Origin of the sequence: Pseudomonas sp. NPDC088414 (assembly GCF_044753325.1) — a bacterium.
Lineage (GTDB): Bacteria > Pseudomonadota > Gammaproteobacteria > Pseudomonadales > Pseudomonadaceae > Aquipseudomonas.
Map to the genome: position 1 here is coordinate 1 of NZ_JBIVMY010000010.1, position 115,343 is coordinate 115,343.

Genomic DNA, 115,343 nt, shown 5'->3' on the forward strand with positions numbered 1-115,343 from the left:
CTTCGATATGTATGCGGAAGGCTTCAAGCACAGTTATTACCCTCATCAGTTGTCCCAAATGGCTGTCCGGGACGCTCGTCGCGAAATGCTCGTACTCATGCGCTGCGTGGCGTTGTGGGCCACTTAGCCAGAATTACCGGGCATTCCTTACAGAAGCTGCTTTCAAAGTTTTACGCCTGCAGAACGGGGAGCTGATGAGGGTTGGCGTTGGGCTTTTCCCCGCTGGAAAAACCCTTCGCCAACACCGCTCTGAAGGAACGACTGTGCTCGTGACGCTTTGAAAACAGCTTCTAACGGACATTGGCGCCTTAAAAGGCTGGCTGATTCTACGGCAAAAAAAATTTAAAGGTAAGTCAGGCTCTATTGGACTTTGGTGGCGTTGTGCACGGGCAGGGTAAACCGCGAGCCAGCGCTTGCCCCTGACGTTTGAGGGGTGATCAATGCCCGACAAAGGGCTAACATGCCGGCCTGTTCCGCGTTTCAGTGTTTTGCCAATTTATGCCCAATCAGACCATCAAGACCCCCTGCGTCGGCCTCTGCTCCACTGTTTACGGCGATCTGGTGTGCCGTGGCTGCAAGCGTTTCCATCACGAAGTGATCCACTGGAATGGTTACGGCGAGGAGGAAAAGCGTGCGGTGTGGTTGCGGCTGGAACAATTGCTGTCACAAGTGATGGCGAGCAAGGTCGAGATCTTCGATCCGGCGCGCCTGCGCCAGCAGCTGGAACAGCGCAAGATCCGCTTCGTGCCGCATCAGTCGGAATATTGCTGGGCCTATCAGCTGATTGCACGCGGGGCGCGGGTGATCATTAATCTGGAAGCCTACGGGATGGTGTTGCTGCCGGAGTTCCGCGACTGGAACCTGCCGGAGTTGCGCGATGCCATTGATCGGGAATTCTTCCTGCTGTCGGAAGCGCATTATCAGCGCTACATCGCACCGGGCTTCCTGAAAGACGCCTTCGGCGCCTAGAAGCTTCGCGAGCAGGCTCGCTCCCACAATGATCGGAGTGGAATGCAGATCCTGCAGGCGCCAACAGATCTTGTGGGAGCTGGCTTGCCAGCGATGAGGGCAGTGCATCCAATGTCAATGTTGACTGACCCACCGCTATCGCTGGCAAGCCAGCTCCCACAGGGATATGCATTTCAACTGTGGGAGCGAGCCTGCTCGCGAAGGCGCCGGTTCAGGCACCGTAATCCTCAGTGCTTCACCGCCAACTCCACCAGATGATCCTCAACCTCCTGCGGCTTGAGCACCAACACGTCGCTTTCCAGCGCATCCAGCACCACCTCGGCGGTATTGCCGATCAACGCGCCTGACAGCCCGGTGCGCGCCACGGTGCCGATCACGGTCACCGCCGCCTGCAGCTTGTGCGCCATGAACGGAATCAGCACATCCGCCGGGCCTTCCTCTATATGCAGGTGTTCATCATCGACATCGAACTCCGCCTGAAACGCCCGGCATTGCTCGCGATAACGCGCTTCGATGGTTTCGCTCCGCTGTAACGCCGGGTCGGCTGCCGAGAGCATCGGCGAGGGGTGGGCGCTGATCACATGCAGATGCCCTTTGGCCAGGCTGGCGATGTCGTAGCCGTGATCGATGATCGTGGTGTGCAAATGCCGGTGTTCGCCATCGGCGTTACCGACATCGACTGCCGCAAGAATCACCCGGTCTTTCCACGGCGTGCAGGTTTTCACCAGCAGCACCGGGGTCGGGCAGTGACGCAGCAGCTTCCAGTCGGCCGGCGTCAGCAGGGCTTTTTTCAGGGAGCTGTCAGGGAAGTGCTGTTTGACCACCAGACCGCAGCCTTCGGCCTGCTGCACATCGATGATGGTTTCGTGCAGGCTCTCGTTCCACGCCTGTTCGGTGGTCACGCTATAGCCATCTGCTAAAAGTGCGGCTTTGAGCACGCCAAGCATGCCGGCGTGGTCGTGCTTGCGGTCACACACCAGCAGGTGCAGGTGCGCCTGGGTCACGCCGGCGATCAGCTTGGCGCGCTTGAGCGCCAGGCTTTCCGAATGTTCGGGTTCGATGACCACCAGAATGCTGCGAATGGCTTGCATGAGCGGAGTCTCCAGCAAAGAAAAGGCACGGCGTTGCACAACTATAGTTGCTGCTCATGCGCCTGCGACTTGATGCATATCAACGCCTGCGACTGGTGGTCTGCGGGCAGGCCGGTATAATCGGCGGCCTTTGCTCGTACACCTTTTACCGTGAGCCCCATGATCCTTCCCGAAATCCACGAATTCCTTGGCTGCCGCACGCCCGACGCCTGGGTCCAGGCCGCTCTGGCCGATCAGGAAACCCTGCTGATCGACCACAAGAACTGCGAGTTCAAGGCTGCCAGCACCGCGTTGAGCCTGATTGCCAAGTACCATTCCCACGTCGACCTGATCAACATGATGTCGCGTCTGGCCCGGGAAGAACTGGTGCACCACGAACAAGTCATGCGCCTCATGAAACGCCGCAAGATCGAGCTGCGCCAGCTGCACGCCGGGCGTTACGCGTCGAGTCTGCGCAAAGTGGTGCGCAGCCACGAGCCGGTGAAACTGGTGGACACGCTGGTGGTCGGCGCGTTCATCGAAGCGCGCAGTTGCGAGCGTTTCGAGGCGCTGGTGCCGCATCTGGACGAAGAACTCGGCAAGTTCTATTTCGGCCTGCTGAAAAGCGAGGCGCGGCATTTTCAGGGTTATCTGAAACTGGCTTACCAGTACGGCGATGCGAAGGACATCGCTCAGGTGATCGACAGGGTTCGCGCGGCCGAGCAGGAACTGATCGAGTCACCCGATGAAGAGTTCCGTTTTCACAGCGGTGTGCCGGCCGCGGCCTGAAACACAAACTGTTAAAAACTCTTAAGAGTATGAAAGATCACCGAAAACCGGCCCCCGCGGCCGGTTTTTACTGCCTGAAACAACGCCTCGCCATCGATTGCCGCCATAATGTCGCCCACTTCACACATGGGTTGGCACACGGTCGTTATGGATAACCTGGGTTTTGGCAAAGTCCTGCTGGTCGAAGACGATGAGCGTCTGGCCACGCTGATTGCGCACTTTCTCGAGCAGCATGGCTACGAGGTGCGCGCGGTGCATCGCGGTGATCTGGCGGTGGCCGCGTTTCTCGAGTTCCAGCCCAAAGTGGTGGTGCTTGACCTGATGCTGCCGGGGCAGAGCGGCCTGCACGTGTGCCGGGAAATTCGCAGCGTGTCGGACACGCCGATCGTCATCCTCACCGCAAAGGAGGACGATCTCGACCACATCCTCGGTCTGGAGTCCGGCGCCGATGACTACGTGATCAAACCGATCAAACCGCCGGTATTGCTCGCGCGGCTGCGCGCCTTGCAGCGGCGCCAGGTACCGGAGACCGGCGTGGTCAGTGCGCTGGAGTTCGGCCGTTTGCGCATCGATCGCAGCTGTCGCGATGTGCGTCTGGCCGGCGAGATCATCGAGATGACCACCATGGAATTCGAATTGCTGTGGCTGCTGGCCAGCGCCGCCGGCAAGACTTTGTCCCGCGATGACATCCTCAACCGCATGCGCGGTATCGCTTTCGATGGGCTCAATCGCAGCGTCGACGTGTACATCAGCAAGTTGCGCAACAAACTCAAGGACAATCCCCGCGAACCGGTGTGCATCAAGACCGTGTGGGGCAAGGGTTATCTGTTCAATCCGTTCGCGTGGGAGCTGTAGATGCTGCGGTTATTCCTCGGGCTGTTTCTGGTGATGACGGTGGGGCTGGTGCTGGCCCTGCAAACCGTCGAGCACACCTTCAACGCCTTGCTCGACAACCAGATGCAGGCCTACAACCGCGAGGCGGTGCGGGGTCAGGCGTGGTCACTGGTCGAGCACATGCGTGATCAGCAGGGTGCGGCGCGCGAGCGGCAACTGGAGGCGTTGCGCCCGCATTACGGCTTGTCGCTGAAGCTGATCGAGGCCGATCAACTGGATCTCAGCCCCGAGGAAAAGGCCGAACTGGCGCAGAACCTGCTGGTGATTCGCGACAATTACACCCAGTTCATCAGCAACATCGACGGTGGCTCGCAACTGCTCAGCATCAAGCTGCCGCCCGAGCCGAGTCTGATGCCGTTTTACATCGCGGTGGCTTACGCGATGCTCGCGGTGCTGATCGGCATCGTGCTGTTTTTCTGGGTGCGTCCGCACTGGCGCGATCTGGAAAAACTGCGTCTGGCCGCCGAGCGCTTTGGCGACAACGATCTGTCAGTGCGCATTCAACTGTCCAAGCGCTCGAACATCCGCGACCTGGCCGAACACTTCAACCTGATGGCGGCACGGATCGAAAGCCTGATCGCCAATCAGCGCGAGCTGACCAACGCGGTGTCCCACGAATTGCGTACGCCGATTGCGCGGCTGTCGTTCGAACTCGACCAGCTCAAGCAACAACCGAACGCCAGCCAGAACCGCGAACTGATCGCCGACATGTACGCCGACCTTGGCGAGCTGGAGGAAATGGTCTCCGAGCTGCTGACTTACGCCAGCCTCGAACGCGGCGCGACGGTGATCAAACGGGAAAACATTCAGGCCGCCAACTGGCTCGACAGCGTGGTCGGCAGCGTGGCGCTGGAGGCGGAAGCGGCGGGAGTGCAGTTGCTGATCGGTGATTGCCGGATCGACACCGTGCGCATCGAGCCGCGTTTCATGGCGCGGGCGGTGATCAATCTGCTGCGCAATGCCATTCGTTATGCCGAACAGCGGGTGGAAGTGACGCTGGAACGCAGCGGTGATTATTACGAGGTGCGGGTCAACGACGACGGCCCGGGTGTGCCGGTTGAGGGCCGGGAGAAAATCTTCGAACCGTTCTCGCGGCTGGATGCCAGTCGCGACCGTCGCACCGGCGGTTTTGGCCTGGGGCTGGCGCTGGTGCGGCGGGTGTCGCAGTCCCATGGCGGGCAGGTCGAGGTCGGGGAATCGGTGTGGGGTGGGGCGTCGTTTCGGATGACCTGGGCGCATCTGGACTGATTTGTGCTGTCAGTTCCGGCCCTATCGCTGGCAAGCCAGCTCCCACAGGTTACTGGGCGTACACAAAACCTGTGGGAGCTGGCTTGCCAGCGATAGGGCCATCAATCACAGCACAAGACTGGACTTATTTGACCAACCCCAGTCGCTCATGCCACTGCGCAATCGACTCCTCGGGATACACCGCAAACTGCTTGTCTTTGGGCTTGGCCTCCACCTCGACCCAAGGCGCCTTCGATCCCAGCATCAAATGCGTATGCTCCGGCGGCACCGGCAGCGGTGTATCGATGGCCGAAGCGAACGGATGAATCAGCTCTGGCCATTCCGGGCTGAACAGCCACAAGCCGCTGCCGCACTGTGAGCAGAAATGCCGCTCGGCCGTGCTGCGATGGGCACGTTTTTCACCTGCTTCCTTCATCTTCGCGTGGTAGATGCTGATGTGCTTGCGGCCCTGAACCTTGAGGCTGGCCGCATCGCCACCGAGGTTGATCGCGTAACCGCCTCCGCCCTGAGTCTTGCGGCAGATCGAGCAGTAGCAGCGTTGATAAGGGTAGGGATGGGCGCTGGTCAGGCTGAAAGTGACGGCGCCGCAATGGCAGGAGCCTTCGAGGTGCATGAGGGGGCCTCCAGTGGCTGAAGTGGTGCGGTTGAGCCTAGAAGGTTTTGCAGGGTTTGTTCGGACGCCATCGCGAGCAGGCTCACTCCTACATTTGAAATGCATTCCAATTGTAGGAGTGAGCCTGCTCGCGATGAACGATAACTCGGTCGCACTGGACGCCCACCGCCAGCCCGGTCAGCATGTCCCAAAAAAGGCACCCAAACCCATGCGAAGACTCCCCTCACTGGCGGCCCTGCGAACCTTCGAATGCGCCGCCCGCCACGCGCATTTCGGCCGGGCTGCGGCCGAGTTGTGCGTCACCGACAGCGCGGTCAGCCACCAGATTCGCCAGCTCGAAGAGCAACTCGGCGTCTCGCTGTTCATCCGCGAAGGCCGGCAGATCCGTCCGACTATTGCCGCCGGGCGCTTGATGCAAAGCCTGCAACAGGCCTTCGAACTGATCGGTGAAGCCTGTGATGAACTGCGCGATCCATCCTCGCTGGCGGTCTTGCGGCTGGCGGTCACCGCCGAGCTGGCGCAAAAGTGGCTGATGAACCGCCTCACCGATTTCTACGCACGCTATCCGCACATCACCCTGCACCTCTACGAACAGCCGATCGACGCCAGCGCGCCGGGCGAAGACATCGACCTGGCGATCACCTACGGCACCGGACCGGTGGACAGCAGCGCGTATTTCGTGCGGCCGTTGCCGGCGCTGCATTTTTTCCCGGTGTGCAGCCCCGGGCTGTTCAACCAGGGCAGTCTGAAATCCCCGAAAGACCTGGCCCGTCATTGCCTGCTGCACGACGATCAGGACGGCAAAACCTGGACCGCCTGGCTGACCAGCCACGCCGGCGACCTGCGCCCGCAGCGCCAACTGTATTTCGCCCATGCCGGTCTGGCGCTGGAAGCGGCGGCGCAGGGGCAGGGCGTGGCGATGGGTGACAACCTCACCGCGCAGGAGGACTTGCTGAGCGGGCGGCTGGTGCGACCATTCACGTCGAGCATGACCGCGCTCGGCCAATACGCGCTGGTCTGCGAGCGAGTGCGCCTGGAGCGTCCGGCGGTGGCGCAGATGCTCGAATGGTTCAACGATCAACTGGCCGATTGATGAGTTGAATTCAACTGTTCCGCAATAATCATCGTTGGCGGGTCAGTCGTCCGCGATCGTAGCCTGTGGTCATTCCCAACCCCAAGACGAGGTTTGACCATGGCACGTTTGCTCGACTCCACCCCCAAACGCGACGGCTTCCGTCTGCCCGGCGAATTCGAAGCCAAATCCGGCTGCTGGCTCGGCTGGCCGGAGCGTACCGACGTGTGGCGTAACGGCGCGAAACCGGCGCAGAAAGTCTGGGTGCAGATCGTCACCGCCATCTCCCACAGCGAACCAGTCACCGTGTGCGCCTCTGCCGCGCAATTCGCCACCGCCCGCCGCCAGTTGCCGCCGCAAGTGCGCGTGGTCGAGATGACCTGCAACGACACCTGGTTCCGCGACAGCGGCCCGTGCTTTGTGGTCAACGACCAGAGCGGCAAAGTGCGTGGCGTCGACTTCGAGTTCAATGCTTATGGCGGACTCGACGGCGGGCTGTACTACCCGTGGGACAAGGACGACCAGATCGCCAGCAAGATCCTCGAAATCGAACGCTTCGACCGTTACCGCGCACCGCTGATTGCCGAACTTGGCGGCATCCAGAGCGATGGTCAGGGCAGCATCCTCACCACCGAACAGTGCCTGCTCAACCGCAATCGCAACCAGCATCTGGGCAAGGACGAAGTAACCCGGCGCCTGACCGATTACCTCGGTGCCGAACAGGTGATCTGGCTGCCACGCGGCTGCAAGTTCGACGAGACCGATGGCCATGTCGATGACCTCGCCTGCTTCGTGCGCCCCGGCGAAGTGGTGCTGCAATGGACCGACAACCGCGACGACCCGCAATGGGAAATCTATCAGGAGGCCTACGACATCCTGCGCAGCACCCGCGACAGCCGAGGTCGTGAGTTGATCGTGCACAAACTGCCGCAACCGGACGTGCTGGAGTGGACCGCCGAGGAAGCCGAAGGCCTCGATCAGCAGGACAGCACTCACACCCGTCAGGCCGGCACCCGAATCTGCGCGTCGTACATCAACTACTACGCCGGCAACAGCTCGATCGTGGTGCCGCTGTTCGGCGATCGCAACGATCAGGTGGCGCTGGCGACCCTCGCCGAACTGTTCCCGCAGCACAAGATCGTCGGCATCGAAAACTCCCGGGAGATCCTCCTCGGTGGCGGCAACGTCGCATGCATCACCATGCCGCAATACGCCGGCACGTCTAATCGCCAGGGGGTGTGATGATGGGCCTGCACAAACTGACTCAAGCGTTATTTCTGGTGCTTGCACCCCTGTGTGTGCAGGCCGCCGACCCCGCCAGACCGGTGGTCAATCTGTATATCTGGGGCGAGTACCTGGCCCCGGATACGCTGAAGAACTTCGAGGCGCAGACCGGCATTCAGGTGGTCGCCGATCACTTCGATTCGCTGGAAACCGTGGAGACCAAACTGCTCACCGGGCGCAGCGGGTATGACCTGGTGCTGACCGCCGGCCAGCACCTTTCGCGGGCCATCGAGAGCGGTGCGATCCAGCCGCTGGACAAGGCGCGGGTGCCGCACTTTGCCGGGGTTGGTGAGGAGTTTCGCCAGCACATGGCGGTGTTCGATCCGGGCAACCGTTACGCCGGGATTTATGCCTGGGGCACGACTGGTGTGGGTTATCAGGAGCAGGCGATCAAGCAGCGTCTGCCGAATGCGCCGACCGACAGCTGGGCGATGCTGTTCGACCCGGCGGTGGTCTCGAAATTTGCCGACTGTGGCGTGAGTCTGCTCAACGACCCGAACGAAGTGTTCGCTGCGGTCATGAAGTACCTGGGCCTGGACATCAACCGGCAGAACCTCGATGACCTGAAACTCGCCGAACAGCAACTGGCGAAGATCCGTCCGTACATTCGCTACTTCGATAACGATCTGAATATCAGCGACCTTGCCAACGGCAACACCTGCGTGGCGATGTCGTGGAACGGCAACGTGGCGATTGCGGCAGGGCAGGCGCAAACGGCAAACAAGCCGTTCCAGCTCAGTTACCGCATCCCCAAAGAAGGCACGCTGATCTGGTTTGACGCCATGGTCATTCCCAAGGATGCACCGCATCCACAGGCCGGGCTGGCGTTGATGGATTACCTGATGACACCTGAGGTGATCGCGCCGATCACCGACACCATCCACTACGCCAATGCGATCACGGCGGCGGACGGCTTGGTCGATGCGTCGATTCGCAATGATCCGGGGACGTACCCGTCAGCGGCAGTGCGGGCTTCGCTGTACAGCAAGAATGACAATGGCAAGGCGTTCAATCGGGCTTTGATTCGGGCGTTCAGCAAGTTGAAGTCTGGCCTCTGAAAAGCCAACCCTCACCCCAGCCCTCTCCCGGAGGGAGAGGGAGCCGACCGAGGAGTCTTGCGTAATACATCGACCTGAAAATCCGGGGCGACTATTGGATTCACAGCCGCTATTTCAGGTCGGCGGATATCTCCAATCTCTCCCAGTCAGTTCCCTCTCCCTCCGGGAGAGGGCTAGGGTGAGGGCAGCGGTTTTGGCATGCGCCACAGGTACCAAGCCGCCACCGTCCGAAACGGACTCCACGCCAAGCCGATTTCGATCATTTGCCTGCGCGTCGGCTGCACCTCCAGCCCCTTCAACCGCCGATAGCCCTCGCGCACGCCAAAATCATCCGCCGGCAGGATATCCATGCGTTCCAGGCTGTAGATCAACAGCATCTCCACCGTCCAGCGGCCAACTCCGCGCAGGCTGACCAGGCGTTCGATAAGCGCCTCGTCGTCCATCGCCAGCGCCGTGGGATAATCCGGTACCACGCCGTCCAGCGTTGCCCGGGCGATGCCCTGAATGGTCGCAATCTTGCCCGCCGAAAAACCGCAGCCGCGCAGTTGATCGAAGTCGGTCGCGAGAACCTGTTCCGGCCGGGGAAACGTCTGCCCCGGAAACAGCGCCACCAGACGCCCGACAATTGCATCCCCAGCCTTGGCGTGCAGTTGCTGATAGGCAATCGCCCGCACCAGCGATTCGTAAGGATCGCGCGCCGGGTGTGGTTGATGCAGACAAGGGCCGACCGCTGCAACGTGTCGCTGCCAGTCCCCGTCGAGCGCGGCCAGAAACTCACTGGCCGCCTGATAACGATCCAGCATGCTATTTCAGCAGTCCGTTGACTTCGCCGTAGGTCAGCGCCTTCAGGTCATGGGTGTCGAGCTTGCCGCTGGCGAGGAAGCTCTTCACCAGCGAACCCATCGCGCCGTAGAGGAATTCGGCGATGCCAGACCCGGCGCTCAAGCGCCGAACGCCCAGCGCTTGCAGCTCGGTCGGCGACGGCAGGCAAGCGAAGCCGAGCACGTTCACCGGCAGTGACGTGCCTTTGCAGATTGCCTCGATTTCATAAGCGGCGGTCACGCCAGCGGCGAACAAGCCATCGGCCCCGGCGGCCTGATACAACGCCGAACGGCGCAGGGTTTCGGCGACGCGATCCTCGGCCGGAACCAGACCCTTGAGGTAGACGTCAGTGCGCGCGTTGATGAACAGCTTCACACCGCGTTTGCGGGAGACTTCGCGTGCCACTTCGATCTTGCGCGCCAACAGCTCCGGGGCGCCGCTGCCGTCCTCGATATTGATCCCGACCGCACCGGCAGCAAGCACCGCTTCGATGACTTCGGCCACGCGCCCGAGGTCATCGGAATAGCCGGCCTCGATGTCCACGCTCAGCGGCACCTGGATCACCCGCGCGATGGATTCCACGGTTGAAATCAGCCGCTCGAGGGGCAGGGTGTTGCCGTCTGGATAGCCATGCGCCCAAGCGACTGCCGCGCTGCTGGTGGCGACGGCTTTACCGCCCGCATGCTCGACCAGTCGCGCGCCAGTGGCGTCGGCGACGTTGGTCAGGATCAGCAGACCTTCCTGGTGTAACTGGTGGAACCGAGTGTCGAGCGCGTTCATCGAAATCCCTTCTTGTGAGTGGAGCGAAGTGTCAGAAAGCCAGTGGTTGCGTGAGCTGCACCGCAGCGTTTTCCAGCCTCAGCAAAAACGCCTTGCGCGGCTGTCCACCACCATAGCCGGTCAACGAACCGTCCGCACCGATCACCCGATGGCACGGCACCACGATCGACAACCGATTGTGCCCGTTGGCCAATCCCACCGCACGACCCGCGCCGGGTTTGCCCAGACGTGCCGCGAGGCTGCCATAGGTGCTGGTCTGGCCATAAGGTATCTGCAGCAGTTGCTCCCAGACTTGCCGGTCGAACGCGCTGCCGGGCAGGTGCAGTGGCACGCTGAACAGAGTGCGGGTCCCGGCAAAATATTCGTTGAGTTGCTCTTCGATCTGCCGCAAATGCGCGTTGTGCCCCGGTGCGACCACGTAGCCGTGGCGGGTTTGCAGCTCTTCGACTTCGCGGGTCAACGCCGGGCGATCGAGAAACTCCAGCAACACCAGTCCGCGACGTTCGGCCATGGCGATCATCGGCCCCAGCGGCGTGGTCAGGCGGGTGAACAGCAGCGGTTCACTGTTGGCCGCACGGCCCGGGGTGATGTGGAAGGATTTCTGAAACGCATCGCGAAAACCACTGAGCGATTCGTAGCCGGAATCGAATGCCGCATGGTCAATCGAGGTGCCTTGTTTGATCCCGCCCAGCGCCATACCGAGTCGGCGGGTACGCAGCCACGCATGGAAGGTCATGCCGAAATGCTGCTTGAACCAGCGCCGCAGCTTTAGCGGTTCGATGCCCTCGGCCAGCAACTGGGCGTCGCTCCAGCGTACTTCCGGGTCGGCATCGACGGCGGTGAGCAGACGCTGCACCCAGTCGGGGGCGATGGCGGCGGCGTCCAGCGGCTTGCAGCGCAGGCAGGCGCGGTAGCCGGCGCTCAAGCACTCATCGGCGTGGGCGAAAAATTCGACGTTCTCCGGTTTCGGCTTGCGCGCCGTGCAACTGGGGCGGCAGAAGATCCCGGTGGTTTTCACGGCCGTGAAGAACACCCCCTCGTAGGCGGTGTCGCGTTCGAGCATGGCGCGAACCATCTCGGCGTGGGGTGGCAGGAGTGCGGTTTGTATGTTCATGGCCTGAGCTTAAATCCAGGTTTTCGATGGCTCCACCGAAAAATCGACAGTGAATTTTCAAATGCCCTGAACTACCGTGTAGGAGCTGCCGCAGGCTGCGATCTTTTGATCTTGTTTCTTAAAATCAAAGGCAAAAGATCGCAGCCTGCGGCAGCTCCTACAGAGTGGGTGAGGTGTCGAGTTTATGCATCCGTTTTCGATTCAACATATTGATCACATCGTCCTGCGCGTCGCCGATCTGCAACGCAGTATCGACTTTTACCGCCAGGTCTTCGGTGCCGAGGTGGTCAGGCACAACGAGCCATTGGGGCTGGTGCACCTGCGCGCCGGGACCTCAATGATCGACCTCGTCGACTTGCAAGGCGAACTGGGCAAAAAGGGTGGCGGGGCGGCCGGTACCGAGCGGCGCAACGTCGATCACTTCTGCCTGCGCATCGAGCCGTTCGATGAGCCGGCGCTGATCGAACACTTGCAGTCCTGCGGCCTGAGCGTGGAAAAAGCCGCCCGACGCTTTGGCGCCGAGGGCTACGGTCTGTCGTTGTATTGCTTCGACCCGGACGGCAATCAGGTCGAGCTCAAAGGCCCGTCCGAGGCTTAAGCGCGTTTCGCCAGCAACAACACCGAAGCCGCGGCCGACAACAGCCCTGCGCAGCAACGGTTGAAGACCCGTTTGCCGCGCGGCTCGGCGAACCAGCGGCGCATGTGCAGGCCCATCCACGCGTAGGCGCCGATCGCGATCCACTCAAGCAGCAGGAACAACGCGCCGAGCACCGCGAATTGCGCCGGCACCGGGCGGCTTGGGTCAACGAATTGCGGCAGAAACGCGGTGAACAGCAGGATCGCTTTCGGATTACCCGCCGCTACCAGAAACTCCTGACGCGCCAATTGCCAGAACCCCACCGACGCTGCTGCCACTTGCTGCTCGGCCTCGGGGTTGGCGCGCCAGAGTTGCCAGGCCAGATACAGCAGGTACGCCGCGCCGATGATCTTGATCGCATGGAACAGCCATTCCGAGGTCTGCAGCACCACCGACAGTCCCGCGCCGGCGAGGGCGATCATTGCGGCGAACGCGACAATTCGTCCGACACCGGCGGCGCACGCCCGACGATAGCCGTAGCGGGTGGCATTGCTCACCGACAGCAGGTTGTTCGGACCGGGGGCCATGTTCAAAGCAAAACAGGCCGGGAGAAACAGCGACAGCGTGGCGAGATCCATGGGCTTGGGCTCCGGAAACGATGGTGCTTTTTTACCACAGGCGGCAGGCGCGTTGACCCGTACAGTCACGCGGTGCTGTCGCGGTACAGCGTTGGCAGCCTCTTTGATCGAGTCGAACTTTTCTGATTCTCCAGAACTCTCAAAGGTCTGAAGGCGCTGGTTTCGTCAAAAAAATCTGTGCGCCAAGTCAGAAAAAGGCGTTTGCCGTGTAATATCCGTCCAAAGCTGCAAACACCCTGCCGGCCCCGAAGCGGCCCCACCAAGAGCGATCTACATGCAAGCAAAGGCCCGTGAAGTTTATGTGCCACCGGTGTTGCAAGATCTGCGAGCCGGCACTGCCGAACTGCACATCGCACTGGAAAAACGTCTTCCTTTTTTCTCCGATACCCTCGATTCCAACGCTTTCGTACGGTTGATGCAGGCCTACTACGGCTTTTATCAGCCGCTGGAAAGTGCACTGCTCGACAGTGGCGTGATCCCGGTCGATTTCGATCTTGCGCCACGTCTCAAGGCGCCGACCCTGTTCAATGATCTGAGGGCTCAGGGCCTGACGACCGAGACTATCGGCCATCTTCCTCTGTGTCAGTCGTTGCCGGTGATCGACTCCAGCGCTGCCTGCCTGGGTGTGTTGTACGTGCTGGAAGGGGCAACCCTCGGCGGGCAGATCCTGCGTCGCGAAATCGCTTCGCGGTTGAGCCTGGACGCCGACAGCGGCGCGGCATTCCTCGACATTTATGGCGCCGCCACCGGTCGCCGCTGGCGCGATTTCATTGACTACCTGGGCAGTCGCCCGCTGAATGCGGACGAACGTGAAGCCGTGGTCGCGGCAGCCCAAACCACATTCAGTTGTTTCGAGCGCTGGCTCGAAAGCCGGGAGGTACTGGCATGAACCCGCAAGACCAACAAGCCTTTGAAGAACTGCTGGCCAACTGTGCCGACGAACCGATCCGCTTTCCCGGGGCGATCCAGCCACACGGCCTGTTGCTGACCCTGAGCGAGCCGGCGCTGGACATCATTCAGATCAGCGCCAACGTCGAGACCCTGCTGGCACGTCCGGCGCAGGAACTGGTCGGCCAGCCGCTGCACGAGTTGCTGGGTGAGACGCACACGTCGGCCGTGCGCGAGGCGTTGCAACAACCGGTGTTTGCCGATGCCGGCCCGCTGCATTTTCGCCTCAACGGCACCGCGTTCGAAGGGCTGCTGCACCGTCATCAAGGCGTGTTGATTCTGGAACTGGAAATCCACGTCGAAAACTTCCAGCCGCGTAACGTCGCCGGCAACCAGACCCATCTGGGGCGCATGCTTCAGCGCTTGCAAGCGGCCACTTCGCTGCAGGCGCTGTATGACATCAGCGTCAAGGAAATCCAGGCGATGACCGGTTACGACCGGGTGCTGATCTATCGCTTCGAGGAGGAGGGTCACGGTCAGGTGATCGCCGAGGCGTCCGATCCGTCGATGGAAGTGTTCAACGGCCTGTTCTTCCCGGCCTCGGACATCCCCGAGCAGGCGCGTGAGCTGTACCGCACCAACTGGCTGCGGATCATTCCGAATGCCGATTACCAGCCAGTACCGCTGGTGCCCAAGCTGCGCCCCGATACCCAGACTCCGCTGGATCTGAGTTTCGCCACCCTGCGCAGCGTCTCGCCGATTCATTGCCAGTACATGAAGAACATGGGCGTGCTGTCGTCGATGAGCATCTCGCTGCTCAAGGGCGACAAGCTCTGGGGCCTGATCAGCTGCGGCAACCGCCAGCCGCTGCATGTGCCGCATGAGTTGCGCAGCGCCTGCCAGACCATCGGTCAGGTGCTGTCGCTGCAGATCAGTGCAATGGAAGCGCTGGAAATCAGCCGCCAGCGCGAGGAGAAAGTCGAGGCTCTGGCGTTGCTCAATCAGGCCATGATCGACTCGCCGGAAAATGTCTTCGACGGTCTGGCGCAGCAGCCGCAAGTGCTGATGGCACTGGCCGGGGCCGGGGGCATTGCGATCATCGAAGACAAGCAATTGCACCGTTACGGTAACTGCCCGGAGCCGGAAGAGATTCGCGCGCTGCACAAGTGGTTGCAGGAAACCGGTGAGCCGGTGTTCGCCAACCATCATCTGGCGAGCGTCTATCCGCCAGCCGCGCAGTTTCAGCAAGTGGCCAGCGGCGTGCTCGCCATGAGCCTGCCCAAACCGGTGGACAACGGGGTGATGTGGTTCCGTCCCGAGGTCAAGGAAAACATCAACTGGAGCGGCGACCCGCGCAAGCCGCTGGATCTGGAAAACTCCGACGCCGGCCTGCGCCTGCGCCCGCGCACCTCGTTCGAAATCTGGAAAGTCGAGATGGCCGGAATCTCTACCAAGTGGAGCCACGGTGATCTGTTTGCGGCCAATGATCTACGCCGCTCGGCACTGGAAAACGACCTGGCGCGTCAGGTGCGCCGCGAGCAGGAGGCGGTGCGCGCCCGTGATGAACTGGTGGCAGTGGTCTCCCACGACCTACGCAACCCGATGACCGTGATTTCCATGCTCTGCGGCATGATGCAGAAGACCTTCAGCTCCGACGGCCCGCACACCTCGCGGCGCATTTCCACCGCGATCGATACCATGCAGCAGGCCGCCGGACGGATGAACACGCTGCTCGAAGACTTGCTCGACACCTCGAAGATCGACGCCGGGCGCTACACCATCGCCCCGCAGACCCTGGATGTCGGGCAGATGTTCGAGGAAACCCAGTCGTTGCTCGGGCCACTGGCGCTGGACAAGGACATCAGTATCTCGTTCCAGGCCGATCCCGATCTGAAGATCCACGCCGACCCGGAGCGCCTGTTTCAGGTGCTGTCGAACCTGATCGGCAACGCGATCAAGTTCACCCCGCGCAAAGGTTCGGTGGGCGTGTTGGCCAAATCTGACGGCAAGGAAATCGTGTTTACCGTGCGCGATACCGGCGAAGGCATTCCCAAGGAAAACCTGGCGCGGGTGTTTGACCGCTACTGGACGGTGAAGGAGGGCAACCCGACCGGAACCGGACTGGGCTTGTACATCACGCAGGGGATTGTTGAAGCTCATGGCGGGCGCATCGAGGCCAGCAGTGAGCCGGGTGAGGGTACGGAGTTTCGGTTTACGGTGCCGGCGATGCTTGCCGGTGAATGAAAAAAACCGTGCCACGTTAAACGGGGCACGGATTTTGAGTGGTTAGCCCAAATCGCTCAACGACATGAACACGTGTTTCGGCATTGGTACAAATCGATTGTTGCGCAGTTGGCTGATCGCATACACCGCGCTGGCGGTACGACCATTGCCGTCGCCGAAGCCTTGAAAACCGGCGATGGCCGCCAGCAAGTGTTTGTCGAGATGCTCATGGGCGGCATCGAGCGTCTTCAGGTGTTGTTCCAGCGCAGCATAGCCGCTGACGCTGCTACCAAATTTTGATGTCTGTCCTGCCTCGCGCACAGACCCCGCCAGTTGAGGAACCAATCGAGAGTGGATCTCTTTGACCACGGTCACATCGGTGAGCGATTTATTGTTGCTCGTGTACTCCCGCAGGATCGCCACGATGTGCTCCAGTTCGTTGTCAGAGGCCGACCCCTTGACCATCCACGCCCCGGCTCGCTGCGCATTGTCGGTGAAACCCTGCGGGTTGAACGCTGATTCAGGCATTACGTCGGTGTAGGGCGGCTTGCCAAGATCCAGCTTCAAGACGCTTTGCTGATGATTCTTGAGGTAGATGACTTTCTTTGATTCAAGCTCGGCCATGATCTCGAGTGTGTCGGAATAGTCACGAGCGTTTGTCGTGAACTTTGTATCTTTGAACCTGGGGCCTTTGCTTTTGGTGAACGTGATCAGTACGTCCTTCGCTGCGGCATGACCTATTAACGATTCCAGTTTCTCGAACCCCTTTGAGGACTGAGCCACTTCCCTCGTTGCAGTGTTGAACAGATGCTGCAGCTCTGTCGCATTGCTTCCTTTGGGGACGGAAACAACGTCCTGGCTCAGTCGGGCCACGATCTGTTCAACAGTTTCCAGAGCATCATCCTTGAACAGTGCGCGCGCATGCGCCACCGTCGGCAGGGTCATGCGAATCTCGGCCGCCGCCCCGGACTTGCTCAGCGCTTTGACCAGGTCGTAGGAGCCACTGCTGGTGGTCGTAAGTCGACGCAGCTGACGGACTCCGGCCTTGCTGATCGAACTGCCATAGTGGCTGAGTTTCAGCACGCCTTTGCCTGCCAGCTTCCCGGCGCCGATAAGCAATTGGGGAATACCGTCGACGGGGTTGAAGATCGACACCAGAACGCTGCCGGCCACGCGCCCGAGGCTCAGTAGCCTGGTACTGCTGGCCACTGCTTTTGCCAGCGCTCCGGCGGCCCCGATAAAGACAAAAGCCACAGCGAGGGTGTCGATGATACAGGTGAAGGCTGCCCCGCTGCGTTCATTCGGATCATCCGAAGTCAGTTGCTGGATACAGCCTCTGAATGGGATGAAGATATTCAGAATGATATTGGCAATGCGCTCGTACTCTTCTTGCTTTTCCTCGTAATCAGTCTGGTCATAGCCCATCCGGTAGTATTCGTCATAGGTGATGGTCGGGTTCTTTTGCGCAATGAAATCAGCAATATCTTTCAGTCTCGGCGATTGATAACTTTCCATTGGTGATGTGAACCAGGCTGAAGGTTCATCGTGCTGCGCAAATTGACCAAAGCGCTCAAGCAGCATGCCGTACTCGTGCACATCTGCATACTCGGCAAGTTCCCAATGACTGTACGGCAGTAACGTGTTGATGTCCGGTTGTTCGCTCTGGCGAGGTATTGCACCCTCGAAGTAGGCTGCGTACTCGGTAATGACGCTTTCCAGATAGATAAGGCTCGGGAAGCTCCCGGTCTTGTCGCTGGTCGTTTCGTCGTACTTTACGTAGTGTTCGATAGTCGATGCGTCGGCAAACGCCTCGCCCAGGCGATCGCTTTTGCGGCACAGTCCCTGTAACGGGAACAACTCGAAGCATCGGTTTTTCGACTTGTGACGGCACAGGATGACCACACCATGCGGGGAGAAGTGGTCTGCACTGCGTACAGGGATATTGGGGTTGCCGCGCACAAGGTAGAACGTTGATGCGCCCTGTGTCAGTGCTTCTCGATCACTCATGTCGAGCCGGGAGAACGCCAGCCGGATCAGGGTGCTGATGCCCGACTTGAAGGTTTCGTGCTGCGGCTTGAGCTTTTCGGCATACAACTGATTGATTGGCGCAAGGCTGGCCAGAGCAGGGTGCACGTCATGCAATTTGCGCTTGGTCGATTTGCTGATGAGGTTTTTACGGTGTAACTGGTTGGCGAGATAAAGATTGATCACCGTGTCGCTGATCAATCCCCCTTGATTGCGCGGCGAAGCGAATACCTCGTCATGCTGGTCGATGCCGGCGTCGAACAGTGTTTGCTGCGCCAGTGCCCGTCGACTGACCGGCGCAGCGGTTATCGACTTCATTGCCGCCTCCAGCTCACCGGCATAAGTGTTGTAATGATTCATCGCCGCCATTGCGATTTGTTCTTGCGATAACGAGTCTTCACCGAGCATCAGTTCGTTGATGTTTGCCCAATCCAGTACGCATTGCAGATTGAGTATTTGATGCAGGGAGCGCTGCGCGTCGCTTAGCGGCGCCAGTGCGGCAAACTTCATCAACTGCTCATAAGACATTTTCAGTGACAACCCGGGAGCGATCCGTTCAATCAGCATTACCGCCTTGCGCAACATGACCCAGCCCGGTGAACCGATCAGCAGTGTCGCCGGGGTAGCGACCAGGAACTCAGGAGATTGCCCCGCGAGCACCAATTCCACTGCCAGGTAGGCGGCGAACGGACTGACGCGGTTGATCTGTTCAAAATGGACTTTGAGACCAGCACACGCCTGCGCCGGAGTTTCATGCACATGCAGCGATCCGTAACGCAGAGCTCGATGAGTCTCGACGCGCTCCTCCGAGCCCATGTCCAGGTCCAGCACGACAGCGGCGAGCAGCAGCCGGCTGCGGGTGATCTCCGTAACTGTGTGGGCCTTGCCCTCGATCAGCAGTGCATCGAAACAGCTCTGAGCCAGACGTTTTGCCTCGCTCGTTTGCATCAGATGCTCCCACGCCAGGCGCGGATTTTCCTGCAGCAAGGCGCCGCTCCACTCCTTGAGCAGCACATCCGTCAGATAATTGATCAACGGCTCGGCACGCCGACCCGAGTCGGCCATCAACTTTCGCACTTCCTGCATGATCACAGGATATTGGTCTGGCTCGACTATCAGGGCGACATCCTGAGTCTCTTCGGAAATGCCCCAGTAGTTGCCGAATATGGGCGCTGCGGGCGTAGTGAAGTTCAGGTAGTCGATCAGGTTTACAATGTCTGCGTCGTCTTTGGGCGTATCGATTTCATGAAACGCAAGCCAGTTGCGCAGTGGCAGGGTGGCGCTGGAGGAAACAATCCCGCCAGAACGCCATGCGGTTTTAGACAAAAGTTCGATATCGGGCCGTAATGATTCGATTTCATACAGTTCATCGGTGATGATGGTGTAATGGATGTAGAAGCCCGTAGAACCGTGCTTTTCATAGGCTGCGTAAACTTCACCATTGCTGCTGACCATAAAAAAGTGATCGGCAGGAAGGTTGAAGGATTTAATGAATTCAATGAAATCTGGATGTTTGCTTACTGAACGCAGCAATAATTTGCCGGCGAGATGTTCACTGTCGAAACGGCTTCCTGAAACCACTTCCGTGGCGAGTTGCATGAAGTCTTCTTCAACGCGAAAGGTTTGTCGAAGGAAATTTCGGTTCTCCAGCGCTTTGGCGATGTTCAGTCGTTCTGCTTCGTCGGCTGATGCAGGGGCAACGGCAAAAAGATTGCGTTTAATATCCATATTGATTTCTTCTGGTTTTGGGTTGCGTGGAGTAGCTGGCAGCCAGGTTGAAGTGGTTGCTCGTGAAGTTGTCGGGAATATAAAACATGACGCAACGTTGGTTTCTGATTTTAAGTTGCAAGCTGTTATTAGAAGTGTCGAGATGTTTGCTTGATGTATTAAGTGGCAACAGAAACTTCGTCGCCAGCTTCGGGCACTTGAGTTGTGGCACGGGTCGTGGGTGATTTTGTTCAATACGCGGGTGCGCGGGACTGGCTAATGTCGGCTCCTTGTTCCCCGATTTGCAGCAGGTGTGTAATGAGTCTGATTGTGTCGATGGCGGCGTTTGCTCTGGTAGCGTCGATAACCCCGGGCCCGGTGAATATTGTCGCGCTGAGTTCCGGTGCGCAGTTCGGCTTTCGGGCCAGTCAGCGGCATGTGGCGGGAGCGACGCTGGGGTTTGTGTTGTTACTGGTGCTGATGGGGTTGGGCCTGCATGAAGTCCTGAAACTGTGGCCGTTCCTGACCCGGGTAGTGCAACTGGCCGGGGTGGCGTTTCTGTTGTTCATGGCCTGGAAACTGGCTGCCGATGACGGCCAGGTGCATGCCGGCGAGACGGGGCGGGCGCCATCGATGTTGTACGGCGCGGTGATGCAATGGCTCAACCCGAAAGCGTGGCTGGCGTGTGTGGCAGGGATGGGTGCGTTTGTCGCCGATGGCGAGGCGCGGCTGGTCTGGCAGTTTGCGGCGGTGTATCTGGTGATCTGTTATCTGTCGGTCGGTTGCTGGGTGTACGCTGGGACGTTTCTGCGTGGTTATCTGGGCAATCCGGCGGGGATGCGCTTGTTCAATCGGTTGATGGCTTTGTTGCTGGCGGCGAGCGCGGTTTATCTGTTGTTGCCCTGAGCCTGCAACAGCAAAAGATCGCAGCCCGCGGCAGCTCCTGCCGGGGAGTGATCATTCAACCTGCTGCAGCATGGCGACCCATTCTGCGGCGAAGCGATGGCAATCACCCGGCCAGCGTGCCGTGAGCAAGTTGCCGTCGCGCACCACGAACCCGGTTTGCGGCGCCTGCGCGCTGTCACGTCTGGCAATGAGCGGGCCGCGTATAAAGTCGGAGGTGCGCGACAGCGCGGCCGTCACTTCTGCCTCGACGGTCTGCGGGTACGTGCGGTAGTAACGCCCCAGCCACGGTGCGGTCAGCAGCCAGGCCGGCAACTCCATGGTTGCTGCCAGCAGCGCTGTGACCTTGCGCCCGAACAGCAGCGAACGCCCGGTATCGGGGTCGAGGGTGCGCGCCAGCAACAACACGCCATGACACACCGCCGCCACCGGTTTCTGTGCCTTGAAAAACTGCAGGGCGATCTGCCGGGCCTGCCCGGACTCGAGCAGGCTGCGCATGCCTTTGGCGTGACCACCGGGAATCAGCAAACCTTCGAACTGAGACGGATCGACATCGGCATACGCCAGTGGCTGCTGAAATTCCGCGCTTTCGATCATCTGCGCGTAACTGTTCAAGTCCGCTTTACGGGTCATCAGCATGGCGTTCAACGGGCCGAAACCAACACTCACCAAACGTGGGTCGGCGTAAGCCGGCAGGCCTTGCGGCGTGGCAAAACGCGCTTCGATGCCTGCGTTGCGCAACGCCTGCCACGGCACGCTGCTTTCGGTCGGATCGTAATCGGCATTTGGCAGAAGAATCAGAATCATCCTGAGCAGACTCCCGGGCCGGAATTGGCCGCTGATCCTCAGCGTAGCCGCTTTCGCCTGTCAGCCGCGATATTGGCCGGGGGTTGCCGCCAGATGCTGTTTGAATGCGCGCTGAAAATGCGCCTGATCGGCAAACCCTGCTTCCAGTGCGACATCGGCAATCAACTGGCCGCTGCGCAGGCGTTCGCGGGCGAACTGGATGCGCTGGTTGACCACAAAGGCATGCGGGGTCATGCCGTAATGCTGTTTGAACGCACGGATCAGATACGACGGTGACAACTGCGCCGCCGTGCAGATGTCATCGAGGCTGAGCAGATCGGTGCAGTGTTCGCGGATGAAATCCGCAGCGCGTTCGAGCTTGAAATTCGGCTCACGCAGCGCCGGTTCTGCCGGGTTCAGGCGCAACTGCAGATCGCTGAAAAACTCCACCACTGCGCTGTGTTTGCGCAGTATGTCCTGCTGCTCGTCGACCAGTGTGGCGTAAAGCCCTTGCAGGTCACGAAACAGTCGCGGGTCATCCAGATGAGTAGTGGAAAACCGCCGAAACTCAAGCTCCGTACTGAACCCCAGTTGATGCTGCAGATCCGTCAGCCACGGCGTCTCGACATACAGCATCAAGTACGACCACGGCTGATCATCGAGCGGGTTGCAGGCATGCACGTCGCCCGGATTCATCAGCACCACGGTGCCGGCGGCGACTTCGAAGGTTGATTGCTCATGCACATAAATGCTCCGCCCGGCGGTGATCGCGCCAATCGAAAAATGCGCATGGGAATGGCGTGAGTAGCAGACCTCACGGCCATCGGCGATGGCCCGTGCTTCGATGAAGGGCAGAGCATCGTCGCGCCAGAAGCGAGGGGCTTTTTCAGGGTTTTTGGCGGCAGCGTGTTTCATCGTTATGGTTCCCGGCAGGCCAGACACCAGAGTGTATTAGCTCTGGCCGGCAAAGGCCCGCTCCAGTTCGGCGATGTCGAGTTTTTTCATCTTGAACATGGCCTGCATCGCCCGTTGCGACTTGCTGGTGTCGGGGTCTTGCATCATGTGCATGAACGCCACCGGTACGATCTGCCACGACACCCCGAACTGATCCTTGAGCCAGCCGCATTGCTGGGCCTCGACCGGACCGCCGGCTGAGAGGTTGCCCCAGAAGTGGTCGACTTCTTCCTGATTCTGGCAATTGACCTGAAACGAAATGGCTTCGCTGAACTTGAACATGGGTCCGCCGTTGAGGCCGGTGAAGGTCTGGCCGTCGAGTTCGAAACTGACAGTCATCACCGCGCCTTCCGGCTTGCCGTGAAATTCCTGGCCGACCTTGCTGTAGTGGGTCAGGCCGGTGATTTTCGAATGATCGAAGATCGAGCAGTAGAACTTCGCCGCCGCTTCGGCCTGATCATCGAACCACAGGCACGGTGTGAGTTTTTGAAAGCGTTGCATGGCAGTCATCCTCGGCAGGTTAGACACGCAGGATTTATAGCGTAGTCAGTCCTTGGTCGAATGGCGGTGCCGTAGATCGACAAGTGCAATGCAATTCAGCCAACACCCTGAAACCTGTGGGAGCTGGCTTGCCAGCGATGAGGTCGGCACATTCAGAAGTGATGTTGCCTGAGCCACCGCCATCGCTGGCAAGCCAGCTCCCACAATATCTGTGACTCAGTCAGGATGTGCAGGGAGTCAGCGGCGTTCGGCGATCATCAACAGTGACTGCGGCACCGGGCTTTGCGGATGCTGCGGCTCCTGCAAACTGACAATTTGAAACCCGGCCATGTCCAGCGCGTTGCACCAACTCGACAGCGTGCGGAAATACCAGGGCATCGGCTGCCACTGGCCCTTGAACGCGGCGAACGACTCCTCACGCCAGCCATCCTGATAATTGCCGGCCGCCACGGCCCACGGATGCAGGGTCTGAATGATCATGGCGCCGCCGGGAACCAGCAGCGTATGCATCGCGGCGAGTAATGGAATGATGTCCTGATGCAGCAGCGAGAAGTTGGCGCAGATCAAATCGTAATCACCGCCAATATCAATTTCGGCGTCGACCAATGCCGCGTAACTGGCGGCATGCACCTCGGCCGAACCGGCGTCGCGCGCCGCCTCGATCAACGTTGCATCGCCATCGACCCCCGCCGCATCGATACCGCGATCCGCCAGCGCCCGCAGCAACCAGCCTTCACCGCAGCCCAGATCCAGCACGCGTTCCGGTTGCCGGCCCATGATCGCCAACAGGATCGCCTGATCGGTGACCTGCTGACGGCTTTCGATGGCACCGCTGCGGATTACCTCGATCCAGGCATCAGCGTTGGCGTGCCAGCTCTGTAAGAGGGTGGACTCAGGGGAGGGCATGGCGCAGTCTCCGGTAAGGCAGAATGTGGGCGTTCGCTTGTACGGCTGCTATGTTCAAAGGCTGAACAGAGTCTGGCAGAGGATAGACACCATGAAACCATTGACTGGCGGTTGCCTGTGCGGCGATGTGCGTTTCGAAGCAGCGGGTCAACCTTACCGCGTCGGCCTCTGCCACTGCCTTGATTGTCGCAAACACCACGGCGCGCTGTTTCATGCCTCGGCGATATTTCCCGAGAATGCGGTGACCGTCAGTGGCATGACCGGCGAATATCAAGGGCGGGTGTTCTGTCCGCGCTGTGGTTCGCCGGTACTGGCGCGTTCGGGGGATGAAATTGAAGTGAATGTCGGCTCGCTGGACGCGCCGAACCAGTTCACGCCGACTTATGAACTGTGGACTATCCGTCGCGAGGCCTGGTTGCCGGCGCTGCCATTGGCGCACCACTACGAACGTGATCGCGAAGGGACGGGGCGTTCCGAGGCATAACCTTGTAGGAGCGAGCCTGCTCGCGATAGCGTCGGAACAGATTGAACATTTGTTGCCTGATACATCGCCATCGCGAGCAGGCTCGCTCCTACAGGAGAAATGCGTGAGCGCTACTCTCCTCAGCCGCGAATAAATGCCAGCAGATCCGCATTGATCGTCGCCGCCTCAGTCGTCGGCATTCCGTGCGGAAACCCCGGATACGATTTCAGCGTGCCATTTGGCAGCAGTTTCGCCGACAAAGGCCCCGAGTTCGCATACGGAACGATCTGATCATCCTCGCCGTGCATCACCAGCACCGGTACGGTGACCTTTTTCAGGTCTTCGGTGAAATCGGTCTGGGAGAACGCGACGATCCCGTCGTAATGCGCCTTGGCCCCGCCAATCATGCCCTGGCGCCACCAGTTGCCGATGATCCCTTCCGAGGGCTTGGCGCCCGGGCGGTTATAGCCGTAGAACGGGCCACTGGGGATATCGCGGTAGAACTGCGCACGATTGGCCGCCAGTTGTGCCTGAAAATCATCGAACACCGATTTCGGCAAACCACCCGGATTGCTCTCGGTCTTGACCATCAATGGCGGCACGGCGCTGATCAACACACCTTTGGCGACGTTGTCCTGCCCATGCCGGGCGATGTAGTGGATGACCTCGCCACCGCCGGTGGAGTGGCCGACATGCACCACATTCTTCACCCCCAGATGCGTGACCACCGCCAGCGCATCGTCGGCGTAATGGTCCATGTCATGGCCGTCCCAGACCTGGCTCGAGCGTCCATGCCCGCGACGGTCGTGGGCAATCACCCGAAAACCCTGGGCCAGAAAGAACAGCATCTGCGCGTCCCAGTCATCCGAGCTGAGCGGCCAGCCGTGGTGGAAATGGATCACCGGGGCGTCCTTCGGGCCCCAGTCCTTGTAGAAAATTTCGACGCCGTCTTTGGTGGTGACAAATCCCATGTTCGCGACTCCTGAGCAATGTGATGGGGTAGCGCGCTCATTACAGGCCGGTGGTGTTGGCCTGGAGTGAGCGCCGTTGTCAGCCAGAGGATTAAAGTCGACATTTCCCCGATAGGGCATGACCGGTGGTCGCAACGTCTGGCTTCACGCGCAAATTAGGCTTTGCTGAAAGGGATAAGCCGAGGCGCGCACAGGCTTTTGCGGCCGTAGCGACGCCCCTTCAGAACACCGTGAGTCTGAGGAAATCCCCCATGCTGACCTTGAATATCAATGGCAAGGATCAGGAACTCGATGTGCCGGCCGACATGCCGCTGCTTTGGGTCCTGCGTGACGTGGCGCACCTGACCGGCACCAAATTCGGCTGTGGCATGGCCCAGTGCGGCGCCTGCACCGTGCACGTCGATGGCGCGCCGTTGCGCGCCTGTATCACGCCCGCCACCGCCGTGGCCCACGGCCAGAAAATTCTCACCATCGAAGGCCTGTCCACGGACGGCTCGCACCCGGTGCAACAGGCCTGGGCCGAGCTCGATGTGGTGCAGTGCGGTTACTGCCAGTCGGGGCAGATCATGTCCGCCGCCGCGCTGCTGGCGAAAATCCCTAAACCCACCGACAGCGATATCGATCAGGCGCTCTCCGGCAATATTTGCCGCTGCGGCACCTATCCGCGAATCCGCGCAGCGGTGAAACGTGCGGCCGAGATTGGCTGATTGGGAGACAGACGATGAACAGTCCTGTATCGCGTCGCGGCTTTCTCAAGGGCAGCGTCGTGCTGGGTGGTGGTCTGGTGGTGGCGTTTGTCGTGCCCGGTGCCCATCGATTTGCACGGGCGGCGGAGAATGAAGGCAAGGTCTTCGCGCCGAATGCATTCTTGCGCATCGCTGCGGACAACAGCGTGACGGTGCTGCTGGGGCATTCGGAAATGGGCCAGGGCATCTGGACCGGCCTGACCATGTTGATTGCCGAAGAGCTGGATGCCGACTGGTCGAAGATCCGCGTCGAACACTCGCCAGCCTCGGCGGCCAATTACGGCATGCCGGCGTTTGGCGGGATGCAGATTACCGGCGGCTCGACCTCGACCTGGATGGAGTTCGACCGTTACCGGCTCGCCGGGGCCACGGCGCGGCAGATGCTGGTGGAAGCGGCGGCCAAGCGTTTCGACGTGGCGCCTTCGACGATCCGTACCGAGTCGGGTGTGGTGATCGCCGGCGATAAACGCGCCACTTACGGCGAACTGGCGGACGCCGCCGGGCAACTGCCGGTGCCGGATCCGAAGTCGATCACCTTCAAGGAGGCCAAGGACTGGAAGGTCATCGGCAAACCGACCAAACGTCTCGACACTCCGGAGAAAATCACCGGCCGCGCCAGGTTCGGCATGGACGTGCAGTTCGAGGGCTTGATGACCGCGATGGTTGCCCGTGCCCCGGTATTCGGTGCCACGGTCAAATCCTTCGAAGGCGCCGAAGCGCTGGCGGTGCCCGGCGTGCACAAAGTGGTGCAGGTGCCGACCGGTGTAGCGGTGATCGCCGATCATTACTGGGCGGCGAAACTCGGTCGCGATGCGCTGAAGGTCGATTGGGATCTCGGGCCGCACGCTGACCTGAGCAGCCAGGGCCTGCTCGACAGCTTCCGCAAGCTGGCGGCGACACCGGGCACTTCCGCCAGTCAGGCCGGTGATCCGAAGGGCAACTTCGACAAGGCGGCGAAGAAGATCGACGTCGAGTACAGCGTGCCGTATCTGGCGCATGCACCGATGGAACCGCTGAACTGCACGGTGAAGATCAGCGCCGAGAAATGCGAGATCTGGACCGGCACGCAATTCCAGACCCTCGACCAGATGGTCGCCGGCAAGATCACCGGGCTCAAACCGGAGCAGGTGGAAATTCACACTGAATTTCTTGGCGGTGGCTTCGGCCGTCGGGCCAATCCGACCTCGGACTTTGTCGCCGAAGCGGTGCAAGTGGCGAAAGCCGCCGGGCTGCCGGTGAAAACCGTGTGGTCGCGCGAGGATGACATTCGTGGCGGTTATTACCGCTCGATGTTCCTGCATCAGGCACGCATTGGCCTGGACGGGCAGGGTATGCCGCTGAGCTGGCAGCATGTGCTGGTCGGCCAGTCGATCATGGCCGGCACCATGCTGGAGCAGACCATGGTCAAGAACGGCATCGACGCAACCTCGGTCGAAGGCGTGGCCGACAGCCCGTATATCAAAGGTCTGGCTCATCAGCAGGTCGAACTGCATTCACCGCAAACCGGAATCAATGTGCTGTGGCTGCGTTCGGTGGGGCACAGCCACACCGCGTTCGTCATGGAGTCGCTGATCGATGAAATGGCCACGGCGGCGGGCAAGGACCCGGTCGATTATCGACGCACCTTGCTCAAGGATCATGCGCGGCATCTCGGGGTGCTGAATCTGGCGGTGGAGAAGGCCAACTGGACAGCGCCGCTGCCGGACGGGCACGCGTTGGGTGTGGCGGTGCACGAGTCGTTCGGCAGTTATGTGGCGCAGGTGGCCGAGGTCTCGCAGGATAATCTGGCGATCCGCGTGCACCGCGTGGTGTGTGCGGTGGATTGCGGGATCGCGGTCAATCCGCAGAGCATAGCGGCGCAGATGGAATCGTGCATCACCTTTGGCCTGGGCATGGCGCTGCACAGCAAGCTGACGGTCAAGGACGGTGCGGTGGTGCAATCCAATTATCACGACTATCAGGTGCTGCGGCTCAACGAGATGCCAGTGGTCGAAGTGCATATCGTGCCCAGCAGCGACAAACCCGGGGGTATCGGTGAGGCCGGGGTTCCGCCCACCGCGCCGGCGGTGGCCAACGCCGTGTACGCGCTGACCGGGCAACGCTTGCGTGAATTGCCGCTGCAACTGTCGGGGGTGTGAGATGAAACGACATCTGCTGTTGGGCACGGTGATCCTGCTGGGGCTGGGCGGCTATGCCTCGGACCTGTTCGCCGATGATCAGGAAGCGCTGAAGGCGTTCGACACGGTGCAGAAGGTGTTCCAGAGCCCGCGCTGCCAGAACTGCCACATCCCTGGCGACTCGCCGCTGCAGTTCGATGCCGGCAAACCACACGCGATGAATGTGGTGCGCGGCATGGACGGCAAGGGCGCCGCCGGTTTGCCCTGCGCCACCTGCCACGCCGAGAGCAATCCGCCCGACAGTTACGGCCCCCACGCGCCACCGGGAGCGCCACACTGGAGCCTGCCGCCGGCGGCGCACAAGATGGCCTGGATCGGCCTGCCACCGGACAAATTGTGCGCGATGATCAAGGACCGCTCCAGCAACGGCGACCGTGATTTCGCCGCGCTGATCAAACACGTCAGCGACGACAAACTGGTGCTGTGGGGCTGGAATCCCGGGGCAGGGCGTGCGCCGGTGCCGGTGCCCCATGACATTTTTGTGGCCCAGTTCAAGCTTTGGGCCGACGCGGGTGGCCCGTGTCCGGTGGCGGGCGGTTGAAGTGTGTGAGTCGCTGGCGAATCAGGCTACTCTAACGGTCATTGACCCTGATGGAGTGCGTGATGCTGGCCCCGATCAAACCCGCCAATGAAACCACCCGAATTCAAGCGCTGCATGGCTTGAATGTCCTCGATTCGGCGCCGGAGGAGCGTTTCGACCGCCTCACTCGCCTGGCCAAGCGCCTGTTCAACGTGCCGATTGCCCTGGTGACGCTGGTGGACAAGGACCGGCAGTGGTTCAAGTCCTGCGTGGGGCTGGACGTCACGGAAACGCCAAGGGACGTCTCGTTTTGTGGGCATGCGATCCTCAAGGACGAACTGCTGCTGGTGCCGGATGCCCGGCAGGATGAGCGTTTCCACGACAACCCGCTGGTGACCGGTGCGCCCAACATCCGCTTCTACGCCGGTTACCCGCTGACGGTGCCCAATGGCAACAAAATGGGCACCTTGTGCCTGATCGACACCCAGCCCCGCGAACTCGATGACGAAGAACGCGCACTGCTGCGGGATCTGGCGCAGATGGCCGAGCAGGAGCTGACGGCGGTGCAGATGGCGAGCATGGACGAACTGACCCTGCTGTCCAATCGCCGTGGCTTCAAACAGCTGGCGCAACATGCACTGGACGCTTGCGCGCGGCTGGACAAACCGGCGACCTTGCTGTTTTTCGACCTCAATGACTTCAAGCAGATCAACGATCTCTACGGTCATGCCGAGGGCGACAGTGCACTGAAGACCTTTGCCGATGTGCTGCGCATCGCCTTTCGCGAGAGCGACGTGGTCGGGCGCCTGGGCGGTGATGAGTTCGTGGCGCTGCTGACCGGCTCCAGTCACGTCGAAACCACGGCGATCATGGCCCGACTCAGGGAAATCCTCGACGAGCGCAACGCCACGTTGCACCGGGGTTACGCGATTCGCTTCAGCGTCGGCCAGATCGAATACGACCCGCAACGCCATGACACAGTGGATCGGCTACTGGCCGATGCCGATAGCGCAATGTACGAACACAAGCAGCAATTGAAGCGCGGTCATTGAGGGCCTCATCGCTGGCAAGCCAGCGCCCACAGATGTCGCGGGTGCTCACAAAATCCAGGTACCGCGCAGAACCCTGTGGGAGCGAGCTTGCTCGCGAAGGCGTCCGGCTCAACGCCCCCCTCTATTTGGCAAACAACTGCCCGATGTCCTTGAACGCCTTGAACTCCAGCGCGTTGCCACACGGATCGAACAGAAACATCGTCGCCTGTTCGCCCACCAATCCCTGAAAGCGAATCCCCGGCTCAATCACAAATCGCGTGCCCAACGATGTCAGGCGTTCGGCCAGCGCCTGCCATTGCGCCATCCCCAGCACCACACCGAAATGCGGCACCGGCACGTCATGCCCGTCCACAGCATTGGTGTGCGCGGCTTCCTGTGCAGGGTTTTTCGGCGCCAGATGAATCACCAGTTGATGGCCGAAGAAGTTGAAATCGACCCAATGTTCGCTGGAGCGACCTTCTTCCAGCCCGAAGACTTCACGATAAAAGTGGCGTGCGGCGGCCAGGTCATAGACAGGGATGGCCAGATGGAAAGGGCTTAACGACATGGCGCAATGCTCGATCAGAGGAAGTGCACTGAGTCTAGTGCTGTGAAATGTGATTGAAAGACGATAGTTTTTGCGCCGAGCTCAAATTATTTCGATCAGTCGAGGTGTGCATGCTGCGTGAACTCAAGACCTTTCTCGCGGTAGCGCGCCACGGCACGTTTGCTGCCGCCGGTTTGCACATCGGCCTGACGCAGTCTGCAGTCAGCGCGCAGATCCGCAATCTCGAACAGGCCTTGGGCATTCGACTGTTTGATCGCACTGGCCGTCAGGCGACGCTCAATCCCGCCGGGCTGCGCGCGGTGCCGATGGCGCAGGAAATGCTCGCAATCTTCAGCCGCATGGGTGAGAGCGAGGATGTCAGCGAGTTTCGCGGCGAGCTGAAAATCGGCGCGGTGGCGACTGCGCAGACCGGGCTGCTGCCTCAGGCATTGTTGCGCTTGCGTCAGCAGGCTCCGGGGCTGGAGCCGAAATTGGTGCCGGGGGTGTCGTTGAATCTGTTGAGTCAGGTCGATGCCGGCGAGGTGGATCTGGCGATCATGATCAAGCCGCCGTTCGAGCTGCCCAAGGAGTTGTCGGCGACGGTGATTCGTCGCGAGCCGTTCGTGCTGATCGTGCCGCTGCAGGTCGAAGGCGACGATCCGCTGCAGTTGCTCGCCGACCAACCGCAGGTGCGCTATGACCGCAATTCATTTGGCGGGCGTTTGGTGACGCGGTTTCTGCGCGAGCAGCGGATCGAGGTCGAGGTGGCACTGGAACTGGATGAGCTGGAGGCGATCGTGAAGATGGTCGAGTCCGGGCTGGGCGTTTCGCTGCTGCCCAAGGCTGGGCTGTGGCTGGAGCATCCGCTCAAGGTCAGGGTGATTGAGTTGGGTGAGCTGACGTTCTACCGCGAGATGGTCTTGTTGCAGCGCTATAGCCAGCGTAATCAGCCGGTTCAAAAACTGTTTGCCCAGTGCCTCGAATAATCCCCAAGCCCCTGTAGGAGTGAGCCTGCTCGCGATAGCGCCGGGTCAGTAATATTGATGTGTCTGGAGCACCGCTATCGCGAGCAGGCTCACTCCTACAGGGGATTTGGGGTGTTCAAGAAATTGCAGGCACAAAAAACCCGCCGATTGGCGGGTTTTTTATGGCTATCGAAAATTACTCTTCGATGTTGCCCATCGCGGTGGTGTTGAAGCCGCCGTCCACATACATGATTTCACCGCTGATGCCCGACGCCAGGTCGGAGCACAGGAAGGCGCCGGCGTTGCCGACTTCTTCGATGGTGACGTTGCGGCGCAGTGGGGTTTGCGCTTCGTTGGCGGCCAGCATCTTGCGGAAGTTCTTGATGCCCGAGGCTGCCAGGGTACGGATCGGGCCAGCCGATACGCAGTTGACGCGGGTGCCGTCCGGGCCCAGGGAGCCGGCCAGGTAACGCACGCCAGCTTCCAGCGAAGCCTTGGCCATGCCCATCACGTTGTAGTTCGGCATGGTGCGCTCGGCGCCCAGGTACGACAGGGTCAGCAAGCTGCCGTTGCGGCCTTTCATCATTTCGCGGCCAGCCTTGGCCAGAGCCACGAAGCTGTAGGCGCTGATGTCGTGAGCGATGCGGAAACCTTCACGGGTGGTGGCTTCGGTGAAGTCGCCGTCCAGTTGGTCGCCCGGGGCGAAGCCGACGGAGTGCACGATGCAGTCCAGGCCGTCCCACTTCTTGCTCAGTTCTTCAAAGACCTTGGCGATTTCTTCATCGCTGGCCACGTCGCACGGGAAGCACAGCTCAGGGCTCGAACCCCAGCCCTGTGCGAACTCTTCAACGCGACCCTTGAGTTTGTCGTTCTGATAAGTGAAGGCAAGCTCAGCGCCCTCGCGATGCATGGCGGCAGCGATGCCGGATGCGATGGACAGCTTGCTGGCGACACCGACGATCAGTACGCGCTTACCGGCGAGAAAACCCATGTGTTGCTCCTCTTTCAGGTTATTGCGCAGTGGCTGGTGCCAAAAAAGCGGCTTCCAGCAACTGCTGTGTATACGGATGTTTGGGGGCGGCAAAGATATCTTGCGCAGCTCCCTGTTCGACCACTTGGCCATGCTTGACCACCATCAACTGGTGGCTCAGCGCTTTGACGACAGCCAGGTCATGGCTGATGAACAAATACGTCAGGTTGTACTTGGCTTGCAGTGAACGCAACAGCTCCACCACTTGCCGCTGCACCGTGCGGTCGAGCGCCGACGTCGGCTCGTCCAGCAGGATCAGCGCCGGTTTGAGCACCAAAGCCCGGGCAATGGCGATACGTTGCCGTTGCCCACCGGAGAATTCGTGAGGGTAGCGGTGCCGGGTTTCCGGATCCAGACCTACCTCCTTCAATGCCGCAATAATCGCCGCTTCCTGCTCGGCGGCGGTGCCCATCTTGTGAATCCGCAGGCCTTCGCCAACGATGTCGCTCACGCACATCCGCGGGCTCAGGCTGCCGAACGGGTCCTGAAACACCACCTGCATCTCCCGCCGCAACGGGCGAACCTCGTTCTGCGTCAGGCAGTCTAGCTGCTTACCCTCAAAGCGAATGGCGCCTTTGCTGCCGATCAGCCGCAAAATTGCCAGACCGAGGGTGGATTTGCCGGAACCGCTTTCCCCCACGATTCCCAGCGTCTGACCCTGAGGCAGGCTGAAATTGATGCCGTCCACTGCCTTGACGTAATCCACCGTGCGCTTGAGCAAGCCTTTCTTGATCGGGAACCAGACTTTGAGGTTCTCGACTTCGAGCAGCGGCGCCCCGATTTTATTGCTCGCCGGGCCTCCGCTGGGCTCCGCGCCGAGCAATTCCCGAGTGTACGGATGCTGCGGCGAACGGAACAGCTCTGCGCACGATGCCTGTTCGACGATGCAACCGCGCTGCATGACACATACGCGATGCGCAATTCTTCGCACCAGGTTCAAATCGTGACTGATCAGTAGCAGCGACATGCCCAATCGAGCCTGAAGTTCCTTGAGCAAATCGAGGATTTTCAGCTGAACGGTCACGTCCAGCGCAGTGGTCGGCTCGTCGGCGATCAGCAGTTCCGGCTCGTTGGCCAGCGCCATGGCGATCATCACCCGCTGGCGCTGGCCGCCAGACAATTCGTGGGGCAGGGCCTTGAGGCGCTTGTGCGGCTCGGGGATGCCAACCATCTCCAGCAGCTCCAGCGTGCGCTTGGTCGCGACTTTGCCGCTCAGGCCCTTGTGGATGCCCAACACCTCATTGATCTGCTTCTCGATCGAGTGCAGCGGGTTGAGCGAGGTCATCGGCTCCTGAAAGATCATCGCGATGCGGTTGCCACGGATATGGCGAATGGTTTTTTCGCTCAGCCCCAGCAGATTCTGCCCGGCATAGGTGATGCTGCCGGCCGGATGGCGGGCCAGCGGGTAGGGCAGCAGGCGCAGGATCGAGTGTGCCGTCACCGATTTGCCCGAGCCGGACTCGCCGACCAGCGCCAGGGTTTCGCCGCGTTTGATGTCGAAGCTCACGCCCTCGACCACCCGGTGCAGGCGCTCGTTGAAGCCGAACTCGACGGCGAGGTCGCGCACTTCGATCAGATTGTCCTGATTCATTTCACTTCCTCGGGTCGAAGGCATCGCGAGCGGACTCGCCGATAAACACCAGCAAACTCAACATCAGCGCCAGCACCGCGAACGCGCTCATGCCCAGCCACGGCGCCTGCAGATTGGATTTGCCCTGGGCCACCAGTTCACCCAGCGACGGACTGCCGGCCGGCAAACCGAAACCGAGGAAGTCCAAAGCGGTGAGGGTGCCGATGGCGCCGGTGAGGATGAACGGCATGAAGGTCATGGTTGAGACCATCGCGTTGGGCAGGATGTGGCGGAACATGATTGCGCCGTTCTGCATGCCCAGTGCGCGCGCCGCACGCACGTATTCGAGGTTGCGGCCACGCAGGAACTCGGCGCGCACCACATCGACCAGGCTCATCCATGAGAACAGCAGCATGATCCCCAGCAGCCACCAGAAGTTCGGCTGAACGAAACTGGCGAGAATGATCAGCAGGTACAGCACCGGCAGCCCCGACCAGATCTCCAGAAAGCGCTGCCCGGCCAGATCGACCCAGCCGCCATAGAAACCCTGCAGCGCGCCGGCAATCACACCGATGATCGAGCTGAGTACCGTCAGCGTGAGGGCAAACAACACGGAAATGCGGAAGCCGTAGATCACCCGTGCCAGCACGTCGCGGCCCTGATCGTCGGTGCCCAGCAGATTATCCGCCGAGGGCGGGGCCGGAGCCGGGACTTTCAGGTCGTAGTTGATGCTCTGGTAGCTGTAAGGGATCGGCGCCCACAACACCCACGCATCCTTGGCCTTGAGCAGTTCGCGGATATACGGGCTCTTGTAGTTGGCTTCCAGCGGAAATTCGCCGCCGAAGGTGGTTTCCGGGTAGCGTTTGATCGCCGGGAAGTACCAGTGGTTGTCGTAATGCACCACCAGCGGCTTGTCGTTGGCGATCAGCTCGGCACCGAGGCTCAGGCCGAACAGGATCAGGAACAGCCACAGCGACCACCAGCCACGCTTGTTGGCCTTGAACAGTTCGAACCGGCGGCGGTTGAGAGGGGACAGGTTCATCTCAATGCTCCCGGCTGGCAAAGTCGATGCGCGGATCGACCAGGGTGTAGGTGAGGTCGCCGATCAGTTTCACCACCAGACCGAGCAGGGTGAAGATGAACAGAGTGCCGAACACCACCGGGTAATCGCGGTTGATCGCCGCTTCGAAACTCATCAGGCCCAGACCGTCGAGGGAGAAAATCACTTCCACCAGCAACGAGCCGGTGAAGAAGATGCCGATGAACGCCGACGGGAATCCGGCAATTACCAGCAGCATCGCGTTGCGAAACACATGGCCGTAGAGCACGCGGTTGCGCGTCAGACCCTTGGCCTTGGCGGTGACTACGTACTGCTTGTTGATCTCGTCGAGGAAGCTGTTTTTGGTCAGCAGGGTCATGGTCGCGAAGTTGCCGATCACCAGCGCGGTCACCGGCAGCGCCAGGTGCCAGAAATAGTCGAGAATTTTCCCGCCTAGGCTCAGTTCATCGAAGTTGTTCGAAGTCAGGCCGCGCAGCGGGAACCAGTCCAGATAACTGCCGCCGGCGAACACCACGATCAGCAGAATTGCAAAGAGGAACGCCGGGATCGCGTAACCGATGATGATCGCCGAACTGGTCCACACGTCGAAGTGACTGCCGTGCCGCGTGGCTTTGGCGATACCCAGCGGGATCGACACCAGGTACATGATCAGCGTGCTCCACAGCCCGAGGGAGATCGACACCGGCATCTTTTCCTTGATCAGGTCGATGACCTTGGCGTCACGGAAAAAGCTGTCGCCGAAATCCAGCTTCGCGTAGTTCTTGACCATGATCCACAGGCGTTCCGGGGCCGACTTGTCGAACCCGTACATGTGCTCGATTTCCTTGATCAGTGCCGGGTCCAGGCCTTGCGCGCCGCGATAGGCGGAGCCGGCCACCGAGACTTCGGCACCGCCACCGGCGATGCGGCTGGTGGCGCCTTCGAAGCCTTCGAGCTTGGCGATCATCTGCTCCACCGGGCCGCCGGGCGCGGCCTGGATGATCACGAAGTTGATCAGCAGGATGCCGAACAGGGTCGGGATGATCAGCAGCAGTCGCCGAAAAATGTACGCCAGCATCTGATTACTCCGTGCCCACAGGGTCGGCTTGCAGTTTGGTTTCGACTTCTATGGCAGGCTTCGCGTCAGGCTTGACCCACCAGGTGTTAATCCCGATGTCGTATTTGGGCGAGACTTTCGGGTGACCGATGTGGTTCCAGTACGCCACGCGCCAGGTCTTGATGTGCCAGTTGGGGACCACGTAGTAACCCCATTGCAGCACTCGATCCAGCGCCCGGGCATGCGCCACCAGGCTGCTGCGCGAGTCGGCGTTGATCAGGTTTTCCACCAGTTGATCGACGATCGGATCCTTCAGGCCCATGGTGTTGCGGCTGCTCGGTTTGTCCGCGGCGGCGCTCATCCAGAATTCGCGCTGCTCGTTACCCGGCGAGTTGGATTGCGGGAAGCTGCCGACCATCATGTCGAAGTCCCGCGAGCGCACGCGGTTGATGTACTGCGAAACGTCGACGCGGCGGATTACCAGATCAATGCCAAGGTCGGCCAGATTGCGTTTGAACGGCAGCAGCACGCGTTCGAATTCGGTCTGCGCCAGCAGGAATTCGATGACCACCGGTTTGCCGTTGGCGTCGACCATTTTGTCGTCGACGATCTTCCAGCCAGCCTCTTGCAGCAATTGATAGGCCTCGCGCTGTTGGGCGCGGATCATGCCGCTGGCGTCGGTCTTCGGGTTCTCGAAGGCTTCGCTGAACACCTGCGCCGGCAATTTGCTGCGAAACGGTTCGAGGATCGCCCGTTGCTCGGCGTCGGGCAGGCCGGTGGCGGCCATTTCCGAGTTCTCGAAATAGCTGCGAGTGCGGAAGTAGGCACCGTTGAACAGCTGTTTGTTGGTCCACTCGAAATCGAACAGCAGACCGAGCGCCTGCCGCACCCGCACATCCTGAAACACCGGACGCCGCAGGTTGAAAACGAAGCCCTGCATGCCGGTCGGGTTGCTGTTGGCGATCTGTTCCTTGATCAAGCGGCCTTCGGTGACCGCCGGGATGTTGTAAGCGTTGGCCCAGTTCTTCGCGGTCATTTCCAGCCAGTAATCGAACTGGCCGGCCTTCAGCGCTTCGACGGCGACGGTGTTGTCGCGGTAGTAATCGGTGGTCATCACGTCGAAGTTGTAGAAGCCGCGATTGACCGGCAGATCCTTGCCCCAGTAGTCCTTGACCCGCTCATAGCGCACCGAACGACCGGCCTTCACTTCGGTGACCTTGTACGGGCCGCTGCCCAGCGGAATCTCCAGGTTGCCCTTGGAAAAATCACGGCTGGCCCACCAGTGTTTCGGCAGCACCGGGAGCTGACCGAGAATCAGCGGCAGCTCGCGATTGTTGGTGTGCTTGAACTTGAACAGCACCTTGAGCGGATCTTCGGCGATGGCCTCTTCGACATCGCTGTAATAACCGCGAAACAGCGGCGAGCCGTCCTTGGTCAGGGTCTGGAAGCTGAACACCACGTCTTCGGCGCGTACCGGATGACCGTCATGAAAACGCGCTTCCGGGCGCAGGTAGAAACGCACCCAGCTGTTGTCCGGGGCTTTCTCGATCTTCGCGGCGATCAGGCCGTACTCGGTGAACGGCTCGTCGAGGCTGTGCTTGGTCAGGGTGTCGTAGATCTGCCCGACATCATCGGCCGGCACGCCTTTGCTGATGAACGGGTTGAGGCTGTCGAAGCCGCCGAACCCGGCCTGGCGGAAGATCCCGCCCTTGGGCGCGTCGGGGTTCACGTAATCGAACTGCTTGAAGTCCGCCGGGTATTTCGGCGGCTCGTTGTACAGGGTCACAGCGTGTTGCGGGGCGGCAATCGCCAGCCCGGCGAACAGCAGACCGCTGGCCTGCACGAGCAGGGCGCGGATGGGCGTCATTTATTGTTCTCCGAAGATTTCAGCCACCACGCGCTCAGGCCCAGGGTGTAGGGCGGCGTAGTGACGAAGGCCAACCGGTTGCGGTAGGCCAGTCGGTGATAATTGAGGTACCAGTTGGGAATGCTGTAGTGCTGCCAGAGCAGCACGCGGTCCAGCGCCTTGCCGGCGGCGACCTGTTCGTCGCGGGTTTGCGCGGCGAGTAATTGTTCGAGCAGGTGATCGACCACCGGGTTGGCGATGCCAGCGTAATTCTTGCTGCCCTTGACCCCGACCTGACTGGAATGGAAATACTGCCATTGCTCCAGACCCGGGCTGAGGGTCTGGTTGAGGGTCATCAGGATCATGTCGAAATCGAACTGATCCAGGCGCTGTTTGTACTGGGCGCGATCCACCGTGCGCAGACGCGCATCGATGCCGATGCTGTTGAGGTTCTCGATGTACGGCTGGAGGATCCGCTCAAGGTTCGGATTGACCAGCAGCAACTCGAAACTCAACGGCTGGCCCTTGGCGTTTTGCAGACGCTGGCCATTGAGCTTCCAGCCGGCCTCGGCGAGCAGCGCCAGCGCCTTGCGCATGGTTTCTCGCGGGATGCCACGGCCATCGGTCTGCGGCAATGTGAACGGTTCGGTGAACAGCTTCGCCGGTAACTGATCCTTGTACGGCTTGAGCATCAGCCATTCATGCCCGACCGGCAGCCCTGTCGCGGAAAACTCGCTGTTGGGGTAGTAGCTGGTGGTGCGCTGGTAGGCGTCGCTGAACAGCGCGCGGTTGGTCCATTCGAAGTCGAACATCAGGCCCAGCGCTTCGCGCACCTTGACGTCGCTGAAGGTCGTGCGCCGGGTGTTCATGAACAGGCCCTGGCTCTGGGTCGGGATCTGGTGCGGGATCTGCGCCTTGATCACCTCGCCACGGCGCACCGCCGGGAAGTTGTAGCCGTTGGCCCAGTTCTTCGCCTGGTGCTCGATGTAGATATCGAATTCGCCGGCCTTGAACGCTTCGAAGGCCACGTCGCTGTCGCGGTAGAACTCGACTTCCATGCGATCGAAGTTGTACTTGCCGCGATTGACCGGCAGGTCCTTGCCCCAGTAATCCTTGACCCGCTCGAAAATCAGCTGCCGCCCCGGCGTCACCGACGTGATGCGGTACGGCCCGCTGCCCAGCGGTGGCTCGAAGGTGGTGGCCTTGAAGTCGCGATCCTTCCAGTAATGCTGCGGCAGCACCGGCAACTCGCCGAGGCGCAGAATCAGCAACGGATTGCCCGAGCGTTTCATCACGAAACGAATGCGCTGCGGGTTGAGGATGTCGACCCGCGAGACCTCCTGCAGGGCGGTGCGGTACAGCGGATGGCCTTCCTTGAGCAGCAACCGGTAGGAGAAGGCCACGTCGTAGGCGGTGATCTGGGTGCCGTCGTGAAAGCGCGCCTCCGGGCGCAGATTGAACACCACCCAGCTGCGATCTTCGCTGTACTCCACCGATTGCGCGATCAAGCCATAGCTCGATGCCGGCTCGTCGCCGGACGGCGAATACTGGCCGGTGCCGACCATCAACGGCTCGTTCAGCTCATTGATGCCGTACTGCAGGAAATTCGCTGTGGTGACCGGGCTGGTGCCCTTGAAGGTGTACGGGTTGACCGTATCGAAGGTGCCGAACGCCATCACCCGCAACGTACCGCCCTTGGGCGCTTGCGGGTTGACCCAGTCGAAGTGGGTAAATCTGGCCGGGTACTTGAGCGTGCCGAACTGCGCATAACCGTGACTTTCGGTAATCGTCGCGCTTGCGGGTGAGCTCAAGGCCAGGCTGATCAGGAGCAGGAGGAGGGGACGCTTCAAGTCAGATCCGATCCAGGCGGCTTGGGCTTTTGTGGCCGTACAGTAACAGCTTGTCTGGACAGGAAAAAGATAGCGGGTTAATGGGCTGTTAATTGTGCCCGGAATCGCCCTGACTACAGATCAATTGTGGCGAGGGAGCTTGCTCCCGCTCGGCTGCGAAGCAGTCGCAAAGACGGTGGGTCGAATTTGTCGGGAAGATTGTAGGGGTCGCTTCGCGTCCCAGCGGGAGCAAGCTCCCTCGCCACAAGGGAACAACCTGACACTAAAAATTTGGCAATAAAAAAGCCCCTGAAAATTCAGGGGCTCTTCTGTCAGTGCGGCTGGTAGACCGTGAGCATCTGCCCAGGCTTGAGGGCCTTGCCCGCGCCCGGGTTCCAGCGCTTGAGATGCTGCATCTCGACGTTGAAACGCTTGGCCACCACGTACAGGGTGTCGCCACGCTTGACCTTGTACTGGGTCTGCTGCTGGTTGTCGGCCTTGCCTTTGCTCTTGCTGTTGGCGGCAATCACCGTGTTGACCCGGCCACCGCTGCGCGCCGGGGTGCGCTTGGTGTTGTCCTGCATCACCAGGGTCTGGCCGACCTTGAGGTTCTTGCCGGTCAGCTTGTTCCAGCGTTGCAGGTCCTTGACTTCGACCTTGTTGGCCTTGGCGATGGAGCCGAGATTGTCGCCGCGTTTGACCCGGTAAGCGCGCTTGAGCTTCGCCACTTCAGTCGGATCAGCACCGTCGAACACCGGCTTCAGCGAGCGCGGACTGATCAGCTCTTCAGGCCGCATGGTCTGCAGGCTGGCGGTCAGCAGTTGCGCCTTGGACGTCGGCACCAGCAGATGCTGGGGGCCGTCGATGGTGGTGCGCTGCTTGAAGGCCGGGTTGAGCTGGAACAGCTCGTCTTCGTCGATGTTGGCCACCGCCGCAACCTTGGACAGGTCCATGCGCTGGTTGATTTCGACAACCTGGAAATACGGTTCGTTGGCGATCGGGTTGAGGTTCACCCCGTAGGCTTCCGGGGCCAGTACCACTTGCGACAGGGCCAGCAGCTTCGGTACGTAGGCCTGGGTTTCCGCCGGCAACGACGACAGGTTCCAGTAGTCGGTCGGCAGGCCGAGCTTTTCGTTGCGCTCGATGGCACGGCTGACCGTGCCTTCACCGGCGTTGTAGGCCGCCAGGGCCAGCAGCCAGTCACCGTTGAACATGTCGTGCAGACGGGTCAGGTAATCCATCGCGGCGGTGGTCGAGGCGGTGATATCGCGACGGCCATCATAAAAGCGGGTCTGGCGCAGGTTGTAGTAGCGACCGGTGGACGGAATGAATTGCCACAGGCCCGAAGCGTCGGCCCGGGAATAGGCCATCGGGTTGTAGGCGCTCTCGATCACCGGCAGCAGGGCCAGCTCCAGCGGCATGTTGCGCTCTTCGAGACGCTCGACGATGTAATGAATGTAGAGACTGCCGCGTTCGCCGGCGTTCTCCAGAAAGGACGGGTTACTGGCAAACCATAGCCGCTGCTGCTCGATGCGCGGGTTCACGCCCAGGCCGTCCTGCAGCTGGAAACCACCGCGCATGCGCTCCCAGATGTCCTGAGGCACCTGCGGGCTGGGCTTTTCGCTGAGCCAGATCGGTTTCTGCTTGGCTCGCGCAGCAATGTTCGGCGTATGGCTCGCTTCAGGCTGCGGAGCATGGCTGGAACAGCCCGCCAACGTGGCGGACACAGCCACCGCGATGGCTTGCGCCAAGCGGGTCAGCGTGTCTGAATTGACGGACTTACGTATGGATGACGACATTGGCTGGAAGTAAGTTCCGGGCAAAAATGTCGGGCGATTCTAGAAAGCGCACCCCCTGCGGTCAACCATTCAGAATTTCTGTACCAGCTGGGGAGTCACTTAGAACTTATCTTTCCATGCCCGCAGAGCCGCAAAAACCTCACTCGGCGCCCGGTTTTGAGCGCCTGCCCGTTCGTCCACTTTTTGTGTAACTAATGTTTCAGCGGTACGCAAAAACGGATTTGTGAGCTTTTCCAGAGCCAGGGTCGAGGGCAGGGTCATCACGCCTTTTTCCCGTTGCTCGGTAACTTTTTCCAGACGGGCGGCGATGTCCGGGTTGGTCGGTTCGACCGCAGCAGCAAACTTCAGATTGCTCAGGGTGTATTCATGGGTGCAATACACCAGCGTATCCTCAGGTAATGCGGCGAGGCGGCCGAGCGAGTGGTGCATCTGCTCCGGCGTGCCTTCGAACAGGCGTCCGCAACCGGCGGCGAACAGCGTGTCACCGCAAAACAGCAGGCCGTGGTGGTAATAGGCGATATGGCCAAGGGTGTGACCGGGCACCGCATAGACATCGAAGTCCCAGCCGAGCACGCTGACCTTGTCATTGTCCTTGAGCGCCACGTCGCGCCCCGGGATGTTTTCGCTGGCCGGGCCGTAGACTTTGGCGCCGCTTGCCGCTTTCAGGCGTTCGACGCCGCCGACGTGATCGTGATGGTGATGGGTGATCAGAATGTCGCTCAGCACCCAGCCCGGGTGTGCGGCCAGCCAGGCCTGCACCGGCGCGGCATCGCCCGGGTCAACCACCGCGCATTGCTGGGTGCGGTGATCCTGTAACAACCAGATGTAGTTGTCGGTGAACGCGGGCAGGGCACTGATCTGTATCATCGTCGGAATTCGCCAAGCGGAAAACATTGGCGCATCTTAGAGCTTCTAGCGGCGTTGGAGAATGACATGACCGATAAAGCGTTCGCTCAGGCCGATCCCGACTGGCTGGCGTTGATCGGCGCGGCCCGTGAGTGGCTGGCCGGCCCCCTCGGGCAATTTCTGCTGGATGAAGAACGGCGCATGCTCGAAGACGAGTTGGGGCGGTTCTTCGGCGGCTATCTGGTGCATTACGGGCCGTCGGCCCAGACCCCGCCATCAGCGCCGCAGGTGCAGCGCAACGTGCGGCTCGGCGCGCCATTGCCGGGTGTCGAGATCGTCTGCGAGGAACAGGCCTGGCCGTTGAGCGAACACGCCGCCGACGTGGTGGTGTTGCAGCATGGTCTGGATTTCTGCCTGTCGCCCCACGGCCTGCTGCGTGAAGCGGCGAGCAGCGTACGCCCCGGCGGGCATCTGCTGATCATCGGCATCAACCCCTGGAGCACCTGGGGCTTGCGTCACGTCTTCGCCCACGACGCCTTGCGTCAGGCGCGCTGTATCTCGCCGTCGCGGGTCGCCGACTGGCTCAACCTGCTGGGCTTTGCGCTGGAGAAACGCCGCTTCGGGTGCTATCGTCCGCCGCTCGCGTCGCCCAAGTGGCAGGCCCGACTGGCCGGCTGGGAACGCAAGGCCGGCGACTGGCAACTGTCGGGCGGTGGCTTCTATTTATTGGTCGCGCGCAAGATCGTGGTTGGCCTGCGTCCGGTGCGTCAGGAGCGTCGCGAGCCGATGGGCAAGCTGATTCCGCTGCCGATGGCCAAGGTCAACCGCCGCCGTATCGAACCGTAAACCTTCTTTTTATAGTGGCCGGACCTGCTCCGGCCGCGGCCATCGTCGATCCGCGATTGACGGGGCCAGGCATTTTTCTGGATAGAGTGGCATGAGCGAAAGCGTCGATAGCGTAGAACTGTTCACCGACGGCGCCTGCAAGGGCAACCCCGGCCCGGGCGGCTGGGGCGCCTTGCTGGTGTGCAAGGGCGTCGAAAAGGAACTGTGGGGCGGCGAAGCCAACACCACCAACAACCGCATGGAACTGCTCGGCGCCATCCGTGGCCTCGAAGCCTTGAAGCGGCCCTGTGAAGTGCTGCTGGTGACCGACTCGCAATACGTGATGAAAGGCATCAACGAGTGGATGGCCAACTGGAAAAAGCGCGGCTGGAAAACTGCCGCGAAAGAACCGGTGAAAAACGCCGACCTGTGGAAAGAGCTGGACGAGCAGGTCAACCGGCACAAGGTCACCTGGAAGTGGGTGCGCGGGCACATCGGTCATCACGGTAACGAACGGGCCGACCAATTGGCCAACCGTGGGGTGGATGAAGTTCGCGGGTACAAGCAGAGCTGATTGCCAGCAGGCTCACTCCTGCCATCTGGAATGCGTTCCCCTGTAGGAGCTGCCGCAGGCTGCGATCTTTTGATCTTGCTTTTAAAAAACAAAGTCAAAAGATCGCAGCCTGCGGCAGCTCCTACAGGGTCATAGGTGCCAATCAAGCGGTGGTGCGCGCCGCGCGCCGCGAGCGTGTTAACATCGCCGCTTTTGTACGATTGACCCCGTTGAGAATTGAACACTGATGGCCACCAGATCCGTTGTACTCGATACCGAAACCACCGGCATGCCGGTGACCGATGGTCACCGGATCATTGAAATCGGCTGTGTCGAACTGATCGGTCGGCGCCTGACGGGCCGGCACTTTCACGTTTACCTGCAACCGGATCGCGAAAGTGACGAGGGCGCGATCGGCGTTCACGGCATCACCAACGAATTCCTTGTCGGCAAACCGCGTTTCGCCGAAGTCGCCGACGAATTCTTCGAGTTCATCAACGGCGCGCAGTTGATCATCCACAACGCGGCGTTCGACGTTGGTTTCATCAACAACGAATTTGCCTTGATGGGCCAGCACGATCGTGCGGACATCACTCAGCATTGCACCATCCTCGACACCCTGATGATGGCCCGGGAACGTCACCCGGGGCAGCGCAACAGCCTCGACGCCTTGTGCAAACGCTATGGCGTCGACAACTCCGGCCGTGAACTGCACGGCGCCTTGCTCGACTCGGAGATTCTTGCCGACGTCTACCTGACCATGACCGGTGGCCAGACCAGCCTGTCGCTGGCCGGCAACGCTTCCGACGGCAATGGCACGGGCGAGGGCGCGGACAACTCCGCTACCGAAATCCGTCGTCTGCCGGCGAGTCGTCAGCCTGCGCGGATCATCCGGGCGACGGAAGAGGAACTGGCGGCGCATATGGCGCGGCTGGAGATCATTGCCAAGTCGGCGGGTGGGCCGGCGTTGTGGACGCAGATTGCCGAGGCTGATGCTCAGGCCTGAACACATTTTGTGGCGAGGGAGCTTGCTCCCGCTTGGCTGCGAAGCAGTCATAAAACCTGAATGCACATTGATGCTGAACGAATACCGGGGCCGCTTCGCGCCCCAGCGGGAGCAAGCTCCCTCGCCACAAAAGCCGAGTCAGGCTGAATGAAGCCAAGTGGCCACCCTCGCCACTTTCGCTGCAACCCTCTACCCTGAGTGCATTGGCTGACTTGATCCGCCGCCTCAGGACACTGAGCCCCATGTACAAAGATTTGAAGTTTCCGGTGTTGATCGTCCATCGCGACATCAAGGCCGACACGGTCGCCGGTGACCGTATCCGTGGCATCGCCCGGGAGTTGGAGCAGGAAGGTTTCAATATCGTTTCGGCCATCGACTACACCGAAGGGCGGTTGGTGGCCTCCACCCATCATGGTCTGGCGTGCATGCTGATCGCTGCCGAAGACGCCAGCACCCATTCCCATCTTTTGCAAAACATGGCCGAACTGATCGGCCTGGCCCGGGTGCGCGCGCCGGATCTGCCGATCTTCGCCCTGGGCGAACAGGTCACCCTGGAAAACGCCCCGGCTGATGCCATGGCCGAACTCAATCAACTGCGCGGCATTCTTTACCTGTTCGAAGACACCGTGCCGTTTCTCGCCCGGCAAGTGGCGCGGGCGGCGCGCAAGTATCTGGACGGTCTGCTGCCGCCGTTTTTCAAGGCGCTGGTGCAGCACACCGCCGACTCCAACTATTCCTGGCACACCCCTGGGCATGGCGGTGGCGTGGCCTATCACAAGAGTCCGGTGGGGCAGGCGTTTCACCAGTTCTTTGGCGAAAACACCCTGCGTTCGGACTTGTCGGTCTCGGTGCCGGAACTCGGTTCACTGCTCGATCACACTGGGCCGCTGGCCGAAGCCGAAGAACGCGCCGCGCGAAATTTTGGCGCCGATCACACGTTTTTCGTGATCAATGGCACCTCGACCGCCAACAAGATCGTCTGGCACTCGATGGTCGGTCGTGATGATCTGGTGCTGGTGGATCGCAACTGCCACAAGTCGGTGCTGCACGCGATCATCATGACCGGCGCGATCCCGCTCTACCTCTGCCCGGAGCGCAATGAGCTGGGGATCATCGGCCCGATTCCGCTGAGCGAATTCAGTCGCGAATCGATTCAGGCGAAGATCGACGCCAGCCCGCTGACCAAGGGCCGCGCGCCGAAAGTCAAACTGGCGGTGGTCACCAATTCGACCTACGACGGCCTGTGCTACAACGCCGAGCTGATCAAACAGAGCCTGGGCAATAGCGTGGAAGTGCTGCATTTCGATGAGGCGTGGTACGCCTACGCGGCGTTTCACGAGTTCTTCGCCGGGCGTTATGGCATGGCCACCTCGCGCACCGAAGACAGCCCGCTGGTGTTCACCACTCATTCCACGCACAAGCTGCTCGCCGCATTCAGCCAGGCCTCGATGATTCATGTGCAGGACGGCGGCGCGCGGCAACTGGACCGTGACCGTTTCAACGAAGCGTTCATGATGCACATCTCGACCTCGCCGCAGTACAGCATCATCGCTTCGCTGGATGTGGCTTCGGCCATGATGGAGGGCCCGGCCGGGCGTTCGCTGTTGCAGGAAACCTTCGATGAGGCGCTGAGTTTTCGTCGGGCGCTGGCCAATCTGCGCCAGCACATTGCGGCGGATGACTGGTGGTTCTCGATCTGGCAGCCGCCTGGCGTCGAAGGTATCGACCGGGTGCAGACCGAAGACTGGCTGTTGCAACCGGACGCTGACTGGCATGGCTTCGGCGAAGTCAGCGACGACTATGTGCTGCTCGACCCGATCAAAGTGACCCTGGTCATGCCCGGGTTGAATGCCGGTGGCGCGCTGAGCGAGAAGGGCATCCCGGCGGCGGTGGTCAGCAAGTTCCTCTGGGAGCGCGGGCTGGTGGTGGAGAAGACCGGGCTGTATTCGTTCCTGGTGCTGTTCTCGATGGGCATCACCAAGGGCAAGTGGAGCACGCTGCTCACCGAGTTGCTGGAATTCAAGCGCAGTTACGACGCCAACGTCAGTCTCGCGACCTGCCTGCCGTGCGTGGCGCAGCAAGACACCGCGCGCTATCGCGGCATGGGCCTGCGCGATTTGTGCGATCAACTGCACGCTTGTTACCGCAGCAATGCCACCGCCAAACATCTGAAACGCATGTACACGGTGCTGCCGGAAATCGCCATGAAGCCGGCCCATGCCTATGATCATCTGGTGCGCGGCGAAGTCGAGGCGGTGCCGATCGATGAGCTGGAAGGGCGGATCGCGGCGGTGATGCTGGTGCCGTATCCACCGGGGATTCCGTTGATCATGCCGGGGGAGCGCTTCACCGAGGCGACCCGATCGATCATCGATTACCTGAAGTTTGCCCGCACGTTCGATAGCAGCTTCCCCGGTTTTGTTGCTGATGTGCATGGACTGCAACATGAAGACGAGGGCAATGGGCGGCAGTACACCGTCGATTGCGTCAAGGAATGAGGACTTTCCCGAGTATGCAACCGGTCATGAATCCGAAATACCCTGGGCTGTCGGTGCGCGTCGCCGACGACGGTTTCGCAGCATATATCTGGGGCAGCGACTTCAGTTTCGAGGTCGCCGCGTACGGTGCAGCCGTCATTGGCCAACCGGTCGAGCGCTGGGCGGTGACGCCGATCGTGCCGTACCGCAAGTGCTATGGCATCGACCCTGAAGAGTTCAGCAGCTATCGCGATGCCGCCGACAGCGCGATTTTCATGGCGTATCTCGATGATGAGCCGGTCGGTCATCTGGTGATCAGCACCAACTGGAACGGCTTTGCCCACATCGATGAGCTGGCGGTGCACGCACCGGCGCGCCGGCATGGTGTGGCCAAGGCGCTGCTGGATGTGGCGCAGTTCTGGAGCCGCAAGAAGAAACTGCCGGGGATCATGCTTGAAACCCAGAACAACAACCTCGGTGCCTGTCGTTTGTATGAGCGTTGTGGCTACGAAATTGGCGGTATCGACCATTTGCGTTATCGCGGGATAGACCCGAACACTGCGGAAATCGCGCTGTTCTGGTATCGACTGTTCGATAACCCGCTGGAACACCCGCTCAGCTCGCCAGCATCGCCTCGGCTTGTTCCGTGATGATCGTCAGCAGCGTCTGAATCGCTGCCGGCGTGGCGCTGTGCCGGTAGGTCAGGGCATACAGGCTGACGGGCACCGCCGGTGACAACGGGCAGACATCCAGTCCGCCGGCCCGTGCGCCAAGGGCGGTGAACGGGTCGACGATGGCCAGCCCTTCACCGGCCTCGACCATGCTGCGCATCATCTGATGGGTTTGTACGCGGGTCTGGATGCTCGGCGCCGGGCGCAGGGCCTGGAGTTTGTTCTCCAGCGCCGGGCTCAACGGGTCGTGGCCTTCAAGGCCGACCATCGCCTGTCCGGCGAGATCCTGCAGGGAAATGTATTTCTGCTTCGGTTGCAACCAGCCGTGGGGCGCTAGCAGGTGCAGCTTGCCGTGGGCCAGCGGTTGCGCGTGGATGTCGGGGTGCTCCGGATCGTGCAGGCTCAGGCCCAGATCGCTTTCGCGCAGCAGCAGGCTGCGGACGATGTCGCAAGTTGGAGCGCTGAGCAAACGGCAGGGAGCGTCGGGCAAACGTCGGCGCAGCAGGGCGATACTTTGCGGTAACAGCTGTTGCGCCAGCGGCGGGGTACCGATGAGGCGCAGGGGCGGGGCGAGGTATTGCTTGAGACTGCTGGCCAGACGCTGCACCGGTTCCAGCGCTTGATAGACGTGAGCGATTTCCACCTGCAATGCCCGTGCTTCAGGCGTCGATTGCAAACGACCGCGTACGCTGGCGAACAGCATGAACCCCAATTCGCTCTCGGCTTCGCGCAAACGCTCTTCGACCTCGGTCACCGGGAGCTGCAGCCATTCGGCGGCGGTGCCCAGGTGACCGGTCTGCAAGAGCGCCTGAATCACTTCGATATGACGTAAACGCATGCGTGAAGTCCATGTTCAGCAGGTGGGGTCAGTGCCTGAATCCTACCCCAAGTCTGCGCATATGACTTCTGCTCATAACGGCCAGTTATGAAGCGACGGTTGTCTCAGGCTCGCGGGTCAGGGTAATACCTGACTGAACCAGGAGAAACTCGGTGTCACTGACTTTGTTGACGCGATCGCCAATGGCCAGTTTGTAAATCGGCTCCGAGCCAGTGGACCCGTCTGCCGACGGGGTGGATTCCTGGAACTCATGCACGGAATAAACGCGGCCTTCCGCATCTCTTGCATGGAACTGACCGACGAGTACTGCTGCCATCTGCTTAGAACCTCTGGAGATAAAACGCTTGATTTGCGGCTTGGTAGACCGTCATCAAGCCCTGTAAGTTTTCCTACAGGAAAAAAATAATCAGCGCGAAGGAATTTCCCTTGCTCGCTGGTGAAACGGTCATCGAATCATCTATAACTACTGGCTCTTCCCACGGACAGTCGAGAGTCTTCCATGAGCAATGTCTACAACGTCGCTGTAGTCGTCGGCAGCCTGCGCAAAGCATCGATCAACCGCAAAGTCGCGCTGGCGCTGGCCGAGCTGGCACCGGCGAACCTGAAACTGAAGATTGTCGAGATTGGCGACCTGCCACTCTATAACGAAGACATCGACGGCGATTCACCGCCGGCAGCCTACAGCACTTTCCGCCAGGAAGTCGGTTCTTCCGACGCGGTGCTGTTCGTCACCCCGGAATATAACCGCTCGGTGCCGGCGCCTCTGAAGAATGCGATTGACGTGGGTTCACGGCCGTATGGCAAGAGCGTCTGGGGCGGCAAACCGGGCGCGGTGATCAGCGTGTCACCGGGAGCCATTGGCGGTTTTGGCGCCAACCAGCATCTGCGTCAGTCTTTCGTGTTTCTCAACGTGCCGTGCATGCAGCAGCCGGAGGCGTATCTGGGTGGTGCGGGTTCGGCGTTTGACGAGGCGGGCAAGTTGAGCGAGTCGGTGAAACCTTTTCTGCAGAATTTCATCAATGCCTACGGACAATTCGTAGAGCAACACAAAAAATAAGCCACACCCGGAACACTATGTAGGAGTGAGCCTGCTCGCGATAGCGGTGTGTCAGTCGATTGATTGGTAACTGACAGTCCGCTATCGCGAGCAGGCTCACTCCTACAGTTTTTGGTGTTGGCTTCACTTCTCCATCTCAATCCAAGGCTGTCGCGAATGCTCGCTGCGTCACTGATCTTCCTGCTGACCATCACCCTTGTCATCTGGCAACCCAAAGGCCTCGGGGTCGGCTGGAGCGCGACGCTCGGCGCCGTGCTGGCGCTGGTCTTCGGCGTCGTGCACCTGAGCGACATTCCGCTGGTGTGGCAGATCATCTGGAACGCCACCGGCACCTTCGTCGCACTGATTATCATCAGTCTGCTGCTCGACGAAGCCGGGTTCTTCGCTTGGGCCGCGTTGCACGTGGCGCGCTGGGGGCGGGGCAGTGGGCGCAAGCTGTTTGCCTTCATGGTGCTGCTCGGCGCGCTGGTGTCGGCGTTGTTCGCCAATGACGGCGCGGCGCTGATTCTCACGCCGATCGTGATTTCGATGCTGCTGGCGCTGCGCTTTTCCCCGGCGGCGACCCTGGCGTTCGTCATGGGCGCCGGTTTCATCGCCGACACCGCGAGCCTGCCGCTGGTGGTGTCGAACCTGGTCAACATCGTCTCGGCGGACTTCTTTCACATCGGCTTCAACCGCTATGCGGCGGTGATGGTGCCGGTCAACTTCGTCAGTGTGGCCGCGACGCTGGGCGTGCTGCTGTGGTTCTTCCGCCGCGACATTCCCAAGGCTTACGACCCCGAACAGCTCGAACAGCCACACACGGCGATCCACGACAAAGCCACGTTCTATGCCGGCTGGATAGTGTTGGTGATCCTGCTGATCGGCTGCTTTTTCCTCGAACAACTGGGCATCCCGATCAGCGCGATCTCGGCGGTCTGCGCGGCACTGCTACTGGGGATCGCCGCCCGAGGCCACAAGATTTCCACGCGCAAGGTACTGAAAGAAGCACCGTGGCAGATCGTGATTTTCTCCCTCGGCATGTATCTGGTGGTGTATGGCCTGCGCAATGCCGGGCTGACCGGGTATCTCGCTGGCTGGCTGGATGTGTTCGCCGGGTACGGCGTGTGGGGCGCGGCGCTGGGCACCGGGGTGCTGACGGCGCTGTTGTCGTCGATCATGAACAACTTGCCGACAGTGCTGATCGGCTTGTTGTCGATTGATGCGAGTCAGGCCAGTGGTGTGGTCAAGGAAGCGATGATCTACGCCAACGTGATCGGCAGCGATCTGGGGCCGAAAATTACCCCGATCGGCAGTCTGGCGACCTTGCTCTGGCTGCATGTGCTGGCACGCAAGGATATCCGGATTGGCTGGGGGTATTACTTCAAGGTCGGGATTGTGCTGACGGTGCCGGTGTTGTTGGTTACCTTGGCGGCGTTGGCTTTGCGGCTTTCGCTGTAGACCGAGTTGCCCCTATCGCGAGCAGGCTCACTCCTACCTTGGAATGCGTTCCCCTGTAGGAGTGAGCCTGCTCGCGATAGGGCCGGTTAAGGCGCTACAACTCTCACACCTGGCCCGGCACATTCGGCCAAAGATCCGCCACCAGAAACAACCGCTCTGCCTCTTCCCATTCGCCCTGCGCATTCTCGGTCAGGCGCACCAGCAGTTGCGCCGGGGCCATCGGTTCCAGGTCATCCAGCCACATCTGCAGGTGTTCAGCGTTCCAGGCCTGATCTGCCGGGTAATGCGCCGGCGCCAGCCACGCATGCCGGGGCAGGGGTTGCCAGCGTCCGGCCGGGCGCTGGGCGACGAACGCCGGCCAGTCCTTCTGATGCAGCCAACTGCCACGCAGGTGCTGCGGATGCGCGCCTCTGGGCGGTTCGGCCTGACCGGGCCACGGATACAGCAGATAACCGCCCAGCCACAACTGCGCACTGAACACCTCGATATCCAGCTTCGCCAGCACATCACGGCTTTCCGGACGGGCCGAGATCGGCAGTTGATGTTCAGCCAGATGCGCCAGTTTGCGGTCCAACCGATCGTGACAACCCGGCCCCAGCCACTGCGCCGGGTCGTGGCCATCGCCTTCCTGCGGGCCGAGATAGAGCTTGATCGCCAGTTCCAGGTGATGCACGCCATCGCGGTCGCGCAGCAGCATGTCCAGTTCACCGAGGGTATGGCCTTCGCGGCGGATCGGCAGGTTGGCGGCAATCAGCTCGATGCCCGGCGCATGCTCCACGGCAAACTGCCACAGCCGCTCGTAATAAAGGCCCAGCCGCCGCGTGCGCGCCTGCGCCAGCCAGTGCAACAAGCCATAACTGTCACGATCGAGTTGTCGCAGCCAGTGCTCCAGGCGCGCCGGATCGCTGACCCAGTCGCTGCCGGCCAGCGGATGGCGCTGCGGCCACGGCGTCGCGGCCAGCATCGGCGGTGCGAGAATCACCCACGCCAGGTCACGCACTTCGGGATGGCGTAGTTGGTGTGGCAACTGAAGCAAGTCGGGAAACAGGATCATCTTGCGAGCATAGCCTTAAACACGCGCGCACCCTCGTGGCTGAAAGGATTTTGTCTATTCCAGGCTTTCGCCCATAATCGGGTTTTTCGCGTTTTCGATTGTCCGCAGAGGTCCCATGGAGCAATTTCGTAATATCGGCATCATCGGTCGCCTGGGCAGTTCCCAGGTGCTGGATACCGTCCGCCGACTGAAACGCTTTCTGCTCGATCGTCACCTGCACGTGATTCTCGAAGACACCATCGCCGAAGTCCTGCCGGGCCATGGCCTGCAGACCTCGTCACGCAAGATGCTCGGCGAAGTCTGCGACATGGTCATCGTCGTTGGCGGTGACGGCAGCCTGCTCGGTGCCGCGCGGGCGCTGGCCAAGCACAATATTCCGGTACTCGGGATCAACCGTGGCAGCCTCGGCTTTCTCACCGACATTCGCCCCGATGAGCTGGAAGTCGAAGTGGCCAAGGTGCTCGACGGCCACTATCTGGTGGAAAACCGCTTTCTGCTGCAAGCCGAAGTGCGCCGCCATGCCGAAGCCATCGGCCAGGGCGATGCACTGAACGACGTGGTGCTGCACCCGGGCAAATCGACGCGGATGATCGAGTTCGAGCTGTACATCGACGGCCAGTTCGTCTGCAGCCAGAAGGCCGACGGCCTGATCGTCGCCACCCCGACCGGTTCCACCGCGTACGCGCTCTCGGCCGGCGGACCGATCATGCATCCCAAGCTCGATGCCATTGTGATCGTGCCGATGTACCCCCATATGTTGTCGAGCCGGCCAATTGTGGTCGATGGCAACAGTGAGCTGAAAATCGTCGTGTCGAAAAACATGCAGATTTACCCGCAAGTCTCCTGCGACGGGCAGAACCACTTCACCTGCGCGCCGGGCGACACCATCACCGTCAGTAAGAAAGCCCAGAAGCTGCGGCTGATTCACCCGCTCGACCACAACTACTATGAAGTCTGTCGGACCAAGCTCGGCTGGGGCAGCAAGTTGGGTGGTGGAGGCGACTGATGCTCGATCCCGCGCGCAGTTATGACTTGATTGGTGACGTGCACGGATGCGCCCTGACCCTCGAACACTTGCTTGACCGTCTCGGTTATCACAAGCAGGGCGGGGTCTGGCGGCATCCATCGCGCATGGCCGTGTTCGTCGGCGACATCATCGACCGTGGCCCGCGAATCCGCGAGGCGCTGCACATCGTCCATGACATGGTCGAGGCCGGGCAGGCGCTGTGCATCATGGGCAACCACGAATTCAATGCACTGGGCTGGAGCACCCCGGCGCTGCCGGGCAGCGGCAAGCAGTTCGTCCGTGAGCACACGCCGCGCCACGCGCGTCTGCTGCACGAAACCCTGACCCAGTTCGAAGACCATCCGGGCGACTGGCATGATTTCCTCAACTGGTTCTATGAGCTGCCGCTGGTGGTCGACGCCGGGCGGTTCCGTGTGGTGCACGCCTGTTGGGATGCCAGCCTGATCGAACCGTTGCGCGGGTTGTTCCCCGATGCGCGTATCGACGAGCACTTTCTTCAGGCCTCGGCCGTGCCCGGCAGTTTCGCCTGCACCGTGTTCGACCGCTTGCTGCGCGGCACCGACATGCGCCTGCCGGATGGCTTGACCATGACCAGCGGCGACGGTCTGGTGCGTTCGTTCTTCCGCACCAAGTTCTGGGAGGACGACCCGAAAACCTACGGCGACATCGTCTTCCAGCCAGATGCACTGCCCGAACCGGTGGCGCAGAAGCCGCTGACTTCCAGCGAAAAAAACAACCTGCTGCGCTATGGCATCGACGAGCCGTTGCTGTTCGTCGGCCACTACTGGCGCAGCGGCAAACCGGCGCCGATCCGCCCGAACCTCGCGTGTCTCGATTACAGCGCGGTGCTCTACGGCAAACTGGTGGCCTATCGTCTGGATCAGGAAACACGTCTGGATCCGCATAAATTTGTCTGGGTCGATGTCGAGCGGCCGGAGGTGCTGCAATGAGTGCGGTAGCGGTATTGCGTCTGCCGTTGGCGGTGGACCTGAGCGGATTCGTCAAACTGCTGCAACGCATGCAGGTGCCGCATCGGGTCAGTGAAGAGGCGGGCGAGCAGGTGCTGTGGGCGCCTTCGGAAATCAGCGAGGACGTGCGTTCGCTGTACGAGCGCTTCCCGGCCGGCGATCCGGAGCAACAACTGGACATCCCGCAAGCCCCGACCTTCAAGCGTCCGAGCTTCGCCGAGCAACTCAAACACGCCAAGGCCACCGGGTTGATCCTGCTGCTGAGCCTGCTGGTCGGTGGCCTGACCTATCTGGGCGACAACCTCGAAACCATTCGCTGGCTGACCTTCCTCGACTTCCGCGTGGTTGGCGAGTACATCCAGTTCACGCCGCTGGCCGACAGTCTGGCGGCGGGGCAGTGGTGGCGCTGTTCACGCCGATGCTGCTGCACTTCGGCATCCTGCACCTGGCCATGAACGGCATGTGGTACTGGGAGCTGGGGCGGCGCATCGAGTCACGTCAGGGCAGCATCAACCTGCTCGGTCTGACCCTGTTGTTCAGCCTGGTGTCGAACTACGCGCAATTCGCCTGGAGCGGCCCGAGCCTGTTCGGCGGCCTGTCCGGCGTGCTCTACGGTTTGCTCGGCCACTGCTGGATCTTCCAGTTGCTGGCGCCGAACCCGGCGTATCGCCTGCCGCGCGGCGTGCTGGTGATGATGCTGGTGTGGCTGGTGATTTGCATGTCCGGACTGGTCTCGATGATCGGTTTCGGCCAGATCGCCAACGCCGCCCACGTCAGCGGGTTACTCATCGGATGCTTCACCGGTTTGTTGGGCGGTTTGTATAACCGCCGTAAACTGGCCGCCTGAATTTTTAAGTGAATAAAGAGCACGGAGACCCTGATGTCCTCTTTTAACGACATGATCAACAACATCACCCCGGACATCTACGAGAGCCTGAAACTGGCCGTGGAAATCGGCAAGTGGTCCGACGGCGGCAAACTCACCGCCGAACAGCGCGAGCTGTCGCTGCAGGCGATGATCGCCTGGGAAATCCAGAACCTGCCGGAAGACCAGCGCACCGGTTACATGGGTCCGCAGGAATGTGCGTCAAAGTCGATCGAAGTGCCGAACATCCTGTTCAAGTCGGATGCCATCCATTGATCGAGATTGGCCGCGGTGCAATCAGCAAAATGTCGGCGCGCCTGGACGGGCCGAATGTGCAATACGCGTTTCGTCTGGATGATGTCGAGGTGCCGGTCAATCCCATGATCGGCACCACGGTGCGTCTGGAGTACCTGGGGGCGATTCATTGCACCTATTGCGGGCGCAAGACCAAAACCAGTTTCAGCCAGGGTTACTGCTACCCGTGCATGACCAAACTGGCGCAGTGCGACCTCTGCATCATGAGTCCGGAGCGCTGCCACTTCGAGGCCGGCACCTGCCGCGACCCGGTATGGGGCCAGCAGTTCTGCATGACTGATCATGTGGTGTATCTGGCCAATTCGTCGGGGATCAAGGTCGGTATCACTCGCGCCACGCAACTGCCGACCCGTTGGCTCGATCAGGGCGCGAGTCAGGCGCTGCCGATCATGCGCGTATCGACGCGCCAGCAGTCGGGCTTCGTCGAAGACCTGTTCCGCAGTCAGGTGGCCGACAAGACCAATTGGCGCGCGTTGCTCAAGGGCGATGCGGCGGCGGTGGATCTGGCCCAGGTGCGCGATCAACTGTTTGAAAGCTGCGCCGAGGGCTTGCAAGGCTTGCAACAGCGATTCGGCCTACAAGCAATTCAGACGATTGCCGATGTAGAACCTCTCGAAATCCGCTATCCGGTCGAGCAATACCCGGCCAAAATCGTCAGCTTCAACCTGGACAAGAACCCGATTGCCGAAGGCACGCTGCTGGGGATCAAGGGTCAGTACCTGATTTTTGACACCGGCGTGATCAACATTCGTAAATACACGGCCTATCAGCTCGCCGTGCATCAATAAGGATTCCAGCATGCGCACCGAACAACCGAAGATGATTTACCTGAAGGACTATCAGGCGCCCGAGTACCTGATCGACGAGACGCACCTGACCTTCGAGCTGTTCGAGGACCACAGCCTGGTCCACGCGCAACTGGTGATGCGCCGCAACCCCGAGCGTGGCCCGGACCTGCCGCCACTGGTACTCGACGGCCAGCAGCTGGAGCTGCTGTCGGTGACCCTGGCCGACCAGGAATTGAGCGCCGGCGATTATCAGCTGAGCGAAAACACCCTGACCCTGCAACCGTCCAGCGCCAGTTTCACGGTCGACACCAGCGTCCGGATCCACCCGGAAACCAACACCGCGCTGGAAGGCCTGTACAAGTCCGGCACAATGTTCTGCACCCAGTGCGAGGCCGAAGGCTTCCGCAAGATCACCTATTACCTCGACCGCCCGGACGTGATGAGCAAGTTCACCACCACGGTGGTCGCCGAGCAGCACAGCTATCCGGTGCTGTTGTCCAACGGCAACCCGATTGCCTCTGGCCCTGGCGAAGACGGCCGACACTGGGCGACCTGGGAAGACCCGTTCATGAAGCCGGCGTACCTGTTCGCGCTGGTGGCCGGTGATTTGTGGTGCGTCGAAGATACCTTCACCACCATGACCCAGCGCAATGTCGCGCTGCGCATCTACGTCGAGCCGGAAAACATCGACAAGTGCCAGCACGCCATGAACAGCCTGAAGAAGTCGATGCGCTGGGACGAAGAGGTCTACGGTCGCGAGTACGATCTGGACATCTTCATGATCGTCGCCGTCAACGACTTCAACATGGGCGCGATGGAGAACAAGGGTCTCAACATCTTCACCTCCAGCGCCGTGCTGGCCCGCGCCGAAACCGCCACCGACGCCGCGCACCAGCGGGTCGAGGCGATCGTCGCCCACGAATACTTCCACAACTGGTCGGGCAACCGCGTGACCTGCCGTGACTGGTTCCAGCTGTCGCTCAAAGAAGGCTTCACCGTGTTCCGTGACGCCGGTTTCTCCTCGGACATGAACTCGGCCACGGTCAAGCGCATTCAGGACGTGGCGTACCTGCGCACCCACCAGTTCGCCGAAGATGCCGGGCCCATGGCCCATGCGGTGCGCCCGGACAGCTTCATCGAGATCTCCAACTTCTACACCCTGACCGTGTACGAAAAAGGCTCGGAAGTGGTTGGCATGATTCACACCCTGTTGGGCGCCGAAGGCTTCCGCAAGGGCAGTGACCTGTACTTCGAACGCCATGACGGCCAGGCGGTAACCTGTGACGATTTCGTCAAGGCCATGGAAGACGCCAACGGAGTCGACCTGACCCAGTTCAAGCGCTGGTACAGCCAGGCCGGTACACCGCGTCTGGCGGTCAGCGAGTCCTACGACGCGGCGGCGAAAACCTACAGCCTGACCTTCCGCCAGAGCTGCCCGGAAACCCCGGACAAGGTGGAAAAACTGCCGTTCGTGATCCCGGTCGAACTCGGTCTGCTCGACAGCAAAGGCAACGCGATTGCCCTGCGTCTGGCCGGTGAAGCGTCGGCCCAAGGCACCACCCGCGTGATCTCGGTGACCGAGGCTGAGCAGACCTTCACCTTCGTCGACATCGCTGAACAGCCGCTGCCGTCGTTGCTGCGTGGTTTCTCGGCACCGGTGAAACTGAGCTTCCCGTACAACCGCGACCAGTTGATGTTCCTGATGCAGCACGACAGCGACGGTTTCAATCGCTGGGATGCCGGTCAGCAACTGTCGGTGCAGGTGCTGCAGGAACTGATCGCGCAGCAGCAGAAGGGCGAGAGTCTGGTGCTTGATCCGCGTCTGATCTCGGCGCTGAAAACCGTGCTGTCTGACGAGTCGCTGGATCAGGCCATGGTCGCCGAAATGCTCTCGCTGCCGAGCGAGGCCTATCTGACCGAAATCAGTGAAGTGGCGGACGTCGAGGCGATCCACACCGCTCGCGAGTTTGCCCGCAGGCAACTGGCGGACAACCTGTTTGAAGCGTTGTGGCTGCGCTATCAGGCTAACCGCGACCTGTCGAAGCAGACGCCGTATGTGGCTGAGGCCGAGCATTTTGCCCGTCGTGCGCTGCAGAACATTGCGCTGTCGTACCTGATGTTGAGCGGCAAGCCGGAAGTGCTGGCCGCTACGCAGGAACAGTTCGAAAACAGCGACAATATGACCGAGCGCCTGACCGCACTGGCGGTACTGGTCAACTCGCCGTTCGACGAGCAGAAAGCCGTGGCGCTGGCGAGTTTCGCCGAGCACTTCAAGGACAACCCGCTGGTCATGGATCAGTGGTTCAGCGTGCAGGCCGGCAGCACCTTGCCGGGCGGTCTGGCGCGGGTCAAGGCGTTGATGCAGCACCCGGCATTCAACATCAAGAACCCGAACAAGGTGCGTGCGCTGGTCGGCGCGTTTGCCGGGCAGAACCTGATCAACTTCCACGCTGCCGACGGTTCGGGCTACCGCTTCCTCGCGGATCTGGTGATTGAGCTGAACGGCTTCAACCCGCAGATCGCCTCGCGGCAACTGGCGCCACTGACTCGCTGGCGTAAATACGACAGCGCCCGTCAGGCACTGATGAAGGCTGAGCTGGAGCGGATTCTGGCGTCGGGGCAGTTGTCGAGTGATGTGTATGAAGTGGTGAGCAAGAGCCTGGCGTAAGTAGGGATAAGATCAGACCTTGTGGGAGCGGGCTTGCCCGCGATGGCGGCATCAGATTCAACGTTGAAGTTGAATAATCTACCGCTATCGCTGGCAAGCCAGCTCCCACAGGTTTTTGCGTTTTCTGTTACTTCAGGTCGAACCGGTCCAGCTCCATCACCTTGGCCCACGCCGCCACGAAGTCTTTGACGAACTGTTCCTTCGCGTCAGAGCTCGCATACACCTCGGCCAGCGCGCGCAGGATCGCGTTGGAACCAAACACCAGATCGACCCGCGTCGCCGTCCACTTCACGCTGCCGGTCTTGCGGTCGCGTCCTTCGAACTCGTCCGCCGCCGGTGAGGTCGGTTTCCACTCCACGCCCATATCGAGCAGGTTGGTGAAAAAGTCATTGCTCAGCGTTTCAGTGCGAGCGGTGAACACACCATGCCGGCTTTGCCCGACGTTGGCCCCCAATACCCGCAGACCGCCGACCAGCACGGTCATTTCCGGAGCGGAGAGGGTGAGCAGTTGCGCCTTGTCGATCAGCAGCGCCTCGGCCGAAACGGTGTATTTGCCCTTGCTGTAGTTACGGAAACCATCGGCAATCGGTTCGAGGAAACCAAACGACTCGACGTCGGTTTGCTCCTGACTCGCGTCGGTGCGGCCTGGATTGAACGGCACAGAGACCGAGTGCCCGGCGTTTTTCGCCGCTTGCTCAACCCCGGCATTACCCGCCAGCACGATCAAATCCGCCAGCGAGACTTTCTTGCCGGATGAACCGGCGTTGAACTCGTTCTGAATGTCCTCAAGGGTCTTCAGTACCTTGTCCAGTTGCTCCGGCTGGTTGGCCTGCCAGAACTTCTGCGGGGCCAGACGCAGACGCCCGCCATTGGCGCCGCCGCGTTTGTCGGAACCACGGAAGGTGGACGCAGCCGCCCAGGCGGTGGACACCAGTTGCGACACCGACAGGCCGGAAGCCAGCACTTTGCTTTTCAGCGCCGCCGCATCGTTGCTGTCGATCAGTGGTTGGGTGGCCTCAGGAATCGGGTCCTGCCACAGCAGTTCTTCGTTGGGCAGCTCTGGCCCGAGATAGCGTGACAGCGGGCCCATGTCGCGGTGGATCAGCTTGTACCAGGCGCGGGCAAAGGCGTCGGCCAGTTGATCCGGGTTGGCCAGGAAGCGGCGGGCGATCGGCTCGTAGATCGGGTCGAAACGCAGCGCCAGGTCGGAGGTGAGCATGGTCGGCGAGAGTTTTTTGCTTGGATCGTGCGCGTGTGGAACGGTACCAGCCCCCGCGCCGTTTTTCGGTTTCCACTGGTGCGCACCGGCCGGGCTTTTGAACAGTTCCCACTCGAAGCCGAACAGGTTTTCCAGGTAGTTGTTGCTCCATTGGGTCGGGGTGGTGGTCCAGGTCACTTCCAGGCCGCTGGTGATGGTGTCGGCGCCTTTGCCGGTGCCGAATGCGTTGCGCCAGCCGAGGCCTTGTTCTTCCAGGCCGGCCGCTTCCGGCTCAGGCCCGACATTGTCGGCCGGGCCGGCGCCGTGGGTCTTGCCGAAGGCGTGACCGCCAGCGATCAGCGCGACGGTTTCTTCATCGTTCATGGCCATGCGGCCGAAGGTTTCGCGGATATCGCGACCGGAGGCAACCGGGTCGGGATTGCCTTCAGGGCCTTCCGGATTGACGTAGATCAGGCCCATCTGCACCGCTGCGAGCGGATTTTCCAGATTGCGTTCGCCCTGATCGGTGCGACTTTCCTCTTTGCCGTGCAGATCCGGTTCAGCCACCAGCGTGCCGTCACCGGGCTCCTGCATGGCGGACTTGTCTTTGCCGTAGCGGCTGTCGCCACCGAGCCATTCGTGTTCCGAACCCCAGTAGACGTCTTCGTCCGGTTCCCACACATCAGGGCGGCCTCCGGAGAAACCGAAGGTCTTGAAGCCCATCGACTCCAGCGCGACGTTGCCGGTGAGCACGATCAGATCGGCCCAGGAAATATTGCGACCGTATTTCTGCTTGATCGGCCACAGCAGGCGCCGGGCCTTGTCGAGGCTGACGTTGTCCGGCCAGCTGTTGAGCGGGGCAAAACGCTGCTGGCCGGAACCGGCGCCACCGCGGCCATCGGCAGTGCGATAGGTACCGGCACTGTGCCAGGCCATGCGAATAAACAGCGGGCCGTAGTGGCCGAAGTCGGCGGGCCACCAATCCTGGGAATCGGTCATCAGCGCGCGCAGGTCTTGTTTAAGGGCCTGGAAGTCCAGGCTCTTGAAGGCTTTGGCGTAGTCGAAGTCCTTGCCCAGCGGATCGGACTTGGGCGAGTGCTGGCTGAGGATCTTCAGGTTCAGTTGATTCGGCCACCAGTCACGGTTCGTCGTACCACCACCGGCGGCGTGGTTGAACGGGCATTTCGATTCGTTTGCCATGTTCGGGTCCTTATCAGGTCTTGTACGGCCGGCTCGTGCCGACTTCGGACTAGTAAGGCTAGACCCGACTCGGGCAGTCAGCTAATAGGCCGACTATTGGAGCTTGATAGCCGCAGTCTTTCAGCATTTGCCCGTACTCGGGCAGGTCGCTGCAGGCTCAGATTCGAGCCAGAAACTGCGTTCTTGAGGGCTCGCTGCAAAACGAATTGCAAGAATCGTGATGACAGAAAGAAATGTTATTGTATAACATAAAAAAGATTTCATTCTGTTTCTGCCAGCGTTATTTGCCAAGCGCCGGCAGCGATCCTCACTTTTCTGCTCACGGAAGTTCTGAAATGCCTGCCCGTTCCCAACCCCTTCAACGACGCCTGACTCCTCTGGCCGCCGCGCTGCTGATCGCCTCACCGGTGTTCGCCGCCGAACCGCTCGAACTGCAACCACAAATCATCACCGGCAATCCTTTAGGCAGCCAGACCCTCGCATCGCCCTCGACCGTGCTCAGCGGCGACGACCTCACGTTGCAGCAGAAGGGCAGCCTCGGCGAGACCCTGAACAAGCAGCCCGGCGTGTCCTCGTCATATTTCGGCCCGGGTGCGAGTCGGCCGATCATTCGCGGTCAGGACGGTGACCGCATTCGCATCCTGCGTAACGGCGTCGGCGCGCTGGACGCCTCGTCGCTGTCTTACGACCACGCGGTGCCGCTGGATCCGGTCAACGTCGAGCGCATTGAAATCGTCCGTGGCCCGGCGGCGCTGCTCTATGGCGGCAGCGCGATCGGCGGGGTGGTCAACACCTTCGATAACCGCATCCCCACCGAAGCCATCGACGGCATTCACGGTGCGGGTGAGTTGCGCTATGGCGGCGCCGATACTACCCGCAGCAGTGCGGGGAAACTGGAGGCCGGCAACGGGCAGTTCGCCTTGCACCTGGACGCCAGCGCCCGTGAGTTCAACGACTTGAAGATTCCCGGCTACGCCAAGACCGGCGCGGCACGCGCCAGCGACGACGGCGACTCGCGCAAGCATCGGCTGGCCAACAGCGACGGTCGTCAGGATGGCGGCGCCGTCGGCGGTTCCTACACCTGGGATGACGGATACGCCGGTCTGTCCTACAGCAATTACGATTCGAACTACGGCTCGCCCGCCGAAGACGACGTGCGCATTCGCATGGAGCAGGAGCACTACGCGTTCGCCTCGGAAATCCGCAACCTCGACGGCCCCTTCAGTTCGGTCAAACTTGATGCGGGCTACACCGATTACCAGCACCGGGAAATCGAGGGCGGTGAAGTCGGCACCACCTTCAAGAACAAGGGCTACGAAGCGCGGGTCGAGGCCAGACACCAGCCGTTGGGCCCGTTCAACGGGGTGATTGGCGCTCAGGTCAGTCGCAACGAATTCTCGGCGCTGGGCGAAGAAGCCTTTGTGCCGCACACCGATACTGACGCCGGTGCACTGTTCATTCTGGAAGAGTTGCAAGCCACCGAGCGTCTGCTGTTCAGCCTCGGCGGCCGATTGGAGCACACCACAGTCGACCCGGATGCCAAAGGCAACGAACGCTTTGCCAATGCCGACAAGTCGAGCAGTTTCACCGCCGGCAGCCTGTCGTCCGGAGCGGTGTATACGCTGACGCCGATCTGGTCGGTCGCCGCGACACTCGGCTACACCGAGCGCGCACCCACGTTCTACGAGTTGTACGCCAACGGTGCCCACGTCGCGACCGGCACCTATGAAGTCGGCGATGCCGGTCTGTCGAAAGAAAAAGCTGTGTCCAGCGACCTCGCATTGCGTTTCGACAACGGCACGCACAAGGGTAGCGTCGGCGTTTTCTACAGCCACTTCTCCAATTACATCGGCTTGCTCGGTACCGGCCGCACACTGAATGACGAAGGCGAAGAGGATGCCGGCGGAATTCCCGAATACCGCTACTCGGGTGTGCGTGCACGTTTCAGCGGCATCGAGGCGCAGGATCGCTGGACACTTGGCGAAAATGCCTACGGCAAGTTTGCTCTGGAGCTGTCGGGCGATTACACCCGCGCCAAGAATCTCGACAACGGTCAGGATCTGCCGCGCATCGCGCCGTTACGCTTGAACAGCGGCTTGCTGTGGGAACTGGATCGCTGGCAGGCACGGATCGATATCGAACACGCCAGTTCGCAGCATCGTGTGCCCGATAACGAAAGCAGCACCGATGGCTACACCACGCTGGGGGCGAATGTGGGATATCACTTCGATGTCGGCCAGAGCAAATGGCTGGCCTTCGTCAACGCCGAGAACCTGACCAACCAGACCGTGCGCTACGCCAGCTCGATCCTGCGCGATGTTGCACCGGCGCAGGGGCGCAGCATTCAGGTGGGATTACGCACGACGTTCTGATAGCCCATCGCCCCCCGTGTAGGAGTTGCCGCAGGCTGCGATCTTTTGATCTTGATCTTGAAAAAACAAGATCAAAAGATCGCAGCCTGCGGCAGCTCCTACACGGAGGGCATCAGCTCGATTGCGCGGTGTCGTCGTCCGGCAACGCATCCAGCGGATCTACTTGTCCCGGCAGCTCGGTGTTCACGCTGAAGTCCGTGACCTCGACCGCACCAGGTCCCTTACCGGCTCATACTTTTTCGGAAACTGGTTTGATACTGCAGTTAACTTTTGAATTTCCAAATTCTTATTTCGAATTCAGCTAATAACCTGTCAGTTATGACAGTAGCGATCGGGATAGTTGATGCATAGGTTCACAGGCAGAAGCAACGGCTTCTGAGTTTTCGAGAACCACTCATCAATATCAGACTATCCCGGAGTGCATGCAAATGAGCGAATCAATTCATATAAAAGGGCAACTCGAGGCATTGTTAAAGAAGGCCGGACAAGGTTATGACGGCGAGTTCAATGCATCTATTGGTGGAAAAAAATTCGTGTCGGCGACGGGGGATAATACGACGTTCTATGAAGCAACCGACGACTTCTTGATTGTTGGATTTGATGACGAAAAACGAGGTCATGTTGCTTTCACCGTTCCAAAGAGCCTGGTTGGGGATGGACCTCATCCGGTGGAATGGTATAGAGGCCAAATAGGTTGGAGCGCTGATGTCGATGGCGATTTTCAACTTATTAAATCAGGAAGGGCAGAGGTGACGTTTTTGAAAAAGGTGTATGAACGAATCGGCGCTAAAGGTGACATCCATTTTCAATTGCCTGATGGACAGAAAATAGAGGGACACTTTCAAATCGAACGTCGTTAGTAAACGTAAAGGGACGGATCCAACCAATCCGCCCCTTCCCCGATTTCAACTCGATTGCACAGTTTCATCATCCGGCAACGCATCCAGCGGATCTTCCTGCCCCGGCAGCTCAGTAATCACACTGAAATCCGTGACCTCGACCGCACCCAATCCATAACCCAGCAAGTGGAACGAAAAGGCCTTGCGCTGCTGCGGGTTGTCGAAGCTGAAATCCATCTGCAGCGGCTGATCGGCTGTGGCGACCATCTCGGTCGGCAAGCCCAGCTGCACGTCCTGTTCGAACTCCTTGGCCTTGAGCTGGATGTACGCCGCCTGCTGCGGATCCACCGAGCGCACGGTCAGGCGCACGCGGGTGTGCGAACCCTTGGGCATTTCCAGGTATTGCGCACCGATCAGGTTGTCGGCCCAGTCATCGTTGATCTGTGCCTGCAGCGGGATGACGTTGTTGCTGCCGAACTGGTAACGCTGATTGAGTGGCGTGCGCAGCAGCGAAAGGTCCAGCGCCATGGCCCGCGCGGCAATCTGTCGGGCCTGCGGGCTGCTTTCAGTGCCCTTGAAGGTGGCGCGCTCGGCAATGAACCCGGCGCTTTCGTAGTAACGGCAACGGCGCGGCATGTCGCACTCGGAGAAGATCCCCTGACCGTTGTGGTAGCGCAGCTTGCCGTTGGTGTAGGACATGATTTCGCGCCCGCTGTCGTAATCGCGAAACAGCGAACGACCGCTCAGCGCCGACGGCACCGGCAGGTCAAAATAATCGAGGATCGACGCGCTCAGATCGACATGACCGTAGACCCCGGCATTCAGTCGCGGCAGTTGCTCGTGTTCCGGGGCCAGAGTCAGGTTGAAACCCCAGGACGACGCCAGACGCACGCCATCGATGCCGTGGGATTCGTCCGAGGTGATCACCACCAACGTGTCCTTGAGCACGCCCTGGCGTTCGAGCCCACTGAGGAACTGCTCCAGCGCATCGTCCAGATAACCGACGGCGGCCTGCTTCGGCGTGTCGTAGCGCGCCAGATATTCTTCCGGTGCGGAATAGGGCTGATGAGTGCCGACGGTCAACAGAGTGAGCATCCACGGTTGCTTCTGCTTCTTCAGTTGGCCGACGTAATCCAGCGCGCCTTCGAAGAATGCCTTGTCATCCTTGCCCCACGGAAACTCCAGATAGTTGGCGTTGCTGAACCATTCCAGACCATGGGTCGCATCGAAACCGATGTGCGGCATGATCTTGTCTTTGGCCATGAAACGCAGGCCGGCGCCTTGCAGGTAATGAGTGCTGAAGCCGTTCTGCCGCAGTTGCGCCGGCAGGCAGGCCTGATTGCGCTCCTGCTGGGTGAGCATCTCCACACCTTTGGGCGTGCCGTTGTTGAGCTTGTCGTAATCGCCGCAGAGCATGGCGTACAGGCCGCGAATGGTCTGGTGCGTATGCAGCACGTAATCCGGGGTGTTCATGCCGCGCTCGGCCCAGCGGCTGAGGTTGGGCATCAGGTCTTCCTGATAATGGCTGCCGATGGCTTCGCGATTGGCGCGGATGTAGGCGCCGGGAATGCCTTCCAGGGCGATGATCAGCACATTGCGCGCCTGTCCCGGTGCGGCCAGCAGCTTGTGCCCGTTGAGATCCAGGTCGGTCAGTCCGGCCATCTGCGGCGCGGGTTCTTCGACGTCACCCTCCAGCCATTCTTCAGCCTGCAACTGCAGATCGGCCACTTGAGCGGCGAGCAACTGATGCGGCAGGTTGTACAGGCGCCACGGATCTTCCTCGCTTGGCCACTGGTTTTGCACGCCCCAGTGCGCGGCGAACAGCAGCGCCGGCGCCGCCCATACGGCGCGGGGCAGGGCAGCAGCGGGTTGCGTGCGATTGGCGAAGCGCGTCAGTAACCAGAGCAGCAGCGCCAGCAACAGGGCCACGCCCAGCGCCGGATGGGCAAGGCCGCCACCGGTGGAGTTTTCCACGAACTGCGGGTCAATCAGGTAATGCAGGTCAGATGGATTCGGCAGGCGACCGACAGCGCTGACCAGTTCGGCCGTCGCCACCGCCAGCAATCCCCAGAACAGCAGCAACGGCAACGCCAGCCACCACGCGCGGCGATGCAGCAACAGCACCAGCAAACTGCCAATCGCCAGGTCGGACAAATAGCCCAGTGGCGACGACCAGCCCAACGCCGCGCGCAGGCATACCGGCACGATCAGCACCAGCAGAATCAGGGAAAACAGGCGGGCATGTGGCTGCCGCAACCAACGCAAAAGAACACTCACAAAAAAAGACCTTCCAGCCATCAAACCGTCATAAAAGTGTGCGCGATGATACCAAGGGTGGGCTGTCTGATCGCCCTTTTAAACACCCGGCTGATCCGCTCGCGCAGACGTGACGCAAGGCTTGAGGCCGTGACCGGCGTTGGTGTCCGCCCGCTGGCGGCTGACGTACAGCTTGTAACCGGTGGCAGATTTATTGTTTCAGGCTGTTTAAATCAGCGCGCAACGGCAAACATGAGCGTGCTATGGATATTCGATAACGGTATTTAATTTCTATTTTTTATAGCGATAGAGTTCGGCCTTTCTGCCCAATCCACCGTGCTGCGAGGTTGTCATGGCCATACCGTTCAAACGTTCTGCGCTGACTCTGTTGGCCGCATCCCTGGCAGGCAGTCTGTTGTTCAGCGCCGGCGCTCAGGCCGAAGGCAAGATCAGCATCGCCCAGCAATTCGGTATCGGTTATCTGATTCTCGATGTGGTGCGTGATCAGCAATTGATCGAAAAACACGGCAAGGCGCAGGGACTGGAGATCAAGGTCGACTGGAACAGCATTTCCGGCGCCACTGCGATGAATGAAGCGCTGCTGACCGGCGCGCTGGACGTGGTCTCCGCCGGGGTGCCGCCGATGCTCACCGTGTGGGATCGCACCCGCGGCAAACAGAACGTCAAGGCGATTGCCTCGCTTGGCTCGATGCCCAATTACCTGCTGACCAACAACCCCAACATCAAGACCCTCAAGGATTTCAGCGACAAGGATCGCATCGCCGTGCCAGCAGCGGGCGTGGGGTTCCAGTCGCGGACCTTGCAGATCGAAACGGCCAAGGAATTCGGCAATGATCAGTACAAGAAATTTGACGACATCTCGGTCAGCCTGCCGCACCCGGACGCCACGGCAGCGCTGATTGCCGGCGGTTCGGAAATCAACGCGCATTTCTCCAGTCCGCCGTTTCAGTATCAGGCGCTGCAAAACCCCAACGTGCACAAGGTGTTGAGTTCCTACGACGTACTCGGTGGCCAGGCCACGTTCAACGTGCTCTACACCACGGAAAAATTCCACGACGAAAATCCCAGGACCTACAAGGCGTTCTACGACGCGTTGGCCGAAGCGGAAAAAATCATCAAGGCCGACAAACCCGCCGCCGCTCAGGCGTACCTCCGCGTCGAACAGTCGAAGTTGCCGCTGGCGCTGGTCGAGCAGATCGTCAAAGACCCGGAAATCGACTTCACGGTAGTGCCACAGCGTACGTTTATCTATGCCGAGAAATTGCAGGAACTGGGCGTGCTGAAGAACAAGGCTGACAGCTGGAAGGATTACTTTTTTGAAGAGGCGCATGGCGATCCCGGGAGCTGATAACGCTCAGGCATCGCCCACCGTCGGCCAATTCGGCGATCAGTTCGAACCGTCGTCGAAGATGCTTTCAATCGGTAATTCGAACGTCCGGGCAATTTGAAAGGCCAGCGGCAGGCTCGGGTCATAACGTTCGTTTTCGATAGCGTTGATCGTCTGCCGCGACACCTTGAGGCGTTCCGCCAGATCGACCTGCGACCAGTTGCGCTCGGCGCGCAGTGCCTTGAGGCGATTTTTCATTGGTAGCGGCGTCGAGCGATTTGCAGACCGAGAATCCACATCGCGCCCATCACGGGCCACACGCAAGTCCACGGGATGTGTGGGGCGCCGACGTTTTCCAGAAAACCGTAACTGAAGGTCAGCAACGCCGAAGCGGCGAAGGCAAATCCCAGCGCTTCGAACTGGATACGCAGATGCATTTCGTCCAGGCGCCGCATATTGCGCACGACGCTCCAGCACATCAATCCTGCCGGAATAACCGGTGTCAGCGCGACGGCTGAGCGCAGAATCATGTTGGCTTCCGTCAGGTATTGCGTGGCGATCACTGAGGCCGTCAACACCAGCATATAGAGGATCAACGCCGCGCCCATTTCAAGGTAGTACCGGTTCATTCTTCAACTTCCTGTGTAAAAGACCCTTTACATACTGGCTAAAATTTTTTTTGATGTAAAGCGAGCTTTCCATAGCCTTGGCCGGGGTGTTTCTGGACAGCGTAATGGCCAGTCAGTAGCATTCGAGCCCGACGGACTTTCCCTCTGCACGTCGTCCGACGTGGAATTCTCAAGGAATCGATATGCACGACACCCCCAATGGTGAACAACGAACGCTCGTGACCTTGGTCAACGGCGAGATTCATCGCGAAACCCGGATCAGTTTCAGCTCGGTATAGCCATGCAAGCGTTCACAAGTGGAAAGGTCGTCATCGAGTTCGGTGATTTCAGAGGAACAATGGTTCGTCATGAACGGTTTTTGATGCCTGCCGGCGAGTATCAGGATCGGTATTGGGTCAGGACTGCACAGGGTGATCTGCCGCTGGATCTGTTCAACCAGCATCTGCCGGTCAAGCGGGGCGAAGAGATCTCGGTACTCTACGGTTGCCTGCCGGGTGGCGAACACAAGATCGCGGTCCGTGTGTTCAACCACTGCGAGGGTCGGCTCACGCCGCTGTCGGAGGGGAAAATGCTTCACGAAGAATTCATTCGTCGCCTCCCGGTCAGTCTCGCGTATGTTGCCTGCCTGGCGACCTCGGCAGTGGCGGGGGCGTTCTTCAATTGGTGGGGTGCGCCGGCGGGATTGGTCGTCTACTACCTGCTGAAGGCTGAGAGCGCCAAACGCAAAATGCTTCTGATCAGTGGTTTGGACCTGCATCTGGAGAAGTTGAGCAAGGGTTATTTGCGTCAAGCGTTGCGGGGCAGGGTTACGCGGTTGCTGGCGCGAAATCCTTGAATGACCGCGCAGTTGGATTGGCAGAAGCGGGACAGTGATTCTCTCGCGCAATAAAAAAGGGGCGACCTGATCATCGATCAGGCCGCCCCTTTTTATTGCCGCAAAGTCAGATCAATGCATCTTGCTGTGATCGTGACCTTCCATGTGCGTCAGCGCACGGACTTCGGCTTTGACTTCGACGGTCTGCTTCTCGCCCTTGGCGTTTTCCACGGTCAGGGTCAGCGGTACGCTTTCGCCTTCCTTGAGCTGGCCGGTCAGGCCCATCAGCATCACGTGGTAGCCGTTCGGGTCGAAGGTGACGGCTTTGCCGGCCGGCAGGTCGACCGACTTGACCGGGCCCATGCTCATCACGTCGTTCTTCATCGACATTTCGTGGATCTGCACATCTTTGGCCACCGGCGAGGCCACGCTCAGCAGTTTGCTGTCGCTGTCCGCGGTGACGGTCATGAACGCGCCGCTGGCCGATTGGGTCGGCACGGTCGCACGCACCCAGGCGTCGTCGACCTTGGTCTGAGCGCTGGCCTGAAAAGCCAGGCCCAGCAGGGACACAGCGAAAACGGCGCGTTTGATGTTGTTCAAAACGGGGTGCATCAGCAGACCTCCATAACGGTGAGCAAATCTTCCGTGCACTCTTGTGCCGAAAGCGATACAGACAGACCCAGGCGCAGCTGGCCGCGCGAGTCGTAGACGTAACTGGTGGACGTGTGGGAGATGGTATAGGTGTCGCCGGCCGGCACCTTCTCGAAGAACACGTCGAATTCCTTGGCGGTGGCCTGTGTTTCTTCCAGCGTGCCGTACAGCGCGACAAAGCTCGGATCGAAAGCTTTGACGTAGGCGTCGAGGATCTGCGGCGTGTCGCGTTCCGGGTCGAGGGTGATGAAGATCACCTGCAGACGGTCGCCGTCCTTGCCCATCAGCTTCTTGATTTGCGCGGCGCGGGCGAGGGTGGTCGGGCACACCGCCGGGCATTGGGTGAAGCCGAAGAAGATCATCGGCATCATCCCGCGAAAGCTCGACAGCGTCATGGTTTCGCCGTCGGTGTTCTTCAGCTTGAAGGTGCGTCCGAGGATCTTGTCACTCAGGTCCTTGCCGTACTTGTACGACAGTTGGCCACGGGTGTCGCAGCCCGCGAGCAGGCCCAGGCCCAGCACGCCCATTCCCGCAAGCACCTTGCGGCGAGTCAACAAAGCCGTCATCTAATACCGCCTTTTGCAGCCCGTCAGTCGGCAGGACTGGCGGGGGGTTAACCGTAAAAGCGGCGCATGATACCAAACTGACGGCAGACGCCGGCCACGGATCGCCGCGCGGCGCAGGATCGGGCGACAAAAGGTGTAAGAAAAAGTGACGACGGACTACTGAACATTCGCCTCATCCGCCCGCCAGCCGCCGCCCAGCGCGGTGTACAGGTTGACCTCGGCAACCAGCTGCGCCAGCCGATCAGTGATCAGCCCCTGCTGTGAACTGAACAGTGAACGTTGCGCATCGAGAAACGTCAGGCTGCTGTCGACGCCATTCTGATAACGGTGTTGCGCCAGGTTGTAGTAGTCCTGAGTGGCCTGCACCAGATCGCGCTGCGCCTGCAATTGCTGCTGATAAGTGCTGCGCGCCGCCAGCCCGTCGGCGACTTCCTGAAACGCGGTTTGAATCGATTTCTCGTATTCGGCAACCGCGACGTCCTTCTGCAATTTCGAATAATCCAGGCTCGCGCGCAGGCTGCCGGCGTTGAAAATCGGCAAGTTGATTTGCGGCTGGAACGTCCACGCCCCGGAGCCGGCGCTGAACAGCCCGGACAGGTCGCGGCTGGAGGTACCGGCGCTGGCGGTCAGGCTGACACTGGGGAAAAACGCCGCGCGCGCCGCGCCGATATTGGCGTTGGCCGCTTTCAGTTTGTACTCGGCCTGCAGAATGTCCGGGCGGCGTTGCAGCAAATCCGAGGGCAAGCCGGCCGGCAGTTGCCGGACCAGATCGCTGGCCAGTGGTTGCGCTGGCAATTGCTCGGGGACCTGAGCGCCGACCAGCAGCGTCAAACTGTTGAGGTCCTGCGCGACCTGGCGCTTGTATCGCGCCAGATTGGCTCGCGAACTGTCGACGCTGGTCTGCGCCTGCGCCTGTTCCAGCGCCGAAGACTTGCCGGCGTCACGGTTGCGCGTGGTCAGGCGCAGGCTTAGCTGATCGGCGGCCAGGGTCTGGCGGGTCAGTTCAAGCAGCTCCTGATCGGCTCGCCAGGTCAGGTAGGCATTGGCGACGTTGGCCACCAGACTCAGCTCGGCGCTGCGCCGCGCCTGCTCGGTGGCCAGCCAGGTTTGCAGCGCCTGCTCGCTGAGGCTGCGCACCCGGCCGAAAAAATCCAGCTCATAGGCACTGACGCCCAGATTCACCGCATAGGTCGAATTGATCATGGCTTTGCTGCCGGTCACGCTGGGCGGCAGGCGCTGGCGCGACTCGCTGGCATTGGCCGACACCGCCGGCAGCAGATCGGCACGCTGGATCCGGTACTGCGCCTGGAACGCCTCGACGTTCAGTGCCGCCACCCGCAGATCGCGATTGTTCACCAGCGCACTCTCGATCAACTGTTGCAGCGCCGGGTCGTTGAACAGCGTGCGCCAGTCTTCAGCGCGCGCTGCGCCGGGTGTCGGTGCCGGGTAAACCGCGCCTTGCGGGTACTGCGCAGCGCTCGGTGAAGCAGGGCGCTGGTACTCGGGAATCAATGAACAACCGGCCAACAACACGGCGAGGGACAGCAGGGAAATGCGCAGCATCGAACGCTCTCATGCAGAAAAAACACGTGCCGGGGACCGCGTCCCCACACCACCATCGAACACTGTTGAACACGACCGCGCGGTTACGCCCCGGCCATCCAGCGCGCCAGGCCATGCCGTCCGCTGACCCCCAGCTTGGCGGTCGCCCGTTTGAGGTAGGTCTCGACCGAACTGCTCTTGACCCGCAACTTCTCCGCCAGTTGCGGCACGGTACCGCCAGTCAACAGACCCAGGCAGACTTCCTTTTCCCGCGTCGACAGCACGATGCCACCCAGCGCCAGACGTTCGTCGAACACCTGCTGCAACGGCGCCTGCTCCAGATCGGCCAAGGGCAGGCGCGGCTGTTTGGCGACGATCTGTCGACTGAGCTGCGCGTGCCGTTCAATCAGCGGTAACAGGGTGTCGGACAGGCTTTTCAGAAACGACAGCTCCGGCAGGGAAAACACCCGTTGCGTATGCGGTCGGTAGAACGAGATGACACAGCGGCGATTGGAGGTGCGGGACACCAGATTGCACTGGTGCACGCTGTGCTGCGGATGTTGCGGCTGGAGCGACGCTTTGAGTTGAATCAGCAGGGAATCATTCATCTCGATCATCTTCTGCAACAACGGATGATCGTCAGGACTCTTCAACGGGTCCGGTGGCGGGAAGGTCTGCGGCAGTCCGGCGCTGCCCAGCGCCTTGATCTCGACCACGCTGGCCTGACGCTCGTCCAGCGTCCACTCACTGAGATCGACGCGATTGACCGGCACCAGGGTGTCGACCAGCTGGAACATATTGCTGGCGAAATGATCGTCGCCGGTGCTGGCAATCAATTCCCCCAGTTGCCAGTAGAAGTGCGGGTTTTCCATGTTGCGAATGCTGCCGGTCAGATTCATATCCTTGTCATCCCTGGTTCCGAGTCATCACCGAGTCGTCCGCTGTTTATGCAAAAGCCGCCCACGCAATCGTTTCTCCTTGAAACTGATCTGGGGCGGGATTTAAGCCTATGGATTTGTCCTACGTCTGTAAGGGAAAACAGGGACACAAAGTGCCATCATTTCTGAAACTTGGCGCCGGGCTTCTGACGCCTTTTACTACAGGTGTCGCGTATCGTGTGACTGTTTGGTCACGGCAAGACCCTGAAAACCGGGGCTGTTGTTTTTTTTGGAGTTATTACGCAGGTCAATGGCAGCGCTGGTGTGTGGCATTTTTCCTACAAGATTTTCAGTATTTCCTCTCCGAACTTTTAGCCAGTTCCCAGCCAATCAGGGTCAACAAGTGCTGACAGGCCAGCGCCGGGGCGGGGTTGTCCGGGTTTTACGTGTCATGCCGGCACCGGGGCCGATGCTTGAATAGGCGCAAAATCACATGAGAAGGATCTTATGCCGCCTATTTCTGCCCCTGCGGTAGCCACGCCGTCCGCTTCGTTCCAGACGTATCCGCTGACCGCTGCGCAGCTGGATATCTGGCTGGACCAGCTGAGTCGCGGGGATTCGCCGCTGTACAACATCGGCGGATACCTGGATCTCAATGGCCCGCTGGATCCGGCGCGAATGCAGGCTGCGCTGGAGCTGCTGGTGGCCCGGCATGACGCGCTGCGCACGATTCTGCTGCCGGGCGCGGGTGCAGATGGCTTGCCGTTGCAGCAGTTCGCCCGGTCATTGTCGGTCCCGATGCCGATCGACGATGTGTCGGCGCACAGCGACCCGGAATCGGCGGCGCGGGCACTGGTGCAGGCGCGCATCGATCAGCCCTTTGTACTGGACGGCGGCTGCCTGTTGCGTTTTCTGTTGATCCGTCTCGATGAGCAGCGACACTGGCTGTCCGTGCAGGCTCATCACTTGATCGTCGATGGCTGGGGTTTCGGCGAAATGTTCAAGTCGCTGGACGAGATCTACAACGCGCTGGCGCACGGCCAACCGACACCGGTCGCGGCGCCGTCGTACATCGATTTCATCGAGGACAATGCGCGCTATCACGCGTCGCGCCGTTATGCGCAGGATCGCGCCTACTGGCTGGACAAGTACCGACAATTGCCCGAGCCGCTGCTGCTGCCGCGGTATCAGCAGAGCCTGGCCGGCCAATCCGCGCAGACGCAGGTCTATGCGCAGCCCTTGCCGGCGCTGCTGCACGAGCGCATGCAGCAGGTAGCTCGGGAGTTTGGCGCCTCGGCGTTCCATGTGTTGCTGGCGGCGCTGCATGTCTACTTCAGCCGCACCGCGCAACGTGACGAATGGGTGGTGGGGCTGCCGATTCTCAACCGCTCCGGGGCGCGCTTCAAATCCACGCTCGGGCTGTTCGCCCAGGTCAGTGCGGTGCGCATGGGCTTCGGTCGCCACTGCACGTTCGCTGAACTGGTCCGGGCGATTCGCGATGAACTGCGCCAGGACTTTCGCCATCAGCGTTTTCCCGTAAGTGAGATGAATCGCGCCCTCGGCCTGCTGCGGGAGGAGCGCTCGCAGCTGTTCGAGGTCACTGTGTCCTACGAGCAGGGCACTCACGATTATCGCTACGGCGAGGCCTCGGGACGGATCATCAAGGCCTCGAACGGCGAAGAGGCCACACCGTTGGCGGTGCATTTGCTGAGCAATCTGGCCAATGACGACGCGCGGCTGTACCTGATCTACAGCGAGGCGTATTTCAGTGCCGACGAAGTCGAGGCCCTGGCTGAACGCTGGTTGCTGATTCTGGAGCAGGGGCTGGAAGCGGTGAACCTGGCGTTGGCGGATTTCGAGCTGAGCACGCCGGAAGAAACCGCGCGGCTGCAACAGTGGAATGCCACGCGGGTGGACTACCCGGCGCCGACGACCCTTCAGCAACGTATCGAAGCGCAGGCAACGCTGCGGCCGCAGGCGCTGGCGGCGGTTGATCAAGGGCAAAGCCTGACCTATGCCGAACTCAATCAACGCGCCAACGCGCTGGCTCATCATCTGCTCGATCTCGGCGTGCGCCCGGATGACCGGGTGGCGATCGTCGCCCGACGCGGGCTCGACACACTGGTCGGGCTGTTGGCGATCCTCAAGGCTGGCGCCGCGTATGTACCGCTGGATCCGGCGCATCCGGCCGAGCGCCTGAGCTACCTGCTGGAGGACAGCGCGCCCATCGCGGTGCTGACCCAGCGTGCGCTGCGCGGGCATTTGCCGGCGTTGTCGGTGCCGGTGATCGAGCTGGATCGCCCGACCTGGTCCGCCGCCAATATCGGCACGCCGAAGGTGCCGGGGCTGACCCCGGCGAACCTCGCTTATGTGATTTACACCTCCGGTTCGACCGGCCTGCCCAAGGGGGTCATGGTCGAGCACCGCACCCTGTGCAATCTGGTCGATTGGCACGCTGACGTTTTCGACCTGCACGCCGGAAGCCAGACCTCGAGCCTGGCCGGCTTCGGTTTCGACGCGATGGCCTGGGAAGTCTGGCCGGCGCTTTGCGTGGGGGCGACCCTGCACCTGGCGCCGGTCAGCGAGGGCAGCGAAGACATCGATGCGCTGCTCGACTGGTGGCGTGCGCAGCCGCTGGACGTGAGCTTTTTGCCGACGCCGATCGCCGAATACGCGTTCAGCCGCCAGCTCGATCACCCGACATTACGCACGCTGCTGATCGGTGGCGATCGCCTGCGCCAGTTCCCGCGTCAGCCCTCGTTTGAAGTGATCAACAACTACGGGCCGACCGAAGCCACCGTGGTGGCAACCTCCGGACGCATCGACGCCGGGCAGCCGCTGCACATCGGCAAACCGGTGAGCAACGCCACGGTGTATCTGCTCGACGAGCAGCAGCAACCGGTGCCGCCGGGCGTGGCGGGCGAGTTGTACGTCGGCGGGGCCGGGGTGGCGCGCGGTTACCTGAACCGCGCAGAGCTTGACGCCGAGCGCTTCCTGCGTGATCCGTTCAGCGCTGCACCGGGCGCGCGCATGTACCGCACCGGCGACCTCGCACGTTGGCGCGCCGACGGCAATATGGAGTATCTGGGGCGCAACGATGATCAGGTGAAAATCCGTGGCATCCGCATCGAACCGGGCGAGATCGAGAGCGCACTCGCCAGCCATCCAGCGGTGCGCGAAGCGGTGGTGCTGGTGCGCGACGGGCAATTGCTGGCGTGGTTCACCGAGCAGGCGCCGCTGGACATCAATGAGCTGCACGCGCAGCTGAAAACCCGCCTGAGCAGCACCATGCTGCCGAGCGCCTACGTGCGTCTTACGGCGCTGCCGCTGACCGCCAACGGCAAGGTCGATCGCAAGGCACTGCCGACGCCCGGGCCGGACGATCTGATCCGCCGCGAATACGAGGCGCCGCAGGGTGAGGTCGAAATCGCCCTGGCGCAGATCTGGGCCGAAGTCCTGCAAGTCGAGCAGGTCGGGCGCCACGATCATTTCTTCGAGCTGGGCGGGCATTCGTTGCTGGCGGTGATTCTGATCGAACGCATGCGTCAGCTCGATCTGAGCAGCGACGTGCGCGTGCTGTTCAGTCAGCCAACGCTTGCAGCGCTGGCGGCTTCGGTCGGCAGCGGTCGAGAGATCGAAGTGCCGGCCAACCGCATCGCCGCCGATTGCACCCACCTCACGCCAGAGATGCTGCCGCTGGTGCAACTGCAGCAGAAGGACATCGAGCGGATCGTCGCCACGGTACCGGGCGGGGCGGCCAATGTGCAGGACATCTATCCGTTGGCACCGCTGCAGGAAGGCATTCTCTACCACCACATCACCGCCGCGCAGGGCGATCCGTACCTGCTGCAATCGCAACTGGCGTTCGACAGCATCGAGCGGGTCGAGGCCTTCGCCGCGGCGCTGCGCCAGGTCATGGCACGTCACGACATTTTGCGCACTTCGGTGCTCTGGGAAGGTCTGACCACCCCGGTGCAGGTGGTGTGGCGCGAGGCGATTCTGCCGTTGCAGGAGGTCGAACTGGACCCGGCCGACGGCCCGATCATCGAGCAGTTGCACCAGCGCTTCAACGCTCGGCGTTATCGCCTCGACGTCAGTCAGGCGCCGCTGATGCGCCTGGTGTATGCCCGTGATCCGGCGCTGGATCGGGTGGTGGGGATTCTGCTGTTCCATCACCTGGCCATGGATCACATCGCCCTTGAAGTGATGCGCAGCGAAATGCAGGCCAGTCTGTCGGGGCAGGACGTGGCGTTGGCGCCACCGGTGCCGTATCGCAATTACGTGGCGCAGACGCGGCTGGGCGTCAGCGAGCAGGAACATGAGGCGTTTTTCCGCACGCAACTGGCGGACATCGACGAGCCGACCCTGCCATTCGGGCTGCAGGAAGTGCAGGGCGACGGGCGCGGTATCGACGAAGCGCAGCAGGTGCTGCCGGCTGACGTCTATCAGCGTTTGCGCACCCAGGCGCGACAGGCCGGGGTCAGTGTGGCGAGCCTGATTCATCTGGCGTGGGCGCGGGTGCTGGCGGCGACGTCCGGCCAGCAGCGCGTCGTGTTCGGCACTGTGCTGATGGGGCGCATGCAAGGCGGCGAGGGCGCCGACCGGGCCTTGGGCGTGTTCATCAACAGCTTGCCGATGCGCATTGATGTCGATGCCGGGGTGCTCGACGCCGTGCGCGCCACCCATGCGCGGCTGACCGCGCTGCTCGGGCATGAGCACGCTTCGCTGGCACTGGCCCAGCGTTGCAGCGGGGTGGCGTCGCCGTCACCGTTGTTCAGCGCGCTGCTCAACTACCGGCACAGTGACGAATCCGAACTGCTGGAGCCATCCAGTCAGGCTTGGCAAGGCATCGAAACCCTGGCCAACGAGGAGCGCACCAATTACCCGCTGACCATGAGCGTGGATGATTTTGGCAACGGCTTGCGCCTGACCGGCAGGGCCGTCGCGCAGATCGGCGCGCAACGGATTTGCGGCTACATGCAAGCGGCGTTGAGCGGCCTGGTGCAGGCGTTGGAGCAGACCCCGCAACAGCCGTTGAACCGCTTGCCGATCCTGCAGCCCGAAGAGTTGCAACGTTTGCTGATCACGTTCAACGCCACCGAGGTCGATTGTCCGCTGGACCAGCCGTTGCACAGGTTGTTCGAAGCACAGGTGCGGCGTAAGCCGGAGGCCATTGCGCTGCAATCCGCGCAGGGAACCCTGACTTACCTTGAGCTCAATCAGCGCGCCAATCGCCTGGCCCATCACCTGCGTGAACTCGGCGTGCAGCCGGACTCGCGGGTGGCGATCTGCGTCGAGCGCGGGCTGGATCTGATCGTTGGTTTGCTCGGCATTCTCAAGGCTGGCGGCGCCTACGTGCCGCTGGACCCGGACTATCCGCTGGAGCGCCTGAACTACATGTTGCAGGACAGCGCGCCGGTCGCACTGTTGGTGCATGGTGCCACGCGGCAATTGCTCGGCGAGCCGGGTGTGACGACGATCAATCTTAACCACGACAGTTGGGAGCAGCAGCCGTCAGACAATCTGCAGGTGCCGGGCCTGAGTGCTTCGAACCTCGCTTACATGATCTACACCTCGGGTTCTACGGGGCTGCCGAAAGGCGTGATGATCGAGCATCGCAGCGCCTGCAACATGGTGCATTGGGGTTCGCAGCTCAGCCCGCCGACCGAACACGGCGCGCTGCTGCAAAAAGCGCCGTTCAGCTTCGACAGTTCGGTGTGGGAGATCTTCTGGCCGCTGTGTTCCGGGATGCGCCTGGTATTGGCGCGACCGGACGGCAACCGCGATTCGGCGTATGTGGTGCAGACCATTCGCGAGCATCAGGTGACGGTGGTCAAGTTCGTCCCGGCGCTGTTGCAGCAGTTCATCGAACAGGACGGTGTCGAGCAGTGCACCAGCCTGACCGATGTGCTTAACGGTGGCGGCGAACTAAGTGCAGCGCTGGCCCGCCAAGTGCGCGATCGCCTGCCGTGGGTGCGGTTGCACAACGTCTACGGCCCGACCGAAACCACGGTGGACAGCACGGGCTGGACGCTGGAACCGCACATGCCGGTGCCGGAATACGAGGTGCCAATCGGCAAGGCGTTGAGCAACACCCGTTTGTACGTGCTCGATGCGTATGGTCAACCGGTGCCGCAAGGCGTCAGTGGTGAGTTGCATATCGGCGGCGTCGGCGTGGCACGTGGTTATCACGGCTTGCCGGAGATGCAGGCCGAGCGCTTCATCGACAGCCCGTTTGTTCCCGGCGATCGCCTGTACCGCACCGGGGATCTGGCGCGCTACAACAATCATGGGGAACTGGAATTCCTCGGCCGCAACGACTTCCAGATCAAGCTGCGTGGCTTGCGTCTGGAGCCGGGGGAAATCGAGGCACGGTTGATCGAGCATCCGGCGATCCGTCAAGCGGTGGTGATGGTCCGCGATGAGCGTCTGGTGGCCTGGTACACCCTGCGCGCCGGCATCGACGCGCCATCGTTGGAAACCTTGCGCGGCCATGTGCTGGAGCGTTTGCCCGAGTACATGGTGCCCGGCGCGTTTGTGCTGCTCGACACTTTGCCGCTGACACCGAACGACAAGATCGATCGCAAAGCCCTGCCGGAACCGGGGGCCGACGCCGTTATCAATCGCCCATACGTGGCGCCCGAGGGTGAAGTCGAAACCGCGCTGGCGCAGATTTGGGGTGAAGTGCTTGGCGTCGAACAGGTCGGTCGTCACGACAACTTCTTCGAACTCGGTGGGCACTCGTTGCTGGCGGTGAGTCTGGTGGCGCGCATGCGTCAGAGCGGCCTGCACACCGACGCTCGAGCGTTGTTCAGTCAGCCGACGCTGGCGGCGCTGGCGCTCAGCACCACGCCCGAGGCGCAGCACGTGTTCATCCCGCAAACCACCATCCCGAGCCTCGCCCGCAAACGCCGGCTCTGAACTCTGCGTCTGACACCGAACCTGTGGCGAGGGAGCTTGCTCCCGCTGGGGCGCAAAGCGTCCCCCGGTTCCTGATGCACAACATCGGGGCCTGCTACGCAGTCCAGCGGGAGCAAGCTCCCTCGCCACAGGTATTCGGTTGCTCACCCGCAGGGAGGCTGGCTTGTCCCCGCTTCCCATGTCAGCCCCGCAAGCCCCGATGTTTTAGCTTTTCCAGGCTGCGCGCAGCAGGCACGGACTCGCCGCTGCGCGCTCCTTTTTCTCGTATTTACAGCAGGTTATCCCATGCATTTCAGCGAACTGATGGCTGTTCTTTCCACCCATGCGATCCGCCTTCAACAGGAAGATGAAGACCTGGTCATTCTGGGCAGCGACGACGCGCTGGACGATGCGTTGTGGGACAGCCTCAGCGAACACAAGGCGCAATTGCTGGAACTGGTCGCGCAACACGGTGGCGACTGGTTGAGCCCGGCGTTTCGCATCACCCCGGACATGCTGCCGCTGGTGACGCTGGATCAGTCGACCATCGACCGGCTGGTGGCCAATGTGCCCGGTGGCGCCGCTAACCTGCAGGATATTTACCCGCTGGCGCCGCTGCAGGAAGGCATGCTTTACCTGCACCTGTCGGCGCCCGCCGGCGATCCTTACGTGTCACAAGCCCGATTCGCCTTCGACAGCCGCGAACGTCTGGAGGCTTTCGCCGAGGCGCTGCAATGGATGATCGAACGCCACGACATTCTGCGCACTTCGTTCGTCTGGGAACGCCTGGATGAACCGCTGCAGGTGGTGCAGCGGCAGGCTCGTCTGCACTGCGAGGAAATCGCCCTCGCGCCGGGCGCGGATGTGCTGACGCAACTGCTGGAGCGCCACGACCCACGGTTCTTCCGCCTCGACATCCAGCAGGCGCCGCTGCTGCGTCTGGTCTACGCCATGGACTCGGCCAACGGTCGCGTGGTCGCGCTGTTGCTGTTCCATCACCTGATCATGGACCACGTGGCACTCGACGTGGTGCGCCGCGAAACCCGCGCGCACCTGCTCGGCCAGACCGCGCAGGTCGGGCCGCCGGTGCCGTACCGCGATCACCTGGCCAAGGCCCGCCTGCGTCTGGACGAGCAGGTTCACGAAGGGTTTTTCCGCGAGATGCTCGCCGACATCGACGAGCCGACCTTGCCCTGTGGTCTGCAGGATGTGCAAGGCGACGGCCAGGGCATCGAAGAAGCCGTGCTGATGCTCGACACTGACTTCAGCCGACAACTGCGCGGCCAGGCGCGCCAGCTCGGGGTCAGTGTCGCGAGCCTGATGCACCTGGCGCTGGCGCGGGTGCTCGGCCAGTTGTCGGGGCGCGCGGCAGTGGTGTTCGGCACCGTGCTGCTGGGGCGGATGGAGGCGGGTGAGGGCGGCGAACAGGCGCTGGGAATGTTCATCAACACCTTGCCGCTGCGTGTGGATGTCGGGCAGGACGGCGTGCGCGCCGGGGTGCTGGCCACCCATCGACGCCTGACCGCGTTGCTCGGCCATGAGCAGACCTCGCTGGCGCTGGCCCAGCGTTGCAGCGCGGTGGCGGTGCCGACGCCGTTGTTCAGCGCGATCCTCAACTATCGCCACAGCAGCAGCGAAGAGATCGCCGAGGTCAGCGAACTGGCCCCCGGCGTGCAGGTGCTGGGCGCTCGCGAGCGCACCAACTACCCACTGACGATCAACATCGACGACCTCGGCGAAGACTTGCGCATCACCGCGCTGGCGGATGCGGCACTGGGTGCCGAACGCATCGCCGCTTACCTGCACACCGCGTTGCACAGCCTGCTGCAGGCCTTGCAATCGACCCCGGATGCACCGCTGCAACGCCTGAATATCCTGCCGGCGGCCGAGCGCGAATACCTGCTGCACGGGGTCAATTCGCCGTTGCCGCAGTTCCCGGAAACCCCGCTGATTCACCAGCAGTTCGAAGCCCACGCGGCGGCGCGACCCGAGGGCACAGCGCTGCTGTTCGAAGAGCAGACGCTGAGCTACGGCGAACTCAACCGCCGCGCCAATCAGCTTGCGCATCACCTGCTGGCGCGGGGCATTCGCCCGGATCAGCGCGTGGCGATCTGTGTCGAGCGCGGCCCGCAAATGCTCATCGGCCTGCTCGGTATCCTCAAGGCCGGCGCCGGTTACGTGCCGATCGACCCGGCGTATCCACTGGAGCGCATCGCCTACACCCTGCAGGATAGCGCCCCGGTGGCGGTGCTGATTCAGGCCGATACGCTGGGCAGGGTTGGCGCGCTCAACGTGCCGATCATCGATCTGGACAGCCTGCAGTTGCAGGCTGAACTCAGCAGCAATCCGCAGATTCCCGAGCTGACTCCAAGCCATCTCGCCTACGTGATCTACACCTCCGGCTCCACGGGCCTGCCCAAGGGCGTGATGGTCGAGCATCGCAACGTGGTGCGGCTGTTTTCGGCAACCCACGACTGGTTCAACTTCAACCCGCAGGACGTGTGGGCGTTGTTCCATTCCTTCGCTTTCGACTTCTCGGTGTGGGAAATCTGGGGCGCGCTGGCGTTTGGCGGCCAGTTGTTACTGATGCCGCAAGCTGTCAGCCGCTTGCCGGACGACTGCTACGCGCTGCTGTGCCGCACTGGCGTCACCGTGCTCAATCAGACCCCGAGCGCCTTCCGCCAGTTGATCGCCGCGCAGGGCCGCAGCCCGTTGCAACACTCGCTGCGCGAGGTGATTTTCGGCGGCGAAGCCCTGGAACCGGGCCTGCTCAAACCGTGGTACGCGCGGGTCGGCAATGCCGGTACACGGCTGGTGAACATGTACGGCATCACTGAAACCACGGTGCACGTGACCTACCGCCCACTGGAAGCAGCGGACTCGCTACTGGTCGGGCGCAGCCCGATCGGTGTGGGCATTCCCGACCTGCAACTGTACGTGCTCGACGCGCAGCGCGAACCGGTGCCGGCCGGCGTGATCGGCGAGTTATACGTCGGTGGCGCCGGGGTTGCCCGGGGCTACCTCAACCGCGAGACGCTGACCGCCGAGCGCTTTATTGCCGACCCGTTCAGCGGCCGTGCCGAGGCGCGTCTGTACAAGACCGGCGACCTCGCACGCCGAAACGCCGATGGCAGCCTCGAATACCTCGGGCGCAACGACGATCAAGTGAAGATCCGTGGTTTCCGCATCGAACTCGGCGAAATCGAAGCTCGCCTGGCAGCCTGCGCCGGTGTGCGCGAAGCGCTGGTGATCGCCCGCGAAGACAGCCCCAGTGACAAGCGTCTGGTGGCCTACTGGCTGGCCGCCGAAGGCACTGAACCGAGCGCTGCGCAATTGCGCGACGAGTTGCTGCTGTCGCTGGCCGAATACATGGTGCCGAGCGCCTTTGTGCGCCTCGACGCCATACCGCTGACCACCAACGGCAAACTTGATCGCAAAGCCTTGCCGCAACCGGACAGCGATGCCTTCGTCCGGCGCGGTTTCGAAGCCCCGCTGGGGCCGGTGGAAACCCTGATCGCCGGCATTTGGCAGAGCCTGCTCGGTGTCGAGCAGGTCGGTCGGCACGACAATTTCTTCGAACTCGGCGGCCATTCGCTGCTGGCGGTGAAACTGATCGAGCGCATGCGTCAGCACGACTTGCAGTGCGACGTGCGCGTGCTGTTCGGCCAGCCGAGCGTCGCGGCTCTGGCGGCGACCCTGAGTCACAGTCATACCCTGCGGGTGCCGGACAATCTGATTCCTGCCGATTGCACGCGGATCACCCCGGACATGCTGCCGCTGGCCACACTGGATCAGGCCGCCATCGACCGCGTGGTCGCCACTGTGCCCGGTGGCGTCGGCAATGTGCAGGAAATTTACGGCCTGGCACCGTTGCAGGCGGGGATTCTCTACCACCATCTGGCGACCAGCGCCGGTGACCCGTACGTGTTGCAGGCGCAATTCGCCTTCGCCGGTCTGGCGCAGATCAAGGCCTTCGTCCGTGCGTTGAATGCGGTGATCGAGCGCCACGACATTCTGCGCACCAGCGTGTTCTGGGAAGGGCTTGAAGAGCCGGTGCAAGTGGTCTGGCGTGAAGCGCCGCTGGCGCTGGAACGGGTCGATGCCGACCTGCTTGAGGGCGATGTGCTGGCGCAGATGCAGGCGCGGTTCGATCCACGGCGCTACCGCCTCGACCTGCGCCGCGCGCCGCTGATGCGTCTGGCTTACACCGAAGACCGGGAACAGCAGCGCTGGGTCGGCATCCTGTTGCTGCACCACATCGTGCTCGACCATACCGCACTGGAAGTGTTGCTCGCGGAAATGAACGACAGCCTGTACCCGAGCGGCGTCGATCTGCCGTCGCCGGTGCAGTACCGCCACTACGTGGCGCAGACGCAACAGCAGGCCAATGCCCAGGCGCATGAAGCGTTCTTCCGCGACATGCTCGGCGACATCGACGAACCGACCGTGGCCTTCGGCGTGCAGGACGTACACGGCGATGGCAGCAGCATCGTCGACAGCGAGCAGACGCTGGACGCCGGCGTGGCCGAGCGCTTGCGCGAGCAGGCGCGCCGCCTCGGTATCAGCGCGGCCAGTCTGGTGCACCAGGCCTGGGGTCAGGTGCTGGCGCAGGTTTCGGGGCGTGAAGAGGTGGTGTTCGGCACCGTGCTGCTCGGGCGCATGCAGGGCGGCGAGGGTGCCGATCGCGCACTTGGCATGTTCATCAATACCTTGCCGTTACGGGTCAGTGTCGGCGCGACTGCGGTGGAGCAAGGCGCGCGCGCTACCCATGAGCGTCTGGCGCAACTGCTGGCGCATGAGCAGGCTTCGCTGTCGCTGGCTCAGCGTTGCAGCGGTGTGGCGGCGTCGCTGCCGCTGTTCAGCAGTTTGCTCAATTACCGCCACAGTGCGGCGCAACCGGCAGGTGTGACCTGGGACGGGATCGAGATTCTCAGCTCGCGCGAGCGCAGCAACTATCCGCTGGTGGTCAGCGTCGATGACCTCGGCACCGGTTTCCGCCTGAGCGTGCAGGCGGTGCCGCAAGTGGATGGCGCGCGCGTCTGCGATTACTTGCAAACCGCGCTGCACAATCTGCTGACGGCGCTGGAGCACAATCCGGCCACGCCGCTGCGGCAGATCTCGGTGCTGTCGCCGAGCGAACGTCAGCGGGTCCTGGTCGGCTTTAACATCAGCGGTCGCGATTACCCGCCGGCGCAAACCGTGCAGCGTTTGTTCGAGGCCCAGGCGGCCGCGCACCCCGAGGCCTTGGCGGCGGTGCAAGGTGCGCAGCAGGTGAGCTATGGCGAACTCAATCAACGGGCCAATCGTCTGGCGCATCACCTGATCGGCCTTGGCGTGCAGCCCGATGATCGGGTCGCTTTGTGCGCCCGGCGCAGCCCGGACATGCTGGTCGCGCTGCTGGCGATCCTCAAGGCCGGCGCCGGTTATGTGCCGGTCGATCCGGCGTATCCGCCGGAACGCATCGCCTACCTGTTGCAGGACTGCGCCCCGGTGGCGGTTGTGGCGCAGGCATCGACCCGCGATCTGCTCGGTGGCGTGCCGGTCATCGATCTGGACAACGACCTCTGGCAGCACCTGTCGGTTGCCAATCCGCAGGTGGCGGCATTGACGCCGAAGCATCTGGCTTACGTGATCTACACCTCCGGCTCCACCGGCCAACCGAAAGGGGTGATGGTCGAGCATGCGACGCTGGAAAACCTCGTGCACTGGCACGCTGAAGCCTTTGATTTGCAGGCCGGCAGCCAGACCGCGAGTGTCGCCGGCTTCGGTTTCGATGCGATGGCCTGGGAAGTCTGGCCGGCGCTGTGTGTCGGCGCGACCTTGCACCTGCCGCCGCCGTCGATCCGCAACGAGCACCTCGACGAGTTGCTCGACTGGTGGTGTGCGCAGCCGTTACAGGTCAGCTTCCTGCCGACGCCGGTGGCCGAATACGCGTTCAGCCGGCAATTGCAGCACCCGACCTTGCGTACGCTGCTGATTGGCGGCGACCGACTGCGTCAGTTCAATCGCGCGCAAACTTTCGAGGTGATCAACAACTATGGCCCGACCGAAGCGACGGTGGTCGCCACCTCGGGGCGGGTCGAGCTGGATCAGCCGCTGCATATCGGCCGGCCGATCGCCAACGCCAAAATCTATGTGCTGGACGCCGAGCAGCGCCCGGTGCCGGTGGGTGTGGCGGGCGAGTTGTATGTCGGTGGGGAGGGCGTGGCGCGCGGTTATCTGAATCGCCCTGAGCTGAGCGCTGCGCAGTTCCTCTTCGATCCGTTCAGCGACGAGCCACAGGCGCGCATGTACCGCACCGGCGATCAGGCGCGGTGGCTGGCCGACGGCAATATCGAGTACCTGGGGCGCAACGACGATCAGGTCAAATTGCGTGGCGTGCGTATCGAACTCGGTGAAATCGAAGCCGCGCTCGGCAGCCACGCTGCGCTGCAGGAAGCCGTGGTGCTGGTCCGCGATGGACGGCTGATTGCGTGGTTCACCGAGCGCACGGCGGTCGATATTCAACAGTTGCATACGCATTTACAGGCGCGCTTGCCGGATGCGCTGCTGCCGGCGGCTTACGTGCGGCTGGACGCATTGCCGTTGACCGCCAACGGCAAGATCGACCGCAAGGCCTTGCCGGAGCCGGAGCAAGGCGCATGGCTCAGCCGCGAATATGAAGCGCCACAAGGTGCGGTGGAAACCGCGCTGGCGCAGATATGGATTGACGTGCTGAAAGTCGAGCGGGTCGGGCGTCAGGATAATTTCTTCGAACTGGGCGGGCATTCGCTGTTGGCGGTGAGCCTGATCGAGCGCATGCGCCAGATCGACCTCGCGGCTGACGTGCGCGTGCTGTTCAATCAGCCGACCCTGGCTGCATTGGCGGCCGCCGTGGGCAGCGGTCGCGAAATCGAGGTGCCGGCCAACCGCATTCCGTCGGGCTGCACCCGCATCACCCCGGACATGCTCAGCCTGACCGAACTCGATCAGGCCAGCATCGAGCGCATCGTCGCCACGGTGCCGGGCGGGGCCGCCAACGTGCAGGATATCTATCCGCTGGCACCGCTGCAGGAAGGCATTCTTTATCACCACTTGAGCGCTGAACAGGGCGATCCGTATCTGCTGCAATCGCGGCTGATCTTCGACAGCGTCGAGCGTCTGCGCACCTTCAGCCAAGCCTTGCAGCAGGTCATCGCGCGTCACGACATTCTGCGCACCAGTGTGGTCTGGGAAGGGCTGGCGAGTCCGCAGCAGGTGGTCTGGCGTCAGGCGTCGCTGGTGGTGCAAGCGGTGGCGCTGGATCCGGCGCAGGGCGACGTCCTCGAGCAGTTGCACGCGCGCTTCGACGCCCGACACAACCGCCTCGACCTGAGCCAGGCGCCGCTGATGCGCATCGTCTACGCCGAGGACCCGGCGCAGCAACGGGTGGTGGCGATCATCCTGTTCCAGCACTTGATACTCGACCACACCGCCATGGAAGTGGTCGGCCAGGAAATGCGCGCGTTCATGTTCAATCAGGCCGACAGCCTCGGCACGCCGATGCCGTACCGCAACTACGTGGCGCAGGCGCGTCTGGGCGCCAGCGAGCAGGAACACGAAGCGTTCTTCCGCGACATGCTCGGCGATATCGACGAGCCGACCCTGCCGTTCGGTCTGCATGACGTGCAAGGCGATGGCGGCGACATCGAGGAGGCGCAGCAAGCCGTGGATGCCGGGTTGACCCTGCGCTTGCGAGAACAGGCGCGGCAGTTGGGTGTCAGCCCGGCGAGCCTGATGCACCTGGCCTGGGCGCAGGTGCTGGGCGTGCTTGCCAACCGCCGTGACGTGGTGTTCGGCACGGTGCTGTTGGGGCGGATGCAGGGCGGCGAGGGGGCCGACCGCACGCTGGGGGTGTTCATCAACACCTTGCCGCTGCGGGTGGATGTCAGCGAAGGCGTGCGCGCTGCGGTCAAGACCACCCACGCACGGTTGACCGCGCTGCTGGCCCATGAACACGCGCCACTGGCGCTGGCCCAGCGTTGCAGCGCGGTGTCCGGGGCGCCGCTGTTCAGCGCACTGCTCAACTACCGGCATACCGCTGCCGAGGCGCAGCCGCGTGACGGTCAGGGCATCTGGGAAGGCGTGCAATTGCTCGGTGGCGAAGAGCGCAGCAACTATCCGCTGACCCTCAGCGTCGACGATCTCGGCGAAGGCTTTTCCCTGTCTGTGCTGGCGTTGGCGCAGATCGGCACGCAACGGATCTGTGGCTACATGCACACCGCGCTGGAACATCTGGTGCACGCACTAGAGCAGGCGCCACAGCGTCCGCTCAACCGTTTGCCGATTCTTTCGGTCGAGGAATACGAACGCCTGGTGGTCGGTTTCAACCCGACGGCGGCGGCATACCCGAGTGGGGCGACGATTCAGGCGCTGGTGCAAGTGCAGGCCGAGCAGCAGCCACAGGCGCTGGCGGTGGTGCAGGGCACGCAGCAACTGACCTATGCGCAACTCAATCAGCAGGCCAATCGCCTGGCCCATCACTTGCTCGGCCTCGGCGTGCAACCGGACGACCGGATTGCCGTGTGCCTGCAACGCAGCCCGCAAATGCTGGTGGCGCTGCTGGCGATTCTCAAGGCCGGGGCCGGTTATGTGCCGATTGATCCAGCGTACCCGGCGGAGCGCATTGCCTACCTGTTGCAGGACAGCGATCCGGTGGCAGTGCTGGCGCAGGGCGCGACCCGCGAGTTGCTGGGCCGGGTGCCGGTGATCGATCTGGACAACGTCCTCTGGCAACACCTGCCGCAGACCAATCCGCAACTGCCGACGCTGACCCCGGCGCATCTGGCCTACGTGATCTACACCTCGGGTTCGACCGGCCAGCCGAAAGGCGTGATGGTCGAACACGCGACCCTGGAAAACCTTGTGCACTGGCACTGCGAGGCGTTCGACCTGCGCGCCGGCAGCCACACCGCCAGCGTCGCCGGTTGCGGTTTCGACGCGATGGCCTGGGAGGTCTGGCCGGCGCTGTGTGTCGGCGCGACCCTGCACCTGCCGCCGCCGTCGATCAGCAACGAACACCTCGATGACCTGCTCGACTGGTGGCGCGCACAACCGTTGCAGGTGAGCTTCCTGCCGACGCCGATTGCCGAGTACGCCTTCAGTCGTGAACTGGGGCACCCGACCTTGCGCACGCTGCTGATCGGTGGCGACAGGTTGCGGCAGTTCGCGCGCGCTCAGACCTTTGATGTCATCAACAACTACGGCCCGACTGAGGCCACGGTGGTCGCGACTTCCGGGCAGATCAATGCCGGGCAATTGCTGCACATCGGCCGGCCCATCAGCAACGCCAGGATCTACCTGCTCGATGAGCAGCAGCGTCCGGTGCCGGTTGGCGTGGCGGGCGAGTTGTATGTCGGTGGCGCGGGCGTGGCCCGTGGTTATCTGAACCGCCCCGAGCTGACCGCTGAGCGCTTCCTCGAAGACCCGTTCAGTGACGAACCGCAGGCGCGCATGTACCGCACCGGCGACCTCGCGCGCTGGCTGGCCGACGGCAATATCGAGTACCTGGGGCGTAACGATGATCAGGTCAAACTGCGCGGCGTGCGGGTGGAGCTGGGTGAGATTGAAGCCGCGCTGTCCAGCCATCCGGCGCTGCAGGACGCGGTGGTGCTGGTGCGCGAGGCGCGCTTGATCGCCTGGTTTACTGCTCGCACAACAGTCGATATCGAGGATCTTCGCGCGCATTTGCAAGCGCGTCTGCCACAGGCACTGGTGCCGGCAGCTTACGTTCGGCTTGAGGCGCTGCCACTGACCGCCAACGGCAAACTCGACCGCAAGGCCTTGCCCGAACCGGATCAGGACGCCTGGCTCAGTCGCGAGTACGCAGCGCCGCAAGGGCCGGTGGAAACCGCGCTGGCGCAGGTCTGGGCCGAGGTACTGCAGGTCGAACAGGTCGGTCGTCACGACAACTTCTTCGAACTGGGCGGGCACTCGTTGCTGGCGGTGACCCTGATCGAGCGCATGCGTCAGCTCGGCCTGAGCACCGACGTGCGCGTGCTGTTCAGCCAGCCAACTCTCGCCGCACTGGCCGCTGCAGTGGGCAGTGGTCGCGAAGTCGCGGTGCCGGCCAACCTGATTCCACTCGGTTGCACGCACATCACTCCAGACATGCTGACCCTGCTGCAACTGGATCAGCAAAGCATCGAGCGTATCGTTGCCACGGTGCCGGGCGGTGCCGCCAACGTGCAGGATATTTATCCGCTGGCGCCATTGCAGGAAGGCATTCTGTATCACCACTTGAGCGCCGCGCAGGGTGATCCGTACCTGCTGCAATCGCGCCTGGCGTTCGACAGCCTTGAACGCTTGCAGGCCTTTGCCGCCGCGTTGCGTCAGGTCATGAGTCGCCATGACATTCTGCGCACCGGCGTGGTCTGGGAAGGGCTGGCGATGCCGGTGCAAGTGGTCTGGCGTGAAGCCGATCTGCCGGTGCAGGAAGTAGCCCTCGACCCGGCGACCGGTGATGTTCTGGCGCAGTTGTATGAGCGTTTCGACGCGCGGCATTACCGCATCGACCTCAGTCAGGCGCCGCTGATTCGCCTGGTGTACGCGCAGGATCCAGCCAACCAGCGGGTGGTCGCGATGCTGTTGTTCCATCACATCGCCATGGATCACACGGCGCTGGAGGTGGTGCAGCAGGAACTGCAGGCGCTGCTCTTCGGTCACGGCGAAGCCCTGATCCCCGCCGTGCCGTATCGCAATTACGTGGCGCAGACCCGGCTGGGCGTCAGCGAGCAGGAACATGAGGCGTTCTTCCGCGCGATGCTCGGCAAGATCGACGAGCCGACTCTGCCGTTCGGTCTGCTAGATGTGCACGGTGACGGCCATGACATCGAAGAAGTCCGTCAGCGCCTGCCCGAAGCCTTGGCGCGGCGCTTGCGCAGCCAGGCGCGGCAGTTGGGCGTGAGTGTCGCGAGCCTGTTTCATCTGGCGTTTGCCCAGGTATTGGCGGCGACCTCCGGACATGATCGCGTGGTATTCGGCACCGTGCTGCTGGGGCGGATGCAGGGCGGTACCGGCGCTGATCGCGGTCTGGGAATGTTCATCAACACGCTGCCGCTGCGGGTGGATTTGGGTGATGTTTCAGTGCGTGCCGGGGTGCGCGCCACCCATGCGCAATTGACGGCATTGCTCGGTCATGAACATGCGTCACTGGCATTGGCCCAGCGTTGCAGCGGGGTGGCCGCGCCGTCGCCGCTGTTCAGTGCGATGCTCAACTACCGGCACAGCGTCAGCGCAGAACAGTTGCAAGCCAATCGCCTGGCCTGGCAAGGCATCGAAAACCTCTCCAGCGAAGAGCGCACCAACTATCCGCTGAGCTTCAACGTCGATGACCTGGGTCAGGGTTTTGATCTCACGGCGATGACCCCTTCACAGATTGGCGCGGCGCGGGTGTGTGGCTACATGCAGCAGGTGTTGGCGGAACTGGTCGAGGCGCTGGAGCAGGCACCGCAGCAGATCTTGAACCGCCTGCCGGTGATTCCGGATACCGAGCGTCAGCAGTTGCTGTCTGGTCTCAATGCCACGGCAGTCGATTACAACCTTGAGCAGACCATTCACGGTCTGTTCGAGGCGCAGGTGCAGCGTTCGCCGCAGGCGCCAGCGGTGGTCGCGGGTGAGCAGTCACTGAGCTACGCCGAACTCAACGCCCGGTCCAATCAACTCGCGCGGCACTTGCGCGGGTTGGGTGTAGGGCCGGATGCGCGGGTGGCAATCTGCGTCGAGCGCGGTCTTGACATGGTGGTCGGGCTGCTGGCGATCCTCAAGGCTGGCGGCGGTTATGTGCCGTTGGACCCGGCGTATCCGCTGGAGCGTCTGGCGTACATGCTGGAGGACAGCGCGCCGCTGGCGGTGCTGGTGCAGGGTTCGACGCGTTTGTTGCTCGGTGACGTTGGCGTGCCGGTGATCGATCTGGATCAGCCGCACTGGCAGTCGTTGCCGACTGACAATCTATCGCTCGCTGAGTTGACCGCGCAGCACACTGCTTACGTGATCTATACCTCCGGTTCCACTGGCCAGCCGAAAGGCGTGATCAACGAACACAGCGGGGTGGTCAACCGTTTGCTGTGGATGCAGGACGCCTATCAACTGACTTCAGCCGACACGGTGTTGCAGAAAACCCCGTTCAGCTTCGACGTCTCGGTCTGGGAATTCTTCTGGCCGCTGATGACCGGCGCACGACTGGTCATGGCCCGGCCCGAGGGGCACAAGGATCCGCTGTATCTCAGCGAAATCATCGAGCGCGAGCACATCACCACGCTGCACTTTGTACCGTCGATGCTCGATGTGTTTCTCGCCCACGGTGACAGCGCACGTTGCAGCAGTCTGCGGCAAGTCATGTGCAGCGGCGAAGCGTTGCCGGGCAGTGTGGTGCGGCGCTTCAAGCAGCAACTGCCGGGCAGCCAATTGCACAACCTCTACGGCCCGACCGAAGCCGCAGTGGACGTGACCGCGTGGAACTGCGCCGGGCCGCTGGAAAGCACTCCGGACAACACGCCGATCGGCAAACCGATCGCCAACACCCGCATGTACATCCTCGATGCCCAGCAACAACCGGTGCCGCACGGCGTGGTCGGCGAGTTGTACATCGGAGGCGTACAAGTGGCGCGGGGTTATCTGAATCGTCCGCAGTTGAATGCCGAGCGCTTCCTCACCGATCCGTTCCAGGCCAATGGGCGGATGTACCGCACCGGCGACGTCGCCCGTTATCTGCCGGACGGCAATATCGAATACCTGGGCCGTAACGACGATCAGGTGAAGATCCGTGGTCTGCGCATCGAACTCGGTGAAATTCAGGCACGCCTGACCCAGATCGACGGCATTCAGGAAGCCGCCGTACTGGCCCGCGAAGACGTGCCGGGGGACAAACGTCTGGTGGCGTACTACACCGGCGCACGCCTGGAAACCGACGTGCTGCGCAGCCGTCTGCTGGAAAATCTGCCGGACTACATGGTGCCCGCCGTGTTCGTGCATCTCGATGCACTGCCGCTGAGCCCCAACGGCAAACTCGACCGCAAGGCGTTGCCGGCGCCGGATCAGGCGGCATTGCCGGTGCGTGAATACGAAGCCCCGGTGGGCGACGTCGAAATCATCCTCGCACGGCTCTGGGCTGAATTGCTCAACGTCGAGCGGGTAGGGCGCCACGATCATTTCTTTGAACTGGGTGGTCACTCGCTGCTGGCGGTCAGTCTGATCGGCCGCTTGCGTCAGGAAGGCATGGAAGCCGATGTCAGGTCGCTGTTCGAACATCCGACCCTGGCCGGCTACGCCGCAATTACCGAACGAATGGAGATCGTCCTGTGAACGTGATCGAACTGTTGGCCACATTGAAGGCTAAAGATATCCAGCTGGCGGTCGCGGACGACCAATTGCGGGTGAATGGCAACAAGCAGGCGTTGAACGACCCGGCGTTGCTGGCGCTGTTGCGCGAGCACAAACCGGCGCTGATCGAGCTGATCAAGGCCGGGCAGTACTCGGCCAGCAAGCATGGCCAGGTCGAAGTGCCGGCCAATGGCATCGTTGCGGGCAGCACGCGCATCACCCCGGCGATGCTGACGCTGGTCGAGCTCGATCAAACCACCATCGACCACCTCGTCGCACAAGTCCCCGGCGGCGCAGCCAACGTGCAGGACATCTACCCGCTGGCGCCATTGCAGGAAGGCATTCTGTATCACCACGTCAGTGGCGGCGAGGGTGATCCGTATGTCATGCAATCGCATTTCGCCTTTGCCAGCCGTGAGCGTTTTCAGGCGTTTGCCCAAGCGCTGCAAGCGGTGATCGATCGCCATGACATTCTGCGCACCGCTGTGCATTGGGCAGGGCTGGACGCGCCGCTGCAGGTGGTCTGGCGTCGCGCCGAACTGCCGGTGGAAGAGGTGACGTTGCCAGAACCCGCCAGCGACGTGCTGGCGTATCTGCACGAGCGCTTCGACGCCCGGCACTTCCGCCTCGACGTTACCCAGGCGCCGCTGATGCGTCTGGCCCACGCCTGGGATGAAGCCGGGCAACGGGTGATCGCCACGCTGTTGTTCCATCACATGGCCCTCGACCATTCGGCCCTCGACGTGGTGCGCCACGAAATGCGCGCCTGCCTCACCGGGCAGCGTGAACGGCTCGGGCGCCCGGTGCCGTTTCGCAATTACGTGGCGCAGGCGCGTCTGGGCGTCAGCGAAGCCGAGCACGAGGCGTTCTTCCGCGAGATGCTCAGCGACATCGACGAGCCGACGCTGCCTTACGGTTTGCAGGATGTGCAGGGTGACGGCAGTGAAATCGTCGAACTCAGCGTACCGGTCGCGGCACTGTTGGGTCAGCGTCTGCGGGGGCAGGCGCGAACGCTGGGCGTCAGTGTCGCCAGCCTGTTCCACCTCGGCTGGGCGCAGGTGCTGGCCGCGCTCACCGGCAAGCAGCAAGTGGTGTTCGGCACCGTGCTGATGGGCCGCATGCAAGGCGCCGAAGCGATTGACCGGGCGCTGGGGATTTTCATCAACACCTTGCCATTGCGGGTGAACATCGACGGCCAGGATGTGCGCGCGGCGGTCAACGCCACCCACGCCCGGTTGACCACGCTGATGCGTCACGAACACGCACCGCTGGCCCTGGCTCAGCGCTGCAGTCATGTGGTGGCACCGACGCCGCTGTTCAGCACGCTGCTCAATTATCGCCACAGCCACAACGTCGCCACCGCCAGCGCCGAAACCCTCGCGGCGTGGGAAGGCATCAGCACCCTGCATTCCGAAGAACGCACCAACTATCCGCTGACCCTGAGCGTCGATGACCTCGGTGATGCATTCAGCCTGACGCTGCTGGCGAGCACCCAGACCGATCCGCAGCGCATCTGCGATTACCTGCACTGCGCGCTGGAAAACCTCGTGCTCGCGCTGGAGCAGGCGCCGCAGACACCGGTCAATCAATTGCCGATTCTGCCGGCGGCTGAGCTTGAACAGGTGCTGCTCGGCTTCAATGCCACCCAAGTGGATTTTCCGACGGCACAGACCATCCAGCAGCGTTTCGAGGCGCAGGTGGCCGAACGGCCGGACGCGCTGGCGGCAGTGTTTGCCGACGCGCAACTGACCTACGCCGAACTCAACCGTCAGGCCAACGCCCTGGCGCAGCATCTGATCGGTTTGGGCGTGAAACCCGACGACCGTGTCGCCATCGTTGCCCGCCGTGGGCTGGACACCCTGGTCGGGCTGGTGGCGATCCTCAAGGCCGGCGCCGGTTACGTGCCGATTGACCCGGCGCACCCGGCCGAGCGCTTGAACTACCTGCTCGACGACAGCGCGCCAGTCGCCGTACTGACCCAAAGTCATCTGCGCGAGCGACTGCCGGCGCTGGCCGTGCCGGTACTCGAACTCGACCGCTGCAACTGGCCGCAGGGCGTTACCCTTAATCCGCACGTTCCTGGCCTGAATACCGAAAACCTGGCCTACGTGATCTACACCTCCGGCTCCACCGGCCTGCCCAAGGGTGTGATGGTCGAGCATCACACTTTGAGCAATCTGGTCGACTGGCACTGCAACGCGTTCGACCTCTGTGCCGGGCGTCACACCTCAAGCCTCGCCGGGTTCGGTTTCGATGCGATGGCCTGGGAAGTCTGGCCGGCGCTGTGCGTGGGCGCGACCCTGCATCTGGCGCCGACTCACGAGGGCGGCGAAGACATCGATGCCTTGCTCGCGTGGTGGTGCGCGCAGCCGCTGGACGTGAGCTTCCTGCCGACTCCGGTGGCCGAATACGCCTTCAGCCAGAACCTCGAACACCCGACCCTGCGCACGCTGCTGATCGGCGGCGACCGCTTGCGTCAGTTCAATCGCCACCAGCATTTCGACGTGATCAACAACTACGGCCCGACCGAGGCCACAGTGGTCGCGACTTCAGGGCGGGTAGCAAGCGGCGATGCGCTGCACATCGGTAAGCCGCTGAGCAATGCCTCGGTGTACCTGCTCGACGAACAACAGCGCCCGGTGCCGATCGGCGTGGCTGGCGAGCTGTACGTCGGCGGCGCTGGGGTCGCTCGTGGCTACCTGAATCGCCCGGACATGACTGCCGAGCGCTTTCTGCGTGACCCGTTCAGCCGCGCGCCGAACGCACGGATGTACCGCACCGGCGACCTTGCACGCTGGCGCGAGGACGGCAACATCGAGTACCTGGGGCGCAACGATGATCAGGTGAAAATCCGTGGCGTGCGCATCGAGCTGGGCGAGATCGAAACCTGCCTCAACCAGTTGCCGGGCATTCAGGAAGCGGTGTTGCTGGCCCGCGAAGATCAACCCGGCCAGCCGCGCCTGGTGGCCTACTTCACCGAGCAGGCGCAGGTCGAAGCGCTGCCGGTGGGCGAGTTGCGCGCGCAATTGCTCAGCCGTTTGCCCGAATACATGGTGCCGACCGCGTTCGTCAAACTCGCCGCGCTGCCGCTGACCGCCAACGGCAAAGTCGACCGCAAGGCCTTGCCAGCGCCGGATCTGGCGGCGCTGTTCACTCGCGAGTACGCAGCGCCCGAAGGCGAGGTGGAAACCGCGCTGGCGCAGATCTGGGCCGACGTGCTGCAGGTCGAGCGGGTCGGGCGGCAGGATCACTTTTTCGAACTTGGCGGGCATTCGTTGCTGGCGATGCGCATGGTCTCGCAAGTGCGCCAGCGTCTGGGTGTCGAGCTGGCGCTGAGCGATTTGTTCGCCAACGCTGAACTGGCGGCGGTCGCGTCAGTACTGAACGAGGCCGGGCGCTGTGCGCAACCGCAGATCGTGCCGGTCCCGCGTGACGGCGCGTTGCCGCTGTCGTTCGCCCAGCAACGCCTGTGGTTCCTCGCGCAAATGGAAGGCGCCAACACCGCCTACAACATTCCCGTGGCCCTGCGTTTGCGTGGCCGTCTCGATGACGCGGCGCTGCAACGCGCGCTGGCGCGGATCGTCGCCCGGCACGAAACCCTGCGCAGCCGCTTCGCCCAATTCAACGACGAAGCGCAAGTGCTGATTGCCCCGGTGGACACCGGTCTGCTGCTGCGGATTGAAGACCTGCGCCAGCACCCGCAACCCGAGGACACCCTGCAAGCGCTGATTCAGGGCGAAGCCTCCGGACCGTTCGACTTGCAGGACGATCCGTTGATTCGCGGGCGACTGGTACGCCTGGCCGACGATCACCATGTGCTGTTGCTGACCCTGCACCACATCATCTCCGACGGCTGGTCGATGGGTGTTTTGACCCGCGAACTGATGGCGCTGTATCAGGCGTTCAGCCACGGTCAGCCGGATCCGTTGCCGCCGCTGGTGCTGCAATACACCGACTACGCGGTGTGGCAGCGGCGCTGGCTCAGCGGCGAAGTGCTGCAGCGCCAGAGCGAATATTGGCAACAGACCCTCGCCGGTGCCCCGGCGCTGCTGATGCTGCCGACCGATCGGCCGCGCCCAGCGCAGCAGGACTATGCCGGCAGCAGCGTTGCCGTAGTGCTCGACGAACGCTTGAGCGCCGGGCTCAAAGCCTTGGGCCAGCGCCACGGCGTGACCCTGTACATGACGCTGATGAGTGCCTGGGCAATGCTGCTCAGCCGCTTGTCCGGGCAGGCGGAAGTGGTGATCGGTTCGCCGGTGGCCAACCGCACCCGCGCCGAGATCGAAGGCCTGATCGGCATGTTCGTCAACACCCTGGCTCTGCGCATCGACACCTCGGGCGAGCTGAGCGTCGAAGCGCTGCTGGCGCGGGTCAAGGCGCAAACCCTGCAAGCGCAGGCGCATCAGGATCTGCCGTTCGAGCAGGTGGTGGAAATCACCCGGCCGGTGCGCAGCCTGGCGCACAGCCCGTTGTTCCAGACCTTGCTCAGTTGGGATGGCCTCGAAAGCCCGGCGCTGGCCCTCGGCGAACTGACGCTGGAAGGCGTGGCCGAGCCGAGCCACTTCGCCAAGTTCGACCTGTCGCTGAGCCTCAGTGAGTCCAACGGCATCATTCGCGGCTCGCTGGAATATGCCACAGCGTTGTTCGACCAGAGCACGGTCGAGCGCTTCGTCGGTTACTTCCAGCGCCTGTTGCAGGCGATGGTCGCCAACGATCAGGCAGTGCTGGAACAGGCGCCGCTGCTGGCGGAGGAAGAACAGCAGCGCTTGCTGGTCGAGTTCAATGCCACGGAGGTCGATTACAACCTTGATCAGACCATTCACGGCTTGTTCGAAGCGCAAGTGGCGCGCACGCCTTGGGCACCAGCGGTGGTCGCTGATGAACAGCAACTGACTTATGCCGAAATCAACGCCCGGGCCAATCAACTGGCGCGGCATCTGCGTGAGTTGGGCGTAGGGCCGGATGCACGGGTGGCAATCTGCGTCGAGCGCGGTCTGGATATGGTGGTCGGGCTGCTGGCGATCCTCAAGGCCGGCGGCGGTTATGTGCCGTTGGACCCGGCGTATCCGCTGGAGCGTCTGGCGTACATGCTGGAAGACAGCGCGCCGCTGGCGGTGCTGGTGCAGGGAACCACGCGTTCGTTGCTCGGTGACGTTTCGGTGCCGGTGATCGATCTGGATCAGCCGCACTGGCAATCGCTGCCTGCCGACAACCTTTCAGTAGCCGAACTGACCCCGCAGCACACCGCTTACGTGATCTACACCTCCGGTTCCACTGGCCAGCCGAAAGGCGTGATCAACGAACACAGCGGGGTGGTAAACCGCTTGCTGTGGATGCAGGACGCCTATCAACTGACCTCCAGCGACACGGTGTTGCAGAAGACCCCGTTCAGCTTCGACGTCTCGGTTTGGGAGTTCTTCTGGCCGTTGATGACCGGCGCTCGATTGGTCATGGCCCGGCCCGAGGGGCACAAGGATCCGCTGTATCTCAGCGAAATCATCGAGCGCGAGCACATCACCACGCTGCACTTTGTACCGTCGATGCTCGATGTGTTTCTCGCCCACGGTGACAGCGCACGTTGCAGCAGTCTGCGGCAAGTCATGTGCAGCGGCGAAGCGTTGCCGGGCAGTGTGGTGCGGCGCTTCAAGCAGCAACTGCCGGGCAGCCAATTGCACAACCTCTACGGCCCGACCGAAGCCGCGGTGGACGTCACCGCGTGGAACTGCGCCGGACCGCTGGAAAGCACCCCGGACAACACGCCAATCGGCAAACCGATCGCCAACACCCGCATGTACATCCTCGGTGCCCAGCAGCAACCAGTGCCGCACGGTGTGGTCGGCGAGCTGTACATCGGTGGCGTGCAGGTGGCGCGCGGTTATCTGAATCGCCCGGAACTGAACGCCGAACGCTTCCTCAACGATCCGTTCCAGTCCAATGGGCGGATGTACCGCACCGGCGACGTCGCCCGCTATCTGCCGGACGGCAATATCGAATACCTGGGCCGTAACGATGATCAGGTGAAGATCCGTGGTTTGCGCATTGAGCTTGGCGAGATTCAAGCGCGCCTGACCCAGGTCGACGGCATTCAGGAAGCCGCCATACTGGCCCGCGAAGATGCATCCGGCGACAAGCGTCTGGTGGCGTACTACACCGGGGCACGTTTGGAAATCGACGTGCTGCGCAGTCATCTGCTGGAGCACCTGCCGGACTACATGGTGCCCGCCGTGTTCGTGCATCTGGATGCATTGCCGCTGAGCCCCAACGGCAAACTCGACCGCAAGGCGCTGCCGGCCCCCGATCTGACGGCGCTGACCGCCCGCGAATATGAAGCACCGGTCGGCGAAGTGGAAATCGCTCTCGCCCAGCTCTGGGCTGAACTGCTCAAGGTTGAGCGGGTAGGCCGCCACGACCATTTCTTCGAACTCGGTGGCCATTCGCTGCTGGCGGTGAATCTGGTGGCAAAAATGCGTCGTGCCGGCCTGAGCGCCGACATTCGCGTGCTGTTCAACCAGCCGACTCTCGCCGCACTGGCCGCTGCCGTCGGCGGTGAACCGCAGACCGAAGTCTCGGCCAACCTCATCCCGGCGGACTGCACGCGCATCACTCCCGAGCTGCTGCCACTGGTGGCGCTCGACCAGCCGAGCATTGACCGCATCGTCACCAGCATCCCCGGCGGCGTGGCCAACGTGCAGGATATTTACCCGCTGGCGCCTTTGCAGACCGGCATCCTCTTTCATCACCTGTCCGCCGCGCAGGGCGATCCGTATGTGTTGCAGGCGCAGTTCGCGTTTGCTGACGAGCAACGCCTTGACGCTTTCACCCAGGCCTTGCAGAACGTAATCCAGCGCCACGACATCCTGCGCACTTCGCTGTTCTGGGACGGGCTGCAAGACCCGGTGCAAGTGGTCTGGCGCACGGCGCCGCTGGCCTGCGAAGCGCTGGAACTGAATGACGCGGACGGCGATGTGCTGGAGCAATTGCGCCGCCGCTTCGACGCCGCGCAGTACCGCATGGCCGTCAATCAGGCGCCGCTGATGCGCGTGGTGCATGCGTGGGACGCCGCCCATCAGCGGGTGGTGGCGTTGTTGCTGTTTCATCACCTGGTGATGGACCACGTGGCGCTGGAGGTGCTGCAACACGAGATGCAGGCGTTCCTCAGCGGCCAGCCGCAGCGTCTGGCCGAGCCGGTGCCGTATCGCAATTATGTGGCGCATACCCTGTCGGCGATGAGCGATCAGCATCACGAAGATTTCTTCCGCGAGATGCTGGGTGATATCAGCGAACCGAGCGCGCCGTACGGCCTGCACAGCATTGCCGAGGGCCACGCCGCAGACGCACGCCGGGTACTCGACCTCGATCTGAGTCGGCGTGTCAGGGCCAAGGCCCGACGGCTGGGGATCAGCGCCGCGAGCCTGATGCATCTGGCCTGGGCACAGGTGCTGGGAAAACTCTCCGGGCGTGAGGAAGTGGTGTTCGGCACCGTGTTGCTGGGGCGGTTGCAGGCGGGCGAGGGCGCCGAGCGCGCGCTGGGGGTGTTCATCAACACCTTGCCGCTGCGCGTCGATCTCGGGCAACGCTCGGCGCAGGAAGCCGCGCTCGCCACCCACCAACAGTTGAACGCGCTGCTGCACCATGAGCATGCGCAATTGGCACTGGCCCAGCGTTGCAGTGGCATGCCCGCCGGCACGCCGTTGTTCAGCACGCTGTTCAACTATCGCCACAGCGTCGCTGCCGGCACGCCTTCCGCGGAGGCGGCGAACGCGTGGCACGGCATGCAACTGCTCAATACCCAGGAGCACACCAACTACCAGTTGAGCGTGAGTGTCGATGACCTCGGCGAAGGTTTCGGCTTCACCGCACTGGCTGCCCCCGGCATTGATCCCGCACGCATCTGCGAGTACCTGCAACGGGCGGTGAGCAACCTGCTGCTGGCACTGGAACAGACCCCGCAACTGAGCGTTGACCAGGTGTCGATCCTGGCGCCAGACGAACGTCGGCAATTGCTGGTCGAGTTCAACGCCACCGAGCGGGAATACCCGCATGCGCTGACCGTGCACGCCTTGTTCGAAAGGCAAGTGGCGGCAGATCCGCACGCCATCGCTGTGGTGCATGGCGGGCAAACCTCGAGTTATGCCGATTTGAATGATCGGGCCAACCTCTTGGCCCACTACTTGATCGCCCAAGGCGTGCGGCCAGGCGACCACGTGGCGATCCTGCTGCCGCGCTCGCTGCAGCTGTTGGTCGCGCAGCTGGCGATTGCCAAATGCGCGGCGGCCTATGTGCCGCTGGACATCAACGCGCCGAGCGAGCGTCAGGCATTCATGCTCGAGGACAGCCGCGCCGTGGCGTTGCTGACCCTGCGTGGCGAAAACATCGACTATCCACTGCAGCGCATCGATCTGGATGCCCTGACGCTGAACGACCAGCCTGCGCACAACCCGAACCTGGCGCAGTCCTCGGAAGCGCTGGCGTACATCATGTACACCTCCGGTTCCACCGGCACGCCGAAGGGTGTGATGGTGCCGCACCGTGGCATCGCTCGTCTGGTGCTGAACAACGGTTACGCCGATTTCAACCCGCAGGATCGCGTGGCGTTTGCCTCCAACCCGGCGTTCGACGCCAGCACCATGGACATCTGGGGGCCATTGCTCAACGGCGGGCGCGTGGTGGTGATCGATCACCAGACCCTGCTGGATCCAAACGCATTCGGCCATGAGTTGAACGCCAGCGGCGCGACAATCCTGTTTGTCACCACCGCGCTGTTCAACCAGTACGTGCAACTGATTCCGCAGGCCCTGAAAGGCTTGCGCATGGTTCTGTGCGGCGGTGAACGCGGCGATCCGGCCAGCTTCCGCCGCTTGCGGGCCGAGGCGCCGCAACTGCGCATCGTGCATTGCTACGGCCCGACCGAAACCACCACTTACGCCACCACGTTTGAAGTGCACGAAGTGGCGGAAAACGCCGAAAGCGTGCCGATTGGCGGGCCGATCTCCAACACCCAGGTGTATGTGCTCGACGCGCATCAGCAGCCGGTGCCGATGGGCGTGACCGGCGAGTTGTACATTGGCGGGCAGGGCGTGGCGCTGGGTTATCTGAACCGCGCCGATCTGACCGCCGAGAAGTTCCTGCGTGATCCGTTCAGCGACCGACCGGGCGCGCTGCTGTATCGCACCGGCGACCTAGCGCGCTGGCTGGCGCCGGGGCAGCTCGATTGCATCGGGCGCAATGACGATCAAGTGAAAATCCGTGGTTTCCGCATCGAACTCGGCGAGATCGAAAATCGTCTGCTGGGCTATCCGGGGATCAACGAAGCGGTGGTGCTCGCCCGGCGCGATGGTCAGGAACCGTTGCGGCTGGTGGCCTACTACACCGCGCACGACGGCGCGCTGGAACTCGCCGACCTGCGTGAGCATGTGCAGGCGCAGTTGCCGGAATACATGGTGCCGAGTGCCTGGGTGCAGCTCGATGCCTTGCCGTTGACCAACAACGGCAAGGTCGATCGCAAAGCCTTGCCCGAACCGGATGCTGCGGCGTTGATCACCCGCGAATACGTTGCGCCACAGGGTGAACTGGAAATTGCATTGGCGCAGATCTGGGCCGAGACCCTGCAAGTCGAGCAGATCGGCCGCCACGATCACTTCTTCGAACTCGGCGGGCATTCGTTGCTGGCGATGCGCATGCTGTCGCAGGTGCGTCAGCGTCTCGGCGTCGAACTGCCCCTGAGCGAGTTGTTTGCCGATCCGCATCTCAGTGCGGTGGCCGAGGTGCTGAACCGCGCCGGGCGCAGCACGCTGCCAGAGATCGTCGCGGCGGCGCCGGATCAAGCGCTGCCGCTGTCCTTCGCCCAGCAACGCCTGTGGTTCCTCGCGCAGATGGAGGGCGGTAACTCGGCGTACAACATTCCGCTTGGCCTGCGCCTGCGCGGGCGGCTCGATGTCGAAGCTTTGCAGCGCGCACTGACGCAGATCGTTGCGCGACACGAAACGCTGCGCAGCCGTTTCGTCAGCGTCGACGATCAGGCGCAGGTGACAATTGCACCGGTCGACAGCGGCCTGCTGTTGCAGGTGGAAGACCTGCGCCAGGATCCACAGGCCGAAGCCACTGTACAGGCGCGTCTCGCGCAGGAAGCCGCGACTGCCTTCGATTTGCAGCACGATCCGCTGATTCGCGGACACCTGCTGCGTCTCGCTGACGATCATCATGTGCTGCTGCTGACCGTGCATCACATCGTCGCCGATGGCTGGTCGATGGGCGTGCTGACCCGTGAGCTGATGGCGTTGTATCAGGCCTTCAGTCACGGTCAGCCGGATCCATTGCCGCCGTTGACCCTGCAATACGGCGACTACGCCGTGTGGCAGCGGCGCTGGCTCAGCGGTGAAGTGTTGCAGCGGCAAAGTGATTACTGGCAGCAGACCCTCGACGGTGCGCCGGCGTTGCTGACCCTGCCCACCGACCGTCCGCGTCCGGTACAGCAAGACTTCGCCGGCAGCAGCGTCGAAGTGCGGCTCGATGAGCGTCTGAGTGCCGGGCTCAAAGCTTTGAGTCAGCGTCACGGCGTGACCCTGTTCATGACCCTGATGAGTGCCTGGTCGCTGTTGCTGAGTCGTTTGTCCGGGCAGTCCGACGTGGTGATCGGCTCGCCGGTGGCCAACCGCAGCCGGGCCGAGATCGAAGGCCTGATCGGCATGTTCGTCAACACCCTGGCCCTGCGCATCGACACCTCGGGTGAACCGAGCGTGGCCACGCTGCTGGCACGGGTCAAGGCGCGCACGCTGGAGGCGCAGGCGCATCAGGATCTGCCGTTCGAGCAAGTGGTGGAAATCGCCCGGCCGGCGCGCAGTCTGGCGCACAGCCCGTTGTTCCAGAGCTCGCTGAGCTGGGACAGCAGCGTCGGGCCGAACCTGGCGCTGGGCGATCTGCGCCTCGAAGGCGTGGCCGCGCCGGGCCGGGTGGCCAAATTCGACCTGACCCTGACCCTGGGTGAGGTCAACGGGGTGATTCGCGGCTCGCTGGAATACGCCACGGCGTTGTTCGATCAAGCGACCGTCGAGCGTTATGTCGGTTATCTGCAGCGCTTGCTGGCGGCGATGGTCAACGATGAGCAGACCGTGCTGGAGCGGGTGCCGTTACTCGCCGAGTCTGAGCGTCAGCGCTTGCTCTACGAGTTCAACGCCACGGCGCGCGAGTATCCACAAACCCTGACCGTGCACGGGATTTTCCAGCAGCAGGCAGCGGCGCATCCCAAAGCGGTGGCGGCGGTGCATGGCGAGCATTCGCTGAGCTACTTCGAGCTGAACGCCCAGGCCAATCGTCTGGCGCATCACTTGCTCAGCCAGGGCGTGCAGCCCGGCGACCACGTGGCGATCCTGTTGCCGCGTTCGCTGGAATTGCTGGTGGCGCAACTGGCGATTGCCAAGTGCGCGGCGGCCTATGTGCCGCTGGACATCAATGCCCCGAGCGAGCGTCAGGCGTTCATGGTCGAGGACTGTCAGGCAGCGGCGTTGCTGACCCTCAGCCGTGAAGTCATCGACTACGCTGCGCCACGCATCGACCTCGACCGCTTGACCCTCAGCGGCCAACCCACGCACAACCCGAACCTGGCGCAGTCCTCGCAGGCGCTGGCGTACATCATGTACACCTCCGGCTCCACCGGCACGCCGAAAGGCGTGATGGTCCCGCACCGCGCCATCGGCCGCCTGGTGCTGAACAACGGTTATGCCGATTTCAACCCGCAGGATCGCGTGGTGTTCGCCTCCAATCCGGCGTTCGACGCCAGCACCATGGACATCTGGGGGCCGCTGCTCAACGGCGGGCGCGTGGTGGTGATCGATCACCAGACCTTGCTTGATCCAAACGCGTTCGGCCATGAGTTGAGCGCAACCGGGGCAACGGTGCTGTTCGTCACCACTGCGCTGTTCAATCAGTATGTGCAGCTGATTCCGCAGGCGCTGAAAGGCTTGCGCATTCTGTTGTGTGGCGGTGAGCGCGGTGACCCGGCGGCGTTCCGTCGACTGCTGGCCGAGGCGCCGGCGCTGCGCATCGTGCATTGCTACGGTCCGACCGAAACCACCACTTACGCCACCACCTTCGAAGTGCGTGAAGTGGCGGAAAACGCCGAGAGCGTGCCGATTGGCGCGCCGATCTCCAACACTCAGGTGTACGTGCTCGACGCGCATCAGCAACCGGTGCCGATGGGCGTGACCGGCGAGTTGTACATCGGCGGGCAGGGCGTGGCGCTGGGTTATCTGAATCGCGCCGATCTGACCGCCGAGAAGTTCCTGCGCGATCCGTTCAGCGAGCAGCCGGGTGCGTTGCTTTATCGCACCGGCGACCTCGCACGCTGGCTGGCACCGGGGCAGCTCGATTGCATCGGGCGCAATGACGATCAGGTGAAGATTCGCGGTTTCCGTATCGAGCTGGGCGAAATCGAAAACCGCCTGCTCAACTGCCAGGGGATCAAGGAGGCCGTGGTGCTGGCGCGCCGCGATGGTCAGGACATCACGCGTCTGGTGGCGTACTACACCGCGCACGCCGGGCGCCTGGACAGCGCCGATCTGCACGCGCAGTTGCTGGCGCGACTGCCGGAATACATGGTGCCGAGCGCGTGGGTGCAACTGGATGTGCTGCCGTTGAACAACAACGGCAAGGTCGACCGCAAGGCGCTGCCGGCGCCGACGCAGGCAGCGCTGCTCAGTCGGGTGTATGTGGCGCCGATCTCGGCGCTGGAAGACCATTTGGCGCGGATCTGGGCTGGCTTGCTGCAGCTCGAACAGGTCGGTCGTCACGACAACTTCTTCGAACTGGGCGGGCATTCGTTGCTGGCGATGCGCATGCTGTCGCAAGTGCGCCAGCAGTTGGGTGTCGAGCTGACACTCGCCGAGCTGTTCGCCAACCCCGAGCTGGCCGCGGTCGCCGAGGTGCTGAGCCGGGCGGGGCGCAGCACCTTGCCGGAGATTTTGCCGGCACCGCGTGATCAGCTATTGCCGCTGTCCTTCGCCCAGCAACGCCTGTGGTTCCTGGCGCAGATGGACGGCGGCCACAGCGCCTACAACATCCCGGTCGGTCTGCGCCTGCGCGGTCGGCTGGATGAAGACGCGCTGCAACGGGCACTGGCACGCATCGTTGAGCGTCACGAAACCCTGCGCAGCCGCTTCAGCCAGATCGACGAGCAGCCGCAGGTGCTGATTTTGCCGGCGGAGAGCAGTTTGCTGCTGGCGGTAGAAGACCTGCGTCAGCACCCGCAGGCTGACAACGCCTTGCGTGGCCTGATCGAGGAACAGGCCTGCGCCTCGTTCAATCTGCAGCACGATGCGCTGCTGCGCGGACGTCTGGTGCGTCTGGCTGATGATCATCATGTGCTGTTGCTGACGCTGCACCACATCATCGCTGATGGCTGGTCGATGGGCGTGCTGACCCGCGAGCTGGCGGCGCTGTATCAGGCGTTCAGCCGTGGCGAAGACGATCCGCTGCCGCCGCTGGCGCTGCAATACACCGACTACGCAGTGTGGCAACGGCGCTGGCTCAGCGGCGAGGTGCTGCAGCGTCAAAGCGATTACTGGCAGCAGACCCTGGCCGGCGCGCCGGCCTTGCTGACCCTGCCCACTGACCGCCCGCGACCGCCACAGCAGGACTATTCCGGCAGCCGCGTCGACCTGCTGCTCGATGAACAGTTGAGCGCCGGTTTGAAAGCCTTGTGTCAGCGTCGCGCGGTGACGCCGTACATGGTGATCATGAGCGCCTGGGCGATGTTGCTCAGCCGTTTGTCCGGGCAGGACGACGTGGTGATCGGCTCGCCGGTGGCCAACCGCACCCGCGCCGAAATCGAAGGCCTGATCGGCATGTTCGTCAACACCCTGGCGCTGCGCATCGATACCTCGGGCGAGCCAAGCGGCGAGGCGCTGCTGGCGCGGGTCAAAACGCAGACTCTGGAAGCTCAGGCGCATCAGGATCTGCCGTTCGAGCAAGTGGTGGACATCAGCAAACCGCTGCGCAGCCTGTCGCACAGCGCGTTGTTCCAGACCATGCTCAGTTGGGACAACAACGACGACCCGAGCCTGACCCTCGGCGACCTGACCCTGGAAGGGGTGGCCGGTGACAGCCACTTTGTGAAATTCGACCTGTCACTGAGCCTCGGCGATTCGCCCGACGGCATTCGCGGTTCGTTGCGCTACGCCACGGCCTTGTTCGATGAGGCGACGGTGCAGCGTTTCGTCGGCTATTTCCAGCGGCTGCTGGCGGCGTTGGTCAACGATGATCAGGCGGTGCTTGCGCAAGTGCCGTTGCTGGCACCGCAGGACCAGCAACGCTTGCTGGTCGACTTCAATGCCAGCGAGGTCGACTGCCCACTTGAGCAGCCGTTGCACACGCTGTTCGAAGCGCAAGTGCGGCGCAAACCGGACGCTGTCGCGCTGCAATCAGAGCAGGGAAACCTGACCTATCGCGAGCTCAATCAGCGCGCCAATCGTCTGGCTCAGCACCTGCGTGCGCAAGGTGTGCAGCCGGATGCACGGGTGGCGATCTGCGTCGAGCGCGGGCTGGATCTGGTGGTCGGTCTGCTCGGCATTCTCAAGGCCGGTGGCGCCTATGTGCCGCTGGATCCGAGCTACCCGACGGAACGCCTGGCGTACATGCTCAAGGACAGCGCGCCGACCGCGGTGCTGGTGCAGACCGCTACTCGCGGGTTGTTCGATGAAGCGACCGCCACGGTGATCGACCTTGACCGCAGTACCTGGCAGCACCTGCCGGATCACGATTCGCCAGTGCCGGGCCTCAGCGCCTCCAACCTTGCGTACATGATCTACACCTCGGGCTCTACCGGATTGCCGAAAGGCGTGATGATCGAGCATCGCAGCGCCTGCAACATGGTGCACTGGGGCTCGCAGATTTCGCCGCCGACCGAACACGGCGCGCTGCTGCAAAAAGCGCCGTTCAGCTTCGACAGTTCGGTGTGGGAGATTTTCTGGCCGCTGTGTTCCGGGATGCGTCTGGTGCTGGCGCGACCGGACGGCAACCGCGATTCGGCGTATGTGGTGCAGACCATTCGCGAGCATCAGGTGACGGTGGTCAAGTTCGTCCCGGCGCTGTTGCAGCAGTTCGTCGAGCAGGACGGTGTCGAGCAATGCACCAGCCTGACCGATGTGCTCAATGGTGGCGGCGAACTCAGCGCGGCGCTGGCCCGCCAAGTGCGCGATCGCCTGCCGTGGGTGCGGTTGCACAACGTCTATGGCCCGACTGAAACCACGGTGGACAGCACGGGCTGGACGCTGGAACCGGACATGCCGGTACCGGACAGCGTGGTGCCAATCGGCAAAGCGTTGAGCAATACCCGCCTGTACGTGCTCGATGCGTACGGTCAACCGGTGCCGCAAGGTGTCAGCGGTGAGTTGCACATTGGCGGCGTCGGCGTGGCGCGTGGTTATCACGGCTTGCCGGAGATGCAGGCCGAGCGCTTCATCGACAGCCCGTTTGTACCGGGGGATCGCCTGTACCGCACAGGAGATCTGGCGCGTTACAACAACCATGGCGAGCTGGAATTCCTCGGCCGCAACGACTTCCAGATCAAGCTGCGTGGCCTGCGTCTGGAGCCGGGGGAAATCGAGGCACGGCTGATCGAGCATCCGGCGATCCGCCAAGCGGTGGTGATGGTCCGCGATGAGCGTCTGGTGGCCTGGTACAGCTTGCGCTCGGGCGTAGAAGCACCGAGTCTTGAGACGTTGCGCAGCCATGTGCTGGAGCGCTTGCCGGAGTACATGGTGCCGGGTGCGTTTGTGCTGCTCGACGCGTTGCCGCTGACACCGAACGACAAGATCGACCGCAAGGCCCTGCCGGAACCGGGGGCAGACGCCGTTATCAATCGCCCATACGTGGCGCCACAGGGTGAAGTCGAAACCGCGCTGGCGCAGATCTGGGCTGAAGTCCTCGGCGTCGAACAGGTCGGACGGCACGACAACTTCTTCGAACTGGGCGGGCATTCGTTGCTGGCGGTGAAGCTGGTCAATCTGCTGCAACGGGCCGGCCTGCCGCTGTCGCTGGCCGAACTGTTCCAGCATCCGAGCATCGAGTCTGCCGCCGCGCTGCTCAGTCAGGGCGAGGCGCTCACTCAGCCTGACGGGCTGGTCCTCGTGCGCGGCGGGACGCACGGTACGCCGCTGTTCCTGCTGCATGAGTTCAGCGGCCGCGACGTGTACTTCCCGACCCTGGCCCAGCACATCGGTGGCGAGTTCCCGATTTACGGCCTGCCCGGTGTGCCGCTGGGGCAAGCGCAATTGCGCACGCTGGAGTGCATGGCGCAGCGCATGGTCGGGATCATCCGTGCGGTACAGCCGCATGGGCCATATCGTCTGGCAGGTTGGTCGTTCGGCGGGGTGCTGGCGCATGAGGTCGCCCAGCAATTGCTCGGCCTTGATGAGCCGGTGGAATTCATCGGCATGCTCGACAGCTACGCACCGAATCCGTTGGCTCAGGACAAGGCCATGTGGAGCGGCGAGGGCTTGGACAAGCGCCAGTTGCTTGGCCATTGCCGTGGGCGTTCGCTGATGCTCGGTGCCGAAAGCGAGGCGGCGCTGGCAGCGGTGCAAGTACTGGAAGCGCAAGTCGCACAACTGGATTTTCCCGAGCTGTTCCAGCGCTGTCAGGCGCAGCAACTGACCGATCCGGAACTGGCCACGGTCAGTGCGGCGGACGCTTGGCACTACTTTGATCGCGAAGCGGCGCATCGTCTGGCGCTGGCGCATTATCGGGTCAGCCCGGCGAGTCAGCCGATCCACCTGTTCCGGGCCCAGGAGTTGATGGACGGCCAGTCGATGCCGAGCCCGACGCGCGGCTGGGAAGAGCGCTTCGATATTGGCTTGCTGCACTGCATCGAAATCCCCGGCGATCACCGGACGATGATGAAGCACCCGCACATTCAGGCACTCGGCCAGGCGATTACCCAAGCGCTGGAAACCCTGGTGACGCCGGAACCGGCGCTGTATCAACCGCTGCTGACGATTCAGACCGGGCAGCCGGGGCATGCGCCGATTTTCTGCGTGCCGGGGGCGGGAGACAGTGTCACCGGATTCATTCACCTGACCGAGGCGATCGGCCCGGAATGGCCGATCATCGGTCTGCAACCGCGCGGGCTGGACGGCGTCAGCGTGCCGCACAGCGCGGTCGAAGCCGCTGCGGCGTTCTACCTGCAGGCCATCGAGCAGATTCACCCGCAGGGGCCGCTGCACCTGATCGGCCATTCGTTCGGCGGCTGGGTCGCGCATGCCATGGCCGCGCAGTTGCAGGCCGCCGGGCGCGAGGTGGCTTCGCTGACGTTGATCGACAGCGAGGCGCCGGGCGGTGACGGCACGGCGGGCAAACCGTACACGGCCACTGCCGCGCTGCAACGGCTGATCGACACCCTGCAATTGTCCTGTGGCAAGTCGCTGGGCATCGATCCTGCGACCTTCGCCAACGCCGACGACAGCACGCAATTGCGCCTGCTGCACGACGGCATGGTGCGCGCCGGGGTGTTGTCGGAGCGGGCGGCGCCGACTGCGATGCATGGCCCGGCCCGCACCTTCGCCAGCGCCTTGCGCACGGTCTATCAACCGCGTCTGGCCTATACCGGGCCGGTGCGGCTGGTGCTGGTCGATGACCCGACGCTGGACGAGTGGGGCAATCAGCGCGAACACGCGGCGGTGCTCGAAGGCTGGCAGCGGCAGGTCAGCGATCTGGCGGTGTGGTACGGGCCGGGCAACCACTTCACGATTCTCAAGGCGCCCAACGTCTTCAGTTTCGCCGCGTGGTGGCATGACGGTCTGGCGCTGGCGGTCGGCGAAGTGCTGTCCTGAGTGTGTTTTTTCTATCAAGACCCGGCCGCTGGCCGGGTTCATCCCTGAACGGACTTGTGGTTATTTATGGAAAAGTCGAAGTTGCGCAAAGTCGGTATGGGGTTGGCGTTGGCGGCGGTGGCCGGTCTGGTGCTGTACACGGTGCAGGCACCGGCCGAAGCACCGAAATACCAGACCGCCCCGGTCGAACGCTCGGATATCGAAAACACTGTGCTCGCCACCGGTTTGCTCGAAGGCGTCAAACAGGTGGACGTCGGCGCTCAGGTGTCGGGGCAGTTGAAGTCGCTCAAGGTCAAGGTTGGCGACAAGGTGAAGAAGGGCCAGTGGCTGGCCGAGATCGATCCGCTGGTGCTGCAGAACACTCTGCGTCAGGCGCAGGTCGATGAGGAAAACCTGCAGGCGCAAAAGCGCGCCACGCAGGCCCAGCTCAAACAGACCAAAGCGATCTACGAACGCTATCAGAACCTGCAGGAAGACGCGTCGATCTCGCGTCAGGATTTCGAAACCGCGCAATCGGACTACGAGGTGCAGCAGGCTAATCTGCTGTCGCTGGACGCGCAGATCAAGAGCGCGCACATCCAGATCGACACCGCCAAGGTCAACCTCGCGTACACGCGAATCGTCGCGCCGATCGATGGCGACGTGGTCGGCATCGTCACCCAGGAAGGCCAGACCGTGATCGCCAACCAGTTGGCGCCGATCCTGCTGAAACTGGCGGATCTGGACACCATGACCATCAAGGCCCAGGTGTCGGAGGCCGACGTGATTCATATCGCGCCGGGGCAGCAGGTGTATTTCACCATCCTCGGCGAGGACAAACGCTATTACGGCAAGCTGCGTGGCACGGAGCCTGCGCCGCAAAACTTCCTCGAAACGCCGCCGGCCGGCACCCCCAAACAAAACACCGCGGTGTTCTACAACGCGCTGTTCGAAGTGCCCAATCCCGACCATCGCTTGCGCATCTCGATGACCGCGCAAGTGCGCATCGTCCTCGATACCGCGCAATCGGTGCTGACCGTGCCGGTGGCCGCGCTTGGGCCGCGCAACGCCGATGGCAGTTTTCCGGTGCGAGTGCTGGACGCCAAGGGCCAGGCGCAGTCGCGCAACGTGCAGACCGGGATCAACAACAACGTCAAAGTGCAGATCAATCAGGGCCTCAGCGAAGGCGAGCGGGTGGTGATCGGTGATCCGTTGCCCGCCGTGGCGGGGGCTTGAGCATGACGCAAGCGTTGCTGCAATTGACCGGCATCACCCGCAGTTTCACCGCCGGCGACCGCGAATTTCTCGCGCTGAAGGACATCAACCTGACGATCAATGCCGGAGAAATGGTGGCGATCATCGGCGCCTCCGGTTCCGGCAAATCAACCCTGATGAACATCCTCGGCTGTCTCGATTACGCCACTGCCGGCAGCTACAAGATCAACGGCCAGGAGACCCGCGACCTCGACGATCAGGCGCTGGCCGAACTGCGCCGCGATTACTTCGGTTTCATCTTCCAGCGCTATCATTTGCTGCCGCACCTGAGCGCGATGCACAACGTCGAGATGCCGGCAATCTACGCTGGCATCCCCGCGCCACAACGCCACGCCCGTGCCCGCGAATTGCTGGCGCGGCTGGGCCTTGATGGGCACCTCACGCACCGGCCGAGCCAGCTCTCCGGCGGTCAGCAGCAACGGGTGAGTATCGCCCGGGCCTTGATGAACGGCGGCGAGGTGATCCTCGCCGACGAACCCACCGGCGCTCTCGACACCGCCAGCGGCAAGGAAGTGATGCGCATCCTGCTGGAACTGCACGCGGCCGGGCACACGGTGATTCTGGTGACCCACGACCCGAAAGTCGCGGCCAACGCCGAACGCATCATCGAAGTCAGTGACGGTGAAATCCTCAGCGACCGCCTCAACCAGCGTGACACCGGGCAACTGCCGGGCGCGGACGACGTACCGGCCAAACCACCGGCGACACGCCGTCTGGTCGCCAGCCTGGGCCTGTTCAAGGAAGCCTTCAACATGGCCTGGGTGGCGCTGATTTCGCACCGTATGCGCACCTTGCTGACCATGCTCGGGATCGTCATCGGCATCACCTCGGTGGTGTCGATTTCGGCGATCGGCGAGGGCGCGAAAAACTACGTGCTCAAGGACATTTCGGCGATCGGCAGCAACACCATCGATATCTATTCCGGCAGCAGTTTCGGTGACAAACGCGCCGCGTCGATCGAGACGCTGGTGCCGGCCGACGTCACCGCGCTGAATCAGCTGTATTACGTCGACAGCGCCACCCCGGTGGTCGGCCGCAGCATGCTCCTGCGTTACCGCAACATCGACCTCGACGCGCAGATCAACGGCGTCAGCGACCAGTACTTTCAGGTGCGCGGGATCAAACTGGAGGCGGGCATCACCTTCAGCGAAAGCGATGCGCGGCGCCAGGCGCAGGTGGTGGTAATCGACTACAACACCCGGCATCGGCTGTTCGGCGAGGGCGTCGATCCGCTGGGCCAGGTGATCCTGATTGGCAACCTGCCATGCACGGTGATCGGCGTGGCCGCCGAGAACAAGAACCTGTTTGCCTCGGGCAAAACCCTCAACGTCTGGGTGCCCTACGAAACCGCCGCCGGGCGTATCCTGGGCCAACGTTTTCTCGACAGCATCAGCGTACGGATCAAGGACGGCCAGTCGAGCAAAGTCGTGGAAAATCACGTCACCCAATTGATGCTGCAACGCCACGGCATCAAGGACTTCTACACCAACAACCTCGACAGCGTGATGCAGACCGTGCAGAAAACCAGCCGCTCGCTGGCCTTGCTGCTGTCGCTGATCGCGGTGATTTCGCTGGTGGTCGGCGGCATCGGCGTGATGAACATCATGCTGGTGTCGGTGACCGAGCGCACGCGGGAGATCGGCATTCGCATGGCGGTCGGCGCGCGCCAGTCGGACATTCGTCAGCAGTTTCTGGTGGAAGCGGTGATGGTCTGCCTGCTCGGCGGGGCGATCGGCATCTCGTTGTCGTATGCCATCGGTCACCTGTTTTCGCTGTTCATCAAGGAATGGGAAATGGTCTTCTCCATGGCCTCGGTGGTGACGGCAGTGATCTGCTCGACGCTGATCGGCATCGTCTTCGGCTTCGTCCCCGCGCGCAATGCATCGCGCCTCGATCCGATCGAGGCGCTGGCGCGGGACTGATTGCCGAAGCTGATTGGCCGGGCTAGTGCCTGAAGTGCACAAATCAAAAGGGACGGGTCACGAACCCGTCCCTGTTTTTCGTCCTCATTCCAACTGTGGGAGCGAGCTTGCTCGCGAAAGCGGCCTCACAGCCGACCAATCCCTGACTGAATGCACTCGGTCAAATTGTGGGAGCTGGCTTGCCAGCGATGGCGGCCTACCAGCCGACCAACCTCCCACCTGAATGCACGCATTCCAACTGTGGGAGCGGCGGTGCGACGATTCGACTTGCTCGCGAAAGCGGCCTGCCAGACAACATCAAAACAACAGAGCAGACCCCGCACATAAACGCACCCCTGCAACCACGTTTAAAGTACACGAACCGTTACGCCATAACGGCTACAACGCCTTGCGCCGTTACCTACGCGTACGCCAGAATCCGCCGGCTTACACGGCTATGGGCCGGGCTATATCGTTTCCCTGTCACTGAAATCAGTGATCGGGTTTGGTAGCCCGTTTCTAAGTGTGATGGCGACACCGTGTGCAGTTCCTTTTCGGGGACTCGATTTTATGGTGGCCATGCGTGGGGCTCCTTCGGGAGCGCCGGGTTTTCCTGCTTAGACCGGTCTACCAACCCGCGTATGGCCGCCACCCTCGTTTGGTAGCGAGAGTGATGGCTCCTTACTTTTGCTAAGCAGGAGCTTCATCCATGTTCAAAGCCACACCCAACCCCCCGGACACCTCGATCCCGTACGACCCAGCCCTCGACCCGCAGAAGATAAAAGCGGCAACCGACCGCGCCATCAACTTCTACCTCAACCCCGGCGCCCTGAAGATCTCGATCCCTTCAGCCTCGTCACGCCAGTCGAACAGAATCTTCCTCATCGACCCCGAGGTGGATGAAGAAACCGTGCTCGTCGAAGCCTGTGAATCCCTGGCCGCCGCCAGTGACATGGCCCGAGATATCGGCGACACCGTCGACCACTCACAGCGCCGGGCGATGCTGATGCTGCATCAGGTAATCAT

General features: G+C 62.0%; 71 protein-coding genes and 1 pseudogene (1 of these 72 running past the window's edge). 40 read left to right on the forward strand and 32 right to left on the reverse strand.

Features of this window, described 5'->3' with window-relative positions:
• Nucleotides 1-498 precede the first annotated feature (498 nt).
• Entirely contained in the window at nucleotides 499-969 is a 471-nt protein-coding gene (locus ACIP8I_RS11725; protein ID WP_007965774.1) for a DUF1289 domain-containing protein, read from the forward strand.
• 227 nt (nucleotides 970-1,196) lie between these two features.
• On the opposite strand, the gene ACIP8I_RS11730 is transcribed toward ACIP8I_RS11725, so the two are convergent.
• Nucleotides 1,197-2,060 (reverse strand): universal stress protein, encoded by an 864-nt coding sequence (locus ACIP8I_RS11730; RefSeq protein WP_367084824.1) that lies wholly within the window; start codon nucleotides 2,058-2,060, stop codon nucleotides 1,197-1,199.
• Between the two features lie 159 nt (nucleotides 2,061-2,219).
• Between ACIP8I_RS11730 and ACIP8I_RS11735 the strand changes: the two genes are divergently transcribed.
• The 3 genes from ACIP8I_RS11735 to ACIP8I_RS11745 all read left to right on the forward strand — a co-directional run bounded on the left by ACIP8I_RS11735 (nucleotide 2,220) and on the right by ACIP8I_RS11745 (nucleotide 4,970).
• Entirely contained in the window at nucleotides 2,220-2,828 is a 609-nt protein-coding gene (locus tag ACIP8I_RS11735; protein WP_400761164.1) for a tRNA-(ms[2]io[6]A)-hydroxylase, read from the forward strand.
• 147 nt (nucleotides 2,829-2,975) lie between these two features.
• Complete coding sequence (locus ACIP8I_RS11740; protein WP_367084821.1) at nucleotides 2,976-3,683, forward strand: response regulator; 708 nt, start codon at nucleotides 2,976-2,978, stop codon at nucleotides 3,681-3,683.
• Nucleotides 3,684-4,970: an ATP-binding protein gene (locus tag ACIP8I_RS11745; protein WP_400761167.1), complete on the forward strand. Its 1,287-nt coding sequence runs from the start codon at nucleotides 3,684-3,686 to the stop codon at nucleotides 4,968-4,970. It abuts the gene before it with no gap.
• 124 nt (nucleotides 4,971-5,094) lie between these two features.
• Here ACIP8I_RS11745 and ACIP8I_RS11750 read toward each other — a convergent pair whose 3' ends face one another.
• Nucleotides 5,095-5,583, reverse strand: coding sequence for a GFA family protein (locus ACIP8I_RS11750; protein ID WP_367084819.1), 489 nt, complete (start codon nucleotides 5,581-5,583; stop codon nucleotides 5,095-5,097).
• Between the two features lie 208 nt (nucleotides 5,584-5,791).
• On the opposite strand from ACIP8I_RS11750, the gene ACIP8I_RS11755 reads away from it, so the two are divergent.
• From ACIP8I_RS11755 to ACIP8I_RS11765, 3 genes are all read left to right on the forward strand, one after another.
• Nucleotides 5,792-6,676: a LysR substrate-binding domain-containing protein gene (locus ACIP8I_RS11755; RefSeq protein WP_400761169.1), complete on the forward strand. Its 885-nt coding sequence runs from the start codon at nucleotides 5,792-5,794 to the stop codon at nucleotides 6,674-6,676.
• 99 nt (nucleotides 6,677-6,775) lie between these two features.
• Nucleotides 6,776-7,897 carry an agmatine deiminase gene (gene aguA / locus ACIP8I_RS11760; RefSeq protein ID WP_400761172.1) on the forward strand — a complete coding sequence of 374 codons (1,122 nt, stop codon included), beginning with the start codon at nucleotides 6,776-6,778 and terminating at the stop codon, nucleotides 7,895-7,897.
• A 2-nt stretch (nucleotides 7,898-7,899) separates the two neighbouring features.
• Nucleotides 7,900-8,997 (forward strand): extracellular solute-binding protein, encoded by a 1,098-nt coding sequence (locus ACIP8I_RS11765; RefSeq protein ID WP_400761174.1) that lies wholly within the window; start codon nucleotides 7,900-7,902, stop codon nucleotides 8,995-8,997.
• Nucleotides 8,998-9,170: 173 nt separating this feature from the next.
• Here the strand turns inward: ACIP8I_RS11765 and ACIP8I_RS11770 are convergent, their stop codons facing one another.
• Genes ACIP8I_RS11770 through ACIP8I_RS11780 form a run of 3 tightly spaced genes read right to left on the reverse strand, consistent with a single transcriptional unit; the run spans nucleotide 9,171 to nucleotide 11,713 of the window.
• Entirely contained in the window at nucleotides 9,171-9,800 is a 630-nt protein-coding gene (locus ACIP8I_RS11770; protein WP_400761177.1) for a DNA-3-methyladenine glycosylase family protein, read from the reverse strand.
• Nucleotide 9,801: 1 nt separating this feature from the next.
• Nucleotides 9,802-10,599 carry an isocitrate lyase/phosphoenolpyruvate mutase family protein gene (locus ACIP8I_RS11775; protein ID WP_400761179.1) on the reverse strand — a complete coding sequence of 266 codons (798 nt, stop codon included), beginning with the start codon at nucleotides 10,597-10,599 and terminating at the stop codon, nucleotides 9,802-9,804.
• A 31-nt stretch (nucleotides 10,600-10,630) separates the two neighbouring features.
• A complete protein-coding gene (locus tag ACIP8I_RS11780) occupies nucleotides 10,631-11,713 on the reverse strand; it encodes a bifunctional transcriptional activator/DNA repair enzyme AdaA (RefSeq protein ID WP_400761181.1) in 1,083 nt (360 codons plus the stop codon).
• Between the two features lie 184 nt (nucleotides 11,714-11,897).
• Here ACIP8I_RS11780 and ACIP8I_RS11785 point away from each other — a divergent pair, with 184 nt between their 5' ends.
• Complete coding sequence (locus ACIP8I_RS11785; protein ID WP_400761183.1) at nucleotides 11,898-12,311, forward strand: VOC family protein; 414 nt, start codon at nucleotides 11,898-11,900, stop codon at nucleotides 12,309-12,311.
• On the opposite strand, the gene ACIP8I_RS11790 is transcribed toward ACIP8I_RS11785, so the two are convergent.
• The gene (locus ACIP8I_RS11790) at nucleotides 12,308-12,928 is read right to left on the reverse strand and encodes a LysE family translocator (RefSeq protein ID WP_400761185.1); all 621 of its coding nucleotides are present in this window, start codon (nucleotides 12,926-12,928) and stop codon (nucleotides 12,308-12,310) included. The genes ACIP8I_RS11785 and ACIP8I_RS11790 overlap by 4 nt on opposite strands.
• 274 nt (nucleotides 12,929-13,202) lie before the next feature.
• On the opposite strand from ACIP8I_RS11790, the gene ACIP8I_RS11795 reads away from it, so the two are divergent.
• Together ACIP8I_RS11795 and ACIP8I_RS11800 are read left to right on the forward strand one after the other, a co-directional pair.
• Complete coding sequence (locus ACIP8I_RS11795) at nucleotides 13,203-13,817, forward strand: biliverdin-producing heme oxygenase (protein ID WP_400761186.1); 615 nt, start codon at nucleotides 13,203-13,205, stop codon at nucleotides 13,815-13,817.
• A complete protein-coding gene (locus ACIP8I_RS11800) occupies nucleotides 13,814-16,060 on the forward strand; it encodes an ATP-binding protein (RefSeq protein WP_400761188.1) in 2,247 nt (748 codons plus the stop codon). Before ACIP8I_RS11795 ends, ACIP8I_RS11800 begins: the two co-directional genes overlap by 4 nt.
• Before the next feature lie 42 nt (nucleotides 16,061-16,102).
• Here ACIP8I_RS11800 and ACIP8I_RS11805 read toward each other — a convergent pair whose 3' ends face one another.
• Nucleotides 16,103-19,792 (reverse strand): hypothetical protein, encoded by a 3,690-nt coding sequence (locus ACIP8I_RS11805; RefSeq protein ID WP_400761191.1) that lies wholly within the window; start codon nucleotides 19,790-19,792, stop codon nucleotides 16,103-16,105.
• Nucleotides 19,793-20,089: 297 nt separating this feature from the next.
• Here ACIP8I_RS11805 and ACIP8I_RS11810 point away from each other — a divergent pair, with 297 nt between their 5' ends.
• Nucleotides 20,090-20,677: a LysE family translocator gene (locus tag ACIP8I_RS11810; RefSeq protein ID WP_007965296.1), complete on the forward strand. Its 588-nt coding sequence runs from the start codon at nucleotides 20,090-20,092 to the stop codon at nucleotides 20,675-20,677.
• Between the two features lie 51 nt (nucleotides 20,678-20,728).
• Here ACIP8I_RS11810 and ACIP8I_RS11815 read toward each other — a convergent pair whose 3' ends face one another.
• The 4 genes from ACIP8I_RS11815 to ACIP8I_RS11830 all read right to left on the reverse strand — a co-directional run bounded on the left by ACIP8I_RS11815 (nucleotide 20,729) and on the right by ACIP8I_RS11830 (nucleotide 23,821).
• Nucleotides 20,729-21,481 (reverse strand): type 1 glutamine amidotransferase domain-containing protein, encoded by a 753-nt coding sequence (locus ACIP8I_RS11815; RefSeq protein WP_400761194.1) that lies wholly within the window; start codon nucleotides 21,479-21,481, stop codon nucleotides 20,729-20,731.
• 60 nt (nucleotides 21,482-21,541) lie between these two features.
• The gene (locus ACIP8I_RS11820) at nucleotides 21,542-22,375 is read right to left on the reverse strand and encodes a helix-turn-helix domain-containing protein (protein WP_400761195.1); all 834 of its coding nucleotides are present in this window, start codon (nucleotides 22,373-22,375) and stop codon (nucleotides 21,542-21,544) included.
• A gap of 36 nt (nucleotides 22,376-22,411) precedes the next feature.
• On the reverse strand, nucleotides 22,412-22,915 hold the full coding sequence (locus tag ACIP8I_RS11825) for a VOC family protein (protein ID WP_007965300.1): 504 nt from the start codon (nucleotides 22,913-22,915) through the stop codon (nucleotides 22,412-22,414).
• 237 nt (nucleotides 22,916-23,152) lie between these two features.
• Nucleotides 23,153-23,821 (reverse strand): class I SAM-dependent methyltransferase, encoded by a 669-nt coding sequence (locus tag ACIP8I_RS11830; protein ID WP_400761197.1) that lies wholly within the window; start codon nucleotides 23,819-23,821, stop codon nucleotides 23,153-23,155.
• Nucleotides 23,822-23,912: 91 nt separating this feature from the next.
• Here ACIP8I_RS11830 and ACIP8I_RS11835 point away from each other — a divergent pair, with 91 nt between their 5' ends.
• The gene (locus ACIP8I_RS11835) at nucleotides 23,913-24,305 is read left to right on the forward strand and encodes a GFA family protein (protein ID WP_400761199.1); all 393 of its coding nucleotides are present in this window, start codon (nucleotides 23,913-23,915) and stop codon (nucleotides 24,303-24,305) included.
• Nucleotides 24,306-24,424: 119 nt separating this feature from the next.
• Here the strand turns inward: ACIP8I_RS11835 and ACIP8I_RS11840 are convergent, their stop codons facing one another.
• Complete coding sequence (locus ACIP8I_RS11840) at nucleotides 24,425-25,255, reverse strand: alpha/beta fold hydrolase (RefSeq protein ID WP_007965303.1); 831 nt, start codon at nucleotides 25,253-25,255, stop codon at nucleotides 24,425-24,427.
• A gap of 251 nt (nucleotides 25,256-25,506) precedes the next feature.
• Here ACIP8I_RS11840 and ACIP8I_RS11845 point away from each other — a divergent pair, with 251 nt between their 5' ends.
• From ACIP8I_RS11845 to ACIP8I_RS11860, 4 genes are all read left to right on the forward strand, one after another.
• Nucleotides 25,507-25,962: a (2Fe-2S)-binding protein gene (locus ACIP8I_RS11845; RefSeq protein WP_007965305.1), complete on the forward strand. Its 456-nt coding sequence runs from the start codon at nucleotides 25,507-25,509 to the stop codon at nucleotides 25,960-25,962.
• A 14-nt stretch (nucleotides 25,963-25,976) separates the two neighbouring features.
• Entirely contained in the window at nucleotides 25,977-28,139 is a 2,163-nt protein-coding gene (locus tag ACIP8I_RS11850) for a molybdopterin cofactor-binding domain-containing protein (protein WP_400761203.1), read from the forward strand.
• A gap of 1 nt (nucleotide 28,140) precedes the next feature.
• A complete protein-coding gene (locus tag ACIP8I_RS11855) occupies nucleotides 28,141-28,719 on the forward strand; it encodes a hypothetical protein (RefSeq protein ID WP_400761205.1) in 579 nt (192 codons plus the stop codon).
• Nucleotides 28,720-28,781: 62 nt separating this feature from the next.
• On the forward strand, nucleotides 28,782-29,750 hold the full coding sequence (locus ACIP8I_RS11860) for a sensor domain-containing diguanylate cyclase (RefSeq protein ID WP_400761207.1): 969 nt from the start codon (nucleotides 28,782-28,784) through the stop codon (nucleotides 29,748-29,750).
• A gap of 121 nt (nucleotides 29,751-29,871) precedes the next feature.
• On the opposite strand, the gene ACIP8I_RS11865 is transcribed toward ACIP8I_RS11860, so the two are convergent.
• Nucleotides 29,872-30,297: a VOC family protein gene (locus tag ACIP8I_RS11865; protein ID WP_108591910.1), complete on the reverse strand. Its 426-nt coding sequence runs from the start codon at nucleotides 30,295-30,297 to the stop codon at nucleotides 29,872-29,874.
• Between the two features lie 110 nt (nucleotides 30,298-30,407).
• Between ACIP8I_RS11865 and ACIP8I_RS11870 the strand changes: the two genes are divergently transcribed.
• Entirely contained in the window at nucleotides 30,408-31,262 is an 855-nt protein-coding gene (locus tag ACIP8I_RS11870) for a LysR family transcriptional regulator (RefSeq protein ID WP_400761209.1), read from the forward strand.
• A gap of 175 nt (nucleotides 31,263-31,437) precedes the next feature.
• Here ACIP8I_RS11870 and fabI read toward each other — a convergent pair whose 3' ends face one another.
• The 8 genes from fabI to gloB form a co-directional block, all read right to left on the reverse strand.
• Complete coding sequence (fabI, locus tag ACIP8I_RS11875; protein WP_003202751.1) at nucleotides 31,438-32,232, reverse strand: enoyl-ACP reductase FabI; 795 nt, start codon at nucleotides 32,230-32,232, stop codon at nucleotides 31,438-31,440.
• Nucleotides 32,233-32,251: 19 nt separating this feature from the next.
• Nucleotides 32,252-33,862: an ABC transporter ATP-binding protein gene (locus tag ACIP8I_RS11880; protein ID WP_400761213.1), complete on the reverse strand. Its 1,611-nt coding sequence runs from the start codon at nucleotides 33,860-33,862 to the stop codon at nucleotides 32,252-32,254.
• Nucleotide 33,863: 1 nt separating this feature from the next.
• Nucleotides 33,864-34,883, reverse strand: a complete 1,020-nt coding sequence (locus ACIP8I_RS11885) for an ABC transporter permease (protein ID WP_007965317.1) — start codon at nucleotides 34,881-34,883, stop codon at nucleotides 33,864-33,866.
• A 1-nt stretch (nucleotide 34,884) separates the two neighbouring features.
• A complete protein-coding gene (locus ACIP8I_RS11890) occupies nucleotides 34,885-35,958 on the reverse strand; it encodes a microcin C ABC transporter permease YejB (protein ID WP_003224148.1) in 1,074 nt (357 codons plus the stop codon).
• Nucleotides 35,959-35,962: 4 nt separating this feature from the next.
• Nucleotides 35,963-37,804: an extracellular solute-binding protein gene (locus ACIP8I_RS11895; RefSeq protein ID WP_400761215.1), complete on the reverse strand. Its 1,842-nt coding sequence runs from the start codon at nucleotides 37,802-37,804 to the stop codon at nucleotides 35,963-35,965.
• The gene (locus ACIP8I_RS11900) at nucleotides 37,801-39,633 is read right to left on the reverse strand and encodes an extracellular solute-binding protein (RefSeq protein ID WP_400761217.1); all 1,833 of its coding nucleotides are present in this window, start codon (nucleotides 39,631-39,633) and stop codon (nucleotides 37,801-37,803) included. The genes ACIP8I_RS11895 and ACIP8I_RS11900 overlap by 4 nt, the downstream gene beginning before the upstream one ends.
• Nucleotides 39,634-39,944: 311 nt before the next feature.
• Nucleotides 39,945-41,411: a LysM peptidoglycan-binding domain-containing protein gene (locus tag ACIP8I_RS11905; RefSeq protein WP_134786110.1), complete on the reverse strand. Its 1,467-nt coding sequence runs from the start codon at nucleotides 41,409-41,411 to the stop codon at nucleotides 39,945-39,947.
• 99 nt (nucleotides 41,412-41,510) lie between these two features.
• Nucleotides 41,511-42,278 (reverse strand): hydroxyacylglutathione hydrolase, encoded by a 768-nt coding sequence (gene gloB / locus ACIP8I_RS11910; protein ID WP_367084791.1) that lies wholly within the window; start codon nucleotides 42,276-42,278, stop codon nucleotides 41,511-41,513.
• 66 nt (nucleotides 42,279-42,344) lie between these two features.
• On the opposite strand from gloB, the gene ACIP8I_RS11915 reads away from it, so the two are divergent.
• The 5 genes from ACIP8I_RS11915 to ACIP8I_RS11935 all read left to right on the forward strand — a co-directional run bounded on the left by ACIP8I_RS11915 (nucleotide 42,345) and on the right by ACIP8I_RS11935 (nucleotide 47,768).
• Nucleotides 42,345-43,103 carry a methyltransferase domain-containing protein gene (locus ACIP8I_RS11915; RefSeq protein ID WP_003224159.1) on the forward strand — a complete coding sequence of 253 codons (759 nt, stop codon included), beginning with the start codon at nucleotides 42,345-42,347 and terminating at the stop codon, nucleotides 43,101-43,103.
• 91 nt (nucleotides 43,104-43,194) lie between these two features.
• Nucleotides 43,195-43,656 (forward strand): ribonuclease HI, encoded by a 462-nt coding sequence (gene rnhA, locus ACIP8I_RS11920; RefSeq protein ID WP_003224162.1) that lies wholly within the window; start codon nucleotides 43,195-43,197, stop codon nucleotides 43,654-43,656.
• A 226-nt stretch (nucleotides 43,657-43,882) separates the two neighbouring features.
• Nucleotides 43,883-44,641 (forward strand): DNA polymerase III subunit epsilon, encoded by a 759-nt coding sequence (gene dnaQ / locus ACIP8I_RS11925; RefSeq protein WP_027613146.1) that lies wholly within the window; start codon nucleotides 43,883-43,885, stop codon nucleotides 44,639-44,641.
• Nucleotides 44,642-44,883: 242 nt separating this feature from the next.
• Entirely contained in the window at nucleotides 44,884-47,139 is a 2,256-nt protein-coding gene (locus ACIP8I_RS11930) for an Orn/Lys/Arg decarboxylase N-terminal domain-containing protein (RefSeq protein ID WP_003224166.1), read from the forward strand.
• A 14-nt stretch (nucleotides 47,140-47,153) separates the two neighbouring features.
• Nucleotides 47,154-47,768 carry a GNAT family N-acetyltransferase gene (locus tag ACIP8I_RS11935; protein ID WP_096795963.1) on the forward strand — a complete coding sequence of 205 codons (615 nt, stop codon included), beginning with the start codon at nucleotides 47,154-47,156 and terminating at the stop codon, nucleotides 47,766-47,768.
• Here ACIP8I_RS11935 and ACIP8I_RS11940 read toward each other — a convergent pair.
• Nucleotides 47,734-48,627, reverse strand: a complete 894-nt coding sequence (locus ACIP8I_RS11940) for a LysR substrate-binding domain-containing protein (protein ID WP_400761223.1) — start codon at nucleotides 48,625-48,627, stop codon at nucleotides 47,734-47,736. The genes ACIP8I_RS11935 and ACIP8I_RS11940 overlap by 35 nt on opposite strands.
• 85 nt (nucleotides 48,628-48,712) lie before the next feature.
• Nucleotides 48,713-48,943 (reverse strand): hypothetical protein, encoded by a 231-nt coding sequence (locus ACIP8I_RS11945; RefSeq protein ID WP_007965845.1) that lies wholly within the window; start codon nucleotides 48,941-48,943, stop codon nucleotides 48,713-48,715.
• A 183-nt stretch (nucleotides 48,944-49,126) separates the two neighbouring features.
• On the opposite strand from ACIP8I_RS11945, the gene ACIP8I_RS11950 reads away from it, so the two are divergent.
• Both ACIP8I_RS11950 and ACIP8I_RS11955 read left to right on the forward strand, forming a co-directional pair.
• Nucleotides 49,127-49,684, forward strand: coding sequence for an NADPH-dependent FMN reductase (locus tag ACIP8I_RS11950; RefSeq protein ID WP_102357122.1), 558 nt, complete (start codon nucleotides 49,127-49,129; stop codon nucleotides 49,682-49,684).
• A 156-nt stretch (nucleotides 49,685-49,840) separates the two neighbouring features.
• Nucleotides 49,841-51,124, forward strand: a complete 1,284-nt coding sequence (locus ACIP8I_RS11955; protein ID WP_367084785.1) for an arsenic transporter — start codon at nucleotides 49,841-49,843, stop codon at nucleotides 51,122-51,124.
• A 103-nt stretch (nucleotides 51,125-51,227) separates the two neighbouring features.
• Here the strand turns inward: ACIP8I_RS11955 and ACIP8I_RS11960 are convergent, their stop codons facing one another.
• On the reverse strand, nucleotides 51,228-52,178 hold the full coding sequence (locus ACIP8I_RS11960) for a DUF1853 family protein (RefSeq protein WP_400761226.1): 951 nt from the start codon (nucleotides 52,176-52,178) through the stop codon (nucleotides 51,228-51,230).
• 115 nt (nucleotides 52,179-52,293) lie between these two features.
• Between ACIP8I_RS11960 and ACIP8I_RS11965 the strand changes: the two genes are divergently transcribed.
• The 6 genes and pseudogenes from ACIP8I_RS11965 to pepN all read left to right on the forward strand — a co-directional run bounded on the left by ACIP8I_RS11965 (nucleotide 52,294) and on the right by pepN (nucleotide 58,809).
• A complete protein-coding gene (locus ACIP8I_RS11965) occupies nucleotides 52,294-53,184 on the forward strand; it encodes an NAD(+) kinase (RefSeq protein WP_003224174.1) in 891 nt (296 codons plus the stop codon).
• Entirely contained in the window at nucleotides 53,181-54,155 is a 975-nt protein-coding gene (locus ACIP8I_RS11970) for a metallophosphoesterase (RefSeq protein ID WP_372241222.1), read from the forward strand. The genes ACIP8I_RS11965 and ACIP8I_RS11970 overlap by 4 nt, the downstream gene beginning before the upstream one ends.
• Nucleotides 54,152-55,020, forward strand: a pseudogene (locus ACIP8I_RS11975) (rhomboid family intramembrane serine protease). Before ACIP8I_RS11970 ends, ACIP8I_RS11975 begins: the two are co-directional and overlap by 4 nt.
• A gap of 33 nt (nucleotides 55,021-55,053) precedes the next feature.
• Nucleotides 55,054-55,314: a YeaC family protein gene (locus ACIP8I_RS11980; RefSeq protein WP_007919229.1), complete on the forward strand. Its 261-nt coding sequence runs from the start codon at nucleotides 55,054-55,056 to the stop codon at nucleotides 55,312-55,314.
• On the forward strand, nucleotides 55,311-56,141 hold the full coding sequence (locus tag ACIP8I_RS11985) for a DUF2797 domain-containing protein (protein ID WP_400761228.1): 831 nt from the start codon (nucleotides 55,311-55,313) through the stop codon (nucleotides 56,139-56,141). The genes ACIP8I_RS11980 and ACIP8I_RS11985 overlap by 4 nt, the downstream gene beginning before the upstream one ends.
• A gap of 10 nt (nucleotides 56,142-56,151) precedes the next feature.
• A complete protein-coding gene (gene pepN / locus ACIP8I_RS11990) occupies nucleotides 56,152-58,809 on the forward strand; it encodes an aminopeptidase N (RefSeq protein ID WP_400761231.1) in 2,658 nt (885 codons plus the stop codon).
• Nucleotides 58,810-58,936: 127 nt separating this feature from the next.
• Here the strand turns inward: pepN and katG are convergent, their stop codons facing one another.
• Complete coding sequence (gene katG, locus ACIP8I_RS11995) at nucleotides 58,937-61,207, reverse strand: catalase/peroxidase HPI (RefSeq protein ID WP_400761232.1); 2,271 nt, start codon at nucleotides 61,205-61,207, stop codon at nucleotides 58,937-58,939.
• Nucleotides 61,208-61,542: 335 nt separating this feature from the next.
• Between katG and ACIP8I_RS12000 the strand changes: the two genes are divergently transcribed.
• Both ACIP8I_RS12000 and ACIP8I_RS12005 read left to right on the forward strand, forming a co-directional pair.
• The gene (locus tag ACIP8I_RS12000) at nucleotides 61,543-63,579 is read left to right on the forward strand and encodes a TonB-dependent receptor (protein WP_400761234.1); all 2,037 of its coding nucleotides are present in this window, start codon (nucleotides 61,543-61,545) and stop codon (nucleotides 63,577-63,579) included.
• Between the two features lie 428 nt (nucleotides 63,580-64,007).
• The gene (locus ACIP8I_RS12005; protein WP_400761237.1) at nucleotides 64,008-64,439 is read left to right on the forward strand and encodes a hypothetical protein; all 432 of its coding nucleotides are present in this window, start codon (nucleotides 64,008-64,010) and stop codon (nucleotides 64,437-64,439) included.
• 45 nt (nucleotides 64,440-64,484) lie between these two features.
• Here ACIP8I_RS12005 and ACIP8I_RS12010 read toward each other — a convergent pair whose 3' ends face one another.
• Nucleotides 64,485-66,716, reverse strand: a complete 2,232-nt coding sequence (locus tag ACIP8I_RS12010; RefSeq protein WP_400761240.1) for an LTA synthase family protein — start codon at nucleotides 66,714-66,716, stop codon at nucleotides 64,485-64,487.
• A 310-nt stretch (nucleotides 66,717-67,026) separates the two neighbouring features.
• Between ACIP8I_RS12010 and ACIP8I_RS12015 the strand changes: the two genes are divergently transcribed.
• Nucleotides 67,027-68,043, forward strand: coding sequence for an ABC transporter substrate-binding protein (locus tag ACIP8I_RS12015; RefSeq protein ID WP_400761242.1), 1,017 nt, complete (start codon nucleotides 67,027-67,029; stop codon nucleotides 68,041-68,043).
• Nucleotides 68,044-68,082: 39 nt separating this feature from the next.
• Here ACIP8I_RS12015 and ACIP8I_RS12020 read toward each other — a convergent pair whose 3' ends face one another.
• Both ACIP8I_RS12020 and ACIP8I_RS12025 read right to left on the reverse strand, forming a co-directional pair.
• Nucleotides 68,083-68,280 carry a helix-turn-helix transcriptional regulator gene (locus ACIP8I_RS12020; RefSeq protein WP_007965825.1) on the reverse strand — a complete coding sequence of 66 codons (198 nt, stop codon included), beginning with the start codon at nucleotides 68,278-68,280 and terminating at the stop codon, nucleotides 68,083-68,085.
• On the reverse strand, nucleotides 68,277-68,651 hold the full coding sequence (locus tag ACIP8I_RS12025; protein ID WP_007965824.1) for a hypothetical protein: 375 nt from the start codon (nucleotides 68,649-68,651) through the stop codon (nucleotides 68,277-68,279). Before ACIP8I_RS12025 ends, ACIP8I_RS12020 begins: the two co-directional genes overlap by 4 nt.
• Before the next feature lie 280 nt (nucleotides 68,652-68,931).
• Here ACIP8I_RS12025 and ACIP8I_RS12030 point away from each other — a divergent pair, with 280 nt between their 5' ends.
• Nucleotides 68,932-69,486 carry a hypothetical protein gene (locus ACIP8I_RS12030; RefSeq protein WP_400761244.1) on the forward strand — a complete coding sequence of 185 codons (555 nt, stop codon included), beginning with the start codon at nucleotides 68,932-68,934 and terminating at the stop codon, nucleotides 69,484-69,486.
• Nucleotides 69,487-69,597: 111 nt separating this feature from the next.
• Here the strand turns inward: ACIP8I_RS12030 and ACIP8I_RS12035 are convergent, their stop codons facing one another.
• From ACIP8I_RS12035 to ACIP8I_RS12050, 4 genes are all read right to left on the reverse strand, one after another.
• The gene (locus ACIP8I_RS12035; protein ID WP_007965820.1) at nucleotides 69,598-70,077 is read right to left on the reverse strand and encodes a copper chaperone PCu(A)C; all 480 of its coding nucleotides are present in this window, start codon (nucleotides 70,075-70,077) and stop codon (nucleotides 69,598-69,600) included.
• Nucleotides 70,077-70,682 (reverse strand): SCO family protein, encoded by a 606-nt coding sequence (locus ACIP8I_RS12040; protein WP_003224200.1) that lies wholly within the window; start codon nucleotides 70,680-70,682, stop codon nucleotides 70,077-70,079. Before ACIP8I_RS12040 ends, ACIP8I_RS12035 begins: the two co-directional genes overlap by 1 nt.
• A 156-nt stretch (nucleotides 70,683-70,838) precedes the next feature.
• Nucleotides 70,839-72,245: an efflux transporter outer membrane subunit gene (locus ACIP8I_RS12045; RefSeq protein ID WP_400761247.1), complete on the reverse strand. Its 1,407-nt coding sequence runs from the start codon at nucleotides 72,243-72,245 to the stop codon at nucleotides 70,839-70,841.
• Nucleotides 72,246-72,328: 83 nt separating this feature from the next.
• A complete protein-coding gene (locus tag ACIP8I_RS12050; RefSeq protein ID WP_400761249.1) occupies nucleotides 72,329-73,123 on the reverse strand; it encodes a helix-turn-helix transcriptional regulator in 795 nt (264 codons plus the stop codon).
• A 486-nt stretch (nucleotides 73,124-73,609) separates the two neighbouring features.
• On the opposite strand from ACIP8I_RS12050, the gene ACIP8I_RS12055 reads away from it, so the two are divergent.
• The 6 genes from ACIP8I_RS12055 to ACIP8I_RS12080 all read left to right on the forward strand — a co-directional run.
• Nucleotides 73,610-80,023 (forward strand): amino acid adenylation domain-containing protein, encoded by a 6,414-nt coding sequence (locus tag ACIP8I_RS12055; protein ID WP_400761252.1) that lies wholly within the window; start codon nucleotides 73,610-73,612, stop codon nucleotides 80,021-80,023.
• Nucleotides 80,024-80,308: 285 nt separating this feature from the next.
• On the forward strand, nucleotides 80,309-93,322 hold the full coding sequence (locus tag ACIP8I_RS12060; protein WP_400761254.1) for an amino acid adenylation domain-containing protein: 13,014 nt from the start codon (nucleotides 80,309-80,311) through the stop codon (nucleotides 93,320-93,322).
• Nucleotides 93,319-111,162 (forward strand): non-ribosomal peptide synthase/polyketide synthase, encoded by a 17,844-nt coding sequence (locus ACIP8I_RS12065; protein WP_400761256.1) that lies wholly within the window; start codon nucleotides 93,319-93,321, stop codon nucleotides 111,160-111,162. The genes ACIP8I_RS12060 and ACIP8I_RS12065 overlap by 4 nt, the downstream gene beginning before the upstream one ends.
• Before the next feature lie 66 nt (nucleotides 111,163-111,228).
• Complete coding sequence (gene macA / locus ACIP8I_RS12070; protein ID WP_098968301.1) at nucleotides 111,229-112,377, forward strand: macrolide transporter subunit MacA; 1,149 nt, start codon at nucleotides 111,229-111,231, stop codon at nucleotides 112,375-112,377.
• A gap of 2 nt (nucleotides 112,378-112,379) precedes the next feature.
• Nucleotides 112,380-114,338 (forward strand): MacB family efflux pump subunit, encoded by a 1,959-nt coding sequence (locus ACIP8I_RS12075; RefSeq protein WP_400761260.1) that lies wholly within the window; start codon nucleotides 112,380-112,382, stop codon nucleotides 114,336-114,338.
• 688 nt (nucleotides 114,339-115,026) lie between these two features.
• Nucleotides 115,027-115,343, forward strand: partial view of a DUF6124 family protein gene (locus tag ACIP8I_RS12080; protein WP_400761262.1) — the 5' portion only. It continues 55 nt past the right edge of the window; only the first 317 of its 372 coding nucleotides appear in the window; its start codon is at nucleotides 115,027-115,029; the stop codon falls past the right edge of the window.

Bases quoted from the DNA above. Each gene is read 5' to 3' on its own strand.
- ACIP8I_RS11725 (WP_007965774.1), top strand. From the start codon at position 499: ATGCCCAATCAGACCATCAAGACCCCCTGCGTCGGCCTCTGCTCCACT.
- ACIP8I_RS11730 (WP_367084824.1), bottom strand. From the start codon at position 2,060: ATGCAAGCCATTCGCAGCATTCTGGTGGTCATCGAACCCGAACATTCG.
- ACIP8I_RS11735 (WP_400761164.1), top strand. From the start codon at position 2,220: ATGATCCTTCCCGAAATCCACGAATTCCTTGGCTGCCGCACGCCCGAC.
- ACIP8I_RS11740 (WP_367084821.1), top strand. From the start codon at position 2,976: ATGGATAACCTGGGTTTTGGCAAAGTCCTGCTGGTCGAAGACGATGAG.
- ACIP8I_RS11745 (WP_400761167.1), top strand. From the start codon at position 3,684: ATGCTGCGGTTATTCCTCGGGCTGTTTCTGGTGATGACGGTGGGGCTG.
- ACIP8I_RS11750 (WP_367084819.1), bottom strand. From the start codon at position 5,583: ATGCACCTCGAAGGCTCCTGCCATTGCGGCGCCGTCACTTTCAGCCTG.
- ACIP8I_RS11755 (WP_400761169.1), top strand. From the start codon at position 5,792: ATGCGAAGACTCCCCTCACTGGCGGCCCTGCGAACCTTCGAATGCGCC.
- aguA (WP_400761172.1), top strand. From the start codon at position 6,776: ATGGCACGTTTGCTCGACTCCACCCCCAAACGCGACGGCTTCCGTCTG.
- ACIP8I_RS11765 (WP_400761174.1), top strand. From the start codon at position 7,900: ATGGGCCTGCACAAACTGACTCAAGCGTTATTTCTGGTGCTTGCACCC.
- ACIP8I_RS11770 (WP_400761177.1), bottom strand. From the start codon at position 9,800: ATGCTGGATCGTTATCAGGCGGCCAGTGAGTTTCTGGCCGCGCTCGAC.
- ACIP8I_RS11775 (WP_400761179.1), bottom strand. From the start codon at position 10,599: ATGAACGCGCTCGACACTCGGTTCCACCAGTTACACCAGGAAGGTCTG.
- ACIP8I_RS11780 (WP_400761181.1), bottom strand. From the start codon at position 11,713: ATGAACATACAAACCGCACTCCTGCCACCCCACGCCGAGATGGTTCGC.
- ACIP8I_RS11785 (WP_400761183.1), top strand. From the start codon at position 11,898: ATGCATCCGTTTTCGATTCAACATATTGATCACATCGTCCTGCGCGTC.
- ACIP8I_RS11790 (WP_400761185.1), bottom strand. From the start codon at position 12,928: ATGGATCTCGCCACGCTGTCGCTGTTTCTCCCGGCCTGTTTTGCTTTG.
- ACIP8I_RS11795 (WP_400761186.1), top strand. From the start codon at position 13,203: ATGCAAGCAAAGGCCCGTGAAGTTTATGTGCCACCGGTGTTGCAAGAT.
- ACIP8I_RS11800 (WP_400761188.1), top strand. From the start codon at position 13,814: ATGAACCCGCAAGACCAACAAGCCTTTGAAGAACTGCTGGCCAACTGT.
- ACIP8I_RS11805 (WP_400761191.1), bottom strand. From the start codon at position 19,792: ATGGATATTAAACGCAATCTTTTTGCCGTTGCCCCTGCATCAGCCGAC.
- ACIP8I_RS11810 (WP_007965296.1), top strand. From the start codon at position 20,090: ATGAGTCTGATTGTGTCGATGGCGGCGTTTGCTCTGGTAGCGTCGATA.
- ACIP8I_RS11815 (WP_400761194.1), bottom strand. From the start codon at position 21,481: ATGATTCTGATTCTTCTGCCAAATGCCGATTACGATCCGACCGAAAGC.
- ACIP8I_RS11820 (WP_400761195.1), bottom strand. From the start codon at position 22,375: ATGAAACACGCTGCCGCCAAAAACCCTGAAAAAGCCCCTCGCTTCTGG.
- ACIP8I_RS11825 (WP_007965300.1), bottom strand. From the start codon at position 22,915: ATGCAACGCTTTCAAAAACTCACACCGTGCCTGTGGTTCGATGATCAG.
- ACIP8I_RS11830 (WP_400761197.1), bottom strand. From the start codon at position 23,821: ATGCCCTCCCCTGAGTCCACCCTCTTACAGAGCTGGCACGCCAACGCT.
- ACIP8I_RS11835 (WP_400761199.1), top strand. From the start codon at position 23,913: ATGAAACCATTGACTGGCGGTTGCCTGTGCGGCGATGTGCGTTTCGAA.
- ACIP8I_RS11840 (WP_007965303.1), bottom strand. From the start codon at position 25,255: ATGGGATTTGTCACCACCAAAGACGGCGTCGAAATTTTCTACAAGGAC.
- ACIP8I_RS11845 (WP_007965305.1), top strand. From the start codon at position 25,507: ATGCTGACCTTGAATATCAATGGCAAGGATCAGGAACTCGATGTGCCG.
- ACIP8I_RS11850 (WP_400761203.1), top strand. From the start codon at position 25,977: ATGAACAGTCCTGTATCGCGTCGCGGCTTTCTCAAGGGCAGCGTCGTG.
- ACIP8I_RS11855 (WP_400761205.1), top strand. From the start codon at position 28,141: ATGAAACGACATCTGCTGTTGGGCACGGTGATCCTGCTGGGGCTGGGC.
- ACIP8I_RS11860 (WP_400761207.1), top strand. From the start codon at position 28,782: ATGCTGGCCCCGATCAAACCCGCCAATGAAACCACCCGAATTCAAGCG.
- ACIP8I_RS11865 (WP_108591910.1), bottom strand. From the start codon at position 30,297: ATGTCGTTAAGCCCTTTCCATCTGGCCATCCCTGTCTATGACCTGGCC.
- ACIP8I_RS11870 (WP_400761209.1), top strand. From the start codon at position 30,408: ATGCTGCGTGAACTCAAGACCTTTCTCGCGGTAGCGCGCCACGGCACG.
- fabI (WP_003202751.1), bottom strand. From the start codon at position 32,232: ATGGGTTTTCTCGCCGGTAAGCGCGTACTGATCGTCGGTGTCGCCAGC.
- ACIP8I_RS11880 (WP_400761213.1), bottom strand. From the start codon at position 33,862: ATGAATCAGGACAATCTGATCGAAGTGCGCGACCTCGCCGTCGAGTTC.
- ACIP8I_RS11885 (WP_007965317.1), bottom strand. From the start codon at position 34,883: ATGAACCTGTCCCCTCTCAACCGCCGCCGGTTCGAACTGTTCAAGGCC.
- ACIP8I_RS11890 (WP_003224148.1), bottom strand. From the start codon at position 35,958: ATGCTGGCGTACATTTTTCGGCGACTGCTGCTGATCATCCCGACCCTG.
- ACIP8I_RS11895 (WP_400761215.1), bottom strand. From the start codon at position 37,804: ATGACGCCCATCCGCGCCCTGCTCGTGCAGGCCAGCGGTCTGCTGTTC.
- ACIP8I_RS11905 (WP_134786110.1), bottom strand. From the start codon at position 41,411: ATGTCGTCATCCATACGTAAGTCCGTCAATTCAGACACGCTGACCCGC.
- gloB (WP_367084791.1), bottom strand. From the start codon at position 42,278: ATGATACAGATCAGTGCCCTGCCCGCGTTCACCGACAACTACATCTGG.
- ACIP8I_RS11915 (WP_003224159.1), top strand. From the start codon at position 42,345: ATGACCGATAAAGCGTTCGCTCAGGCCGATCCCGACTGGCTGGCGTTG.
- rnhA (WP_003224162.1), top strand. From the start codon at position 43,195: ATGAGCGAAAGCGTCGATAGCGTAGAACTGTTCACCGACGGCGCCTGC.
- dnaQ (WP_027613146.1), top strand. From the start codon at position 43,883: ATGGCCACCAGATCCGTTGTACTCGATACCGAAACCACCGGCATGCCG.
- ACIP8I_RS11930 (WP_003224166.1), top strand. From the start codon at position 44,884: ATGTACAAAGATTTGAAGTTTCCGGTGTTGATCGTCCATCGCGACATC.
- ACIP8I_RS11935 (WP_096795963.1), top strand. From the start codon at position 47,154: ATGCAACCGGTCATGAATCCGAAATACCCTGGGCTGTCGGTGCGCGTC.
- ACIP8I_RS11940 (WP_400761223.1), bottom strand. From the start codon at position 48,627: ATGCGTTTACGTCATATCGAAGTGATTCAGGCGCTCTTGCAGACCGGT.
- ACIP8I_RS11945 (WP_007965845.1), bottom strand. From the start codon at position 48,943: ATGGCAGCAGTACTCGTCGGTCAGTTCCATGCAAGAGATGCGGAAGGC.
- ACIP8I_RS11950 (WP_102357122.1), top strand. From the start codon at position 49,127: ATGAGCAATGTCTACAACGTCGCTGTAGTCGTCGGCAGCCTGCGCAAA.
- ACIP8I_RS11955 (WP_367084785.1), top strand. From the start codon at position 49,841: ATGCTCGCTGCGTCACTGATCTTCCTGCTGACCATCACCCTTGTCATC.
- ACIP8I_RS11960 (WP_400761226.1), bottom strand. From the start codon at position 52,178: ATGATCCTGTTTCCCGACTTGCTTCAGTTGCCACACCAACTACGCCAT.
- ACIP8I_RS11965 (WP_003224174.1), top strand. From the start codon at position 52,294: ATGGAGCAATTTCGTAATATCGGCATCATCGGTCGCCTGGGCAGTTCC.
- ACIP8I_RS11980 (WP_007919229.1), top strand. From the start codon at position 55,054: ATGTCCTCTTTTAACGACATGATCAACAACATCACCCCGGACATCTAC.
- pepN (WP_400761231.1), top strand. From the start codon at position 56,152: ATGCGCACCGAACAACCGAAGATGATTTACCTGAAGGACTATCAGGCG.
- katG (WP_400761232.1), bottom strand. From the start codon at position 61,207: ATGGCAAACGAATCGAAATGCCCGTTCAACCACGCCGCCGGTGGTGGT.
- ACIP8I_RS12000 (WP_400761234.1), top strand. From the start codon at position 61,543: ATGCCTGCCCGTTCCCAACCCCTTCAACGACGCCTGACTCCTCTGGCC.
- ACIP8I_RS12005 (WP_400761237.1), top strand. From the start codon at position 64,008: ATGAGCGAATCAATTCATATAAAAGGGCAACTCGAGGCATTGTTAAAG.
- ACIP8I_RS12010 (WP_400761240.1), bottom strand. From the start codon at position 66,716: ATGGCTGGAAGGTCTTTTTTTGTGAGTGTTCTTTTGCGTTGGTTGCGG.
- ACIP8I_RS12015 (WP_400761242.1), top strand. From the start codon at position 67,027: ATGGCCATACCGTTCAAACGTTCTGCGCTGACTCTGTTGGCCGCATCC.
- ACIP8I_RS12020 (WP_007965825.1), bottom strand. From the start codon at position 68,280: ATGAAAAATCGCCTCAAGGCACTGCGCGCCGAGCGCAACTGGTCGCAG.
- ACIP8I_RS12025 (WP_007965824.1), bottom strand. From the start codon at position 68,651: ATGAACCGGTACTACCTTGAAATGGGCGCGGCGTTGATCCTCTATATG.
- ACIP8I_RS12030 (WP_400761244.1), top strand. From the start codon at position 68,932: ATGCAAGCGTTCACAAGTGGAAAGGTCGTCATCGAGTTCGGTGATTTC.
- ACIP8I_RS12035 (WP_007965820.1), bottom strand. From the start codon at position 70,077: ATGCACCCCGTTTTGAACAACATCAAACGCGCCGTTTTCGCTGTGTCC.
- ACIP8I_RS12040 (WP_003224200.1), bottom strand. From the start codon at position 70,682: ATGACGGCTTTGTTGACTCGCCGCAAGGTGCTTGCGGGAATGGGCGTG.
- ACIP8I_RS12045 (WP_400761247.1), bottom strand. From the start codon at position 72,245: ATGCTGCGCATTTCCCTGCTGTCCCTCGCCGTGTTGTTGGCCGGTTGT.
- ACIP8I_RS12050 (WP_400761249.1), bottom strand. From the start codon at position 73,123: ATGAATCTGACCGGCAGCATTCGCAACATGGAAAACCCGCACTTCTAC.
- ACIP8I_RS12055 (WP_400761252.1), top strand. From the start codon at position 73,610: ATGCCGCCTATTTCTGCCCCTGCGGTAGCCACGCCGTCCGCTTCGTTC.
- ACIP8I_RS12060 (WP_400761254.1), top strand. From the start codon at position 80,309: ATGCATTTCAGCGAACTGATGGCTGTTCTTTCCACCCATGCGATCCGC.
- macA (WP_098968301.1), top strand. From the start codon at position 111,229: ATGGAAAAGTCGAAGTTGCGCAAAGTCGGTATGGGGTTGGCGTTGGCG.
- ACIP8I_RS12075 (WP_400761260.1), top strand. From the start codon at position 112,380: ATGACGCAAGCGTTGCTGCAATTGACCGGCATCACCCGCAGTTTCACC.